Annotated in this window: 102 protein-coding genes and 3 pseudogenes (2 of these 105 only partly in view); 54 read left to right on the forward strand and 51 right to left on the reverse strand. The window is 62.4% G+C overall.

The window, feature by feature from the left end; all coding sequences use genetic code 11:
• On the reverse strand, positions 1-230 hold the 5' portion of the coding sequence (locus AC0NID_RS15360; RefSeq protein WP_473453933.1) for an ABC transporter substrate-binding protein. It extends 1,012 nt beyond the left edge of the window; 230 of the gene's 1,242 nt are visible here — the first part of the coding sequence; the start codon lies at positions 228-230; its stop codon lies beyond the left edge, outside the window.
• Positions 231-533: 303 nt separating this feature from the next.
• Here AC0NID_RS15360 and AC0NID_RS15365 point away from each other — a divergent pair, with 303 nt between their 5' ends.
• Genes AC0NID_RS15365 through AC0NID_RS15380 form a run of 4 tightly spaced genes read left to right on the forward strand, consistent with a single transcriptional unit; the run spans position 534 to position 4,896 of the window.
• Positions 534-2,360 carry a (5-formylfuran-3-yl)methyl phosphate synthase gene (locus AC0NID_RS15365; RefSeq protein ID WP_473453932.1) on the forward strand — a complete coding sequence of 609 codons (1,827 nt, stop codon included), beginning with the start codon at positions 534-536 and terminating at the stop codon, positions 2,358-2,360.
• 3 nt (positions 2,361-2,363) lie between these two features.
• The gene (locus AC0NID_RS15370) at positions 2,364-2,915 is read left to right on the forward strand and encodes a flavoprotein (protein WP_473453931.1); all 552 of its coding nucleotides are present in this window, start codon (positions 2,364-2,366) and stop codon (positions 2,913-2,915) included.
• A complete protein-coding gene (locus AC0NID_RS15375; RefSeq protein WP_473453930.1) occupies positions 2,908-4,302 on the forward strand; it encodes a DUF6513 domain-containing protein in 1,395 nt (464 codons plus the stop codon). Before AC0NID_RS15370 ends, AC0NID_RS15375 begins: the two co-directional genes overlap by 8 nt.
• Positions 4,303-4,305: 3 nt before the next feature.
• Complete coding sequence (locus AC0NID_RS15380; RefSeq protein ID WP_473453929.1) at positions 4,306-4,896, forward strand: DUF447 domain-containing protein; 591 nt, start codon at positions 4,306-4,308, stop codon at positions 4,894-4,896.
• A 281-nt stretch (positions 4,897-5,177) separates the two neighbouring features.
• Here AC0NID_RS15380 and AC0NID_RS15385 read toward each other — a convergent pair whose 3' ends face one another.
• Positions 5,178-5,888, reverse strand: a complete 711-nt coding sequence (locus AC0NID_RS15385) for an SMI1/KNR4 family protein (protein WP_473453928.1) — start codon at positions 5,886-5,888, stop codon at positions 5,178-5,180.
• A 772-nt stretch (positions 5,889-6,660) separates the two neighbouring features.
• On the opposite strand from AC0NID_RS15385, the gene AC0NID_RS15390 reads away from it, so the two are divergent.
• Positions 6,661-6,990, forward strand: coding sequence for a class I SAM-dependent methyltransferase (locus tag AC0NID_RS15390; RefSeq protein ID WP_473453927.1), 330 nt, complete (start codon positions 6,661-6,663; stop codon positions 6,988-6,990).
• Positions 6,991-7,499: 509 nt separating this feature from the next.
• Here the strand turns inward: AC0NID_RS15390 and AC0NID_RS15395 are convergent.
• Positions 7,500-8,131, reverse strand: a pseudogene (locus AC0NID_RS15395) (TetR/AcrR family transcriptional regulator).
• Between the two features lie 11 nt (positions 8,132-8,142).
• On the opposite strand from AC0NID_RS15395, the pseudogene AC0NID_RS15400 reads away from it, so the two are divergent.
• From AC0NID_RS15400 to AC0NID_RS15440, 9 genes and pseudogenes are all read left to right on the forward strand, one after another.
• Positions 8,143-8,427 (forward strand): annotated as a pseudogene (locus tag AC0NID_RS15400) (GFA family protein); the annotation flags it as partial.
• A gap of 729 nt (positions 8,428-9,156) precedes the next feature.
• A complete protein-coding gene (locus tag AC0NID_RS15405) occupies positions 9,157-10,152 on the forward strand; it encodes an ABC transporter substrate-binding protein (protein ID WP_473453926.1) in 996 nt (331 codons plus the stop codon).
• 106 nt (positions 10,153-10,258) lie between these two features.
• Positions 10,259-10,939: an ABC transporter ATP-binding protein gene (locus AC0NID_RS15410; RefSeq protein WP_474033474.1), complete on the forward strand. Its 681-nt coding sequence runs from the start codon at positions 10,259-10,261 to the stop codon at positions 10,937-10,939.
• Entirely contained in the window at positions 10,936-11,685 is a 750-nt protein-coding gene (locus tag AC0NID_RS15415; protein WP_473453924.1) for an ABC transporter permease, read from the forward strand. Before AC0NID_RS15410 ends, AC0NID_RS15415 begins: the two co-directional genes overlap by 4 nt.
• A 32-nt stretch (positions 11,686-11,717) precedes the next feature.
• Positions 11,718-12,548, forward strand: a complete 831-nt coding sequence (locus AC0NID_RS15420; protein ID WP_473453923.1) for a nucleoside phosphorylase — start codon at positions 11,718-11,720, stop codon at positions 12,546-12,548.
• 65 nt (positions 12,549-12,613) lie between these two features.
• Positions 12,614-13,651, forward strand: coding sequence for a s-methyl-5-thioribose-1-phosphate isomerase (locus AC0NID_RS15425; protein WP_473453922.1), 1,038 nt, complete (start codon positions 12,614-12,616; stop codon positions 13,649-13,651).
• Entirely contained in the window at positions 13,652-15,169 is a 1,518-nt protein-coding gene (locus tag AC0NID_RS15430; RefSeq protein ID WP_473453921.1) for an amidohydrolase family protein, read from the forward strand. It begins immediately after the preceding gene.
• A gap of 82 nt (positions 15,170-15,251) precedes the next feature.
• Entirely contained in the window at positions 15,252-15,884 is a 633-nt protein-coding gene (locus AC0NID_RS15435) for a class II aldolase/adducin family protein (protein WP_352850874.1), read from the forward strand.
• 45 nt (positions 15,885-15,929) lie between these two features.
• Entirely contained in the window at positions 15,930-17,639 is a 1,710-nt protein-coding gene (locus AC0NID_RS15440; protein WP_473453919.1) for an IlvD/Edd family dehydratase, read from the forward strand.
• A 62-nt stretch (positions 17,640-17,701) separates the two neighbouring features.
• On the opposite strand, the gene AC0NID_RS15445 is transcribed toward AC0NID_RS15440, so the two are convergent.
• The gene (locus AC0NID_RS15445) at positions 17,702-19,183 is read right to left on the reverse strand and encodes an aminotransferase-like domain-containing protein (RefSeq protein WP_473453917.1); all 1,482 of its coding nucleotides are present in this window, start codon (positions 19,181-19,183) and stop codon (positions 17,702-17,704) included.
• Positions 19,184-19,620: 437 nt separating this feature from the next.
• Positions 19,621-20,655, reverse strand: coding sequence for a hydantoinase/oxoprolinase family protein (locus AC0NID_RS15450; RefSeq protein ID WP_473453916.1), 1,035 nt, complete (start codon positions 20,653-20,655; stop codon positions 19,621-19,623).
• 41 nt (positions 20,656-20,696) lie between these two features.
• On the opposite strand from AC0NID_RS15450, the gene AC0NID_RS15455 reads away from it, so the two are divergent.
• A complete protein-coding gene (locus tag AC0NID_RS15455; protein WP_473453915.1) occupies positions 20,697-21,413 on the forward strand; it encodes a HisA/HisF-related TIM barrel protein in 717 nt (238 codons plus the stop codon).
• A gap of 247 nt (positions 21,414-21,660) precedes the next feature.
• On the opposite strand, the gene fae is transcribed toward AC0NID_RS15455, so the two are convergent.
• The 7 genes from fae to AC0NID_RS15490 all read right to left on the reverse strand — a co-directional run bounded on the left by fae (position 21,661) and on the right by AC0NID_RS15490 (position 28,184).
• Positions 21,661-22,167: a formaldehyde-activating enzyme gene (gene fae, locus AC0NID_RS15460; protein ID WP_473453914.1), complete on the reverse strand. Its 507-nt coding sequence runs from the start codon at positions 22,165-22,167 to the stop codon at positions 21,661-21,663.
• 168 nt (positions 22,168-22,335) lie between these two features.
• Positions 22,336-23,157 carry a triphosphoribosyl-dephospho-CoA synthase gene (locus AC0NID_RS15465; protein WP_473453913.1) on the reverse strand — a complete coding sequence of 274 codons (822 nt, stop codon included), beginning with the start codon at positions 23,155-23,157 and terminating at the stop codon, positions 22,336-22,338.
• Positions 23,158-23,213: 56 nt separating this feature from the next.
• A complete protein-coding gene (locus AC0NID_RS15470) occupies positions 23,214-24,155 on the reverse strand; it encodes an ATP-grasp domain-containing protein (protein ID WP_473453912.1) in 942 nt (313 codons plus the stop codon).
• A 64-nt stretch (positions 24,156-24,219) separates the two neighbouring features.
• A complete protein-coding gene (mch, locus tag AC0NID_RS15475) occupies positions 24,220-25,176 on the reverse strand; it encodes a methenyltetrahydromethanopterin cyclohydrolase (RefSeq protein ID WP_473453911.1) in 957 nt (318 codons plus the stop codon).
• Positions 25,173-26,303 carry an ATP-grasp domain-containing protein gene (locus AC0NID_RS15480; RefSeq protein WP_473453910.1) on the reverse strand — a complete coding sequence of 377 codons (1,131 nt, stop codon included), beginning with the start codon at positions 26,301-26,303 and terminating at the stop codon, positions 25,173-25,175. The genes mch and AC0NID_RS15480 overlap by 4 nt, the downstream gene beginning before the upstream one ends.
• Positions 26,281-27,174, reverse strand: a complete 894-nt coding sequence (locus AC0NID_RS15485; RefSeq protein WP_473453908.1) for an NAD(P)-dependent methylenetetrahydromethanopterin dehydrogenase — start codon at positions 27,172-27,174, stop codon at positions 26,281-26,283. Before AC0NID_RS15485 ends, AC0NID_RS15480 begins: the two co-directional genes overlap by 23 nt.
• Before the next feature lie 41 nt (positions 27,175-27,215).
• Positions 27,216-28,184 carry a beta-ribofuranosylaminobenzene 5'-phosphate synthase family protein gene (locus AC0NID_RS15490; RefSeq protein WP_473453906.1) on the reverse strand — a complete coding sequence of 323 codons (969 nt, stop codon included), beginning with the start codon at positions 28,182-28,184 and terminating at the stop codon, positions 27,216-27,218.
• Between the two features lie 157 nt (positions 28,185-28,341).
• Between AC0NID_RS15490 and AC0NID_RS15495 the strand changes: the two genes are divergently transcribed.
• The 5 genes from AC0NID_RS15495 (at position 28,342) to AC0NID_RS15515 (ending at position 33,259) form a co-directional block, all read left to right on the forward strand.
• Positions 28,342-28,722, forward strand: a complete 381-nt coding sequence (locus AC0NID_RS15495) for a 4a-hydroxytetrahydrobiopterin dehydratase (RefSeq protein WP_473453905.1) — start codon at positions 28,342-28,344, stop codon at positions 28,720-28,722.
• Positions 28,723-28,840: 118 nt separating this feature from the next.
• Complete coding sequence (locus AC0NID_RS15500; RefSeq protein WP_473453903.1) at positions 28,841-29,932, forward strand: tungsten formylmethanofuran dehydrogenase; 1,092 nt, start codon at positions 28,841-28,843, stop codon at positions 29,930-29,932.
• A complete protein-coding gene (locus AC0NID_RS15505) occupies positions 29,926-31,557 on the forward strand; it encodes a formylmethanofuran dehydrogenase subunit A (RefSeq protein ID WP_473453901.1) in 1,632 nt (543 codons plus the stop codon). The genes AC0NID_RS15500 and AC0NID_RS15505 overlap by 7 nt, the downstream gene beginning before the upstream one ends.
• Positions 31,545-32,453: a formylmethanofuran--tetrahydromethanopterin N-formyltransferase gene (gene fhcD, locus AC0NID_RS15510; RefSeq protein ID WP_473453899.1), complete on the forward strand. Its 909-nt coding sequence runs from the start codon at positions 31,545-31,547 to the stop codon at positions 32,451-32,453. The genes AC0NID_RS15505 and fhcD overlap by 13 nt, the downstream gene beginning before the upstream one ends.
• Positions 32,450-33,259 carry a formylmethanofuran dehydrogenase subunit C gene (locus tag AC0NID_RS15515; protein WP_473453897.1) on the forward strand — a complete coding sequence of 270 codons (810 nt, stop codon included), beginning with the start codon at positions 32,450-32,452 and terminating at the stop codon, positions 33,257-33,259. Before fhcD ends, AC0NID_RS15515 begins: the two co-directional genes overlap by 4 nt.
• A 75-nt stretch (positions 33,260-33,334) precedes the next feature.
• Here AC0NID_RS15515 and AC0NID_RS15520 read toward each other — a convergent pair whose 3' ends face one another.
• Complete coding sequence (locus AC0NID_RS15520) at positions 33,335-34,474, reverse strand: mandelate racemase/muconate lactonizing enzyme family protein (protein WP_473453895.1); 1,140 nt, start codon at positions 34,472-34,474, stop codon at positions 33,335-33,337.
• A gap of 134 nt (positions 34,475-34,608) precedes the next feature.
• Between AC0NID_RS15520 and AC0NID_RS15525 the strand changes: the two genes are divergently transcribed.
• The 5 genes from AC0NID_RS15525 (at position 34,609) to AC0NID_RS15545 (ending at position 39,539) form a co-directional block, all read left to right on the forward strand.
• On the forward strand, positions 34,609-35,244 hold the full coding sequence (locus AC0NID_RS15525) for a GntR family transcriptional regulator (protein ID WP_473454046.1): 636 nt from the start codon (positions 34,609-34,611) through the stop codon (positions 35,242-35,244).
• Positions 35,245-35,363: 119 nt separating this feature from the next.
• Positions 35,364-36,602, forward strand: a complete 1,239-nt coding sequence (locus AC0NID_RS15530; protein ID WP_473453894.1) for an ABC transporter substrate-binding protein — start codon at positions 35,364-35,366, stop codon at positions 36,600-36,602.
• 76 nt (positions 36,603-36,678) lie between these two features.
• On the forward strand, positions 36,679-37,599 hold the full coding sequence (locus AC0NID_RS15535; protein WP_473453892.1) for a carbohydrate ABC transporter permease: 921 nt from the start codon (positions 36,679-36,681) through the stop codon (positions 37,597-37,599).
• A gap of 4 nt (positions 37,600-37,603) precedes the next feature.
• On the forward strand, positions 37,604-38,449 hold the full coding sequence (locus tag AC0NID_RS15540; RefSeq protein ID WP_473453890.1) for a carbohydrate ABC transporter permease: 846 nt from the start codon (positions 37,604-37,606) through the stop codon (positions 38,447-38,449).
• A 10-nt stretch (positions 38,450-38,459) separates the two neighbouring features.
• Positions 38,460-39,539, forward strand: coding sequence for an ABC transporter ATP-binding protein (locus tag AC0NID_RS15545; RefSeq protein WP_473453888.1), 1,080 nt, complete (start codon positions 38,460-38,462; stop codon positions 39,537-39,539).
• A 128-nt stretch (positions 39,540-39,667) separates the two neighbouring features.
• On the opposite strand, the gene AC0NID_RS15550 is transcribed toward AC0NID_RS15545, so the two are convergent.
• From AC0NID_RS15550 to AC0NID_RS15560, 3 genes are read right to left on the reverse strand one after another with little or no spacing between them, the layout of a single operon-like run.
• A complete protein-coding gene (locus AC0NID_RS15550) occupies positions 39,668-40,492 on the reverse strand; it encodes an alpha/beta hydrolase (protein WP_473453886.1) in 825 nt (274 codons plus the stop codon).
• Positions 40,493-40,503: 11 nt separating this feature from the next.
• Positions 40,504-41,988, reverse strand: a complete 1,485-nt coding sequence (locus AC0NID_RS15555; protein WP_473453884.1) for an NAD-dependent succinate-semialdehyde dehydrogenase — start codon at positions 41,986-41,988, stop codon at positions 40,504-40,506.
• Positions 41,989-42,006: 18 nt separating this feature from the next.
• Positions 42,007-43,233, reverse strand: a complete 1,227-nt coding sequence (locus tag AC0NID_RS15560) for an iron-containing alcohol dehydrogenase (protein ID WP_473453882.1) — start codon at positions 43,231-43,233, stop codon at positions 42,007-42,009.
• 145 nt (positions 43,234-43,378) lie between these two features.
• On the opposite strand from AC0NID_RS15560, the gene AC0NID_RS15565 reads away from it, so the two are divergent.
• Positions 43,379-44,080: a GntR family transcriptional regulator gene (locus AC0NID_RS15565; protein WP_473453880.1), complete on the forward strand. Its 702-nt coding sequence runs from the start codon at positions 43,379-43,381 to the stop codon at positions 44,078-44,080.
• A gap of 180 nt (positions 44,081-44,260) precedes the next feature.
• Positions 44,261-44,854: a DJ-1/PfpI family protein gene (locus AC0NID_RS15570; RefSeq protein WP_473453879.1), complete on the forward strand. Its 594-nt coding sequence runs from the start codon at positions 44,261-44,263 to the stop codon at positions 44,852-44,854.
• A 289-nt stretch (positions 44,855-45,143) separates the two neighbouring features.
• On the opposite strand, the gene AC0NID_RS15575 is transcribed toward AC0NID_RS15570, so the two are convergent.
• The 4 genes from AC0NID_RS15575 to AC0NID_RS15590 all read right to left on the reverse strand — a co-directional run bounded on the left by AC0NID_RS15575 (position 45,144) and on the right by AC0NID_RS15590 (position 49,052).
• On the reverse strand, positions 45,144-46,169 hold the full coding sequence (locus tag AC0NID_RS15575; protein ID WP_473453877.1) for a zinc-binding alcohol dehydrogenase family protein: 1,026 nt from the start codon (positions 46,167-46,169) through the stop codon (positions 45,144-45,146).
• A 94-nt stretch (positions 46,170-46,263) separates the two neighbouring features.
• A complete protein-coding gene (locus tag AC0NID_RS15580) occupies positions 46,264-47,181 on the reverse strand; it encodes a sugar ABC transporter substrate-binding protein (RefSeq protein ID WP_473453875.1) in 918 nt (305 codons plus the stop codon).
• Positions 47,182-47,265: 84 nt separating this feature from the next.
• Positions 47,266-48,045 carry an ATP-binding cassette domain-containing protein gene (locus AC0NID_RS15585; RefSeq protein ID WP_473453873.1) on the reverse strand — a complete coding sequence of 260 codons (780 nt, stop codon included), beginning with the start codon at positions 48,043-48,045 and terminating at the stop codon, positions 47,266-47,268.
• Positions 48,042-49,052, reverse strand: coding sequence for an ABC transporter permease (locus AC0NID_RS15590; RefSeq protein WP_474033449.1), 1,011 nt, complete (start codon positions 49,050-49,052; stop codon positions 48,042-48,044). The genes AC0NID_RS15585 and AC0NID_RS15590 overlap by 4 nt, the downstream gene beginning before the upstream one ends.
• Positions 49,053-49,237: 185 nt before the next feature.
• Between AC0NID_RS15590 and AC0NID_RS15595 the strand changes: the two genes are divergently transcribed.
• The 3 genes and pseudogenes from AC0NID_RS15595 to AC0NID_RS15605 all read left to right on the forward strand — a co-directional run.
• Positions 49,238-50,125, forward strand: coding sequence for a GntR family transcriptional regulator (locus tag AC0NID_RS15595; RefSeq protein ID WP_473453869.1), 888 nt, complete (start codon positions 49,238-49,240; stop codon positions 50,123-50,125).
• Positions 50,126-50,392: 267 nt separating this feature from the next.
• Positions 50,393-51,106, forward strand: coding sequence for a PhnD/SsuA/transferrin family substrate-binding protein (locus tag AC0NID_RS15600; protein ID WP_473453868.1), 714 nt, complete (start codon positions 50,393-50,395; stop codon positions 51,104-51,106).
• A gap of 74 nt (positions 51,107-51,180) precedes the next feature.
• Positions 51,181-51,387 (forward strand): annotated as a pseudogene (locus AC0NID_RS15605) (hypothetical protein); the annotation flags it as partial.
• A gap of 53 nt (positions 51,388-51,440) precedes the next feature.
• Here the strand turns inward: AC0NID_RS15605 and AC0NID_RS15610 are convergent.
• The 15 genes from AC0NID_RS15610 to AC0NID_RS15680 all read right to left on the reverse strand — a co-directional run bounded on the left by AC0NID_RS15610 (position 51,441) and on the right by AC0NID_RS15680 (position 67,831).
• Positions 51,441-52,949 (reverse strand): tripartite tricarboxylate transporter permease, encoded by a 1,509-nt coding sequence (locus AC0NID_RS15610; protein ID WP_473453866.1) that lies wholly within the window; start codon positions 52,947-52,949, stop codon positions 51,441-51,443.
• Between the two features lie 10 nt (positions 52,950-52,959).
• Positions 52,960-53,421 (reverse strand): tripartite tricarboxylate transporter TctB family protein, encoded by a 462-nt coding sequence (locus AC0NID_RS15615; protein WP_473453864.1) that lies wholly within the window; start codon positions 53,419-53,421, stop codon positions 52,960-52,962.
• 90 nt (positions 53,422-53,511) lie between these two features.
• The gene (locus tag AC0NID_RS15620) at positions 53,512-54,489 is read right to left on the reverse strand and encodes a tripartite tricarboxylate transporter substrate-binding protein (RefSeq protein WP_473453862.1); all 978 of its coding nucleotides are present in this window, start codon (positions 54,487-54,489) and stop codon (positions 53,512-53,514) included.
• 356 nt (positions 54,490-54,845) lie between these two features.
• The gene (locus AC0NID_RS15625) at positions 54,846-56,168 is read right to left on the reverse strand and encodes an NAD(P)/FAD-dependent oxidoreductase (protein WP_473453860.1); all 1,323 of its coding nucleotides are present in this window, start codon (positions 56,166-56,168) and stop codon (positions 54,846-54,848) included.
• A gap of 11 nt (positions 56,169-56,179) precedes the next feature.
• Positions 56,180-57,067, reverse strand: a complete 888-nt coding sequence (locus AC0NID_RS15630) for an ABC transporter permease (protein WP_473453858.1) — start codon at positions 57,065-57,067, stop codon at positions 56,180-56,182.
• 11 nt (positions 57,068-57,078) lie between these two features.
• Positions 57,079-58,029, reverse strand: coding sequence for an ABC transporter permease (locus AC0NID_RS15635; RefSeq protein WP_473453856.1), 951 nt, complete (start codon positions 58,027-58,029; stop codon positions 57,079-57,081).
• 105 nt (positions 58,030-58,134) lie between these two features.
• The gene (locus AC0NID_RS15640; RefSeq protein ID WP_473454044.1) at positions 58,135-59,718 is read right to left on the reverse strand and encodes a peptide ABC transporter substrate-binding protein; all 1,584 of its coding nucleotides are present in this window, start codon (positions 59,716-59,718) and stop codon (positions 58,135-58,137) included.
• Positions 59,719-59,863: 145 nt separating this feature from the next.
• Positions 59,864-61,195, reverse strand: coding sequence for an NAD(P)/FAD-dependent oxidoreductase (locus AC0NID_RS15645; RefSeq protein WP_473453854.1), 1,332 nt, complete (start codon positions 61,193-61,195; stop codon positions 59,864-59,866).
• 2 nt (positions 61,196-61,197) lie between these two features.
• Complete coding sequence (locus tag AC0NID_RS15650; protein ID WP_473453852.1) at positions 61,198-61,926, reverse strand: SDR family NAD(P)-dependent oxidoreductase; 729 nt, start codon at positions 61,924-61,926, stop codon at positions 61,198-61,200.
• Positions 61,919-62,410 (reverse strand): MarR family winged helix-turn-helix transcriptional regulator, encoded by a 492-nt coding sequence (locus AC0NID_RS15655; protein ID WP_473453850.1) that lies wholly within the window; start codon positions 62,408-62,410, stop codon positions 61,919-61,921. The genes AC0NID_RS15650 and AC0NID_RS15655 overlap by 8 nt, the downstream gene beginning before the upstream one ends.
• A 270-nt stretch (positions 62,411-62,680) precedes the next feature.
• A complete protein-coding gene (locus AC0NID_RS15660; RefSeq protein WP_473453848.1) occupies positions 62,681-64,327 on the reverse strand; it encodes an ABC transporter ATP-binding protein in 1,647 nt (548 codons plus the stop codon).
• 285 nt (positions 64,328-64,612) lie between these two features.
• The gene (locus AC0NID_RS15665) at positions 64,613-65,086 is read right to left on the reverse strand and encodes a VOC family protein (RefSeq protein ID WP_473453847.1); all 474 of its coding nucleotides are present in this window, start codon (positions 65,084-65,086) and stop codon (positions 64,613-64,615) included.
• A 143-nt stretch (positions 65,087-65,229) separates the two neighbouring features.
• Positions 65,230-66,432 carry a mannonate dehydratase gene (gene uxuA / locus AC0NID_RS15670; RefSeq protein WP_473453846.1) on the reverse strand — a complete coding sequence of 401 codons (1,203 nt, stop codon included), beginning with the start codon at positions 66,430-66,432 and terminating at the stop codon, positions 65,230-65,232.
• Positions 66,429-67,184: an aspartate/glutamate racemase family protein gene (locus tag AC0NID_RS15675; protein WP_473453845.1), complete on the reverse strand. Its 756-nt coding sequence runs from the start codon at positions 67,182-67,184 to the stop codon at positions 66,429-66,431. The genes uxuA and AC0NID_RS15675 overlap by 4 nt, the downstream gene beginning before the upstream one ends.
• Positions 67,175-67,831, reverse strand: coding sequence for a GntR family transcriptional regulator (locus AC0NID_RS15680; protein WP_474033450.1), 657 nt, complete (start codon positions 67,829-67,831; stop codon positions 67,175-67,177). The genes AC0NID_RS15675 and AC0NID_RS15680 overlap by 10 nt, the downstream gene beginning before the upstream one ends.
• Before the next feature lie 161 nt (positions 67,832-67,992).
• On the opposite strand from AC0NID_RS15680, the gene AC0NID_RS15685 reads away from it, so the two are divergent.
• From AC0NID_RS15685 to AC0NID_RS15715, 7 genes are all read left to right on the forward strand, one after another.
• Positions 67,993-69,696 (forward strand): thiamine pyrophosphate-binding protein, encoded by a 1,704-nt coding sequence (locus tag AC0NID_RS15685; protein ID WP_473453843.1) that lies wholly within the window; start codon positions 67,993-67,995, stop codon positions 69,694-69,696.
• Positions 69,696-70,958, forward strand: a complete 1,263-nt coding sequence (locus tag AC0NID_RS15690; RefSeq protein WP_473453842.1) for an NAD(P)/FAD-dependent oxidoreductase — start codon at positions 69,696-69,698, stop codon at positions 70,956-70,958. The genes AC0NID_RS15685 and AC0NID_RS15690 overlap by 1 nt, the downstream gene beginning before the upstream one ends.
• Positions 70,959-71,028: 70 nt before the next feature.
• Positions 71,029-72,003, forward strand: a complete 975-nt coding sequence (locus tag AC0NID_RS15695; RefSeq protein WP_473453841.1) for a TRAP transporter substrate-binding protein — start codon at positions 71,029-71,031, stop codon at positions 72,001-72,003.
• 66 nt (positions 72,004-72,069) lie between these two features.
• Positions 72,070-72,603 carry a TRAP transporter small permease gene (locus AC0NID_RS15700; RefSeq protein WP_473453840.1) on the forward strand — a complete coding sequence of 178 codons (534 nt, stop codon included), beginning with the start codon at positions 72,070-72,072 and terminating at the stop codon, positions 72,601-72,603.
• Between the two features lie 6 nt (positions 72,604-72,609).
• A complete protein-coding gene (locus AC0NID_RS15705; RefSeq protein WP_473453839.1) occupies positions 72,610-73,923 on the forward strand; it encodes a TRAP transporter large permease in 1,314 nt (437 codons plus the stop codon).
• A gap of 13 nt (positions 73,924-73,936) precedes the next feature.
• The gene (locus AC0NID_RS15710) at positions 73,937-74,059 is read left to right on the forward strand and encodes a hypothetical protein (protein WP_473453838.1); all 123 of its coding nucleotides are present in this window, start codon (positions 73,937-73,939) and stop codon (positions 74,057-74,059) included.
• Complete coding sequence (locus AC0NID_RS15715) at positions 74,056-75,000, forward strand: hypothetical protein (protein WP_473453837.1); 945 nt, start codon at positions 74,056-74,058, stop codon at positions 74,998-75,000. The genes AC0NID_RS15710 and AC0NID_RS15715 overlap by 4 nt, the downstream gene beginning before the upstream one ends.
• A 43-nt stretch (positions 75,001-75,043) precedes the next feature.
• Here the strand turns inward: AC0NID_RS15715 and AC0NID_RS15720 are convergent, their stop codons facing one another.
• Positions 75,044-76,150 carry a glycosyltransferase gene (locus AC0NID_RS15720; RefSeq protein WP_473453836.1) on the reverse strand — a complete coding sequence of 369 codons (1,107 nt, stop codon included), beginning with the start codon at positions 76,148-76,150 and terminating at the stop codon, positions 75,044-75,046.
• A gap of 8 nt (positions 76,151-76,158) precedes the next feature.
• A complete protein-coding gene (locus AC0NID_RS15725) occupies positions 76,159-77,463 on the reverse strand; it encodes a GumC family protein (RefSeq protein ID WP_474033451.1) in 1,305 nt (434 codons plus the stop codon).
• 154 nt (positions 77,464-77,617) lie between these two features.
• Here AC0NID_RS15725 and AC0NID_RS15730 point away from each other — a divergent pair, with 154 nt between their 5' ends.
• Entirely contained in the window at positions 77,618-77,914 is a 297-nt protein-coding gene (locus AC0NID_RS15730) for a hypothetical protein (RefSeq protein WP_473454057.1), read from the forward strand.
• Positions 77,915-77,943: 29 nt separating this feature from the next.
• A complete protein-coding gene (locus AC0NID_RS15735) occupies positions 77,944-79,224 on the forward strand; it encodes a VpsF family polysaccharide biosynthesis protein (RefSeq protein WP_473453835.1) in 1,281 nt (426 codons plus the stop codon).
• Positions 79,225-79,242: 18 nt separating this feature from the next.
• On the opposite strand, the gene AC0NID_RS15740 is transcribed toward AC0NID_RS15735, so the two are convergent.
• A complete protein-coding gene (locus AC0NID_RS15740; RefSeq protein ID WP_473453834.1) occupies positions 79,243-80,685 on the reverse strand; it encodes a glucosamine inositolphosphorylceramide transferase family protein in 1,443 nt (480 codons plus the stop codon).
• A 197-nt stretch (positions 80,686-80,882) separates the two neighbouring features.
• On the opposite strand from AC0NID_RS15740, the gene wecB reads away from it, so the two are divergent.
• From wecB to AC0NID_RS15755, 3 genes are read left to right on the forward strand one after another with little or no spacing between them, the layout of a single operon-like run.
• The gene (gene wecB, locus AC0NID_RS15745; RefSeq protein WP_473453833.1) at positions 80,883-82,037 is read left to right on the forward strand and encodes a non-hydrolyzing UDP-N-acetylglucosamine 2-epimerase; all 1,155 of its coding nucleotides are present in this window, start codon (positions 80,883-80,885) and stop codon (positions 82,035-82,037) included.
• A complete protein-coding gene (gene wecC, locus AC0NID_RS15750) occupies positions 82,030-83,367 on the forward strand; it encodes a UDP-N-acetyl-D-mannosamine dehydrogenase (RefSeq protein WP_473453832.1) in 1,338 nt (445 codons plus the stop codon). Before wecB ends, wecC begins: the two co-directional genes overlap by 8 nt.
• On the forward strand, positions 83,364-84,167 hold the full coding sequence (locus AC0NID_RS15755) for a WecB/TagA/CpsF family glycosyltransferase (protein ID WP_473453831.1): 804 nt from the start codon (positions 83,364-83,366) through the stop codon (positions 84,165-84,167). Before wecC ends, AC0NID_RS15755 begins: the two co-directional genes overlap by 4 nt.
• A gap of 97 nt (positions 84,168-84,264) precedes the next feature.
• On the opposite strand, the gene AC0NID_RS15760 is transcribed toward AC0NID_RS15755, so the two are convergent.
• A complete protein-coding gene (locus AC0NID_RS15760) occupies positions 84,265-85,704 on the reverse strand; it encodes a lipopolysaccharide biosynthesis protein (RefSeq protein ID WP_473453830.1) in 1,440 nt (479 codons plus the stop codon).
• Between the two features lie 153 nt (positions 85,705-85,857).
• On the opposite strand from AC0NID_RS15760, the gene AC0NID_RS15765 reads away from it, so the two are divergent.
• Positions 85,858-86,976: a glycosyltransferase family 4 protein gene (locus tag AC0NID_RS15765; protein WP_473453829.1), complete on the forward strand. Its 1,119-nt coding sequence runs from the start codon at positions 85,858-85,860 to the stop codon at positions 86,974-86,976.
• 93 nt (positions 86,977-87,069) lie between these two features.
• Here the strand turns inward: AC0NID_RS15765 and AC0NID_RS15770 are convergent, their stop codons facing one another.
• On the reverse strand, positions 87,070-88,311 hold the full coding sequence (locus AC0NID_RS15770) for a glycoside hydrolase family 5 protein (RefSeq protein ID WP_473453828.1): 1,242 nt from the start codon (positions 88,309-88,311) through the stop codon (positions 87,070-87,072).
• A gap of 114 nt (positions 88,312-88,425) precedes the next feature.
• Here AC0NID_RS15770 and AC0NID_RS15775 point away from each other — a divergent pair, with 114 nt between their 5' ends.
• The 3 genes from AC0NID_RS15775 to AC0NID_RS15785 all read left to right on the forward strand — a co-directional run bounded on the left by AC0NID_RS15775 (position 88,426) and on the right by AC0NID_RS15785 (position 92,715).
• Entirely contained in the window at positions 88,426-90,351 is a 1,926-nt protein-coding gene (locus tag AC0NID_RS15775; RefSeq protein WP_473453827.1) for a heparinase II/III family protein, read from the forward strand.
• A gap of 241 nt (positions 90,352-90,592) precedes the next feature.
• The gene (locus tag AC0NID_RS15780) at positions 90,593-91,588 is read left to right on the forward strand and encodes a sterol desaturase family protein (protein WP_473454041.1); all 996 of its coding nucleotides are present in this window, start codon (positions 90,593-90,595) and stop codon (positions 91,586-91,588) included.
• On the forward strand, positions 91,585-92,715 hold the full coding sequence (locus tag AC0NID_RS15785; RefSeq protein WP_473453826.1) for a GNAT family N-acetyltransferase: 1,131 nt from the start codon (positions 91,585-91,587) through the stop codon (positions 92,713-92,715). The genes AC0NID_RS15780 and AC0NID_RS15785 overlap by 4 nt, the downstream gene beginning before the upstream one ends.
• Positions 92,716-92,784: 69 nt before the next feature.
• On the opposite strand, the gene AC0NID_RS15790 is transcribed toward AC0NID_RS15785, so the two are convergent.
• The 6 genes from AC0NID_RS15790 to coxB form a co-directional block, all read right to left on the reverse strand.
• On the reverse strand, positions 92,785-93,249 hold the full coding sequence (locus tag AC0NID_RS15790; RefSeq protein WP_473453825.1) for a hypothetical protein: 465 nt from the start codon (positions 93,247-93,249) through the stop codon (positions 92,785-92,787).
• 104 nt (positions 93,250-93,353) lie between these two features.
• The gene (locus AC0NID_RS15795; protein ID WP_473453824.1) at positions 93,354-94,448 is read right to left on the reverse strand and encodes a c-type cytochrome; all 1,095 of its coding nucleotides are present in this window, start codon (positions 94,446-94,448) and stop codon (positions 93,354-93,356) included.
• A complete protein-coding gene (locus AC0NID_RS15800; protein WP_473453823.1) occupies positions 94,448-95,071 on the reverse strand; it encodes a cytochrome c oxidase assembly protein in 624 nt (207 codons plus the stop codon). Before AC0NID_RS15800 ends, AC0NID_RS15795 begins: the two co-directional genes overlap by 1 nt.
• Entirely contained in the window at positions 95,068-95,448 is a 381-nt protein-coding gene (locus AC0NID_RS15805) for a hypothetical protein (protein WP_473453822.1), read from the reverse strand. The genes AC0NID_RS15800 and AC0NID_RS15805 overlap by 4 nt, the downstream gene beginning before the upstream one ends.
• A gap of 7 nt (positions 95,449-95,455) precedes the next feature.
• A complete protein-coding gene (ctaD, locus tag AC0NID_RS15810) occupies positions 95,456-97,972 on the reverse strand; it encodes a cytochrome c oxidase subunit I (protein ID WP_473453821.1) in 2,517 nt (838 codons plus the stop codon).
• Positions 97,969-98,949, reverse strand: coding sequence for a cytochrome c oxidase subunit II (coxB, locus tag AC0NID_RS15815; protein ID WP_473453820.1), 981 nt, complete (start codon positions 98,947-98,949; stop codon positions 97,969-97,971). The genes ctaD and coxB overlap by 4 nt, the downstream gene beginning before the upstream one ends.
• 185 nt (positions 98,950-99,134) lie before the next feature.
• Here coxB and AC0NID_RS15820 point away from each other — a divergent pair, with 185 nt between their 5' ends.
• A complete protein-coding gene (locus AC0NID_RS15820) occupies positions 99,135-99,572 on the forward strand; it encodes a DUF2267 domain-containing protein (RefSeq protein WP_473453819.1) in 438 nt (145 codons plus the stop codon).
• 95 nt (positions 99,573-99,667) lie between these two features.
• Here AC0NID_RS15820 and AC0NID_RS15825 read toward each other — a convergent pair whose 3' ends face one another.
• Positions 99,668-100,138: a YbhB/YbcL family Raf kinase inhibitor-like protein gene (locus AC0NID_RS15825; protein WP_473453818.1), complete on the reverse strand. Its 471-nt coding sequence runs from the start codon at positions 100,136-100,138 to the stop codon at positions 99,668-99,670.
• Between the two features lie 251 nt (positions 100,139-100,389).
• On the opposite strand from AC0NID_RS15825, the gene AC0NID_RS15830 reads away from it, so the two are divergent.
• From AC0NID_RS15830 to AC0NID_RS15845, 4 genes are all read left to right on the forward strand, one after another.
• Positions 100,390-102,339, forward strand: a complete 1,950-nt coding sequence (locus AC0NID_RS15830; RefSeq protein WP_473453817.1) for a PrkA family serine protein kinase — start codon at positions 100,390-100,392, stop codon at positions 102,337-102,339.
• A gap of 19 nt (positions 102,340-102,358) precedes the next feature.
• Positions 102,359-103,666, forward strand: a complete 1,308-nt coding sequence (locus AC0NID_RS15835; protein WP_473453816.1) for a YeaH/YhbH family protein — start codon at positions 102,359-102,361, stop codon at positions 103,664-103,666.
• Between the two features lie 12 nt (positions 103,667-103,678).
• A complete protein-coding gene (locus tag AC0NID_RS15840; RefSeq protein WP_473453815.1) occupies positions 103,679-105,229 on the forward strand; it encodes a SpoVR family protein in 1,551 nt (516 codons plus the stop codon).
• A 596-nt stretch (positions 105,230-105,825) separates the two neighbouring features.
• Positions 105,826-106,353 carry a DUF1772 domain-containing protein gene (locus AC0NID_RS15845; protein WP_473453813.1) on the forward strand — a complete coding sequence of 176 codons (528 nt, stop codon included), beginning with the start codon at positions 105,826-105,828 and terminating at the stop codon, positions 106,351-106,353.
• Positions 106,354-106,379: 26 nt separating this feature from the next.
• Here AC0NID_RS15845 and AC0NID_RS15850 read toward each other — a convergent pair whose 3' ends face one another.
• Positions 106,380-106,592 (reverse strand): hypothetical protein, encoded by a 213-nt coding sequence (locus AC0NID_RS15850; RefSeq protein WP_473453812.1) that lies wholly within the window; start codon positions 106,590-106,592, stop codon positions 106,380-106,382.
• A gap of 89 nt (positions 106,593-106,681) precedes the next feature.
• Positions 106,682-108,676 carry a protein-L-isoaspartate(D-aspartate) O-methyltransferase gene (locus AC0NID_RS15855; protein ID WP_473453811.1) on the reverse strand — a complete coding sequence of 665 codons (1,995 nt, stop codon included), beginning with the start codon at positions 108,674-108,676 and terminating at the stop codon, positions 106,682-106,684.
• 241 nt (positions 108,677-108,917) lie between these two features.
• On the opposite strand from AC0NID_RS15855, the gene AC0NID_RS15860 reads away from it, so the two are divergent.
• The 3 genes from AC0NID_RS15860 to AC0NID_RS15870 are packed head-to-tail and all read left to right on the forward strand — an operon-like array spanning position 108,918 to position 112,925.
• Positions 108,918-111,329 carry a phosphoketolase family protein gene (locus AC0NID_RS15860; protein ID WP_473453810.1) on the forward strand — a complete coding sequence of 804 codons (2,412 nt, stop codon included), beginning with the start codon at positions 108,918-108,920 and terminating at the stop codon, positions 111,327-111,329.
• Positions 111,329-112,501, forward strand: a complete 1,173-nt coding sequence (locus AC0NID_RS15865) for an acetate/propionate family kinase (protein ID WP_473453809.1) — start codon at positions 111,329-111,331, stop codon at positions 112,499-112,501. The genes AC0NID_RS15860 and AC0NID_RS15865 overlap by 1 nt, the downstream gene beginning before the upstream one ends.
• The gene (locus AC0NID_RS15870) at positions 112,467-112,925 is read left to right on the forward strand and encodes a hypothetical protein (RefSeq protein WP_473453808.1); all 459 of its coding nucleotides are present in this window, start codon (positions 112,467-112,469) and stop codon (positions 112,923-112,925) included. Before AC0NID_RS15865 ends, AC0NID_RS15870 begins: the two co-directional genes overlap by 35 nt.
• Before the next feature lie 320 nt (positions 112,926-113,245).
• Here the strand turns inward: AC0NID_RS15870 and AC0NID_RS15875 are convergent, their stop codons facing one another.
• Together AC0NID_RS15875 and AC0NID_RS15880 are read right to left on the reverse strand one after the other, a co-directional pair.
• Positions 113,246-114,175 (reverse strand): alpha-1,2-fucosyltransferase, encoded by a 930-nt coding sequence (locus AC0NID_RS15875; RefSeq protein ID WP_473453807.1) that lies wholly within the window; start codon positions 114,173-114,175, stop codon positions 113,246-113,248.
• 449 nt (positions 114,176-114,624) lie between these two features.
• Positions 114,625-115,103, reverse strand: partial view of a hypothetical protein gene (locus AC0NID_RS15880; RefSeq protein WP_473453806.1) — the 3' portion only. The gene runs 472 nt beyond the window's last position; 479 of the gene's 951 nt are visible here — the last part of the coding sequence; its start codon lies beyond the right edge, outside the window; it ends in the stop codon at positions 114,625-114,627.

Raw genomic sequence — 115,103 nt, forward strand, 5'->3', positions numbered from 1 at the left:
GCCACCTTGGCGCCGGCAACACCTTCATCGCGCGGCGGGACGTCGACCACCGACAAAGCCAGCTGCGGCGCATAGGCGCGCAAATAGCCTATCTTGATTTCGGTTACCTTTTTCTCCGGCTTGGCCGTTGCGGCCGGCGACGCTTCCTGGGCTAGCGCGCCGGGAACGTTGACGGTCAGGGAAAAAAAGCACAAAAAGGCCGCGAGAGTGCACGGCACCGCGCTCGTCATCGAAAAAATTACCCGTTCTTGCGCTAAAGTCCGATTGTTGTCGGACCGGCGCGAAGTCAAGGTGCCCGCAATGAGCTTAGCTGACCCACGAAATTTATCAAACCCTAGAAGTGGACTTCTTGCGTCTGCTTTAGTCCCATGCCTTCTCGCCGGAACGGCAGCCGGGCGGATTTCGGTATACGGGCCCAAGATCGGCAATGCCGTTGCCGACAGGGAACCTGCCGCCGACGAGGCGGGGGGCGAATCCTCTCACCGGAAGATCAATCGTCTCGACACGATCGTCCTGCCTCCGGAGAAAGTCCAATGACCAGAATGCTGGCCAGCGTCACCGGCGTCGACGAGGCGGAGATCGCGCTTGCGGGCGGCGTCGACATCGTCGACCTGAAGGATCCGAAGGCGGGAGCGCTGGGCGCGGTATCCATTCAAACGCTCAGCCGGACGATTTCGCTGATTGCCGGCCGGGCACCGGTCAGCGCGGTGTGCGGCGACCTGCCGATGGAACCAGAAACGATCCGCGCCAAGGCCGAAGAGATCGCCGCCACCGGCGTCGATTACGTCAAGATAGGCTTTTTTCCGTCGGCAAATGCCGCCGCTTGCGCGGCGGCGCTCGAACCGCTCGCCGCACGAACGAAACTGATCGCCGTGCTTTTCGCCGATCTGGCGCCGGATTTCGAGCTTTTGCCGGTATTTACCAAACATCGTTTCCATGGCGCCATGGTCGACACCGCAATCAAGGCAAACGGGCGGCTGCTCGACCATCTGCCGCCCGAGCAAATCCCGGGGTTCGTCGATCGAGCGAAATCGCTCGGTCTCATGGTTGGCCTGAGCGGATCGCTGGAGGCCCCCGACATTCCGCGCCTGTTGCCCTTCGCTCCCGATTTTCTCGGTTTTCGCGGAGCGCTGTGCGGCGACTCCGGCCGCACCGGTTCGATCAGCGCCGAGGCGGTTTCGCAGATCCGCGAACTGGTCCCGGAAGTCTCCCGGGCTGGCGGCCCGTCGAGCATCGACTACCGCCTGCTGGCGGCGAGGGGCTATTCGCCGGGCACCGACCCGACGCTGGGCACCGACAAGATCTTCGTGCGGGACTTTGTCCTGCCGGTCCAGATCGGCGCCTACAGCTTCGAGCACGGCCATACACAGAAGGTGCGTTTCGACGTCACCGCCGACGTGCTGCAAGTCACCGACCATCCCGAAGACATGCGCCACGTGTTTTCCTACGACATCATCATGGACGGCATTCGCACCATCGTTGCGCGGGGCCACGTCCAGCTGAGCGAGGCCCTGGCCGAGCAGGTGGCGACGTACATTCTGGAGAACCCGCGTGTCGTGCGCGTCACGGTAAGGGTGGAAAAGCTCGAACTCGGCCCAGGCGGCGTCGGCGTCGAGATCGAACGCAAGCGCCAATCGGCAGGCCGCGGCGTTGCCTCCGGCTCTGGCGGCCGAAAAGGCCAAGGCGCTGTTTCCCAGCCGCGACAGGAAAGGCCAGAGGTCGTCAGGCGCGCGGTCGTCAAGCTGGGCGGCAGTACGGTCCGTGCGGCGGAACTGGAAAGCTGGATCGCGGCGCTGGCCGGTTCCAAGCTGCCGGTCGTCATTGTGCCCGGCGGCGGCCTCTTCGCCGACCAGGTGCGCGAGACGCAGATCCGCATGGATTTTTCCGACACCGCCGCCCACTCCATGGCGATCCTCGCCATGGAGCAGTTCGGCCAAATTATCCTCGACCGCGACGAAAGGCTGGCGCCGGCACGGTCGCTGCAAGAAATGGCGCGGGCGTTGGACGCTGGTAAGGTCCCGGTATGGCTGCCGTCGTCATTGGCCCTGTCGGCGCCGGACATTCCGGTGTCCTGGGACATCACCTCCGATTCCCTTGCCGCCTGGCTTGCCGGCAAGCTCGGTGCGAAGGCGCTGCTTTTGATCAAGCAGACCGGCGCATTCTTCGGCAGCGACACTATCGACAGCCTGGCCACCAGAGGCATCGTCGACGCCGGCTTCGCCGCCATGCTGCCCGACGGCGTTGAGTTCCATCTCGCCGGCCCGAAAGATGCAGCCGGGGCCGGGGCGCTGCTCGCGGCGGGCAACCTGCCCGGCGTCGCGATCGCGGCGCCGGGCAGGCCGGCAAGAAAAGCAGGATAGGCGATGGCGACGCTGCATACGCCGCGCTGGGCATGGGTTTTGACCGGTTCCGGTCATTTTTTTACGGAGAGCTTCGCACTCATTCACCAGCTCGAGCATTGCGATGTCTTCGTGTCGAAAGCCGCCAACGAAGTGCTGCGCATGTACAAGCTCAAGCTCGATTTCCCGCAGACCACTCGCGTGCTGCACGACAAGACGGCGAGCGCGATCCCAGTCGGCGAATTCTATCATGGCGTCTATCACACGGTCGTGGTGGCGCCGGCCAGTTCCAATACGGTCGCCAAATGCGTGCACGGCATTTCCGATACGCTCGCCACTAATGTCTTTGCCCAGGCGGGAAAATGCCGGGTGCCGGCCATCGTCTTTGCCTGCGACACCGCGCCGGAACTCGAAACCATGGCGCCGCATGGGCTGGTCAAGGTCTATCCGCGCCGGATCGACCTGGAGAATACCAACCTTTTGAAGAGCTTCGAGCGGACTGAGGTGGTCGAGTCGCTCGCCGATCTCGAAACCTCGGTCAGACGGCGCCACGCCGAACTCGCAAGCCATGGCTGAGCGGCTGGTCTTCCTTACCGGCCATCTGGCCAAGGTCCGGCTGGAACGGCTGCTGGCCGGACTAGGCGAAACCGAATTTGCGTGGGAGATCATCGACATCGGCGTCAAGGTCGCCGCGCTAATGACCGAAGAGATCATCAAGCGGCGGCTCACCCTGACAGGCGGCGCCGACCGCGTCATCCTGCCCGGCCGCTATCGGGGGGACATCGAGCACCTATCGAACCATTTCGGCGTGCCCTTCATACGCGGCCCCGACGAGATCGCCGACCTGCCGGCCTTTCTCGGCCGGGCGGGCGAGCCGCCAGACCTTTCGCGTCACGACATGCGCATCTTCGCCGAAATCGTCGATGCGCCGATGCTGTCGGTCGAAGGGCTGGTGGCGCGGGCGCGGGCGCTTGCCGCGGCCGGGGCCGACGTCATCGACCTCGGCTGCCTGCCGGAAACGCCGTTTCCATTGCTGGAAGAGGCGGTGCTCGCGCTGAAGGCACGGGGATTTCTGGTCAGTGTCGATTCCGCCAGCACGGACGAACTGTCGGTCGGCGCACGCGCCGGTGCGGACTATCTTCTCAGCCTCGATGAGAACACGCTGCCGCTGGCCTTCGGCCACAAGGCTGTACCGGTGCTGATCCCGTCCGCCCCCGGCGACCTGGATTCGCTCGGACGGGCCATCGAAGCGGCGCAAAAGGCCGGCGTCGCCTTCATCGCCGATCCCGTGCTCGACCCGATCCATTTCGGCTTTGCCGCCTCGCTCGGGCGCTTCATCGAGGCGCGCCGCCGCTGGACCGATGTCGAACTGCTGATGGGCACCGGCAATCTAACCGAATTGACCGACGCCGACAGTTCCGGCGTTACCGCCGTTCTGGCCGGGCTCTGCTCGGAACTTCAGATCCGAAACCTGCTTGCCGTGCATGTCAGCCCGCACACGCTGCGGACGATCGAGGAGCACGATATTGCCCGCCGTATCCTGTTTGCCGCCAGGAACGACGGTGCGCTGCCGCGCAGTTACCATCCGGGGCTGCTGCAGGTTCACGACCGCAAGCCGTTCACCGCCTCGACCGGTGATATCGCAGCGCTTGCGGCAGAGGTGCGCGACGCCAACTTCCGCATCATGACCGCCGAGGACGGCATCCATGTTTTCAACGGCAAAGGCCATGCGGTGGCCAGGGATGCGTTCGAACTCTTTATCGGGCTTGGCGTCGAGGCCGATGGCGCGCACGCCTTCTATCTCGGCGCGGAACTGATGAAGGCCGAGATCGCGTGGCGCCTCGGCAAGCGCTATGTGCAGGACGAGCCGCTGGCATGGGGCGTTGCCGCGCCGGCTCCCGAAACCGACCGCACCCGTCTTGCCGAAGCGGGCCACACACTTCGCGCGAAGAAAGAGCGCTAAACCATGCCCTATATCAGCGAATCGATCATCACCACCGTCAACAAGACCGGCGACGTCCACATAGCGCCGATCGGCATCATCGCCGAAAAGGACGGCTGGGTGATCGCGCCGTTCCGGCCGTCGGTCACGCTCGACAATCTCGCCGAAGTGCCATTCGCCATCGCCAACTACACCGACGACGTTCGCATCTTTGCCGGCTGCCTGACCGGCCGCAAGCATTGGCCAACCGTTCCCGTCGACGGGTTTGCGGTGCCGCGGCTCGCGGCGGCGCTCGCGCATTCGGTCCTCGAGGTCGAAAGCGTCGACGACGATGCCATGCGGCCCCGCCATTTCTGCCGCGTGGTGCGAGAGGAAACGCATGCGCCGTTCACCGGCTTCAATCGCGCCAAGGCAGCGGTTCTGGAACTGGCCATCCTGGTCAGCCGGCTCGGCATGCTGCCGCGCGACAAGATCGAGGCTGAGATAGCCTACCTTTCGATCGCCGTCGAAAAGACCGCGGGCGAGGGCGAAAAGGAGGCCTGGGGCTGGCTGATGCAGCGTGTCGGCGAGCACATGGCAGCCAAGGATGCCAGCGGCGAGGATGCGCGGGGGTGAGCCGGATAGGCTGAACCAGGATAAGCGTCCGGGCTGATGCGCTTTAGCACACGGTGACGGTGATCTCAAACGGCGGGTTCGACCCCTCTGCGGTCATTGAGCCCGGTATGCACGATGACCGGAGTGGGGCCGACTGCCGACCGTCCGCTGCCAGTTTATCCAACATGAAGCAGACACACGACCACGGATGCCAAGGTCTGGAATTGGCCCGAAGCCGAAACTAGAGGGCGCAGTCGCGACTGCTACACTTGCACGGAAGTCGAGCGGGGGTGATGCTGCGCTCATAGGAAGGGGCCAGGTGCGCCCAGAAGGATGCGCGCGCCTTCGTGGAAGTGGTTTGATGGCGGGGCTTTCAATCGAAACCGACGCAGCACGCGCTCTTCTGGTTCCACTTCCAACCTGAAATTGCCGCTCTCCAGCAAGCCGGCGATCCAATGGAGGAACTGACCGAGGGATTGCGCGAGCACCGCCTTCATATCTTCGTCGCGGCCATAGATGATGACTTGGCCCAAACGTCCGCCAGACCAAGGATCGAAATCGAGACCTATATGATTGCCAGAGCCGTCTCCGGTTAGCGGTATCCAGCGCGGGTTGATGTAAGATGGGTCTACCGCTCCTTGCGGCCACCCTGCCCCCGAAATTTCGTAGCGATTGCCGCCAAAGCTGGCGAGCACTTCGTTCCACGACGTCCATTGCAACCGGGCCTGGTGCAGCGACAACAGCGGAAGGCCATAAATGTGGCCCCACCGGTCATCCTCTTCACCATCATGCCATCGGTACAGCTGTCGGTAGGCCCGCGGCATCTTGAGACCAACCAGGTGCTCGAACGCATCCAGCTGCGCGTCCGTAGCCGGCGGATTGAACACATATTCGTCTGGCGGCAGGTGGGCCGCATACCAGGCGTCGAGGCGCGCAAGCACCGGCACGATATCTTCCTCCAGCAACGGCTTCGCCTCTCCCGGTGGCCGCTCGGGACGGCTATTCTCGCCCATGGCGGATTGCCTCGTGATTTGCTTCTTGGCGCACCTGGCGGGAAGCAATCCCGCAAGGATCAGAGCTCCGAGGAGGGAGCCACCGACCAGCAGCCTACGCCTGGTTGGATCCACCACCAAAGACCTAGACGCAGCCGGTCAACGCTTCACACGCTTCAATGGCGTGGTAGATCTCCGCGTGGATCCACGATTTGCCGCCTCGATCAGTCCATTTCGTCATCGTCAGCCACCATCCAGATTAGTGAGATTTGGGCACGTGGGCTCGTCCGTGGCAACCTCCAGCAGACACTCACCAGTATCCGCTTCTGCCGCAAAGGGCCACCTCGGCTGGCTGCAGGGATGTTCGCTTCTGGACGGCGCCACAATAACTTCAAGGGCGCCATGGGCGCGAAGCGGTAATTGATATACCGGGCGCAGGGGTCGCCACTGTTCAATTCACAGCCGCTGATCTTGACGCCGTCCGACCTTATGCGAAGCTGATATAGTCATTCGATCTTGGGGGCAGTGATTGTCGTCATCGCATTATACGCATGGATCAAGTGAAGCCGAGCAGCAACGGCTGACGGCTTTAAACAAGCGTCTTAACGATGTCTCGACGCTGCACAGCTGGTTGTTGGCGAGCGGGTCGTCGATTTCGGTGCTGGCTTAGGCAGTTTTCGAGAATGATGGCGCGGGCCACCGGTGTTCCGGTCTTGGCTTTGGAGCGAAGCCCGGAGCAGATAGCGGAGGCGCTACGACAGGCTGACGCCGATGGGATTTGGCATTTCTGGAGATGAGGCAGGGTGACGTGCTTGCTCCACTTCTTACCGACAACGAGCTTGGACAGTTCGACGTTGCTCATGCGCGGTTCGTTCTCGAGCACCTACCTGACCCGTTGCTTGTTCGCAACATGGCCGGCGCAGTGCGACCGGGCGGACGGGTGATATTGCCAGATGACGACTATGATGGGCTGCGGCTCTGGCCCGAGCCACCAGGATTTGCCTCACTAGGCATGCCTATCAGCGAACCTACGACCGACACGGCAATGATCCAATCATCAGGCCGACTTGCGTCCACGACGTATCACATTTGTCTTTTTTGGCGGATGCGCCGGCGAGCCTGACTTTGAAGGCAGTTGTCCGGAACATTGCGAGCATCATCGATGAAGCGATTGACGATATCGTCGGTATCGGATTGCCTTGCCAATCCGTCACTGCGACGCTCGACGCCCTGATTGATTGGAGCAAGGAGCCGGACTCGGCGGTCTGGTTTGGAATGTCTTGGGCTGAAGCCGTTCGACCGGTCTAGTCGATGGGCTCTTGTGGTTCTGCCGTAACCAAGAGGTAGATTTCTGAACAGTGGGTCCGCTTTCGGTTGCCTCTGCCCTCGGGCGGAACGACCGAGATTGGGGCGCATTATTGACTGGCTCACTCGGGGCCGATTGTGGACTGGCTGCCCGATCGGTCGCGCTCGCACCCCCTTGCCGTCGGCCATCCTGTGCTACCAGGACTGGTTGCGGTCTTAGGATTCGGACCTACAGGTTGACGGCGTTTGCGGTCGTAACGGTTTGCAGCCGGCCGGAATCGTTATGTCGGCAGAACATGGGCTCGGTGGCGTTTCGATCGGCCTCGCTTACGTCTTGTCCTCGGCAACGCGAAACAGGAGGCGGATATACCGCCCCAGATGAGCGAGGCTTTCGCGCGCCAGCTCCGCATCATTCCCCGCTTCGCGAGAACGAATCCTCCTTGAATGACAGTCTGAGTGTATCGAGCCAGACTTTCGGCAGTCCAATCATCCGTGACACCGCGCTCACGGCGAGCCAGTTCAATGTCAGCCTCAAGCGTTGACGCATGACCAAATATGACGGCTCCACAAGCATCGCGGATGCTGGGTAAACTCGAAAAGGTCTCTTGAGCCATCGTTCCGACCAGACAGCTGGAATCTGCCAGATCGTCGGTGATGATCGCTTTGCGAAAAGCGACATACGCAAGCACCCGCTCCAACGCGTCGTGGGGCTGATGATAGGCAGCGGCGGCAAAGAAGTCCGAGGTGGTCCTACCCCAAAATTCCGCAGCTGCAACCCCCAGCGCTTCCTTGCTGCCGAAGTTGTGGAAGAATGCCCCCTTAGTTACTGCAGCCGTCCTGCAAAGATCATCAACGCTGGCCGAGGCGAAACTTTTGGCGCGAATAATGTCCCCTGCGGCTTCCAGGAGCCGGGTTCGAGCATCGCCTCGTTCGGGAGCATGTTTGGTCGGCCTAGACATGCGATTAAGAGGACATCTCCGCATTCGAGAAAGACCAGTTCAGCGATGAGCATTGCAAGACATGCGGCTCGCTGCTGTTCTCTCGCGTTGATGGAGGGTTCGTTCACGTCGCGATGGGGACGCTGATCGATGCTCCGTCAATTTCACCGACGGACCACATGTTCGTCGGCTCGAAAGCCCCCTGGTTCACCATCACCGACGTACTGCCCCAGCACGAAGGACACGTAACGCGGAAGGAGCCGATTAGGCTCGACACATGGACCAGTTTCCCGTCAACGGTTTCGCCACACCAGTAGGGCAGGTCGTCGCTGTATTGGTCTCTCACGGCTCCGTGCGGAAGGACCCCCTGCAATTAAATCCTAATTATTTGAAGCATACTCCGAACCTGCAAAGACAATATTGCCGATGATGGAATTCATTCTTCCCGGCGAGCAGCAGGATCATAATGCGGGTTGATCACTCTACCTTGCACGAGGTCGCCTGAGATTAAGCGCAATCTTGGGCCAGTGGGCCGCCAGCGCATCCTGGACTTCGGGGGAAATGACCGCTTTGAGGACTGGAAATATTGGAGCTTAACAGCCGAAATCAGACGCGAAGTGGCCATTCGCAGTATGAAAGGACGGTCCCTTTCATAATGAAGTCAGGCCAGCTTTGCGCCCTTTGCTGAGCAAGGCAGAGACGAACTTGTCCCAAGTTTTCATCGCCGCGCGCTCCTCAAGCATAAAGTGCCAGCGGTCGTAGTTCTTGGAACTCACGTTCCTGTGATGGACGGATCGGCATCCGCCACTGCCGACCACCTCGCGATGCGACCGCGCCGAGACCGGGACTTCCAGCCCTCATGTAATGCCTCCGATTTAGCGCCGTCTGATTGGTAGCTGGTTCCGAACTGATTCAGAACTGGTTCTTATCGGAGGTCAGGCGGGCAGATAACAGTACGGGCAAGAAGAATCTTGCCAAAAGGGGAACTGGTAATGACAACGGATTTTCGAGCGCCATTTGCAGCATCGAAGTTGGACAGGCGCGCCTTGCTGAAGGCGGCGGCATGGACCGCCGCGGGGAGCGCCGTAGTTTCGTTTGGCCCTGCCCGTGCGGATGACGTCACGCCGCTGAGGATTCAATACGATTGGCTGATTGGAAATGGCCAGCTCGGGGACATCGTCGCGCAGCAAAAGGGCTTCTTCAAGGATGAGGGGCTAGACGTAACCTTCGGCCCGGGAGGGCCCAATGCCCAGACTGTCCCTCCGATCCTTGCTGGACAGGCGCAGCTCGGCCAGCTTTCGTCCACCGCTCAGTTCTTCACGGCTTTCGAGGCCGGTCGCCCGCTGATGCTTTTCGCGTGCGGCTTCCGTTACTCGCCCTATGCCTACGTCTCCCTGCCGGGCAAGCCGATCAGGACGCCGCAGGATTTCATCGGCAAGACGGTCGCGATCAATCCGAACGGCCGTTACCTGCTCGATCTGATCATGGCCAAGAACGGCCTCGACCGTTCCAAGGTTAACGTCGTGACCATGGGCGCGGACATGACGCCGCTTGTCGCCGGTCAGGTCGACGCGGTCACGGGCTTCCTCACCAACACCAAGGCACTGTCGATTCTTGGGCCCGACATCGTGACGCTGCTACCGGCCAAGACGGGTGTGCCGAACTACGCGAATGCGTATTTCACCGCTGCCGATGCATTTGAACCGCAGAAGCAGAACCTGGCAAAGTTCCTGCGCGCTGTCGCAAGAGGCTGGGGCTGGGCGTTCGAGAACCGCCGCGCCGCGGTGAACATCTTGTGCGACGCGTATCCGGCGCTCGATCGGGAGATCGAGTACAAGACCGTTGACCTGATCATGTCGCTCGCCTTTGACGAAACGACAAAGGAGAAAGGCTGGGGTTGGCATGAGCGCGAAAAGCTCTCGACCCAGATCGATCTATTCAAGGAGATCGGGAAGTTCCCGGGCAAAGTCCCAGTCGTCGATGACTGCGTCACGTGGGAAATCCTCGAGATGACGGCGGACATCCGTCCCAAGCTGGGTTGATCTTATGAGCTCCCAGCTTGCCATCAAGGTCGCCGACCTCTCCATGTCCTTTGGAGCGGTCGTTGCCTTTGAGAACATCTCGCTCGATATCGCGACAGGGAGGTTCATGGTCCTTATCGGACCGTCCGGTTGTGGCAAGTCGACCTTGCTGCGCAACATCGCCGATTTGCTGGAAAGCAGCTCGGGCGACATCGAGGTGTTCGGTTCAAGCCCGGGCGCATCCCGTCGCCATCGGCGCTTCTCCTTCGTCTTTCAGGAGGCGACCCTGCTGCCCTGGCGTACCGCGCTGCAGAATGTCGCGCTGCCGTTGCAGGTGGGCGGATGGCCGCGCCTCAATCGAGAAAGCCGCGATCCCATGCAATTGCTGGAACTCGTCGGCTTGAAGGGACGCGAGGATGCTTATCCCTGGCAATTGTCGGGCGGACAGAAACAACGTGTCGCCATCGCCAGAGCCTTGGTCACGCAGCCGGACATTCTGCTGATGGATGAGCCGTTCGGTGCGCTCGATGAGATCACCCGCGATACTTTGAACGACGAACTGCTGAAGATATGGCGTCAGACGGGAACAACGATCGTCTTTGTCACCCACAGTCTCTCCGAGGCTGCTTTCCTCGGCCAGACCATCGTCGTGATGGGCGCTCACCCTGGGCGCATCGTGAAGGAGATCAAGCTCGACGCGCAGAAGCCGGACAATGCGATCGACCGAAAATCCTCCGCTTTCTTCGAAATCACCGCAGACCTGCGGACGGTCCTCGAACAGGCGCACGCCATCGGAGAACGTTCATGAGGAACGGTTTCGCATGGCTTTGGCCACTGATTGGGTTCGCCTCGCTGATTGCGTTGTGGCAGACGATAATTGTCGGATTTGGGGTTCGTCCCTTCATAGCACCGGACCCTCTCACCGTCGCACGGGCGATCTGGAACTACCGATGGCTGCTGTGGGACAATCTCCGGCCGACGGCGGTTGAAGCCATCGGCGGCTTTTGCATCGGCAACAGCATCGGCTTCCTGCTCGCGACCTTGTTCGTTCACAGCCAGCGGACCAGGAGCATCTATTTCCCGATTGTCGTCCTGTTCAACACCATTCCGATCATCGCCCTGTCACCGGTGCTGATCCTGATCTTCGGCCTGACGATGACTTCCAAGATCGCCATCGCTGCAATCATCTGCATGTTCCCTACACTGGTGAACACGCTCAGAGGGCTGGAGTCCGTGTCGCATTCGGAAATGGAGCTGATGAAGATCCTGTCGGCCAATCGGCGTGAAGTCTTCTTCCGGCTCCGCCTGCCGCGGTCGATGCCCTTCGTTTTCACAGCGCTCAAGATTGCGGCCACGAGCAGTGTGATCGGTGCAATTGTCAGTGAGTGGGTCGGCGCCGAACGAGGCATCGGCATGCTCATTATCCAGTCGACTTTCGATTACCGGACCGAACTTCTCTACGCGTCGATCGCCGCTTCATCGGCTCTCGCCCTGTCGATGTTCGGCCTGGTCACATTGCTCGAGCGCTACATCGTCCGATGGCGCGCCAACTAGAACAACAGATATCGCCGAAGAGGTATTCGAAGATGACCGACGAGAATGTGAAAACAGCGACCGCCAATAGCGGCGACAGGCGACGCATCAATGCGCTGAGCGAGATCGATCTGCCGCGCTATGTGCTGTTGCCCGGCGACCCGGACCGGGTGGATCTGATGGCCGGACAATGGGACGAGGCGAAGGTCATCGACCTGCCGCGGGGATATAGGGCCGCATCCGGCACCTACAAGGGCGCGCGCATTGGCGCCGTCTCGACCATGGTGGGCGCGCCTTCGCTCGACTCCATTTTCGCCGACTTGGCGCAACTGGGAGTCGATACGTTCATCCGCGTCGGCACTTGCGGCACACTGAAGGAAGACATCGCGACCGGGTCGCTGATCATCAACGACGCGTCGGTGCGGCTCGACGGCACGACGCATTTCTATGTGCGCAACGAGTTTCCCGCCGCCGCGTCCTTCGAAGTCACCTTCTCGCTCGTTGACTCGGCCGTTGCCAACGGCGTGGCTTATCGCGTCGGTACCGGCTGCACGAGCGGCTCTTTTTTCGCCGGACAGGGCCGTCCCGCATACAATGGCTACGTATCGCTAGAGGGCGAGCGCATTCTCGAAGAGATGAAGCGGGCCGGCATTCTGAACTTCGAGATGGAGACGGCGGCGCTGCTGACATTGTCGCGGCTGTACGGCTTCCGGGCCGGCTCTGTCTGCTCCGTCGTCGCAAACCGCATCACGGGCGTCTGGGGCGAGAGCGGCGGGGTTGCGCGGGCCTGCCAGGTCGCGGCGGATGCCGTCAAACGATTGACGGAGTGGGACGGCAAGGCGCGACAGGCCGAACGTGCGAACATAACGTCACTCGACTTCTAGTGCGATAATCCGCTCGGCGGATCCGCCGGGCAAGCACCTAAAACAATGATGGATGGGAGATGGTGATGGTTGATCCAGTCACTATGCCGACGCTTATTGCGAAGAGCATCCTGCTTGAGGATGGAATGGTGCGCATACTCGACCGACGCATCTTTCCGTTGAAGACGGAATATGTCGATTGCCGCGACTTCGAAGACGTCGCCGTCGCTATCGAGCAGATGGTCACCCAAAGCAGCGGACCGTTCTTTGCCGCGAGCGCCGGCTTCGTGCTTGCGGCCCGGCGGGCGGAAGTGCTCCTCACGGTGGACGAGCGTTTGGAACTGCTCTCGCGCGCTGCCGAACGTTTGCTGAGGACGCGACCCACGAACAACAACATCAGAGATGTGATCACGTATCTCCTGTCGGCAGCACGCGCGGTCGCCGGGGAGGAAAAACTTGGCGAACGCGTCGAGGCGATGGCCCGGCAGGCCTGCGCGAGGCAGCACGAACACAGCCGCAACCTTGGCGAAAATGCCGCAAAACTGATCGAGGACGGAGACACGATCCTGACGCACTGCTGGGGTGAATCGGGGATCATCGACGCGCTGGCGTCAGCCGTTCGCGCCGGCAAGCGGATCAAGGTGATCTGCACCGAGACCCGCCCCTACTTGCAGGGATCGCGGCTGACCGCCCACAGCGTGGCGGAAATGGGCATCGAGGCAACGGTGATAACCGACAGCATGGCCGCCCATGCGATGGACCGCGGTATGGTCAACAAGTTGATGACTGCCGCCGATCGCGTCACCCTTTCGGGCCATGTGATCAACAAGGTCGGCACGCTCCAACTCGCGATCGCCGCCAACAACTTTGACATCCCTTTCGTGGCGATGGTTCGGTTCCCGGACGCCAAGGCGTCCACGCCGAACGACGTTCGAATGGAGGAACGCGACGGGGAAGAGGTCCTGCACTGCCTGGGCATGCGCACGGCGACGCCGCTGGCCAGGGGCTGGTATCCGGCATTCGACGTGACCCCGCCCAGGCTAGTTTCGGCAATCGCGACTGCTGTGGGCGTTTTCGCCCCGACCATGATCCGCGACCGTTTTGCAGAACCGGCGGCGGCCTGAATGGCTGGCGATCGGACAATTTGCCTGAAGGGAGGGCATGTATGGCCCGGTGGTCATGCGGGCCTGGCGGAAGGCGGTATTCTGATCCGCGGACGCCGGATCATCTCTGTCCTGTCGCCGGCGGAAGCGGAAGCAGCCGCGATCGGTGCCGACGAGGTTATCGACGTGTCCGGCATGGTGCAGATGCCGCCCTTTTTCGATTGCCATGTACATTCGAACTCGACGCTCCTCAGAGGCACCGAGAACTCGCTGCCGCTGGAACTGTGGTCCTACTACGCGATCAACTATGGCCGGGAATTCACCGACGAAGCGGTGCGCGTCGCGGCTCAACTGACCAATGTCGAGATGATCCGCAACGGCATCGGCGGCTACATCGACCATTTTCCGCAAACGCACCGGGCGGAATCGGCCCTGTCGGCGCATATCGAGTCCGGCCTGCGCATCGGGTTCGCGCCATTCTTCGCCGATATGTGGGATGAAGATATTCTCGACATACCGTTCGACCGGAAAGTTGTCGAGAAGATCGCGCCGCTGGCGCCGAAGCAGCTCGAAGACATCTGGGCCGCCTATGTAGGGCTCGACGCCGAAATACGGCTCAAGGGTGACGGACGCGTGACGCTGCTTGCGGGCCCGAACTCCCCGCAGCGTTGCTCGCCGGCGCTCTGGACCTTGTGGCGGGACCTTCAGGACAGACTTGGGCTGGGTAGCCATACGCATCTGCTGGAAACCTTCCCCCAGGCGCAGGCCGCGCGGAAGCGTTGGCCGCAGGGTTTGATCCGGGCGTTGGCGGATGCCGGACTGCTTCACAGCAGGCTATCCGTCGGGCACGCCATCTGGCTCGAACCCGGCGAGCGCGAAATCCTCGCGCGAGCCAGCGTGACGGCCTCCTACAACCCCCTCAGCAACGGCATGCTAGGCTCCGGACGGAAGCGTGTCCGGGAGGATCTGGACGCAGGTCTAAACCTAGCGCTAGGCACGGATTGCTCCAACACCGGCGGCAGGCACGACCTCTTCGAGCTCATGCGCCACATGCTGATCTCGTCACGCGATCCGGGCACGGATTTCGACCGATGGCTTGCCCCGGTCGACGTCTTCAATGCCGCCACCACAACCGGGACGCGGGCGCTTGGCGGCTCGCAACCCTCAGGTCTGCTTACTGCGAATTCCGCTGCCGACATTCTGGTGCTCGATCTGGAGGCCGCCGGAATGGCGGCCTCGTCGAAGAGCCTGAACTCCATCGTCGTCCACGCCGACCCACGCAACGTCCATTCACTCATGGTCGACGGCCGCTGGTTGCTGCGCAACGGGAAGATCACGACTCTCAATGAGAGTTCGGTGCTCGCTGACGCAAGGCGGCTGGCCAAGGACCTGCGCTCAGCTGCGGCAGAGCGCCGCGACGAGATTGCGAGCCTGCATGCCCCGTACGCCGCATGGCAACGAGGGGCATTCCTCGACCATCGATGTCCGGCATGCGGTCGAGGATCGGGGACCGACGCTTATCGATGCGGCTCGTCCTAGCCCATCCTGATCGCGAATTCTTTCCAGCGGCATGGCGACATCCGAGAGGTCGCCAGACGCCAACAACAAGCAGGAGCCGAAAATGTCCACTGAAGCTGCGAAGCGCGAAGAACTCGCCCGGGTCTATCGCGAGATGGATAGCGTCGGACTTATCTTTCTGGCAGCGGGCAATATCAGCGTCAGGTATCATGATTCTATGATCATCTCGCCGACCGGAGCCTCGGCAGCCTCGATCACGCCGGAGGCGTTTGTGCTTTCGGGCTTTGATGGACATTGCGCGGCCGGCATGCGCCCTTCCAGCGAATGGTCGATGCATGCCGCGATCTACAAAGCCTATCCGGAGGCGGACGCGGTGGTGCACACCCATTCGGACCATTGCGTTGCAATGGCGTGCACCGGGCAGGCGCTTCCGCCGTTCCACTACATGATCGCCGCTTTTGGCGGCAACGATGTGCGGTGCACACCCTATGTCACCTACGGGTCGCCGCAACTGGGCGAGGCGGCCGTGGAGGCGCTGGAACGCAGGACCGCATGTCTGCTCGGTAACCATGGCATGATCAGCCACGGCACATCGCTTCGGAAAGCGTTCAACGCCGCGCTGCGCCTGGAAATTCTTTGCCGCCAGTTTATCCAGACCCGGCAGGCGGGCAACGTGGTGATGCTGGGCCAGAGCGAACTCGACATCGCGATCGAACGGTACAAGAGCTATGGCTGACGAGGGCGCGCCGCCCGATTAATCCAGTTGGAGGAATGCAGTCTCATGGCTGAGAAGCCGATCGGCATGAAGCGCGGGCTGGCCCACTACGGCGACGCGGGGTTCTCTCTCTTTCTGCGCAAGGCGTTCATCAAGGCGATGGGCTATTCCGACAGCGCGCTCGAGCGTCCGATCATCGGGATCACCAACACGTTTTCCGGCTACAATGCCTGTCACCGCACGGTGCCGGACATGATCGAGGCGATCAAGCGCGGCGTCATGCTGGCTGGCGGTCTGCCGATCGAGTTTCCGATCGTGTCAATGCATGAGGCGTTTTCGCATCCGACCAGCATGTTTCTGCGCAATCTGATGGCGATGGACGCGGAGGAAATGATCCGCGCGCAGCCGATGGACGCCGTCGTGCTGATCGGCGGTTGCGACAAGACCGTTCCCGCACTCCTCATGGGCGCGGCAAGCGCCGATGTGCCAGCCATCCTGACCGTCACTGGCCCGATGATCACCGGCAGCCACAAGGGCGAGCGGCTTGGCGCCTGCACAGACTGCCGCCGCTTCTGGGGCCAGCACCGCGCCGGCGTGATCGATGCGAGCGAAATCGAGGAGATCGGCGACAAGCTGGCTCCCGGCCCCGGCACATGCATGGTCATGGGCACCGCCAGCACGATGGCGCTTGTCGCCGAGGCGCTCGGCATGATGCTGCCAGGCGGCGCTGCCATTCCCGCCGTCCATGCGGACCGGCTGCGCCACGCAGAGAGCACGGGCGAACGCGCTGTCGCGCTGGCGTCCGAACGGCTGCTGCCGTCTCAGATCATGACCCGACGGTCGATGACGAACGCCCTGCGCGTGCTGCAGGCGGTGGGCGGATCGACGAATGGCGTGATTCATCTGGCGGCTATTGCGGGACGGCTTGGCTTCGATCTCGACCTTGCCGAACTGGATCGGCTTGGCGTTGAAACGCCCGTTCTGGTGGACCTGAAGCCATCGGGCCAGCACTACATGGAGGATCTGTTCAAGGCAGGGGGACTGACTGCGATCCTGCGTGAAATCGAGCTTCTGATCGACAACGAGTGCCTCACGGTCACGGGTCGAAGCCTCGGTGAGAACCTTGCCGCTCAACCCCAAGGCTGGCCGAACGACGTCGTGCGTCCGATGAGCAATCCGATCCACAACGGGGGCGGGATACGTGTCCTCCGCGGAAACCTTGCACCCAACGGAGCGATTATAAAACAGGCGGCCGCGAGCCCGGCCCTGCTGAAACATTCGGGCCGGGCCGTGGTTTTCACCTCGCTCGAGGACATGGCCGCCCGAATCGATTCTGCCGATCTCGATGTCAAGGCGGACGATGTTCTCGTGTTGCAGAACGCCGGCCCAAAGGGCGCTCCCGGCATGCCGGAAGCCGGCTACATTCCGATTCCGCGCAAACTGGCAGCAGCCGGCGTGAAGGACATGGTGCGGATTTCGGACGCGCGGATGAGCGGCACCGCGTTCGGCGCAATCGTCCTGCACGTCTCGCCGGAAGCGGCGGTGGGAGGCCCTCTGGCCCTGGTGCGGGACGGCGACAATATCGAACTCGATGTCGAGCGCGGGGTTTTGGCCTTGCTCGTCGATAACGAACTGCTCCGGCAGCGCCGCGCCGAGTGGAACCCGCCCGCCCACGCGGCTGCACGGCGAGGTTATGCAAGACTGTATTTCGAGCAGGTTCTTCAAGCCGAGGACGGTTGTGATTTCAATTTCCTGCGAGCGAAGCCGAAATTCTGAACGCAGGGCAGGGGCGTTCGTCGGTCACGCCGGCACATCACCTATTGCAGAATGCGTGACGGTCAGATCGCTCGCGCTATCGTGGCGATCCCGGAATCGATCTTGTTCTCCGGGACTTGAGACACTGCCATGCGCAGATAGTTGTTCTTCCGCCCATCCAGAAAGAACCGCGCGCCGGACTCGATCAAAATTCCACGCGCCGCCATCTTCCGGCAAAGTTCTCCGGCATGTACCGAGGATGGAAACTCGGCCCAGAAAGACGCCGCCCCCTCATGGTGTCGCAGGGTCACATAAGGAAGGTGGCGCTTCACCGACGCGAAAAAGATCTTCGTTCGGCTGGCCAGCGTTTGCGACACGCGCCGAATGTAAGAATGGTAGTAGCCACGGTCGATGAACATCGCGAGCGCTCTCTGAATGTTTCCGGGCGGATGGCGATGAACAAGCCTACGGATCGACCGAAGCTCCCTGATTACAACTGGCGCGGCGACGACGAAGCCAAGGCGAAGACCGGGGGCGACTGCTTTCGAGAGGCTGCCAATGTGAATAACCCGCCCTTCTCGATCGAGACTTTTGAGCGAGGGTGTCATTTTGCCATAGCTGAGGAGTTCGGTTTCATACGTATCCTCCACGATGATCATGTCCCTTCTCTTGGCCAGCTCCAGCACCTTTTCCCGCCGCTCCAATGACATCACCGCCGTGGTCGGGCACTGATGCCCGGGCATCATGAAAGCCACATCGCATTGCTTGAGTTCTGGCGAGAGACACACCCCTTCCTCATCGACCGACAGACACACGCGGCCTGCTGACGTCGCCGACATCATCTCGCTGACGTCCGGCAGTCCTGGATTTTCAACGCCGATTGTGACACCCGGTTTGCTGAGGAGCTGCGCGACGAGATAGCGTCCTTCCTGTCCTCCCAATGTTACCAATATATCTTCCGGTTCGGCCCATATGCCGTGGTTGGGCAAGACGTGCCTTCGCAGGCTTTCGACGAGTTCGGCATCGTCGCGATCGAACATGTCCCGGCCCCACTGCGCTATTTCTGACAGGCCCGATGCGCTGCGCTCGCACTGACGCCAGTGGAAGGTGGGAAATGTGCTGAGATCGAACTGGCCATATTTGAAGTTGTGGGTGACCGGGGTTTTCGGAGCTTCCTCCGAATCACCGTTCGGATCAGAACGGCAAAGGCCGAGCCGCGCATTCCAGTCGAAGACATCCGATCCAGTGCACGCCGGCACTGGGGCCGGCTTCAGCGTGATCGTCGGGGCGACGAATACGCCGGAGCGATCCTTTGAGAGAAGGTAACCTTGCTCGATGAGGGTATTGATGGCGGAAATTGCCGTATTGCGACCGACGCCAAGATGCTCTGAGATTGCGCGGCTTGAGGGAACGCGAACCCCCTCCGGAATCTGTTTGCTATCTATCACGTCGATAAACGACGCGACAAGTTGCATGGCCAGCGAACCCTTTGATCGTCTTGGTTTCGCGAGGAGATGTTCCCACACAAGCGTCGGGTCGCTTTTTCGCACGCTGTTGATGCCCAAGTGCGGCCCTCGCAGATTTGCGACACTGGTTCCGTATTCAATAAAACTTGGTTCTTAGACCAAACGGGAGTCCCGGTCTACCTGCTCAGGATTGAGGTAGATGGGGTAGCGCGCGATCGGATTAATCGGACAATGCGTGCCATCACGACCATGACACCGCGCTTTCGTGCGCCCGCTTCGACGCCCGACTTGTTCAACGAAATCGGCGCGACCACGACCGACAGCCTCGTCACCCCGATGTCTGCTTCCGGGCGGAGGCAAAGTCTGCCTCTACGGCCGACATAGGGCGCGAACCGGACATGCGCCGAGCGGGTGCCGAACGTCAGCCACCCTGTTGCGACCCTGCGGGCGGTCCGATTTTGGATGCGCTGGTACGGGTTGAGATCTTTCAAGCCGGCCTCATCTCCCCGATTGATCGGATGGCCATGATACAGCACCTACGATCGAGATCCCGCCAACAGCGCCACCGCCGACGCGGGCGCCACGCTGCTCGCTTCGCCGCGAGCGGTGTCATCTGCGGGGATGATCTCGGCGAAATCGACGAAGCGGCGTTCCATGCGTTCGGCCAGCCGCCTGATCTGCCAGCGGCCGGTTCCGGCGCCGATGATCGGGACATCCCGGGCGAGCGGCCCGGCGACCAGCGACGCCGCGTCGTGGATTTTGCGCAGTTGCTGCTCGCTGAACCAGCGCGCGACTTCGCGCCATTCCGGCGGTGTCAGGTCGGCGGCGTCGCGCCCGATCATACGCGCGAGCCGCGCGATCGAACCGTCGATCGTCTTTTCCTTGCCGTCGGCGGAAGAGTGCCTGTCGTCCTTCTCGTCGAGCACCCCCAGGATACGGTGCGCGTCGGCGATCGAGGCGAAATACTCGTTCATCAGCGGTGTCAGCCTGCCACGGACGGGGGCCGACGAGGCCACGCCGAACAGGAACGTCCTGGTGAAGCCGGTATAGACCAATTCGCCGCTCAGAAGCCGTTCGGCATCGGTGTAGCCATCGCTGGCGACGGCGCCATTCCTGACCGCGATGATGTCGGTGGTGGTGGAGCCCATGTCGACGAACAGGGCATCGCCGGCAAGTTTCGCCACCAACGACGCTGTCGCGTGCCAGTTGGCGGAGGCCACATCGATGCTCAGCCGCGCTGCCTGCTCGACCCCGACAAAGCCGGACCGCCCGGCATAGATCAGCTTCTCGCCCGGAAAACGGGTCGAAACCTCGTCCAGCAGCGCCGCGACGCCAGCCTCGCGGGACGCAAAGATATCAGCCAGTTCGCCGGTCATGGTGAATGCGTTGAGATCTGCGCCCGCATAGACCGGAGCCGCTTCCTCGAATGCCGATGTCAGAGTGTGAAACCCTTGCCAAAGCGGCGTGGCGATCGTTACCGCCTCGACGATGCGGCCGCCTTCCGCCCGCGTCACCTTCAGATGCGCGCCGCCGATATCGAAGCCGGCAATGGTGCTCTTTCTTTTTTCCACGCTTCAAGCTTTCATGACAGGAGGGATTTGGACAGGGACAGTTGGTCAGCGAGAAAGCGTTGCGTATCATTCCGGTTCTCGACCTGAAAGGCGGCGAGGTGGTCCGCGCCCAGCAAGGGAAACGCGATCGCTACAGGCCGATCGTCACCCCGCTCAGCCAAAGTTCCGATGTCGTCGCGGTCACTGAGGGCCTGCGCGGGCTTTACCCTTTCCCGACCTTCTACATCGCCGATCTGGATGCCATCGAAGGCAGAACGCCGAACAGTGGCGCGCTTGCCAGGCTGCAGGCGCTGGCGGAGCCGCTGGAGCTTTGGGTCGATGCCGGCATCGCCGACGAGAATACACTTTCGGCGGCGCTTGCCGAACCCCGGCTTTACCCCGTTCTGGGTTCTGAATCGCAGCAGGACGACGCGCTGTTGCGGCGTTTTTGCGACCATCCGGACCTTATCCTGTCGCTGGATTTCTTCGACGACGGGTTTCGCGGTCCGCCGTCATTTCTCGACGAGCCGGAGCTTTGGCCGCAAAAGGTGATCGTCATGACACTGGCCAAGGTCGGCTCCGCCTCCGGTCCCGATTTCACGCGGCTCAAGGCGATCAAGGCGAAGGCTGGAAGCCGCTCGGTGATCGCGGCTGGCGGGGTGCGCAACGAGGCTGACATTCGCGCCCTTTCGTCACTCGGCATCGCCGCGGCGCTGGTTGCGACCTCGCTGCACGACGGCACGCTCACGCCGGGGCACCTCGCATCGCTTGGCACCTGACTTTCGCGTGATCTCGAACTGCGGCCTCGGAAACTGACGTCAAGAGCGGCCGCTCACAAATCGAATCATGTCGCCGCTCTATCGCTTTGTTAAAGCGTCGAATTTCCAAACCGGTTCCCGCCCTCGGATCAGGTCCGAGGGCAGGCTTTTAGGATCCGATACTCTAAAGGCCCAGAAGCTTCTTCAGGCGGCGCAACAGACCCTCCGGCTCCGCCGGGGGTTTTGCCTGTGCGGGGCTGTCTCTTGTCTAAGCGGCGAACGGATGCTTGACCTGGTCCCGCTTGGCCGTGGCTTCGGCAGCCGTCGGCGTTCCCGAGACCGCGCGCTGGATGGCTTCCTTTGTCGCCTCGTAATTGTATTTCTGGATCTTGGCGTCGTCCGCCGCGTCCCAATGGATGAAAACGCCGACGCAGATGAACAGATCGTCCGCCTCACTGGCGGGAATGATGTCCTCGGCGACGGCATCCTGCACGGCTTTCGCAACCGCATGCTGGGCCGGACCGAACATCTGGACGGCCTGCTTGGCGCCCTTGATCGTGACCTTGTTGAACATCACAGTGTTGGGCTTGCACTGAAGATTGGGCGCGATCACCGCCAAAAGGGAGGTGAAGCCGTCCTTGTTGTTGGTAAGCGCGTTGCAAAATGCCGTTTCGACCGCGCTCCCCCGTGGGCCGATAAGCAGGTCGACATGCGCCACTTCGTTGCCGTCTCCCACCAGCGATTCACCGACCATTACCTTCGAGATCTTTGCCATGCCAATTTTCCTCCAAGACACAGTTATGGTGTCCAAAGACGCCGCAAACCGAGCGAGCGCTCGATGGACAGCTATCCTTGTTGGCAGCGCCCGGACATCCGGACCGGTTGGCTGGATAGCCGCGGAAGCACAGCTTCCGCTCCTGAAAGTCAACCACCAACGTTGCCATTATGCAAGGCGAACGCCGAGGAGGTGGACTAAAAGAGTAGCCACGGTCAGGTCGGCGGAGGTGCCGGGATTGATGTTGTCCGTCTTGAGCCGGCGGTCGAGCTGCATGAGCAGCCGAATGCGTGCCTCCTCGTCGTCGTTGGCATGCAGCGCCGCCTGAACGGCAAGGGCTTCCTGCCGCGACCGATTTGCGGCTTCAGCTCCATGGTTGCGCACCACATGACTGTCGGGGAAGCCGGCGAGGAACGCCATGTAGGCGAATACGGTCGGCCACATGCCGACTTCGCCGCGTGCCAACGCCCCATCCAGAGCCGAAAGCCCGATATCGAACACGTCGCCGAAGCAGGTAACATACTGGCGGGCGATCATGTCGCGGCCGGCCGCCTCCCGCATCGCTTCGAGCAGATGGACCTTCGGCTCCTGCCGCACATCGTTCGCGGCCTCTCCCAGGCCGCCTGGCGCGGCCGCGACGATCGCCTCGAACACCGCCCTGGTGTCGTCCATGCTCATCGAGCGCAGCACCGCGTCGAGAGCGTCATGCAGTCGACCGTCGTGCAGTCGATTGTGGTGCAGTGGGCCGCCCGTCATTTCGGCGGCGCATATCAGAGGCCCCGACAGGAGGATGATGCCGAGGTTGGTATTGGTCGCGACCGCCAGGCGTGTCGCGCGGACCGCCTCCAGAATGCGCTGGCCAACCGGCAGGCGCGGATCGGTCAGTGGCGCGGACGAGACCTCTGCGCTCATCATGAACTGGGCTGCGGACATGCCGTGCCCGTCGGCGAACAGATGGACGTTGCCCGGTTTCAGCGCCTCGATCTCCATCCGGCAGGCATCCTCGTAGGCCGTCCGGAGGCGTTCTCGCGAAAGCGCCCGGCTCGTCACGAATTCGCCGGCGCGGTGAGACGGTAAGGGCGCATTGCCGCCTCGGCGCGATCGGCCAGGAATTTCAGCAGTGCGTCGGCGATCGCATCGGCGATGTTCACCGCGACGACTGATTGCAGCCCGGACCAGGCGGGCATGCTGTTGACCTCCAGCACGAACAGCTTGCCGTCGGCCGCCGGCACGATATCGACGCCGGCGAAATCCGCGCCGATAGCAGCAGTGGCGGCTCTTGCCAGCGCCGCCAACTGGGTTTCGCCATGCCCCGAAACCAGCTCGGGCACTGCCCCGCGATTGACGTTGGTGATCCAGTCGTCGCCACGGCGGCTCATCATCGCCAGGACCTCGCCGGCGCAGACGAAAACGCGAAAATCGCGGAAGGGAGGGCCGGGACGCGGCACGTAATGCTGGAGATAATAGACGCTGTCGACCTCGTCCTCGGCGGGGAGATCGGACAGTTTTTCGATCAGCCTGATGCCGCGGCCCTGCGCGCCGAAAAGCGGCTTCAACACCAGCGGCGTGAACGGCAGTTCGCGCTCGGCGACCGCTTCGGCCATGGCACGTCCCTCGACCACGAATGTCGGCGGCGTCGGCAGGCCGGCATTGTTCAGAAGGAACGTCGTCATCGACTTGTCGACGCAGCGTTCTATCGCCTGTGCGGAATTCCACACCGGAATGGCAAGCTTGCCGAATGCGTGCAGCACGCCGAGGCGCCGGGTGACCGCTTCGAACGATCCGGCGGCGATCGAACGGACGAGCACGGCGTCGGGCAGCGTGCCGTCGAAACCGGGAATCGAAAGTCCGCTCGGGCTGCCGGTGTCGAACGCGATCGCCGCCAGGGGCACGGTTGCGACCATGGCGCCCCGCCGCTCCAGCCTTGCCGCCAGGCCTTTGGAGCGGGTGTCGGAATTGTCGCTGGCGATCAGGATGCGCGGGATCATGCAGCGCCTCGGATACCGGTATACCGGAGGCGTGAGCGGTTCCATACCATCTGCGCCGCCATGGCTAACCGAGGCTCCGTTCGAGCATCCGCAGATCACGCTCGCCGGCGCGAAACGTATCGCCGGTTTCGATCGCCGTCACGATCACTTCGGCCGGGCTGAACAGCAGCGGATCGATGGCATAGAAATCACCCTTGAACCGCTTGAAGATCTCGGCGAAGGGGTGGCCGTGGTCCCGCGAGGCGCGGCTCGGCAGTCGTTCCGCGAGCTCCCCGGCCTCTTTCGACGACCCCTTTACGAAGAGCTGGACGCTGCCGCCATAGATGATGGCGTCGTTGGTTCTGCCCATGGCGGTCAGAAAATCCGGATGGGGGGCGGGGATTGGTGCCACGCCGATGCCGTCGACAATGTTCTCCAGCGGAAATTTGAGATCGTTGGCCTTGTGCAAGGCAACCTCGAGCGAGCGCGCAACGATCTGCACGCCGCCCGCAAGGCTTTGTGTCGGCGCATAGAGGAAGGTGAGCTTTTCGGTTGGCAGTCCGGTTGCCTTGCCGACTTTCTCAACGATCGCCCGGGGCGGCGGTTCGGCCGTCTCCAGGATAAGCACCGCGGATGACGCCGTGTCGCGATAGGAAAGTGCTTCGAACAGCGGTTCGACGCGGGCGAGCGCCCGTGCCGGTCCCGATCCCATGGCGAAATAGCCCTGGCTCGACAGATTCCAGCCCGCATACTGGCTGCCCAGGCAAGCAAGCACCGGCTGCGAAGACCGAACTTCGACCGTGAACGGCCATTTCTGCGAGGCGCGGTCCATGAACGCCGAAATACGGGCGAGACCGCCCATCGCGGCTTCCGCCATGCGCAGCCCCGCCTCGACGCCGCCGGCGGCCTTGGCGCCGGCATCGATCAGGCACTCGCCCAATGGTCCCCTGGAAACGGCGATACGCAGGCGTTCGGCGTCGCTGATCATGCCGTCGACGATGCGCTGCGCATTGTCGTTGAGGAATGCCGAACCATCTTTCATGTCCGGTCTCCTTCCCATTGGTGTTGCAGTCGGCTGGCCTGTCCCTTGATGAGCCGCCTCGTCAAATCGGCGCTCGGACCGCGCGCGAAGACGGTGCAGACAGGGTCGCCGGCAATCAGGCGGGTGCCGGGCGACTGATGGTCGGCAGTCCATTCAGGCCAGGCAATCGATGGAAAGCGGGCGATCGGCGCCGCGGCGTAGGTCACCATCGATGCCATCGAATCGACGAAGCGCGGCAGGCGGTAGGCCCTGCCTGCGGCGGAGCGCAGATGCGCTTCGATCAGTGGCGCGTCGGCATCGTCGAAAATGTCGAGCGTGGCGCCTGGCCGCGGATTGATCTCGATGAGCGTGTAGCCGTCCGGCCCGCGAATGAGATCGGCGCTGCACAATCCGACCAGGCCGGCGCGGCGCGCCAGACCCGAAAGCCAGCCGCATATCATTGCCGCCTGCCTGCGGTCGAAGCGTCTCAACCGCACGGCGCCGCCGTAGCGATAGGGCGTTGCCGGGGCGGGCGACGCCCATTGCCGGCTGAAGCCGACGATGTCGGCGGTCTGGCCGTTGCCGACGAACAGGGCCGAGATGCTGCGGCCGGCAATGAAACGCTGGAAATAGCGACCGGCGGCCGGGGTTTCTCCGGCGGCCCGTCTGATATGCCCGCCGCCGGCGCCGCCCGCTGTCTTGACCACCCAGTTTTCCGGATCGGGCGGCCGGTCCCATCGGAATTCCGGATGCGGGATGCCGAGTTCGGCGCAGTCGGCGGCCAGCGCTTGCGGGTCCTTGATCCTGCGGATCGCAGCGCCGCTGTTGCCGGCGAGCGGAAAAAGGCGCGCAATCTCGTCGACGGTCTTCGTCATCCGCTCGAAGCCCGAGCCCAGGATGATGGCGACCGGCCGGTCGTCTCCAGCCAATGGCCGAAGCGTCTCGATGATGCGCTCGCTATCGATGCCGCTTTGCAGGTCGCCTGGCAGCATCGTCGCGCGTTCGGCAAGCGCGACCGTGTCGGTGTCGCAAAAGAAATCGGCGACCAGCGGACGATAGCCGGCGCGGCGCGCAGCGGCAGCCAGCGCCCGGCCCGAAATCGCCGCGATCAGGAGAGATCCGGCGTTACTTGGCGATTTCGCGTGCAAGGGAAAACGCTTCCTGGAAATCGAGCGAGATCGTTTTTTCGGATTCGATCATTCTTTTGAAGAGGCCGAACTCGACCTTATATTTCACGTTGCCGACGGCCAGCGGACCAATGCCGACAGCTTTTGCCGCTTCGAGCGGATCGCCATTGGCATTGACGGCCACGCCTTCGATGCCGGCCGGCGGAACGGCGTTGACGTCGGCGGCAATCAGCAGGCCGTCGCCTTTCAACTGAGCTTTCGAAACCACCTGGACGCCGGCCTTGGCGCAAGCCAGGATCACTTCGCTTGCCTCGACCAGCTTGGTCTTGCGGGCATCGCTCGATCCGTCGGCGGCGTCCACGGCTATGTTGAATCGGCTTTCGATCTCGGCCGCGATCTGCTTGACCCTTTCGATGCCGTCATGACCGACAAGCGTGACCTTGGCGCCTTCCCTGGCGGCAATGACGGCGGTGCAGAAGCCGACAACGCCGGTGGCGCCGAAAACAGCGATCCTCGTGTCCTTGAGCCCGCGCGCGAATTTTGTCTCCAGCGCCTTTTCGACCTTGGCCACCATCGCCGCGGCCGTGGTGAACGAGCCGGCCGGATCGGCGAACACAGAAACCTGGAAAGGCGGCACCATCGCCTTCTTTGCCGCGTCGAACATGTCGAGCGCCAGCGAGGCATCCTTGCCGGCGATGAAGATGCCGGTGTCGACGCCCGCATCGGGCGGGCGCGAGAAGATCGCGTCCTGCACGAGGCCCGTCACTTCGCCGAGGCTTACATCGACATAGGGGACGACCGCGTCGAATCCCGCGTCGAGCGCCATGTTCACGTCGAAAGGGCTCATATGCTTCAACGGCGTCAGCATGTGCAGGATATGTTTGCGGGCCATTTCTCGCCTTTCTGCTTGAATGTGATAGCGTTGCCGACGTGTCAGCTGCCGACGAGATCGAGCCTGGTCGAACTGATCTTCGCGCCGGAATTCCTGCCCTTGACGATTCTGACCTCGATGCCGTCTTCAACCGCCTGCCGAACCGCGCCGACGAAGCTGGCGGCAGCGTCTTGCGACGGGGCGAAGGCAAATCCTGTCGGCCCCCAAGAGCTCTGACCGATGCCGACGGCACCTGCCCGGTTGAGAGCATGGGCCACCCTCTCGACCCGCTTCGAGGTGAACACGCCGCCTTGCGCCGGGGCGAAATGGGTGCCGATCAGCATCTGGATCGCGGCGACGGCGGCGCCGAAGGCTGGAAGGTCATGCTCGACCAGGGCCGGCATGATACCCATCAGCACCCGCCGGCAGATCTCCCCGCTGCCGGACGCCGGGAAAGGCGGCAGCGAACGAAACGCCGCGATCTCGGCATCGCCATGCAGGCCATGCCCGCCATGGTCGAGAATCAGGATGACGCGCCATTCTTCCGGAAACGGCAGGCGCGTCACGACCGGCGGCGGCCTGCCGCTGTCGTCCTTGCCGGCGTCGACAATGACGCCGCCGTGTTCGAAACTGGCGATGCCGATGCCGGAGCGGCCGCCGCGCTCGAGCAAGGTCGCGTCACCGCCGACGTCGAGAGGCAGGTTGTGGAGCGTGCGCAGCGCGGAGGCGACGGCAAGGGCGATCTGCGTGCCGGAGCCCAGGCCGGCATGGCTAGGGATCGACCGTTCGACCACCAGACGGTGCTGGCCGCGAATGCCGAGATGCCTGCAGAGCGCTGACAAATGCTCGCCGGCGCGACGGCTCTCTATGCCTTCGAGGATGGTCTCGCCGGACCGCGACAGGGTGACGACGGTTTCGGGTTCGCTCAGCGGAAGCCCGACGCTGCCAAAGCGACGCCCGGCATCGCCATTGAGATCGAGGAAGCCAAGATGCAGGCGCGCGGGCACTCGTATGGTAACAGAATTCGACATCTACCCCCCGATGGGTGCATCATAGACGCATCATGGAAGTTTAGGTGCCCGCCGCCATGATAGCTGTTTTCGTCGAAGGGGCAAGGCGGAGAGAGCATTCGTTTTATCTACTTTGGTCCCGGCGTGGAGACAGGCCGGGCAAGTCGCGGAGGTCAAGATGAGCGAGACAGTCAGGGAGAAGGTCTATTCGGAAGCCGAGATTGCCGACCGGCTCGAGAAGGAGCTGCCGAAATGGCGTTACGAGAACGGCTGGATCCGGCGCAAATACAAGACCCACAGCTGGAAATCGACACTGATGGTCATCAACACGGTCGGCCATCTCGCCGAGGCGGCGTGGCACCATCCCGATATCACGGCCTCTTATGCCTGGGTCGAGGTGCGCCTGATGAACCATGCAGCGAAGGGCATCACCGACAAGGACTTCGAGCTCGCCAAAAAGATCGAGGACGTCGTCCAGTGGCAGCCGGCCAAGGAAGGCGGCGCGCTGGAAGGCACCCCGCCGACCGATCAGCGCTTCGCTTACATCAAATATGATTAAGCGCGGTCGGAATTTGTTGATAGCTTATGAAAACATTCGCTAATCTGCCGGCAGGCGGGGTTCACGGCCAATCCAGTTTCGTCTAGGATCAGGCCGGCACCAGAAAGTAGCGTAGTGAATGGCGGTTGCTTGGATCGGCAACCGGGAAACGCTGGTCGAGCGCGCGGCTGCACATGCCGCCGCGCTGTTGGGGTCAAGCCGGTGCCCGGTTTTCAGCCTGGATACGGATGTACACGGCACCAGGGCGGCGATCGCGCTGGCTGAGCGGGTCGGCGCGGCATACGACCATGCCGATGGCGCGGCACTTTCCCGGGAGACCGCGCTTTTTACCGACAAAGGCGCGATGACCGTCGCGCCCGGCGAGACGCGCCGGCGCGCCGATGTCGTGGTGATCGTGGGCGAACTCCCGCAGATCCACCATGAATTTGTCGGCGAACTCGCCGAGACGGTTCCCGATCTCTCGGCCAAGAATCAACGCGAATTCTTTCTGGTCGGGCCGAACGGAGCGTCTGCGCCGCCGTTGAATAACGGGCGGACGGCGACGCTCCTTTCCTGCGGCGAGGCAAGCCTCAGTGCTACGCTGGCGGCGCTGAGGGCGCAGTACAGAGGGCGTCAGACATCGCAGCCGGTCTCGAATTTCGACGATTTCGCCAAAGCCCTGGCGGCTGCGCGTTTTCCAGTCTTCCTGTTTTCAGGCGACGCAACCGACGGGCTGGCGCTGGAAATGCTGCAAGGACTGATCGCCGAACTCAACCGCACGTCACGCGCATCCGGCCTGCATCTGCCGGCCAGCGAAAACGGCTGGGGAAGCGCGCTCGCCTCGACCTGGATGACGGGTTTTCCGCTGCGCACGGGCTTCGCGCGCGGCTTGCCGGACTTCGATCCCTGGCGTTACGATGTCGCGCGCATGATCGCAGCCGGCGAGGCCGACCTGCACCTGCGGATCTCCTCCTCGATTGTCCAGCCGCAGAAGAAAAGGCACCGCATGGCGCTGATCGCCCTGGCGAAAACGCAGAAGCCGGTCGCCGGCGCCGCGGTCACCATCGCCATCGGCGAAGCGGGCGTCGATCACGAGGCGGTGGTCTATTCCAGCCGCACCGGTTCGCTAAGGTCGGTCGATGCGCGAGGGGCTTCGGAACTGCCCTCTGCTGCGACTGCTATCCGCCTGGTCGCCAGTCATGTCTCCGCCGAGGCCGCGTTGCCATGCTGACGAAAATCGCCGGTGGCGACATCATCGATCCCGTCAATGGCCGTCTCGGCCAGGGCGACCTCTGGATCAGGGATGACAAGATCATTGCGGCGCCAGCGGGAGGCGCCGCCGACAGGACCATCGACGCCGCCGGCTGCATCGTGATGGCGGGCGCCATCGACATCCACTCCCATATCGGCGGCGGTAATGTGAATACGGCTCGGCTGCTGCTGCCCGAGCAGCATGCCGCCCACCAGGCGCGGCCGGCGGCGACGCCGCTCTCCAATGCCGGCTGGTCGACCTTCCAGACCGGCTGTCTCTACGCCAAGATGGGTTTCACCACGGTCGTCGAACCGGCGATGTCGCCGGGAGCCGCGCTTCACACCCATCTCGAATTGGCCGACATCCCGATCATCGACAAGGCGACGCTAGCCATTCTCGGCAACGACGATTTCCTGCTGTCGATGATCCGCGACGACGCCCCCTCGACGATGATCGAGGACTATGTCGCCTGGACCGTCGCCTCGACGCGAGCGCTCGGGGTCAAGGTGATCAACGCCGGCGCGGCCGCCGCCTTCAAGGAAAACGTCCGCACCTTCTCGCTGGACGATGTGGTGCCTTCCTATGGCGTCAGCTCGCGCAGGATCGTCAAGACGCTGCAGGCGGCGGTCGACAGTCTCGGGGTCCCGCATCCTCTGCATGTCCATTGCAACAATCTGGGCGGCCCCGGATCGGCGGATACGGCGGCTTCGACAATCGCGGCGGCGGAAGGGCTGCCGCTGCACCTCGCCCATCTCCAGTTCTACGGCTACGGCACGGAAGGAAAGCGCAGGTTTTCCTCGGCCGCGGCGCGTCTTGCCGAACTGGTCAACACGACGCCGGAAGTCACCATCGACATCGGCCAGGTGATGTTCGGCCAGACGGTCACCATCTCATCCGACGTCATGCGGCAGTTTTCGGCGCGTGGCAGTGCGCACCCGAAGAAGTCGGTCATTCATGACGGCGACGGCAATGGCGGCGGCATCGTGCCCTACAGCTATGGCAAGGATTTCTACGGCACCATGCAGTGGGCGATCGGGCTCGAGCTCTTTCTGCTGATCGACGATCCCTGGCGGGTCTTCTTCACCACCGACCATCCCAACGGCGCGCCCTTTACCATGTATCCGGCGCTGTTCGCGCTGCTGATGAGCCGGGAAGCGCGCAATGAAATGATTGCCGGACTCTCGAAATCCGCCATGGCGCTCTCCACCCTGGCCGCAATCGACCGCGAATACACGTTCGAGGAAATCGCCATCATGACGCGCGCGGCGCCGGCCAAGCTGCTTGGACTGACGGATCGAGGCCATCTCGGCGCCGGCGCCATAGCCGACATCGCGATCTACCGCAGGGACGGGGATATCGCGAAAATGCTGGGGCAGGCGGCATATGTCTTCAAGGATGGCGATCTCGTCGTGCAAGACGGGGAGATCACCCATTACCGTTGGGGCAAGGCGCTCAGGCTCAATCCGTCGCCGGACAAGGCGATGGTGCGCCGCCTGGAGGACTATCACCAGCAGCGTTACGGCCTGTCGCTGGACTGGTTCAATTTCCCGGATTCCGCGATCGCGCGCGAACAGCCATTCGGCGAGGTGGCATGCCGAACGTGAGCGTAAATGGCATAACGATCGACGATACCTTTGCCGAGGCCTTCGGCATGCGCGCGACTGCCATCATCATCACGGCGCCGAACCGGAAATGGGCGCGCCAGGCGGCGACCACGATGACCGGCTTCGCCACCTCGGTGATCGGCTGCGGCTGCGAAGCGGCAATCGATGTCGAACTGCCGCCATCGGCCACACCGGATGGCCGGCCTGGCTGCCGCGTGATGATCTTCGCGATGGGGACCGACGAACTGCAGAAACAACTGCTCAACCGCGTCGGCCAGTGTGTCTTGACCTCGCCGGGTTCGGCCTGCTTCGCCGGACTGGAGGGCAGCGCCGCGTTGAAGCTCGGTTCGGCGCTGCGTTATTTCGGCGACGGCTGGCAGATCTCCAAGAAGATCGGCGGCAGGCATTTTTGGCGCGTTCCCGTCATGGACGGCGAATTCCTGTGCGAGGCAACGACCGGGCTGACGAAGGAAGCCGTCGGCGGCGGCAATTTCTTCGTCATGGCTGAAAGCAGCGCCAAGGCCTTGGTCGCCGCCGAGGCCGCGGTCGCCGCGATCGGCCAGGTGCCCGGCGCGATCGTGCCGTTTCCGGGCGGCATTGCCCGTTCGGGTTCCAAGATCGGCGGTAAATACAAGGGCATGATCGCCTCGGCCAACGAAGCCTACGCGCCGACGCTGCGCGGTGTCGTCACGAGCGCGCTCGGGCCCGACATCAATGCCGTCCTGGAAATCGTCATCGACGGCGAGACCAATGACGCCGTTGCCGCGGCTATGAAGGCCGGCATCAAGGCCGTCCTCGAGCTCGGGCCGCACAAAGGCGCGGTTCGCATCAGCGCCGGCAATTACGGCGGCAAGCTCGGCAAATTCATCTATTCGCTGAAGGACATGCTGCCATGAAGGCGCTCACCTTCACTCTAGTCGCCGAGCCGCCCGAGCGCGTTGACCTGTCGCCGCTGAGCCCGGAGCGGCTTGCCGGGATCGAAAGGCACGATATCGAAAAAATCCAGATCGGCATGTCGAAGCATGGGTCGAAGGTCGGCGATATTTTTCGCGTCGCCGGCAACGATCCGCTGGACATCGTCTTCGAAGGTGGAAGCGCGCGCCTCGACCGCGTGGCGGAAGGCATGCGGAGCGGGTCGGTTCGCCTCGTCGGCGATGCCGGCGCCCGGGCCGGGCGCGCCATGCGCGGCGGTAAGCTCACGATCGAAGGCAATGCGGGTCCGCATGCCGGCTCCGGCATGCGCGGCGGCAGGCTTGAAATTGCAGGCAACGCCGGCGACCACCTCGCGGCGCCGCTCGCCGGGGAACTGGCCGGCATGAATGGCGGCGTGCTGATCGTCAGGGGCAAAGCGGGCGCTTTTGCCGCCGACCGCATGCGGCGCGGCCTGATCGCGGTGCTGAAGGGCTCAGGCGACCATGCCGGCAGCCGCATGATCGCCGGCACGCTGGTGGTGGCCGGCGGTGCTGGCGAGATGCCCGGCTATCTGATGCGTCGAGGTTCGATCCTTCTCGATCGCGCCCCGAAAAGCCTGTCGCCGAGCTTCGTCGAATGCGGAGCGCCGGAAAGCGTCTTCGCCGCCATCGTCGATCGCCATCTGATCGCCGAGGGTATTTTGAAACGGCCGCTTCTGGGCAAGGCGCCGCATAAATATGGCGGTGACAATGCGGTGCTTGGGATGGGTGAGGTTCTTTTCCCTCGCTGAGGTGTGCAGCCATGCAAAGCGCGGTCGACATGACGATCGCTCACGGTGATCAGCACCCGTCCTGCCCACAAGTACTCACTTTCTGGGAAGACGCGGATTTTCGGGCGCGGCACCCAGTTCCGACCGCGCCAGACGCCTTGGTCTCATCCATTCGGTGCGCGCTTTGTCGGAAAGCACCAGTCCATGGCCAGGCCGGTCGGGCGCATAGGCGTACCCGTCCCGGATGTCGATGGGCTGATCCACCAGATGATCGAAGTTCTGGAATGAGTATTCCAACCACTCGACTTCGGGGAGGGCGACCGCCATATGCACGCCGACCTCCAGAAAGGTGTTGCCGATGCTGACCGGAATCCCGAGCTCGGCGGCCAGCCAGCCGATGCGCATGACATCGGTCACCTGGCCGTGGACATTCAGGATGTCGGCTGCGTGGGCTTCCAGAAGAAGCCGCTTGCCTTGAAGATCCAGATACTCCCCGCTGTTGATCTGGGTCCATGTCACTGCGTGCCTGAGCGTTCTCAGCCCTTCGTAGTCGTGCCGCAGGATCGGATCCTCGACCCACAGGAGATCGTGGCCGGCATCGCGGATCGCCACCAATTTCACCAGCGCTTCCTTCGAAGTCCACGCCTCGTTCGGATCGATCATGATTTTCGACCCTGCCGGCACGCGGGTCTTCAACAGCTCCAGGCGCTGCAGATCGCGGTCGAAATCCGGATGGCCGACCTTGATCTTGAAAGCGGTGTAGCCAAGCGACGCCGCGTGCGAGAACAAGGAGACGAATGCCTCATCGTCGAGGTGGAAATCGAGACCGCTGGCGTAAGCACCCACGCGGTTGCGGCGACTGCCAAGCAGGACATGAAGGGGCAGGCCGGCCTCCTTTGCCGCAAGGTCCCAAAGCGCCACCTGAACGGCCTCGTGAAAAGGCAGGGAGTAAGCCCGCTGGTTGCCGCCGCGCGGGCGGTTCACACGGTGAACCAGCGCGATCGCCTTGTGCCCCTTCAGCGTCGGCCACACCTCGTTTTCGAAAACAGCCTCGATCTCGATCTGGTCGGGCAGGGGATTGAAGAGCGTCTGGACGAAGCCCAGTCCCGCCTCACCGCTTTCCGAAACGAGTTCCAGAGCGGCAATGTTGACATCGTCCGCTCGAACCTGACTGTCCCCGATTACCCGGTCGCGGGCGAACTGAAATCGGGTTATACGAAAATGCGAAAGGCTCATCACCAATGACCTTCTGATCGTTTAATGCTGTATACTGATCTATCAGATAATGCCTTAGTATCGAACCAACGGGGGTGCCGCAAGTGGCGGGAAAAGCAAAATCCGTCTCTCATACGCCGGTGGCGGCCGCCCGTATGAGCGATGTCGCCTATGAACGAATCCTGGAAGGCCTGTTCGACAGGCGTGTTCCGGTAGGGGCTTTCGTCTCGCAGAACGAGCTGTCCGCGATCGTCGGCGTGCCCGTCGCTCCGCTTCGCGACGCCCTGCGCGTGCTCGAAGCGGAGGGAGTTCTCGCCATTCACCCGCGCTCGGGAATCCAGTTCGTAAGACCCGGCCTGGAGCTTACGCGCGCAACCTACCAGTTCCGCGCTATCATAGAGCGTTCGGCAATACGCGTCTTTGCCGAGCAAGGTGACGAAGCCGTCATGAATGCCTTGGAAATGCGGCATTCCCGCCTGGTTCGGCGGGTGGAACGAGAGGGTGTCGGGAAAGAGCAACTGGAGGAGATGGACGCGCTGGAAAGAGAACTTCACGGTGCAATCATCGGCGCGCTGCGCAATCCGCTGATCGATAGCACCTATCGGCGCATGCACAATTATCTGCGTCTGCTGCGGCTCGACAGCAAGCTCACCTCGCCGATCATGATCCGGACGCTCAAGGAGCATCTCGACATCCTCGAGGCCTGCGGCACCAGGAATGCCGACAGCGCTGAAGCGATGCTGCTGGCGCATTTCCAAGCGGCCATGCAGCGCAATCTGGGGCTCGTCTGACAGTCAAGCCGCGTGCCTCGTCGCCACAGGCTCCCAAGCGCGGTTGCGCGATCTGGGAAATGATGTTACCTCCAAACTGATCGATCAGTGCGTTAGCCTGATATGTTGGAGGAGATCGCATGCAGTTGAACAAGAGACAGCTTCTCATCGGTTCCGCGGCCCTTGCGATGGCGGGGCCTGTCGGCGGTGCCCGGGCCGCGAGCGCCATCAGCTACTGGCACCATTTTACCAGCCAGTCGGAAATGGCCAGCCTGCTCAAGATCATCGGGTTGTTTCAGGCGGCGAATACGGATGTGGCGGTGACGCAGGAAAACATCCCGAACTCGGAATACATGGCGAAGGTTTCTTCGGCGGTGCTGGCCGGCGGGCGCCCGGACACCGCCATGGTGATCGCCGAGCGATTCGCCGACCTTACCGCGATGGAGGGATTGATCGACCTTACCGAGCGCGTGAACGGCTGGGCCGGCAAGACGAATTTCCCCGACAGCCGCTGGACCGGGCTTTCCAGCGACGGCGCGATCTATGCCGTTCCCGCCTTCGCCTTCGTCGACTGGATGTACTACCGCACCGACTATTTCGAGGAAGCCGGGCTGGCAGGACCGCCCAAGACCTTCGACGAATTCCTGGAGGCCTGCCGCAAGCTGACGGATCCTTCGAAGGGCAGGTTTGCTTTTGGCATGCGCGCCGGCGCAGGCGGGTTCAAATATGTCATCGACGTCATGGAGGCGTTCGGTTCGCCGATCGTCAAGGACGGGCAGCCGGCCATCGACAGGGCCGCGGCGATCGAGGCGGTGACGTTCTATTCGGCTCTCTTCCTCAAGGAAAAGGTCGTGCCGCCGAGCGCGCCAAACGACAGCTACCGCCAGATCATGGAGGCGTTCCGCACCGGACAGACGGCAATGCTGTGGCATCACACCGGTTCGCTGAACGAAATCTCCGGCGCGATGAAGCAGGGCGAACAGTTCTCGACCGCACCCATGCCGGCCGGCCCCAAGGCGCATATCGCTCGCGTCGCCTACGCCGGCAACGGCATCATGAAGGAAGACAATATCGAGGCTGCCTGGCAGTGGGTGAGTTTCTGGGGCCAGACGGACGCTGCCATAACGCTGCTCGAGGGGACCGGTTATTTTCCGGCCTCTGCCGCTGCGCTGCAGGATCAGCGGATCACCGGAAATCCAATCTACGGTGCGGCGGTGAAGACGCTCGACTTCGGACGCCTGCCGAATAATTTCATCGGCGCCGCGGGCTGGTCCGAGAACGTCGTCAATCCCGCCTTCCAGTCGGTGCTGACGGGCCAGTCGACGCCGGAACAGGCCGTGGATCGCATGACCCAGGGCCTCGAAGCTGCCCTTCGCTGAGATATTCCGGCACGGCGGCTAGGGCGTGCAGCCGCGCCTATCACGGAACGGGACGGTGCTTTCGCGCCGGAGATCCATGACTTCAAGCGCGAGCAGATACCTGCCTTTCCGGGCTCTCGGCGAACTGTCCGAGACCCGATACTGGATGTATTTGCTGCTTCTTCCGAGCCTCGTCCTCATCCTTCTTGTGATCGCCTATCCGACCCTTTACGGCATGGCCATCAGCTTTCGCGAGATGCGTCTGACGCGCCCCGGGCTCGATGGCTGGGTCGGCTTCAAACACTATGCGGCGATGTGGTCCGACCCGGTCTTCTGGATCGCGCTGAAGAACACGGTCGTGTGGGTCACCGCCGCGGTCGTGCTGGAACTGGCGCTTGGCCTTCTCACCGCGACAGCGCTCAACAGGGATCTGCCGGGCACGAAGATCTTCGCCGTGCTCATCCTGCTCCCCTATTTCCTGCCCAACGTCGTAGCGGGCCATATGTGGGCGCTGCTGCTCGATCCGCGGCTTGGGGTCATCAACGACATTCTGGTCCGCATGGGCGTCCTGCAGTCCTACAAGGCATGGTTTGCGGACCCCAATGCCGCCCTTGCGGCGACCATTCTGGTCGAGGCCTGGCATGGATTTCCATTCTTCGCGCTGCTGCTGCTTGCGGGTCTGAAGAGTATTCCCGAGGATCTCTACAAGGCCGCCGCGGTGGACGGCGCGGGCGCGGCCGCGCAGCTCAGGCTGATCACCCTGCCGATGCTCAAGACCGTCATCGCGGCGGCGGTGATCCTGCGTGTCATCAGTCTGGTCAATTCGCCGGATCTGCTTCTCATTCTCACCGGTGGCGGGCCGGGAGATGCCACGCAGGTGCTGTCGCTGTACGCCTTCCAGACCGCCTACAAGGAATTCAATTTCGGCTACGCATCCGCCCTGTCGGTGGTGATGTTCGTCATCCTGATGATCTTCGCGGTCGCATACATCCGCATGTCCAGGATTACCAAGGAATAGAGCGATGATCGAAAGCAAGCGTCACCGGCGGTTGATCGCGAACTTCGCCACCTACACCGTGCTTGTGAGCCTTTCGGCATTCTGCATCGGCCCGATGGTCTGGATGTTCCTGACGTCCCTCAAATATGAGGCCGATATCGTCACCCAGACGATGCAGTACATACCGAGCCGCATCACCTTCGACAATTATGTCGCCATCTGGACGCAGTCCGGCTTTCCCCTGCTTATCGGCAACAGCCTCGTCGTCACGTTGCTGACGGTGACGATCTGCGTCGTCACAGGGACGTTGGCCGCCTACGCCTTTTCGCGCTTCGCGTTTCGCGGCCGGGACCGGCTCATGCTCGGCTATCTCGTCGTTCGCATGTTCCCGGCGGTCATGGTGATCATTCCCCTTTATGTCGTGATGCGCGGCGTCGGGCTCGTAGACAGCCGTTTCGGCCTTGCGCTCGCCTATACGAGTTTCCTGCTGCCGCTGTTCGTCTGGATGCTCAAGGGCTTCTTCGATTCAGCACCCAGGGAACTCGAGAGTGCGGCGCGAATCGACGGTTCGACAAGGCTTGGCGCCATGGTCCGTATCGTCGTGCCGCTTGCGCGAAACGGCCTGGTTGCAAGTTCCGTGTTCATTGCCATCGCTGCCTGGAACGAGTTCCTGTTCGCCCTGATGCTGACGACGGGGCAGGGGTCTCGCACCTGGCCCGTGGGCCTGCAATTGATGGTCGGCGAGTTCCAGCTTCCCTGGGGCGTTCTGGCCGCGGGCGGAATCCTCAGCATCATCCCGGTCATCGTTCTCTTCGCTATCGTCCAGCGAACCATGGTTCAGGGGCTGACCGCGGGCGCCGTCAAAGGTTAGGAGTGCTCACATGGCGACACTTTCCATCAAGGACGTGCGCAAGTCTTACGGTTCCGTACAGGTTCTTCACGGCGTCGACATCGAACTCGAGGACGGAGGATTCCTGGTTCTGCTTGGACCGTCCGGATGCGGCAAGTCGACCTTGCTCAACATGATCGCCGGCCTCGACGACACGTCCGGCGGTGACATCCTGATCGGCGGACGCTCGGTCGTGGACCTTGCACCCAAGGACCGCAATATCGCGATGGTGTTTCAATCCTACGCGCTTTACCCGACCATGTCGGTCGCGAGGAACATCGGATTCGGGCTGGAAATGCGTGGCGTGGACGCCGACAAACGCAAGCGTGCCGTCGAGGACGCCGCGCGCCTGCTGCAAATCTCGCATCTGCTCGACCGGCGCCCCGCCAACCTGTCGGGCGGACAGCGGCAGCGCGTGGCGATGGGCCGGGCGATCGTGCGCGACCCGGCCCTGTTCCTCTTCGACGAGCCGCTGTCCAATCTCGATGCCAAGCTTCGCGTGGAAATGCGCACTGAAATCAAGCGCCTGCACGAGCGTCTCGGCACGAGCATCGTCTATGTCACGCATGATCAGATCGAGGCGATGACGCTGGGCACCAAGGTGGCCGTGATGAAGGGCGGACACATCCAGCAATTGGCAGATCCGCGCACTGTCTATGAACGGCCCGCCAACATGTTCGTGGCAAGCTTCATAGGGTCTCCGGCAATGAACTTCCTACCTGGACGATTGGTCCGGGACGCGAACGGTGTCCGTTTCGAAGCAAGCGGGGTATCGATCGCGATGCTGGCCGGCAAACCGGTGGAAATCTCCGAGCGCCCAGTGATCCTGGGCATGCGGCCCGAGGAACTGAAAGTGGTAGCGCGCGATCAAGCTTCGGTAACGGGCGTGATCGATGTGGTGGAGCCTACCGGGCCCGAAACCATGGTGACAGTGCAGGTCGGCGATCGCTCGGTCATGGCGCGCGTGCCGCCGAGGTTTGCCGGCCAACGAAACGAGGCAATCTTTCTTGCCGTCGATCCGGCGAGCGTCAACCTGTTCGATCCGGACACCGAGCAGCGCATCGATATTTAGCCCAAGAGTTCATACGGAAGGCTCAGAGTTCCGGGACGTTCTCCCGGAAACTCGCCCGTTCCCGAGTGGATGCAGCCGGCATTGCAGTTGAGCCGTCATGGGTAACGGCTGGCATGTCTGCAGGGAGGTTAGCGGCGGTCGTTTGCAATCAGGTCCGTCAGGCAATCACCCGCCTGGCTCCCGGGTACGCCGAGATCCCTGACACTGTCCATGTGGTTGCGGTTCGTGAGGACCAGCGACGTTACCGGCGAACCCTGCCGCTGCAAGTTCTCTTTGAAGCGATCCGCTTGCTGATGGAAAGGCGGCGTCTCATTGGCTCCGACCAGAACCGTCGTCTTGGCTTGAGGATCATGCCGATGGGCAAGAGGTGTAAACAGGGCGACTTCCTCATCGGTGATTCCAATCTCGTTGGCGAGAAAGGAGTTCTGGAGCGGTTTCAAATCGTAGAGCCCGCCGAGCAGAAGAGCTGCCCGCACATTCGAGGGGGTATTCTCGCTGTCGAACAGAAACGTTGAAAGATGTGCTCCAGCCGAATGACCGCTGACGGTCAGTTCAGCCGGGTCTCCGCCATGGTCGGCGATATTGGCCAGAACCCATTGCTTGGCGCGGCGCACCTGGTCGACGATCGTAGCCATCCTGACCTTTGGCATCAGAGCATAGTCGACGATGACGGCAATCGCACCCGCCTGGGTAATCGTCGTCGCGACGTATGAGTAGTCGCGCTTGGAGAACATTCTCCAGTAGCCGCCATGGATAAACATGTGCACCGGCAGGCCGCTTCTTTTGCCCGAGGGAAAGAACAGGTCGACGGTTTCGGTCTGATCCGGCCCATAGGCAACGTCCGCGGTCATTGGAATGGTTGCGCGAACGGCCTCGCTGCGGTGAACGATGTCCTGCACGATTTTGTCAAAATCCGCGACGTGATCGCGGATGCGAAACGGATCGCTTTGCACTCTTTCTCCGCTCAGATGCTGATGGCGAGGTATTTCGCCTCCATGAACTCGGCAATGCCGTGATGCTGGCCGCCCTCGCGGCCGAGGCCGCTCTGCTTCACCCCGCCGAAGGGTGCTGCCGGATCGGACATCAAGCCGCGGTTGATAGCGATCATGCCGGCTTCGATCTTGGACGCCATCCGCATTCCACGCGCAAGATCGCGCGTGTAGATATAGGCGGCAAGACCGTATTCGGTGTCGTTGGCGCGCGCGATGACGTCGGCTTCCGTTTCGAATCTCGAGATCGGCGCGACCGGCCCAAAAATTTCCTCATGCGCCATCTCCGCCTCGGCCGGGACGCCGCAGAGCACGGTCGGTGGATAGTAGAATCCCGTTCCCGAGCCTGCCTTGCCCCCGCACAGCACCCGCGCGCCACGGGCGACAGCATCGTTGACCAGACGGTCGATCTTGTCCACGGCCTTCCTGGTGATCATCGGTCCGCACTCCGTGGCCGCGTCCGTACCAGCGCCGATCTTGAGTGCCGACATCCGGCTGGCGAGCCTTTCGCAAAAGGCATCGTAAACGCTGGACTGGACGTAGATGCGATTTGCAGCCGTGCAGGCTTCGCCGGCGTTGCGCATCTTCGCCACCATCGCCCCATCGACCGCCGCGTCGAGATCCGCGTCGTCGAACACAAGGAACGGCGCGTTGCCGCCAAGTTCCATCGAACACGAAACCACGTGCTTTGCGGCCTCGGCCAGCAGAAGGCGCCCGACATCCGTCGAGCCGGTAAAGGAGAGTTTCCGCACCCGCGGATCGGCCAGCATCGCGGCTGTCACAGGGCCGGGATTTGAGGTTGTCAGAACGTTCACCACACCTGGCGGAACGCCTGCTTCCTGGTAGAGCGCGGCAAGCGCGTAGGCCGTGAGCGGCGTCTCGCTGGCTGGCTTCAAAATTACCGTGCACCCGGCAGCCAAGGCAGGCGCGATCTTGCGCGTCGCCATGGCGGCAGGGAAGTTCCAGGGTGTGACAAGGACGCAGATGCCGATGGGCTCGTAGTCGACCACGATCCGGTTCGTGCCTGAAGGCGCCATCCCGAATTCACCGGTGATGCGAACGGCTTCCTCGGCATTCCAGCGAAAGAATTCCGCGGCGTAGGCGATCTCGCCACGCGCGTCCCGGAGTGCCTTGCCGTTTTCCAGCGAGATCAGGGTTGCCAGCGTCTCGGAACGTTGCGTCATCAGTTCGAAGCAACGTCCAAGGATTTCGGAACGCCTGCGGGGTGCCATTGCGCGCCAGCCGTCGGCGGCCTCGGCCGCAGCCTCCACGGCGGCTGCGGCATCTTCGATCGCCGCATCGGGAACGGTTGCGATCACAGCTTCGGTGGAAGGGTCCACGACCTGGATTTCCCTGCCGTCGGCGGATTGCCTCCATTGGCCGCCGATATACAGGCCGTGGGAAAATCTATGGAAGTCGGCAGTGTCCTGATCGTCTTCCAGCTGATGAGATATGTTCATGGCCTGCTCCTCGATTGCTCACATGACGTAGGTGGCGAGATCGCCATCATAGGCAGCCTGGATCAGGCCCCGCATGGCTGCCAGATCGAATGGACGCGGATTGTTCTTGATGAGACGGTCGATGCCGAGCGCCTGTTCGGCCGTCCAATCGAGCTTGTCGGCGGGAAGCCCGAGCTTGGCCAGCGTAGGCGTGATCCCGATCGCTCCAAACAGCCGGCCGATCTCGTCGATCGTCGCGTCGGCCATCTCACCGGTACTCCGGTCCCTCCCGTCGAGACCAAGGGCAAGGCCGATCTCCGCCATCTCGGCGCCCGCGGCGGCCCGGTTGTACTTCATGACATACGGCAACATGGTGGCGACACCCAGCCCGTGAGCGGTATGGGTAAGGGCGCCGACCGGATATTGCACCGCGTGCGCCGCCGCCGTTCCGGCCGTACCGAACGCACAGCCGGCTGCAAGCGCGCCCATCATCACATCGGCCCGAGCGTCCTCGTCGCCGGGATTGCGGTATGCCTTCTCGAGACTGCGGCCAAGCAGCTTGATCGCGAGCAGCGCAAAATGGTCGGTCAGCGCGCTCTTTCCGATGAAGACATGGCTCTGCGGCAGGCTGGGGTCAGTGCCGCGCCTGGCGGCGGTAAAAGCCTCGATCGCATGTGTCAGCGCGTCTGCGCCCGCGATGGCCGTCAGTCCCGGGGGACATGTCATCGTCAGTTCCGGGTCGCAGATGGCGGCTGCCGCAATCAGATGCGGGCTGGAGATGCCGACCTTCAAGGTGCGATCCGGATCGGAGATCACCGCGACAGGGGTCACCTCCGAGCCGGTGCCAGCCGTTGTCGGCACCGCGATCAACGGCAGCGTCGGGCCAGGCACCTTGAACTCGCCGTAGTAGTCCTGGAGCAGGCCGCCGTGACTGATGAGCAAAGCGGCGCATTTGGCCATGTCGAGACAACTGCCGCCTCCGACGCCGATCACCATGTCCGGCGCAAACTCTCGCGCCACCTCGACGCAGGAGGCAACCGTGTCTCGTGGCACATCGGGCTGCACACGGTCGTGCACCAGCACATCGATCGAAGCGCCCTCGAGCGCGGCCATGATCTCTGCGAAGGCGACAGTTGCGGCAAAGCGCTCGTCCGTACAGACAAGAGCACGACGGCCCAGCCTGGCTGCAACGGTTGGAATGACATGGCGCTGGCCCTTCCCGAAGAGGATTTCACGCGGCAGCCTTACGGCAGCGAAAAGGCTCATGTTCGGCGTCCCTCGATGAGGTTGGGAGTGGAAAGCGAAGCTCGTTGAGCTCGGCTCTGAAAGCTATCCTCTATTAAATCGTATAGGATATAGGATTGTATTGGACGAAGCATCGTGTTAGCCAGTGATCCTGTCAAGAGGCAAAATGCAGGTCATGAACTCAAGCAATGCCCGAGAAGTCGACCCCGCTGGCGGACGCATCCAGCGATCCAACAGCCTGGTGGAGGACGTTTACGAAGCGATCTTCGCGCAACTCATGTCGCTGAAGATCGCGCCTGGCTCACGGATCACCGTCGACAGCCTGGTCAAGGAGCTCGATGTATCCCACACGCCAATCCGTGAAGCGCTTGGCCGCCTCGAAGGCGAAGGCCTTGTGCTGAAGACACATTTGATCGGCTACCGCGCCGCGCCGCAGATAACCAAGCGCCGATTTGACGAACTCTATGAGCTTCGCCTGCTGCTCGAGCCGCATGGGGCGGCCAAGGCAGCCGCATTGATGGATGAGACGAAACTTGCGGTGCTTCGGGAGTCCGCAGGGGGCATGGCGCGCCGCGAAGGCAAGGATGAGCGCCTGCGTTACTCCAATTTTGCGCGGCGGGACGCCATTTTCCACGACAGGATCATGGAATTTGCCAACAATGACCTCGTGCGCGAGACTCTCGCATTCCAGCATACGCACTTCCACATCTTCCGCCTGATGTTCCATTCGCGCGTCACCGAGGAAGCGCTCGACGAGCATGAGGCCATTCTGGCCGCCTTCGCTGCCTCCGATCCCGCCGCGGCGGAACAGGCGATGCGCCGCCATATCGAGCATTCTCGTGATCGTTTGTTGCTGGCGTTCGATTGAGACTGTCACGATGTCCGTCACCGTCCACATCGAGAGCGGCGCCGCCAAGCTGGATGCACCGCTGACCACGCAGGCAAGCGCCCGGGAATACCAGGTCCCGGATCCCATTTTCTGAGACCCGCGCCGCCGGGCGAGTGCAACGCCCGCCTGACTTCCATCCACAAAACGAGGAAACCGACCATGCCAGGCAAGAAAATACTAATGTTGACCGGTGAGTTTACCGAAGAATACGAGATCTTCGTCTATCAGCAGGCGATGGAGGCCGTCGGTCACATCGTCCACGTTGTCTGTCCCGACAAGAACGCTGGAGACCTGATCAAGACGTCGCTTCACGATTTCGAAGGCGACCAAACCTACACCGAGAAACCCGGCCACTATGCTTTGATCAACAAGACCTTTTCGGAGGCGGAAAGACAGCTCGACCAGTACCATGCCGTGTATTGCGCCGGTGGTCGTGGCCCCGAGTACATCCGCACGGATAAGCGCGTGCAGGCGATAGTCCGCCATTTCCACGAAAACAAGAAGCCGATCTTTACGATCTGCCATGGCGTGCAGATCCTGATCGCGGTCGACGGCGTCGTGCGTGGCAAGAAAGTAGGTGCGCTGGCTGCCTGCGAGCCGGAAGTGACCCTCGCCGGTGGAACCTATATCGACCTGTCCCCGACCGAGGCCTATGTGGACGGAACGATGGTCTCGGCAAAGGGTTGGACCGCACTTGCCGCGTTCATCCGCGAGTGCCTGAAGGTGCTGGGAACGGAAATCCGTCACGCGTAGTTAGCGATGTTCCGACGCATTCCGGACGGAATGCGTCGCTTCGCTGCGCAATCCCTTCGACGGCTCATGCCCGCGTCCATTCTCGTTGATGACGTCACCCGCGAGTGCCTGGCGCTCATGGTGGTTGGTAGCGCGGGAACTCGACGCATTTGTTGAGACACGAGGTTGGCCGCCGATGATCGTCTCCGACGACGGCCTGAACGGCCGCCTCCGCCAGAGCTTTCTTTTTCCCCTGGCAGGGCGACGCGCAGTGATCCAATTGGTGCGCGGCTGTGTGTCGTGACGTCCGTCAGCCCAAACCTCGAACATCAATCATTGCCTTGATCAGGCCCGACTTCTGGTGGGCCCAGGCCGCGATGTCGCGCGGGCTGTCGCGCAGTGTGGTGCGGTGGGTCACGAGTTGGTCGACCGGTATCTTGCCTGCGCGGATCGACGCGATGACGTGCTCGAAATCGGCGCGCGTCGCGTTGCGGCTGCCGATCAGCATCATTTCCCGCTTGTGGAATTCAGGGTCGGAGAACGCGATATCGTCCTTGACGACGCTGACCATGACCATGACACCGCCATGGGCGACATAGGCGAATGCCGCTTTCAAGGATTCGCTGTTTCCCGTCGCGTCATAAACGACGTCAAAGCCTGCCCCTGCGGTTAGTTCTGATATCTTTTCGTAAATCAGCCCTTTCGATCCGTCGATAACCAAGAACCCGAGTTGCCGCGTGGCAAAGGCCAGCCGTTCGGCGCTCACGTCCATGATGGTGACCTGCTGTTTCGCGATTCGTGCGAAAAGCGCTGCCCCAAGACCTATCGGCCCGGCGCCGATAACCAATGCGCGCGCCCCTCCGATTGCCATCGATCTGCGAACGGCGTGAGCACCTATTGCGAGAAACTCGACCGTCGCGGCTTCGACCAACGACAGGCCTCCGGCGGGCAGCAGGTTTGCCACGGGAACCAGGATCTGCTCGCTCATCGCCCCGTCGCGATGCACGCCGAGCACCTGGATCGAAACACAGCAGTTGGGTTTCCCCTTGCGGCAGGCGACACATTTTCCGCACGACAGATAGGGATTGATGACGATGTCCTGTCCGACCGCAACAGTGGCAGGTCCGTTGATCTCGACAACGGTGCCCGAAACCTCATGGCCCATGACGCGAGGATAGGCGAGAAACGGGTGCTTGCCTTCGAAGATGTGATAGTCGGTACCGCAGATGCCGACATGGGCGACGTCGATCAGTGCCCATCCTTCCGGCGGACTGCCAGGCGCCGGCCGGTTGGCGAACTCAAGCTCTCCCGGAGCGACGCATCTAACGGTTTTCATGACGGCGTTCATGTAAGGCGCTGTCGCTCCTGCGATGTGTTGGTTGTAGAACTGAACCGGCCTGGCGGGTGGCGCCGCCGGGCCGGTTCATGTGTCACTCGAAGTCCGTGACGTTGGCCGCAGTAACAAGGCCGGCGCCGGTGTCGACGTTGGCTTCAACCTTTTCGCCCTTGATCGCCTTGACGACCGTGTCGATTCCGAGTTCGCCCATCTTGGCGGGGAACTGCGCGACGGTCGCATCCTCGACGCCGGACTTGATCGCTTCGAGTTCGCCGCAGCAGGCGTCAAAGCCGACGAGAATGAACGCGTCGTTAGCGATGCCGGCATTGCTTATCGCCTGGGCCGCACCAGCGGCCGGCGGACCGCATGCCGAATAGATCGCCTTCAGGTCCGGATTGGCGGTCAGTATGTCCTCGGCGACCGAGGTCCCGAGTTCTTGCGTGCAGCTGGTGGCGCCCTTACCGACCACCTCGACCTTCACGCCGCCGAGGCCCTCCAGCATGCCTTTGACGCGGTCGTCGAGTGCCGGCACCCCGGGAACGCCTTCGAGGATGCCGATCTTGTCGCCATCCTTCAGCACCGTCTTGAGGTACTCGCCGGCGATCTTTCCGCCGTTGAGGTTGTTGGTCGAGACGAGCGCCGTCTGACCTTTCCAATCTGGAATGCTGTTGTCGATCAGCACCACTTTGATGCCTGCGGCGACCGCCTTGTCGAGCGCTGGCGCGACGGTCGGATCCACGGGCGTGATGGCGATGCCCTGGACCCCTTGAGTAACCATCGACTCGATCAGGGCGATCTGGCCCTCGATGTCGGTGGCCGATTGCCCCTGGCCCACGATCAGGTCGACACCGTTGTCGGCCGCGTATTTCTTGGCGGCCTCCTCCATGGTCGAGAAGAACGGAACGGGGAACTTAGTGATCAATGCGACCTTTACCTTGTCGGCCGCAAAAGAGGGCAACGCGAGCGCGATCGCGATCGCCAAGCCACCCAGCAGTCTCAGTTTCAGTTTCATTGCATCCTCCCTTGGTACTGACCCGCCCTCCGGTGGAGAACTTCGGGCCATTGCGGACAGAAGCCGTCCGCAATGCTTTCAGGCTCAGGCTCCGACGATCATCGAGACCAGATCCTGCTTTTTGCTGCTGTTCGGTATGAGCTCGCCCACTTTCCTGCCCAGCCGCAGCACCATGGCGCGGTCGGCGAGTTCGACGACGTGTTCCATGTTATGGGTGATAAGGATCACGGCATTGCCGTGATCGCGGAGCGTCGAGACAAGATTGAGCACCTGTCGCGACTCTCGGAGACCGAGTGCAGCCGTTGGCTCATCGAGGATGACGACCTTGCGCGCGAAGACGGTCGAGCGCGCAACCGCGATCGCCTGACGCTGGCCGCCTGACATCTTGGCCACCACGACATCCAGCTTCGGCAGCGTCACCTTGAGCCGGCTGATGACCTGCCTGGCCTCCGCGTCCATGCTGCGCTTCTTCAAGAAGCGAAGCCCGCGCGGCAGCCATGCCGGACCGGAGATCTCGCGGCCGGCAAAGAAGTTCTGCGCCGGCGTTAGGTTGTCGAAGAGAGCAAGGTCCTGGTAAACCGTCTCGATGCCGGCGAACCGGGCATCGGCGGGTGATCGGATTTCCGTTTCGAGGCCGTCCAGTTGGATTGAGCCCGAATCCAGATGGTGCAGCCCGCTGATGCATTTGATGAGCGTCGACTTGCCGGCGCCGTTGTCGCCGAGAAGCGCCAGTATCTCGCCACGCCGCACCTCGAGATCAACACCGTCGAGTGCCAGCACGGAACCGAAGCGCTTCGTGGCGCCGCGCACCGACAATACGGGCTTGGCAGTTGCGGCTTCGGCCGGCGCTGCCGCGGCACTCATTGCGCCCGCCCCGCCTGCGCCACGCGCACGCGGCCTTCGAGATAGTTGCGCAGCACGTCGCTCTCGACCGCGACCACGATGATGACGCCTATGACGATGAGCTGGTAGAAGATGTCGACGTTGAGCAGGTTGAGTGCGTTGCGGATGACGCCGATCATTATGGCGCCGATAACCGCGTGTCCGAGGTGGCCGCGCCCGCCGAGGAAGCTCGCGCCGCCGATGATGACAGCGGCGATGGTGTCGAGTTCCAGCAGATTGCCGAACAGCGGCGACCCGGCGTCAGTCCGGCCGGCGAGGATGACCGCGCCGATGCCGGCGCAGGTGCCCGAGATCACGTAGGCCGACACCAGCACCCAGTTGACGGGAATGCCCATCGCGACCGCGGCCTCAGGCCGGCCGCCGACGGCGTAGATCCAGCGCCCCCACACCATCGTTCTCGTCAGCACAAGGAGCAGGAGCCCGACGCCGGTGACAACGAAGACCGAGCCGGGCAGGCCCCAGAAGGCAGGGCGTCCGAGCACCCGGATCGCTTCCGGCATGCCCGGAATGGCGCGGCCGTCGGCGAGCTGCAGTGCGATGCCTTTGCAGATGCTAAGCGTCGCCAGCGTGATGATGAATGGATGCGGCAGCCGCCCGAAGACGTAGAAGAGCCCGTTCACCGCGCCGACGAGCGCACCGGATACGATCATCGCGATGATGACCGCGGTCGCGGGACCACCAGCCTGAACCAACAGCGCGCCCACGACAGAAGCGAGCGCAAGGTTCGATCCGACGGATAGGTCAATACCGCGCGTCAGGATGACGAGATGCTGGCCCATGGCCACGACGGTGATGACCGCCGTCTGCGCAAGGATGTTGCTCACGTTGCGCGGCGTGAGAAAGACCGGAGACAGAAAACTCAGAACGATGACCAGAGCGATCAGGATAAGCACCGGGCCAATCCCAAGCAGCTTCAATCCGATGTCGAGACCGGAATACGATCCGGGCCCGACGTTCCGTGACGACACGGGCACCTTCATACCTACTCCAGCGTCGGACAAATTCATTCCCCCGCCGAACCCGAAGGTTTCGGCACCACAGCAAGCTTCCTGTCCTTGCTTTGTATCGATAAAAGACAACGTCGAATGCGTTTGCGTCAAGTTGTTTTTTATGCATAAAAGTCTTCTGAAAAAGACATCGCCGGGTCACCGCTATGAAACCGGATACCGTCTACAAGCGTGCGCTCAACGCAACATTGCAACTGCTCGGCAACGGCGAGTTTGCTGCCGGACTACCGTCGGAGAATCAGCTGCGAGGCCAGATCGACGTCAGCCGCACCACGGTACGCAAGGTGCTGCGCGAACTCACGAGGCGTGGCATCGTCGTTCAGGAGGACGGCGCTAAGTTTCCCGGCCGCCCGGTCGGCAAGGACGATCTTTATAGCGGACCGGAAACAACCTCGCGCAATGAGCATGTCGAACAGCAGTTCATGGAATGGATGCTGCGCGGCGGCATCAAGCCAGGCACACTTATCAACGAGCTGGAACTTGCCCGGCTGTTCGGTGTGGCGACCAACGGCATTCGGGAATTTCTGATCCGATTTAGCCGTTTCGGCCTCGTCGAGAAGAAAAGGAATTCAGGCTGGCTCTTCGAGGGTTTTACGGAGGACTTTGCGCTGGAGTTGTTCGAGATCCGCGTGATGTTTGAGCTGCGATCCGCGCGCCTCTTTGCTGGGTTGCCGCGGGAATCGCCCTTGTGGGCGCGCCTCGAAGCGCTGAAGCACCAGCATATCGACCTGTTGGACAAAATCGAGGTGCGCTACCACGACTTTTCAAGCCTCGACAACCGCTTCCACCGGCTAGTCAACGAAAGCTCGCCAAACCGGTTCATCGACGACTTTTCCGATCTCATCACCCTCATCTTCCACTACCACTACCAGTGGAACAAGGCGGACGAGAAGGAGCGCAACAAGGCCGCTATCATGGAACACCTGGCCTACATAGAAGCGCTCCAGTCCAGAAACCGTCGCAGCATCGAATCGGCATGCCGAAAGCACTTGCGATCAGCTCGCAACACCCTCTTGCGCTCGTTGGCGAAGTGATTGTGCATTTGAGGTAAACGCACCGCCTGCGGTAGTGGCGCTGAGGACCGGGCCTCGATCGCAGCCGTGCCGGCGGGAGGGTTCGACGCCAGCTGATCGACTGGCCGACAGGCTGCCGGACTGCTCGGGCAGACCGTGCTGCGGCTCGACACGATCGGCTTGCCCCTCGCCAAAATCCGGTCCCGCTTTTGCTGTTCCTAGACTTCCACGTTTTCGGATATGATGGGACCGGCCGGGCATGCACGCGCTCCGGTCGGGAGGCAATTCTTGAGGAACCTAGGCAACCCGCACAGGGCCACCGACGGCGTTCCGATCACAGGGCGCGGTCTGATTGCGGCCGCCGTTTCGGGTGCGGCAACTCTATTCGCCCCCGTTGCCCTCGGCGCCGAAGAAGAGAGTTTCAAAATCGGCCTGACGCCGGTCTTCCTCTCGAACGATCTCGAATTGCTTGGCCATCTGCGCAGCTACCTGGGCGCCAGGATCGGAGGACAGGTCGAGCTCGTCACGCGCCGCACGTATCAGGAAATCACGGCGCTGCTGGTTTCCGGGCAGGTTCAGTCGGCGTGGATCTGCGGCTATCCCTACGTGCAGTTCAAGGCCGATCTCGACCTCGTCGCAACCCCGGTCTGGCACGGCAAGCCGCTCTACCAGTCGTACCTGATCGCTAAGGCGGGTCGTAAAGCGGATGACTGGGCCGGATTGAAGGGCGACGTCCATGCGTTCTCGGATCCGGATTCGAATTCGGGTTTTCTGGTGACGCGGGCGCTGCTTGCGGAGAACCGCCAGCTTCCCGGCAATTTCTTCTCGCGGAGCTTTTTCACCTACGGGCACCGAAACGTCATCAGGGCCGTCGCCTCGGGCCTCGCTCAGTCGGGCAGCGTGGACGGCTACGTCTACGAGGTCATGCGTGAGACCGAGCCGGATTTGGTGAAGCAGACCAGGATCGTTCGCAAATCGGAATGGCTGGGCTTCCGCCAATAGCGTCGCCGAAGGCCTTCTCCAACGATCGACGCGTCAAGGCACTGCAGCAGGGCTTGATTTCCATGAAGGATGATACCATGATCGGCTACGAGAAGGGGCTGATCTGGGGCAATGACAACTACCGCACCAACGGCGCGCTGGTGAACATAGCGCTGGCGACGGGAAATATAGGCCGCGAGGGCGGCGGCGTGGTGCGCCTCGGCGGACACCAGGAAGGCTATGTGCGGCCCTCCGACGCGCATGTCGGGCGGCCCGCTGCCTATGTTGACAACCTTCTTATTTGTTCTAGCCGCATTTCTGCGACGCCAAGTGATTCCCCTTGGCTGCAAATGCTCTAATTCTCCTCCACGAACACCTCTTCGCGCTTCTTCTTGACCGCAGGCAGGAAGACGACGACGAGCACGGCGAGCGCGATGAAAAGCAGGCCGGCGCTGATCGGTCTCGTCACGAAGGTGCTCGGGTCGCCGCGCGCCAGGATCATGGCGCGGCGCAGGTTTTCCTCGAGCAGCGGGCCGAGCACGAAGCCGAGCAGCAGCGGCGCGGGCTCGCAGCGCAGCTTGGTCAGGAGGTAGCCGAGGAAGCCGAAGAAGGCGACGGCGTAGAGGTCGTAGATGTTGGTGTTGACGCTGTAGACGCCGATCGAGCAGAACGCCATGATGATCGGAAAGAGCACGTAGTAGGGGATCGTCAGGAGTTTCACCCAAAGCCCGATCAGCGGCAGGTTCAAGACGATCAACATCAGATTGCCGATCCACATCGAGGCGATGATGCCCCAAAACAGCGCCGGCTGTTCGATCGCGACATTGGGGCCGGGCACGATGCCCTGGATGATCATCGCGCCGATCATCAGTGCCATGACCGGGTTGGCCGGAATGCCGAGCGTCAGCATCGGGATGAAGGAGGTCTGCGCGCCGGCATTGTTGGCCGATTCCGGTCCTGCGACGCCTTCAATGGCGCCCTTGCCGAATTCCCCCGGGTTCTTCGACACGCGCTTTTCGACCGTATAGGAGGCGAAGGCTGCGAGGATCGCGCCGCCTCCCGGCAGGATGCCGAGCGCCGAACCGATGATCGTTCCGCGCACGATGGGCGCCGCCATGCGCCGAAAGTCCTCGCGGGTCGGCATCAGGCCGGAGACCCTTCGGATCATCACGGAGCGCTCGTGCTCGTTTTCGAGGTTGCGCAGTATCTCGGCGACGCCGAAGACGCCGACCGCCACCGCGACGAAATTCAGCCCGTCGGCATATTCGCGGATGCCGAGCGTGAAGCGAGGCGTGCCAGTGTAGATGTCGGTGCCGACAAGGCCGAGCAGCAGGCCGAGCACGACCATCGCCAGCGCCTTGACAATTGAGCCGTGGGCGAGCGCGACGGACGAGACGAGGCCGACGACCATCAGTGAAAAATACTCTGCGGCGCCGAATTGCAGCGCGATCGCCGTCAGCGGCGGGGCAAAGATGGCGACGAGGAAGGTCGACACCGTGCCGGCGAAGAACGAGCCTATTGCTGCGATCGCGAGTGCCGCCCCGGCGCGGCCATTCTTGGCCATCTGGTAGCCGTCGATCGCGGTGACGGCGGAGGAGGATTCGCCGGGCATGTTGATGAGGATGGCGGTGGTCGAGCCGCCATATTGCGCACCGTAATAAATGCCGGCGAGCATGATCAGTGAGGAGACCGGGTCGCCGATCTGGAAGGTGATCGGCAACAGCATGGCGATGGTAGCGGTGGCGCCGATGCCGGGCAGGACGCCGATCAGCGTGCCGAGAAGGACACCGATCAGACAGAACAGCAGGTTCCAGAGCGTCGTTGCCGTCGAAAAGCCGAGCGCGAGGTTGTCGAGGAGTTCCATGTTCATGTTCTCACAACGGCAGCCAGGGGCCGAAGCGCCGGAACGGCAGGCCGAGCGCATAGCTGAAGACGAGGAACGCAAACAGCGTCAGGCCGGCGGAAAGCAAGAGCGCGGTCACTGGCTTCATACGGCCGCTGGCAAAGGATGCGATCAGCGCTGTCAGGAAGATCGAGGGGATGAAGCCAAGGCCGCGCACAGTCAGGCCGAAGAAGATCGGGGCGGGGAGGATGAACAGCATGCCGCGCCAGGCTATATGGCCGATCGGCTCGCTCTCGAAGCGCACCGCCTGGACGAGGATGATGGCGCCGAGCAGGATGAGCACGATGGCCAGGACCAGCGGGAAATAGCCCGGTCCCATGCGGAAGGCGGTGCCGATCTCGAGGCCGAGCGACTGCAGCGCGAAAAATCCGCCGAGAAAGATGAACAGCGCCGCGCATATGCCGTTGGCCGTGTCGATTGCGAAAGGTTTCATGATGCTCCTCCCAGGCCCGCGCCGCGGGCGCGCCGATGCCGAAGCCGGCGTGAAAAACGGGGCGCCGGTGGCGCCCCGTTTTTGAAAGCCTCAGTCGGCGTACTGGCCGGCGGCTTCGATGATCGGCTTCCAGCGCGCGATCTCGCCTTCCAGCTTGGCCTTCAGCGCGGCCGGCGTCGCATCTGCGTCAGACGACGGCTTGGTGCCGAGTTCGGCGAAACGGGCGACGACGTTCTGGTCCTTCAGCGCGACCTGAAGCGATTTCGACAGGCGCTCGGTGACCTCGGCCGGCGTGCCCTTAGGCGCGTAGAGGCCGTGCCAGATGCCGACCTGCACCTCCGGGAGGCCGGCTTCCGTCGTCGTCGGCAGGTCGGGCAACACGTCGAGGCGCTCAGGTGAGGTGACGGCGTAGGCCTTCACCGTGCCGCCCTGGATCTGCTTGGTAGTGTTGGTCGTCTGGTCGCACATGATGTCGACCTGGCCGCCGAGCAGGTCGGTCATGGCCGGGCCGGTGCCCTTGTAAGGCACGGTGACCAGCGGCGTGCCGATGGCGCTCATGAACAGCATGCCGCACAGATGCGAGGCAGCGCCCAGGCCGGCGTTGGCGACCGTCACGGTATCCTTATTGGCCTTGGCGTAGTCGACCAGGCCCTTCAGATCGGTCGGCTCGAGGTCCTTGCGCGCGAGAATCGTCATCGGCACCTCGGTAACGAGGCCGACATATTCGAAAGCGTTGAGGGTGTCGTAAGGCAGGTTGCGGTAGAGCGTGGCGCTGGTCGCCATGCCGATATGATAGAGGAGCAGCGTATAGCCGTCCGGCTCGGCGCTCGCGACGCGGCCAGCGCCCAGCGTGCCGCCGGCGCCGCCGACATTCTCGACGATGACCTGCTGGCCGAGATCCTTCGACATGGCTTCCGCGACGAGGCGCGTGACCGTGTCGGTCGGGCCGCCGGCCGAAAACGGCACCACGACGGTGATGGTGCGTTCGGGATAGGTCTGCGCGCCCGCGGCGAATGGATAAAGCGTGATGGCCGCGGCGGCAGCCAGAACGGCGACAAATTTTCTCATCGTGATTTCCTCCCGGGATAAGAATTCCCACCGCTGCACGGAGTCCTCTCAGCACCGCTGTGGATGGAGCAACAACTAGTGCAAGCTAGCAGATTGCAATCGGACTCAAACCGTAAACTGCGATTATGCGCAACCGTCCGCGCAAAATAGGTGGAAAGGTGACATCGAGCCGAAGGGCATTCGCCGAGTTCCTGGCGACGCTCGGATATCTCCATTCACTCTTCCTAAACGAAACGGACCGTTCCGTTTAGGAAGAAACCCTGTGATTTTTCTGACCTGGGCCGCATGCGACCGGCTGCACTCACTTCACGCTGGCCCACGGTAGCTAGACGGTTCACGCGCAGTGTCGATACCTGCTAGGCGTGGGGTGGAAGTGGAGATCCGCTCGCCTGTGCCCGTAACCAGTCCGAGGCGCGGTAGTATCGCAACATGGCGGTGGGAGCGAACGACATGAAGAAGGGCGCTCGCCGGAGCGGTTCGAGCTTCAGCGACAGGTCTTTTTCGGGGACCCCCTTCGCCCATTCGCCGAGTACGCCGCCGAGCATGCTTCCGGTCGGCACGCCACGACCGGACAGGCCAGTCAGCGCGACGACGCCGGGCGCGAGCTCATAGAACCGCGGGATGGTTCGCTTCTGCATGTCCAGTTCACCGAACCAGAAATACTCCCATCTCAAGTCGCTGCTGATCTGCGGATGGAGCCAACGCAGGCGGTCGGACATGAGGCGGTGTGTGAACGCCATGTCCCGTCCGCGCCGACCCATCGGGAACATCGAGGCGACAATCCGGCCTTCGGCGTTGTACTTGTAGACGAAGATGTCGCCGCGGCCATCATGCATGGTGGTGTTGCGTGGCAGGACGGTTTGGCGTTCCGCGGCGGTCAGCGGCTGCGTCGCGGCGACGAACACCTTCTGGATCTTGTAGGTCCGGTCAAGGCCGGGCCAACCGTCAACAGTGTAGGCGCCTGTCGCAAAGATGACCTTGTCCGCAACCACAACCCCTTCGCCCGCGCGTACGGCCCAGGCGCCGTCCTGCCGCACGACATCGCGGACGGGCGATTTGGTATGGATCGTGCCGCCCTCCTCGATGACGGCGCGCGCCAGCCCTCTCGCGTAACTCAACGGATTGAGATGGCCAGCCTCGGAATGAAACCAGCCGCCATAATATCGCGGGCTGCCGGTCATCTCCTCGCTAGCCTGTCTGTCCAGCACCCGCGTCTCGGCGCCGACTGCATTGTACTGCTGCGCCTTAGCCTCGAGCTTGGCGACGGCGCCTGGCGTAAGCGCGCCCATGACGTAGCCGTTCTGCTGCCATTCGCAGTCGATGCCGTAACGCTCGATCATCCCCGCGACTTGCCTGTTGGCCCCTGTCTGCCGGGCGATCAGCCTTTCGGCCCACGGTTCGCCCAGCATGGCACGCAGTTCGGACAGGCTGTAGTGCGTGAAGGTTGGCGTACAGTGGCCGGCATTGCGTCCCGAGCCGCCGAAGCCGATCTCCTGCGCTTCGAGAAGAACGACGCTTATGCCGTCGCGAGCAAGATCGATCGCCGTCGTCAATCCGGTATAGCCACCGCCGACGACGCAGACGTCCGCCCTTGTGCGTCCTTGCAGCGCGCCGGTTTTTGGCGGCGGCTTCGCGGTCGCGTACCAGAGTGAGACGTCAAACGGCGAGAACCTTGCCATGCCGGCCGGCCTCAAAGCATGTCGCTTCGCGCGTCGAGCGCATCGCGCAGCCCGTCGCCAATGAAGTTGAAACTGGTGACCGCCAGGGTGATCGCGGCGCCAGGAACGATCGCCAGCCACGGCGCGCTATCGAGATATTGCTGGGCGCCGTTGAGCATGTTTCCCCAACTCGGCAGCGGCGGCTGGATGCCATAGCCAAGGAAGCTGACATAGGCTTCGAGGAGGATGGCGCGTGCGACGGTAAGCGTGGCCGCGACGATGATCGGGCCGATCGCATTGGGCAGAAGCTCGCGAAACATGATGTGGCTGTTGCTCAAGCCCAGCATCCGGGCGGCGACCACGAAGTCGCGTTCGCGCAGGGAGCGCACTTCCGCCTCGACGATGCGTGCAATTTCCATCCAGCTCGTCGCCGCAATGATCAGGGTGATCATGATCGGGCTTGGCTTGATGAACGCAGCCATCGCCAGCAGCAGGAAGATGTTGGGAAAGGACAGCATCGCATCGACGAAACGCATCAGCACCGTGCCGATGCGGCCGCCGAAGTACCCGGCGGCAATCCCGAGCACGGTTCCGAAGACTGTGCTGAGGAGCATTGCGGCGAAACCGACCAGCAGCGAAATGCGGCCAGCCATGAGCAGGCGCGCCGCGATGTCGCGCCCGAGCGGATCGGTGCCGAAGAAATGGTAGCCGGTGAACGGTGGGGAGAAGCGGCCACGCAGGTCGATGTAAAGGTCGTCGAAGGGCAGGAGAAAGGGTCCGATGACGCAGGCGAGGACCAGTATGATGATCATGACCAGGCCGAACATCGCCAGTCGATGGCGGGCAAATCGGCGCACGGTGCGGCTGCGCCACCAGGGTTGCGTGGAGCGGGCGGAGACGAGTAATTCCGATTGGCTCATTTTTTCGCTCCTCAGCTCAATCGAATGCGCGGATCGACGAATGCGACGGTGAGGTCGGCGGCCAGATTGCCGACGAGGACGAGAACCGCGGACATCATCAGCAGGCCCATCACCACGGGGTAGTCGCTGTAGCCGAGACTGTCGAGGAACAGCCGTCCCATGCCGGGCCAGGTGAAGACGGTTTCCGTCACCAGGGCGCCACCCAGTATCGTCGGCAGCTGCAGCCCCAGCAGCGTGATCATCGGAAGCAGAGCGTTTCCGAGGATGTGACGGAACAACACACGCCGGGGCCTCAGTCCCTTGGCCCGGGCAGTGCGGACGAAATCCTGATTGATGACGTCGAGCGTCGCGGTCCGCATGTAGCGGCTCCACACGGCGATATTGACCAGCGCGAGAACGATGCTCGGCATGATGAGATGGATCGCATAGTCACCGAGCGAGCCGTCGCCGATCGTGTACATGTTGCCTGCCGGCAGCCATCTGAGCCGGAGCGAGAAAATGTAGATCGCGATCAACCCGAACCAGAAGGTCGGGATCGACAACGCCACCATCGCGCCGACCGTCGCCGCGTAGTCGAAGATCGAGTACCGTTTGAGCGCACCCAGTACACCTACGCAGGTGCCGACGAAGATGGCGGTCGAGGTCGATACGCCCATCAGCAGCAGTGTCGCCAGAAGGTGCTCCCAGATGATCTCGAGCACGGGCCTGCCGTCCCGGAAGGAACGTCCCCAGTCACCGCGAAGCAGGTGCCCCAGCCAGTCGAGGTACTGGACGGGAAGAGGTCGATTAAGACCCATTTGCGTGGCGATCCGGTCAAGATCGGCCTGCGTCATTCCTGGCGTGAGAGTGAACTGCGAGAGCGGTCCGCCAGGAGCGAGGTTCAGGACGGCAAAGCCAATCACCGAAACCAGCAGGAGCAGGACAAGACTTTGCCAAAAGCGGCCCAGCAGATAGCGAAACATGCCGGCTGTCTCCGTTTTGCTGTGCGTCGGATACGGTTGCGCAAGAGGCGCTTTATCGACGATTGAGGCCGAGCCGGTGATTGCCGGCCCGGCCTATTTCCGGAGCTATGACCAGTACCAGGTGGCCACATCCCAGGAATCGATGCGCACATTGATGTTCGGGATGACGCCGTCGACACCGGACTTGTGTCCGCGGACCGTCGCATATTGGAACATCGGCAGGAATGGCAGGTCGTTGCGCACGGTCTCCTGGATTTTCAGGTAGGCTTGCTTGCGCTTTTCCGGCTCGAATTCGACACCGCCGGATTCGAGCAGCTTGTCCACCTCGGGGCTGGCATACTGCCAGGTATTCTGGCCGGCGCCACCCTTGGCCGGAATTGATTTCGAACTGAGGTAATCCGACGTATCGGGGTCGGACCCTGTCAGGAAGTTGATGCCGACGACAACGGAATCGAACTGCGACTTCACCCAGTAGTCTCCCCACATGACCGCAGGCGGCAGGTTGGAGATCTCCACTTCGACACCGACGTCGCGATACGATTGCTGAATGAACTGCTGCGCCTGTTCGCGGATATGGTTGCCCGCCGTGGTCGAGTTCTTGAACGAGAGGCGGACACCATCCTTGACGCGAATACCGTCGCTGCCAGGGACCCAGCCGGCGTCGTCGAGCAACTTCTTTGCCTTGTCCAGATCGTATTCCTGCTTCGGCAGATCCGGATTGTAGTAGAAGGATTGCTGCGGCATGTAGGTTTCGGTCGGGGTCGGCAGTCCGTAGTAGAGGGCGTCGATGATCGTCTGCTTGTCCAGCGCATAGTACAGCGCCTGGCGAACGGCGAGTTCCTTGAACTGTGGGCGCTCCATGTTGAAGCTGAGCGATTCGACCGTGGCGGCGGGAATGACGGCAACGGACGTCCCGCTCAATGCCTTGGCTTCCTCATAGTGGTCGGCCGTGATCCACTGCAGCCCGATGACGTCGATGTCGCCAGTCTTGAACTGGGTGTAGAGAACCGTCAGGTCCGGAATGTATTTGTAGATCAGCCGCTCGAGATAAGGGCCGTCGCCGAAGTAGTCGGTGTTGGCGGCCAGCTCGATATGGTCGCCGGCCGTGCGTTCCACCCATTTGAACGGTCCCGTTCCGATGGGAGCATTGTTGAACGGCGCGGTATTCTTGTCCTCCGCCGCACCGAGCACATGTTTCGGAACGATGAAGGTAGCCGCCAGGATCGATGGATAGGGTGCGTAAGGCTCCTTCATCTTCCAGCTGATCTCGGTTGGCGAGACGACGGTCAGATCCTGGACAAGTTCGTGGCCGGCGCGCCGCCAGCTCAGAAATTTCGGGTCGACCAGGAGTTCGAGCGTGAACTTGACGTCCTCGGCCGTGAACGGCTTTCCGTCATGCCACTTGACGTCATCGCGCAGCTTTACGCGCCATTCGAGCCCGTCGGCCGAGATGCCGCCGTTTTCGACGGTCGGCACCTCCTTGGCGAGTGCGGGGAAAAAATTACCTTTCGGGTCGACGCCAAACAGCGGATCGAAGACGCTGAAGTGAATGCCCTCGTCGACCTCGATATGCACCAGGTGCGGATTGAAGACGGTGGGTTCTTGAGAAAAGCCGACGATCACCTGCCCCTTGGGCGCGCTCGGCGGTGTCGCGGCAAGTGCTTTGCCGGTAGCTGTCAGGTTGGGCATGGCGAGGCCGGCGGCGCCGGCGATCGCCATCCCAAGCGTCTGGCGACGCGTCGGCCGAAAGATTGTGCTGCTGCTCTGGTTCGACATTTGGAGTCTCCTTTTGAAGTGTTCCACTTTGCTGCAACCCGCCCTCTTGTCGGAGCGGTTAGAATCCACTGATTGGCGCGACCTTCGACCCGTCCGAAAATCGCGACCATCTGAAGTCCGTCGGATCGACGATCGGCGGCCGCCCGATGACGATGTCCGCCATCAGCCTGCCCGCCGCCGGACCGATGCCGAAGCCATGGCCCGAGAATCCGGTCGCGACATGAAAGCCGGGGACGGCATCGACGGCGGAAATGACGGGGACGGCGTCGGGCGTGACGTCGATATAGCCGGCCCAGCGCTGCGCGATCTCTGCCTTGTCCAGAACCGGAAATGCCTTGCGGGCGTTCGAAAGGACACGCTCGGAGCTTTTCTTCGACGGCTTGGGATCGAGCACGCGGCAGTATTCGAAGGGACTGGCCTCATCCATTGCCCAACGGGTCGGCATCCTCGCCTCTTCGAGGAAACGGCCGCCCAGCCGGAAATTCAGCGATCGCCATTCCATCTTCCAGGCCGGAAGGAAATCGCGCGCGTAGCGAAAGGAGTTCGGCACGATATCGACGACGTTGGTCATGCTGGAGGCTATGGTATAGCCACCGTCCTGGCGCTTGCGCATGGCGAAATTGTTTGCCCACACGGCCTGTTCCGGTCCGTTCTCGACCGGCGTCGTGCGAAGGACCGTGTTCATGACCTTCAACTGCGGCAGGTCAAGGTCAAGCGCTCCGCAAAACAGGTTCGACCATGCGCCTCCGGCAAGGACGACCGCCTTGCAGGCAATGAAACCGCGTTCGGTGACGACGCCCGAGACGGCGCCGTTGGTCGTCTCCACGCCGCGCACCGCGCATTCGGTCAATATGGCGGCGCCGCGCTCGCGCGCGGCTTCGGCAATCGCCGGCGCTGCCTTCTGCGGTTCCGCGCGGCCGTCAGCGGGCGTGTACAGCGCTCCTTTGACATCGAGATTGGAACCGGGGAGGAGATCACGCAATTCTCCCGCACCGATCATTCGCGACTCGAGCTGATAGCCTTCGAGATGACGTCCCCAGCTTGCGTGCTGTTCGTATTCCTTGTCATTCGCGCAGGTGAATACAATTCCGGCTCGGGCATAGCCGGTATCTCGGCCCGTTCGTTCCGAGAGCCTCGTCCAGATGCGCAGTGCTTCCGCCATCAGCGGGACCTCGCGCGGATCCCGACGGGAGATTCGTACCCAGCCCCAGTTGCGGCTGGACTGCTCCTGGCCGATTCCGCCCTTTTCACACAAAGCTACGCGCAAGCCGCTTTCGGCGAGTTCCAGCGCCGTCGAGGCGCCGACGATGCCGCCGCCAATGACGACGCAGTCCACCTCCTTTGGCAGTTCAGTATCTCCGTGAACAGGAACGACGAACGGTCCGGGCATCCTCAGTAAAGCTCCTCGAGCTGGCAATTGATGAAAAATTCGGCGACGCTCGCGTTGTTGGGCAGATCGAGGAGCATCCCGATGGTCCGTGCGAGATCATCGGGATCGGTCATCAGCGCATCGGGGCGATCGGTGATGCTGCGCGCCATGTCGGTGGCGACGAAACCGGGGCAGACGGCCGTGGCTCGAATTCCAAGATCCCATCCCGCCTGTCTGATACCGTGGGAAAGGGCGACGGCAGCAAACTTGGAGATCGAATAGGAGCCTGATGTCGCGGACTTGACCCGCTTGCCCGACAGCGAGGCGAGAATGATCACACGGCCTGCTCGACTTGCCGCAAGCGCTTCCCACGACGCGCGCACCAGACGGCGCGGAGCCTTCACGTTGATATCGAACATGAGATCGAGATCCGTGTCGTCGGCGTCGATGACCGACTTCGCAATCATGGTGCCGGCACAGGCAATGACTGCGTCGATCCGGCCGAAGCCATCGATGGTGCCGTCGACCCATCCCCGTTCGGCGCCGGCGGCCGCGGCCTCATAGGGGAATACGCGGACGCGCTCGCTGTCGGCCCAGTCGGGCTGCACCGGTTCGCGCATCCCGAGCGACAGCGACCAGCCCGTTTCATATAAGTGCCGGGCGCAAGCCGCGCCGATGCCGCGATTGGCGCCGGACAGGAGCGCCACCCGCCGGGTGGCCTGCACTGCGCCCACTGTCGCCGGCTCACTCATTGCCGAGACCCACGGTGCGACGATAGACGCGCCGCAATATGTCGAGCAGACGCTTCTGGTCTTCCTCGGGCACACCGGCGAAGAAATCGCTGGATTGCTTGGTGGCGATCTTGCGCACCTTGCGGGCGAGGCCCGCCCCCTTTTTGGTGATATGAAGCCCCTGTGCCCGTCCGTCGTCCGCTGCGGCCTCACGCGTCAGAAGATCGTGCTCGATCATCTGATCGACCAGCCTGCCCATGGCGGAACGATCGCGCATAATGAGCTGCGCGATGACCGAGGGCCGTATCCCTGGGTGGCTGTCGACAAGAAGCAGTGTGGTGATCTTGCCGGTTCCCCGAGCCACGTCGAGACCCTCCAGGCGGTCATCGAGATCACGAGAAAGGGCGATATTGATGCTTCGGATATAGAAGCTCAGTGTGTCTTCGAGGACATCGAGCCCTACCGTCTCGACGGTATGAAGAGGGCCTTTCTTCTTCTTCGGCAACGGACACTCTCCTGAGGCTTCACTGGCAGCCTGCGTCGAGATCACCGGCAGCCTCGAAAATGGGGTTGCCGCGAGCCTTCAAAGACATAGTCGATCGAGTAGTGGACAATTGCAACTACTTTTGGTGGACAAAAGCAACTATTTTGCCCGCAGGAAGGTCCGAGGGTGCGCGTGCAGTTTGATCGAGACACGGCCTTGGCCGCGCCTCTATCGGCACTGTGATGGATCGCGGGACTTTCCCGATCTCCGCCTAGAATTACAGTTGCATATCTAGGCGGCGGGGACCCATTCCTTGCCGGGAATGGCAGAGATGAGTTGCCTTGTATAGGCGTGACGTGGCGATCGGAATATCTGCCAGGGCGGACCGGATTCCACGACTTCGCCGCGGTTCATGACCAGAATCTCGTCGCAGATACGGCTTGCCACTCTCAGGTCGTGCGTGATGAAGATCATGGCTATCTTCATTTCCTCCTGGATATTGGCCAGCAGGTCGAGGATCTGCGCCTGGATCGAGACGTCGAGGGCGGAGACCGCTTCGTCGGCGACCAGGACCTCGGCGTCCATCATCAGAGCGCGCGCGATGCCGATCCGCTGGCGTTGGCCGCCTGAAAATTCATGCGGAAACCGGTCGTAGGCGCCCTCGTCGAGCCCGACCAGCCGAAGCAGCTTCAACGCCTTCACGCGCGCTTCGCGAGCGGGCAGGCCGTGCGCCATCGGGCCGACGGTGAGGATCTTGGCGACGGTCTGCCGCGGATTGAGCGAGGCGAAAGGATCCTGGAAAATCATCTGAATGTGCGGTCGCATCGGCCGGAATTCGGAATCAGAAAGTGCCGCGATGTCCTTGCCGTCGAACAGAATGCTGCCGCCGTCGCTATCCAGCAGCTTCAGGAGGACGCGGCCGAGGGACGATTTTCCCGAGCCGGACTCTCCGACGATCCCAAGTGTCCGGCCCCGGCGGACCTCGAAGCTGACCTGCTTGACCGCGTGCACGATGCGAGACCGCGAGAAGAAGCCGATGCCTGGCCGGTAGGTCTTGTCGAGCTTCTGTACCTCCAGCACAATCGGGGCATCGCCGCGCGACTTTGTCTCATTCTCGATCATATGTGGAACGGCGGCGATCAGTCGCCTGGTGTAGGGGTGGCTTGGATTGCCGAGCACGTCGGAAACGACGCCTTGTTCGACCATTGCGCCTTTCTCCATGACGATGACGCGATCGGCGATTTCCGCGACGACGCCAAAATCGTGCGTGATGAACATGACGCTCATGTTCTTTTCGCGCTGCAGCCGCCGGATCAACGCAAGGATCTGTGCCTGGGTGGTGACGTCGAGAGCCGTCGTCGGCTCGTCGGCGATCAGCAGATCAGGCCCGAGCGCGAGCGCCATGGCGATCATGACGCGCTGGCGCTGCCCGCCGGAGAGTTGGAACGGATACTGGTGGCGCAGAACCTCGGGCTCCGGCAGGCCGACTTCGCCGAGCAGATCGACAACCGCCTTCGTGCGGGTCGCTGAAGTGCCTGCGTGGTGTGCTTCCATAACCTCCGCAACCTGCTGGCCGACGGTCATCAGCGGATTGAGCGCCGAAAGCGGATCCTGGAAGACGATGGAGACCGAACGGCCCCTGAGACCGCGCAGAACATCTTCCCGTGCGCTGGCCAGATCGTGGCCCTTGAACCGGATACTTCCCTGCGTGATCCGCACCGAAGATGGCAGCAGACCCATGATCGCATTTGCGGTGACCGACTTGCCGGAGCCGGATTCGCCGACGATGCACAGCATCTCACCCTTCTTCATGTCGAAGGATATGTTTTCGACCGCGTTCTCACGCTCCATGTTCCTGGGCAGGCGTATAGTCAGATTTCGAACAGACAGAACTGCTTCCTCGATCGGATCGCCCGTAGTCGTTTCGCTCGGCAGCATTGCTTGGCCTTTCGAAGTTTCAATGATCTGACGACGCATACTAGCCGAACGTTCCACCGTCTGCGCAAGCCCGCATTTTTGAGAAAGGCACCGGTGTCTTGCGATCACTGCGAAATCGTAGCGATTTTATCCGGGCCAAGATGGCCAAAGGGCGCTGCGGCGGGAACCCCCTGGTAAGTGCCGCTCCTCTCGCGGCAGCAGGGTCAGTCCACCTTCACGCGGTGGGCGGGACGCAAAGTCGAGGATCGTTGCAGATCCGCGTTCAGCGATGATTGGTGAGCCTATCTAGCCGCGCCGTGCCGCCTCGATCGCGGCGACGTCGATTTTCTTCATGGTCATCATCGCACCGAACGCGCGCTTTGCTTCATCGCCGCCGGCCGCCATCGCTTCGGTCAGCACGCGCGGCGTGATTTGCCAGCAGACGCCCCACTTGTCCTTGCACCAGCCGCAGGCGCTCTCTTGGCCGCCATTGCCGACGATCGCGTTCCAGTAGCGGTCGGTTTCGTGCTGGTCGTCGGTGGCGATCTGGAACGAGAAGGCTTCGCTATGTCTGAATGCGGGACCGCCGTTGAGGCCGACACAAGCAACGCCGGCAACCGTGAATTCGACCATCAACACGTCGCCCTCCTTGCCGGACGGGTAGTCACTGGGAGCATGGGTGATGGCACCCACCGCGCTGTCGGGAAAGGTCTCGGCGTAGAAGCGGGCAGCAGCCTCGGCGTCCTTGTCGTACCAGAGGAAAATCGTGTTCTTTGCCATTGCGCGTCCTTTCGCTTTTGAAACCAAATTCCGGGCTTGTTTCCCCGCCCGCTCTCTTTCGAGATAGGCAGCCCGCGGCTAGCGCACCGCGGCCTTTTTGTTTCCACATGCAACATCGGCCGATCGCCCGCAGCGATTTGAGCCTACGTCGCCTTGCCAATGGCATGTTCGACGCCGCGGAGCTCGGCCAGTCCCTTGAGCCGACCGATGGCCGGATAGCCGGGCTGGGCGCCTCGCGTGAGGTCATCGAGGATGTCCTGGCCATGATCGGGGCGCATCGGGATAACGGCGTCCGGGCGCCCTTCCTTTTTACGCCGCGCCTCTTCGTGGAGCAGCGCCGCCACCACCGCCACCATGTCGGTGTCGCCGGCAAGATGCTCGTCCTCGTGGAAAGAGCAGGGGATGCCCGGCTCTTCCTTGCGCACATTGCGCAGATGCGCGAAGTGGATCTTTGGCCCCAGCCGCCCGACCATGCCCGGCAGATCATTATCCGGTCTTGCGCCGAGCGACCCCGTGCACAGTGTCGCCCCGTTGGCCGGGCTGTCGATTGCATCCAGGATGTAGCTGTAGTCGGCCTCGGTCGACATGACGCGCGGCAGGCCCATCAGCGGAAACGGCGGATCGTCCGGGTGGCAGCAGAGACGCAGACCGAGGCGTTCAGCCGTAGGCACGACCTCCGCCAGGAAGTCGACGAAATGTCGGCGCAGGGTTGTTGCGTCGATGTGGTCATAATTTGACAGTTGAGCCGCGAGACCGTCGAGAGACGTGTCTTCGGTCGAGCCGGGCAGACCGGAATTGACGCTTCTTGCCAGAATCCTGCGTGCAACGTCATCCATCTGCGCGTGTCGCCGCTCCGCCTCGGAGACGAGCTCCGGTGTGTAATCGCCGAGCGCCGCTTTGCGTTTCAGGATATGGATGTCGAATGCGGCGAAATCGGCCAAATCGAAGCGCATGGTGGTGCCACCATGCGGCAGGCGCCAGGCAAGGTCAGTGCGGGTCCAATCGAGAACGGGCATGAAATTGTAGCAGACGACGGAAATGCCGGCCCGCGCCAGGTTTTCCAGCGATGTCCGGTAGTTGGCTATATGGCTGCGCCATTCGCCGACCTGCGTCTTGATCGCTTCGGAAACCGGCAGGCTCTCGACGACCTCCCAGTTCAGATCGCTTGCGCCGCCATCCGGCAAAGATGCGACTTCGCGCTGACGTCTTTCGATTTCGGCGGGCAGCCAGACGGCGCCGTAAGGAACGTGGTGAAGGGCCGAGACGATACCTTGCGCACCGGCTTGACGCGCATCCGCGATCGTCACCTTGTCGACCGGGCCGAACCAACGCCACACATGTCTCATTCAAACATCCCGTTAAAAGAACCGCCATGTCCGCCTTGCCGATCATATCGCCGAGGCTGCAGTGCGCCGTGAAACCAGCTTATGAAGTTCTCGATCGTAAACACGGGCAGGGACGTCGCGGCGCGGATATCGGCCGCATAGGGAGTCATATTGGTGCATTCGAGCACGAAGGCGCCGAGATCGGGATTGTCGCGAAGGAGGGCGAGCGCCGCATCGACATTGTCCCGCCGGGCGGCGTCGACATCCAATTCGAGTTCATTGCCGAGGATGGCGCGGGTAAATTCGCGGCCGCCCTCGGTGCTGCCGACCGGGGTTCCTGCTGGCACTCCGGCCTTGTTGAGATGCAGCGGCGTCAGCGTCGAGGCGGAGATCGTCAATATGCCGGCGCGCTTTCCCTTGGGCAGGAGTCGGTTGACTAGGTCCACTTGCATCAACGACGAGGTTGCCACCGGAACGCCGACGGCCAGCGCCAACTCCTCCTGGAACAGCGACAGGAATCCGCAATTGGTGGTGACGCCGTCGACGCCGTCGGCGACAAGTTCATGCGCCGCGGCGATAAAGGCGTCGAGCAGGCCTTCGGCTCCTTTGAGCACGACACGGTCGGGCGTGGCGCTTCGTACGACCTTGTAGTGCACCGGAAACGGCCAGGTCGTTGCGTTGCCCATGTCGCCCGGGATGCGGGGAAAGCGCGCGTCGAGCATCAATATGCCGATTGACGCGCCGTAGATTGGTTTTCCGCCGGTCACGCGCATCGCGCATCCATCGTCTTGAAGGCGGGGGGAACGAACGCCTCCTCCACGAAGAGCCGCGCATGGCACTCCTTGACGGCCCCGGCTATTTCCTCGCGTCGCTTCGAGATGTGCCGGCCGACGAGATGGGAGGCCGCCGCACCGTCCCGCGAGGCAATAGCCGCAAGGATCGCGCGGTGCTCGCCTTGGGTTCGCGAGCGGCGGCTCTCCATGTCGACCCAGCGGAAGAACCGAATGCGCGCATTGATGTTCTTGAGCGTGCGGATGAGTTCGTCATTACGGGTGAACGACGTGATGGCGTCGTGAAAATACTCGTCGCAAGCCAGAAGATCCTCCAGCGATGCGCCGTCTTCGCTCGATGTGCGGTCGAGAAACGCGCCGAGCTCGGCAAGCTCTTCGTCGCTTGCAAGCTCGACGGCAAGTTCGACAGCGAAACGCTCGATCGCTTGGCGCAGCTGGTAGAGGTTATGCACTTCGGTCACCGAGTAGGTCCGGCAGAAGAAGCCGCGGCCGCTCTCGAACGACAGAAAGCCTTCGGCGGCGAGACGGTTGAGCGCCTCGCGCAACGGCGTGCGGCTGGCGTTGAGCTGGCGCGACAGCGCGACCTCGTTGATCCGCTCGCCCGGACGCAGGCGGAAATCGATCGTCATGGCCCGTATATCGGCATGCAAGGAATCAACCATCCCCTGATTCATCGGCCGGCCCTCCGCGCAACGCACCTTGACTCCTCCGATCGAGGTCATCAGTATTCAGACCTGTATACAGCTGCTGACGTGAATTGGGAAGCAGCTTTTCCCTGATGGTGCAGCCGATGAACTCGCAGATCCAGGCCAATATACTGTCCGGCGCGGAAGCGATGGTCAGGATGCTGGAAGCCCATGGTGTGAAGCACATATTCGGGCTCTGCGGCGACACCACGCTGCCGCTCTACGATGCAATGTATCGGCTCGACCACGGCATCACGCATCTGCTGACCCGCGACGAGCGCCATGCCGCCTATATGGCCGACGCCTACGCACGCGTCACCGGCCGGCCGGGCGTCTGCGAGGGACCGTCTGGCGGTGGTGCCACCTACATTCTGCCCGGTGTCGTCGAGGCGAACGAGAGCTCTATTCCCGTGCTCGCCATCAACAGCGATGTGTCGACCGGTTCGCGCGGCCGCTATCCGCTGACGGAGCTCGACCAGGTCGCGCTGTTCAGGCCCGTCACCAAATGGAACGCATCGCTGGATGATGCGCAGCGCTTGCCGGCAATGGTGCGCCGGGCGTTTCGCGAGATGACCACCGGCCGTCCCGGCGCCGTGCATCTGGCGCTGCCCTTCGACACGCAGAAAAACCCCGTCACGCCGGACGAGATCTGGGCCGACGCGCGCCACCAGGCCTTTCCGGCACTGCCGACAGCGCCGAACGGCGGAGCCGTCAAAGCCGCGGCGGAAGCACTCCTTTCCGCAAGAAGGGCGGTCGCAATCTGCGGTGGCGGCGTTGTGATCGCGGACGCAATGGACGCGCTGCTCGAGCTTTCGGTGCTGCTCGACCTGCCGATCGCGACAACCGTCTCCGGACAGGGCGCGATCGCCGAGACGGATCCGCGCGCCGTCGGCGTCGTCGGCTCCAATGGCGGCGTGGCGTCGACCAGAGTGGTCGTCGAGAACGCCGATCTCGTCCTCTTCATAGGTTGCCGCGCCGGCTCGGTGACTACCGAACGGTGGCGCCATCCGATGGCAGGCGCGCGGGTCGTCCATATCGATTCCGACCCGGCGGTGCTGGGCGCCAACTACCCGACCGAGGTTGCGGTTGCCGGCGACGCGCGACTTGCGCTGGAGATGATCGTGGCCGAGCTTGCCGGGCGCGGCAGCAAGGGCGGCCATGACGGTGCTGCGCGGGCAAAGGCTGCCTGGGCGGCCAAGCACGCCGCGTTCGAGCCGCTCGCGGCCTCCTCGGAGCGGCTGATCAGGCCGGAGCGTGTCGTCGACACCCTGCACAAGCTCCTCGGCGACGACGCCATCATCTGCGCCGATCCGGGCACGCCTTGTCCCTATTTTTCGGCGCATTACCGCTGGCCCAGGTCCGGCCGCCATTTCATCACCAACCGCGCCCACGGCGCTTTGGGTTTCGCCATGGGCGCCTCGATCGGCGCTCATGTCGGCCGACCGGGCGTCAAGACCGTATCGGTCATGGGCGACGGCTCCTTCGGCATGAGCGTCGGCGAACTGGAAACCGTCATCCGCTACAACATGCCGATCACCTTCATCACATTGTCGAACAGCGCTTTCGGCTGGATCAAGGCCGGGCAGCGCTCGGGCTTCGGCGCACGCTTCCACAATGTCGACTTTACCCGCACGGACCATGCTGCGGTCGCGGCCGCATATGGTCTGAAGAGCTGGCGGGTGGAGGATCCGGGCGAGCTTGAAACTGTGCTGAAACGTGCGCTCGAAGCCGGGGAGCCAACGCTTGTCGACATCGTCACGCAGCCGCTCGACGAGGCCGCCGCCCCGGTTTCGGAATGGGTCGCCTGATGCCGGCCGCCGCCGGTCTGAAAAAACTGCCGGTCGTGGTGATAGGTGCCGGCATCGTCGGGGTCTCCACGGCAATCTGGCTGCAGCGCGATGGCCACGACGTCACCCTGGTCGACCGCGGCGAACCAGGCGAGGGCACAAGCTATGGCAATGGTGGCGTGCTCGCCTCAAGCTCGATCGTGCCGGTGACGGTTCCCGGCCTGTTGCGCACGGCGCCGCGCATGCTGTTCGACCGCCGCCAGCCGCTGTTCCTCAAATGGTCCTATCTGCCGCGCCTTGCGCCCTGGCTACGCCGCTACCTCGGCCATTGCACGCCGGAGCACGCCTGGCGCATTGCCGCCGCTCTCGCGCCGATCATTGGCGACAGTCTCGCCGACCATCAGGCGCTGTCGGCCGGCACGGGCGCCGAACAATGGCTGATGCCGTCCGACTACGTCTTCGTCTACAACGGCCGCGAGCATTTTGCCGGCGACGCTTTCGGCTGGGAAATCCGGAAAGATCACGGCTTTGTCTGGGACGAACTCGAGGGCGCGGCCGTGCGCGCCTACGAGCCAGCCTTCGCGCCTCATCTCGGCTTCGCCGCGCGCGTTCCCGGTCATGGCATGATCACCGACCCCGGCCGCTATGTTAAGGATCTGGCTGCCCATGTCGTGGCTCAGGGCGGTAGCGTCGTCCGCGGTGAGGTGACCGACTTCGCCCGCGAAGACGGCCGCGTTGCCGGCGTCCGCATCGGCGGCGAAACGTTTCCCTGCTCCGCCACGGTTTTGGCTACTGGCGTCTGGTCGAAGCCGCTTTGCCGCAAGCTCGGGATCGACGTGCCGCTTGAAAGCGAGCGCGGCTATCATGTGGAACTTTGGGAGCCGAGCGTCATGCCGCGCGCGCCTAGCATGATCGCCTCAGGCAAATTCGTCATGACGCCGATGGACGGACGGCTGCGGCTTGCCGGGATCGTCGAGTTCGGCGGTCTCGATGCGCCGCCATCGCGCGCGCCCTTCGACCTTTTGATGCGCAACGTCCGTGCCGCTCTGCCCGGTTTGCGGTGGAAGGACAAGACCGAGTGGATGGGCCACAGGCCGGCGCCTGTGGATTCGATCCCCGTCATCGGCGAGGCGCCGAACGTCAAGGGCGCATTCCTCGGTTTCGGCCACCACCATGTCGGATTGACCGGCGGTCCGAAAACCGGCCGCGTCCTGGCGCAACTCGTTTCCGGTCGCGTCCCGAATTTAGACCTTGCGCCTTACGCCCCTTCACGTTTCCTATAGGACCATAAAAGACCCTCCAGGGAACTTCACTCCAAGCACTCCAAGCATCGCATAATGGGAGCATGACCAGATGAAGCGCTTTGCCACCCTTCTCGCCACGACCCTGATGTCCACGATCGCGGCAAACGCTGCCCTTGCGGAAAAATGGGATATGCCGCTGGCCTATCCGGCAACCAACTTCCACTCCGAGAACGCCGTGGCCTTCGCTTCATGTGTAAAGGAAGGCACGGGCGGCAGCCTCGATATCGTCACCCACCCGAACGGCTCGTTGTTCGGCGGCAACGACATCAAGCGCGCCGTGCAGACCGGCCAGGCGCCGATCGGCGAGCGTCTGATTTCGGCCCACGCCAATGAGAACCCGCTGTTCGGAGTCGATTCCATCCCCTTCCTTGCGACCTCCTTCCCCGATTCGGACAAGCTCTGGAAGGCGGCGCGGGAAAAGCTGACTGCCGTGCTCGACAGCCAGAACCTTGTCTATATCTATGCCGTGCCGTGGCCGCCGCAGGGGTTCTACTTCAAGAAGGAAGTCAATTCAGTTGTCGACATGAAGGGCATCAAGTTCCGCTCCTATAATGCGGCGACCGCCCGCATCGCCGAGCTTGCGGGCATGGCGCCGGTGCAGATTGAGGCGGCCGAACTCAGCCAGGCGCTGGCGACGGGGGTTGTCGAGAGTTTCATCTCATCGGGCTCGACCGGCGTTGACTCGAAGGCGTGGGAAAGCCTGACGCATTTCTACGACGTTCAGGCTTGGCTGCCGCGCAACCTGGTCTTCGTCAACAAGGACGCGTGGACCGCGCTCGACGATGCGATGAAGAAGGCCGTCGCCGATTGCGGCGACAAGATCGCTGCCGAGGGCGCCAAGAAATCCGAGGAACTGACCGCCGCCTACCTCAAGACGCTCGAGGAGAACAGCATGACCGTTTCCCCGCCCAGCGACAAGCTGAAGGCGGAACTCGCCGCCTTCGGCGCCACGATGACCGAGGAATGGATCAAGGCTGCGGGCGAGGACGGCAAGGCGATCATCGACGCCTATCGCGCCCAGTAGTCAGCCGCACTTCAGGCCCGGGCCTCGCGGGCCGCTTTCCCCAAACCGTCGAAGGAGGGGCACGGAATGCCTGTTGCCACGCGCGCGATCCGCCGCAGTCTTGATGTGGTTTATGATGGAGCCGGCGCATTGTCTGCGCTCTGCCTTCTGGCGATCCTCGTCGTCATCACCCTACAGGTCCTGGCGCGCTGGTCCGGGATCGCCTTTTCCGGTTCCAGCGAATATGCCGGCTATCTCATGGCCGCCGCGTCGTTCCTAGCCTTCGCCCACACGCTGAACCACGCCGCCCACATCAGGGTCAATCTGCTTTTGAGCGCACTCGGCGAGCGGCGCTTCTGGGGCGAGCTCTGGTGCCTGATCATCGCCTGCGCCGCCTCGATCTATCTTGCCTGGTTTGCGGTCAGGGCGGTCTACTGGTCGTGGAAGCTGCACGATATCAGCCAGGGCCAGGACGCCACGCCGTTGTGGATCGCCCAGGCGCCGATGGCGGTCGGCGCCGTCATCCTGGCGATCTGCTTCCTCGACAATCTGGTGACGCTGATCGCCACCGGCCGCGACAACATCCGCGTCGACCTTGCGGAACAGAGCAGGGCGGAGTAGCGGCTCATGGAACAGTTCTACGCCATCGGCCTCTTCCTCTTCGTCCTGTTCGTGCTGCTCGGCTCGGGCGTCTGGATCGGGCTCGCCTTGCTTGGCGTCGCCTATTTCGGCATGGAGATGTTCACATCGCGCCCGACCGGCGACGCCATGATGACGGTGATGTGGCGTTCCGCCTCGTCATGGTCGCTCACTGCGCTGCCGATGTTCATCTGGATGGGCGAGATCCTCTACCGCACGCGGCTATCCGAAGACATGTTCAAGGGCCTGGCACCCTGGATGGCGCGGCTGCCCGGGGGACTGATGCACACCAACATCGCCGGCTGCACGGTCTTCGCCGCCGTCTCCGGATCATCTGCAGCGACGTTGACCACGGTCGGCAAGATGACCATCCCCGAGCTGCGCAAGCGCCAATATCCCGAGCGCATGGTGATCGGGACGCTGGCGGGCGCCGCCACGCTCGGGCTTTTGATCCCGCCTTCGCTCACGCTGATCGTCTATGGCGTTAGCATCAACGAGTCGATCACCAAGCTGTTTATCGCCGGCATCATTCCGGGCCTCATCCTGTCGGCGATGTTCATGTGCTATGTGGTTGCCGTCTCGCAGATGTCGAAGAGCTACAACCCGACGCCGGAGCCGCATATGACCTTCATGGAAAAGGTCAAGCAATCGCGTTTTCTCGTTCCTGTCTTCCTACTGATCCTGCTCGTCATCGGTTCGATGTATCTCGGCATCGCCACCGCGACCGAAGCCGCGGCAATCGGCGTCATCGGCTCGTTGGTCCTCGCTCTGTGGCAGGGCTCGCTGACCCGCCAGACCTTCTTCGAGACGCTGATGGGCGCCGCCCGCACCTCGGCGATGATCGCCTTCATCCTCGCGGGCGCCGCCTTCCTGTCGCTCGCCATGGGTTTTACTGGCCTGCCACGGGGGCTAGCCCAAGTGATCGCCGCGATAGAGCTGTCGCGTTTCGAGCTGCTCATGGTACTGATGGTCTTCTACATAGTGCTTGGCTGTTTCCTGGACGGCATTTCTATAGTCGTGCTCACCATCGCGATCGTCGAACCGATGATCCGTCAGGCCGGCATCGACATCATCTGGTTCGGCATCTTCATCGTCCTGGTGGTCGAGATGGCGCAGATCACACCGCCCATCGGCTTCAACCTCTTCGTGCTGCAGGGCATGACCGGGCACGAGATGAGCTATATCGCCCGCGCCGCTTTCCCGATGTTCCTGATCATGGCCGCCATGGTCTTCATTCTGATCGCATTTCCTGATCTTGCGACATGGCTGCCGAACAATATGCGCCACAGCGCGGCAGGTTGAGAGCGTATCCGCGGTGGGTCCATCGCATATCCCCGCACTGGTGCTGCCCCTGATCGCGATCGCCGTGGCGGCGCAGGCGTTGTTCGTCTTCACCGCCAGTCCGGCGCTGATGCCGATTACCCGGGGTTTGGCGTGAGCCCCCTGCTGCGCCCCATCGTGATGGCGGCGCGTTATGGGCGCTCAATCCTCGTCCTTGGCCTCGTCTTGGGCATCGCGCTCCCGGATATGGCGCTTGCGATGAAGCCCTGGATCGGCGAACTGGTGGCGGGTCTGCTGTTCATTTCCGCGCTGCGCGTCGGACCGCGCCAGGCCTTAGGCGCGCTCGCCGACATGCGTGCCTCGCTCGGCTTCGCGCTGGTCTGCCAGGTCAGCATTCCAGTCGCCGCCATCCTCCTCTTCGCATTTGCAGGCTGGAGCGGCGCGCTCGCGACCGGGCTGGTGCTGATGCTGGCCGCGCCGCCAATTTCTGGGAGTCCAAATCTCACCGTCCTGACCGGAAACGATCCGGCGCCAGCACTACGCCAGCTCGTGATCGGCACCGCCCTGTTGCCGGCGACGGTGATCCCGGTTTTCTGGTTGGCACCCGCCCTCGGGGCGGCGGGCGAAGTCATCGGTGCGGCGAGCCGGCTGCTGCTGATCATTGGCTGTGCGGCGGGAACGGCCTTCCTCATTCGCGGCTTCCTGCTCAAGACCCCTTCACGGGAAGCCCTGGAGGTCATCGACGGGCTGTCGGCGCTTGCCATGGCCGTGGTGGTGGTCGGGCTGATGTCGGCCGTTGGCCCGGCGATCCGGCATCAGCCTGATGCATTGCTGCTTGCGCTCGCTGCCGCGTTCGCCGGCAATTTCGGACTTCAGATTTCGATGGCGATCGTGCTGCGTCGCCTTGCGCCCGGTGGCAGCATCGCGCCGCTGTCGATCGGCGCTGGAAATCGCAATATCGCGCTATTCCTGACCGTGCTTCCCTCCGCAGTGACCGACCCGCTGCTCCTCTTCATCGGCTGCTATCAGATTCCGATGTATCTGACACCGATCCTGCTTGGGCGCCTTTACCGGCCAACCGTGATGCCAAGATGCTGATCGATCGATGCGCTGCATCAACGAACGCCAGCGAAGTCCCTGGCTAGAGCAGCGCTTCGTATCGATCTCCGATCTTTTCGACTTCGAAGTCCGCTGCCCTGCTCTTCAGGATGGCGGTAGAAGTGGGGTGGTCCAGCATCTCAGCCATCGCCTTTGCCAGGGCCTCGGCATCGCCAACCGGCACCAAGGCGCCGAAACGACCGTCGTCGAGAATCTCGCGCGGGCCATGCGGCGCATCCGTGGAGACCACGGGCACACCGGCAGCCATCGCCTCGACCAACACATTGCCAAAGCCCTCGCTCGTGGAGGAAAGGACGAACAGATCGGCTGCGGCGTAGCAGGCCGTGGGATCGTTGACGTAGCCAGCAAGCAGCACATCGGCCCCTATACCGGATTCCTGGGCATAGGCGCGCAACTCGGCAGCCAGCGGGCCTTCGCCGAAGATGACAAGCCGAGCGCGGCGGCCGGCACGCAGCATGACGAAGGCCCGGAGCAAGGTCCGATGATCCTTGACCGGCACCAGGCGTCCGGCGGTGGCGATGACCGGCCCATCGCCCATCGCCGCCAGCTTTGCCTGCCAGGCATGGGAATGTCCCTGGAGCGCCACGGCCGGCGGCAGCGGGTTGTTGATGACGACAACCTTGGATCTGGGGAAGCCGCGGGCCACGATATCGCGGCCGACACCCGCCGAGACGGCAATGGCTTTGGTTGCGCGCGCTGCAACCAGCGTGGAAAGCCAGACCGCCATTCTTGCGCCGAGACCACTGGAAGGCAGTGAGGCGGCCGCGTGGAAACTTGGAAAGAACCTCGCTCGGCTGCGCGCCAACAGAAGCGCCAGCGCCACGACCAGGTTGGCGAATTCCGGGGCGCTATAGACTGCATGGGGACCAAGGCGGTTGAACAGACGTGCGCTTCGCACGACGCCTTTCAGCGTCGCCCATTTGCCATAACCCTCGCCCCGGATGGGAAGGCCGAAATCGACCAGATGCACGGCAGGCGAGCGCAGCGCAGCGTTAGGTCCTTCCGCGTTCCAGGTAAAAAGCGTGACATCGTGCCCACGGGACGCCAATTCATTTGCCATGAGGACGAAGACACGTTCGGCGCCGCCGCCCCTGAGACTGGCAATGTGAAAGACAATGCGCTTTGGCATGCCTGGATTCAGGCTCGACTGACGGCGATGCCTGATCGATTCGGCGGCTGGCGCATGTCACGCACGATGCCCATGGCAATGGCGAGCAGCATGCCTAGAGCAAAGCCGGCGAAGGCCCCCATGCCGGCAACCAGGGGGGTGCGTGGCGGCCACGAGCGCCCCTTTGGCGGCACCGCGGTGGAAATCACCTGCACATTCGTGGTGTCGATCTGCTCGCGCTCGGTGATTTGACGCGCGCGTGACAGGAAGCTTTCGTAAACGGCCCTCTTCGAGGCGGCATCGCGTTCAAGCTCACGCAGGGCGACCTGGGACTCGCTGTCGGTGAAAACATTGCTCTTCAGATCGTTCATCTTGGCGTTGAGAGAAGCCAATGAAGCCTTTGCCCTGTCAAGGTTGACTTTTGCCGTGCCGACCGTGCGGGAGAACTCCGACCTGAGTTGAGAACTGACGGTTTCGAATTCCGTCCTCAGCCTGACGATCGTCGGGTGGCGCGGACCGAAGGTCATGGATTGTGAATCGATTTGCTGCCGCAGGCCGTTTGCCTTGTCGCGCAGCACTGCGAGTGCTTCCGAAACCGTGGGGTCAGGGTTGGCGCCATTGACGCCGGAGGCAACCAAGGCGTCGTAACTCGCCTGCGCGGCGATTGCGCGCGATTGCGCCTCTACAATTTCGCTATTGAGCTGAGTCATCGTCTGCGAGCTGACAAGCTGGCCATTGCTGGAGGACAGGTTGTGGCTGCGCCTGTAGCTCTCGACCTTCTCTTCGGCCGCCTGCACGTCGCGTTTGAGTTGGCCGAGCCGGCCGTCAAGCGCAGCCGCGGCGCGGCTGGCACCAGCAGCTTCCGCCTTGGCCAGTTCCTCCTGGAAAGCCTTGACCATGGCTTTCGAGATCAGGATCGCCTTGCCGGTGGTTTCCGCCGATACCGACAGGGTTGTGACGAACGACGTTTCATCCGCGGAGACGTCGACCCGCTCCGCCAGGCTCTTCTGGGCGATAAGCTTCGGATCGGACTTGGTGCCACTCACCCCAGCGCCAGACGCCGAGGCGGCGCGGTCCGGGTCGTAAAACTCCGGATCGTTGGCCAGACCGAGTTCGTCCACCACACGTGCAAGCACGTTGCCCGAGGTCAGGATGCGCTGCTTGCTGCGTGTGTTGAGTATTTGGCTATCGACCTGGCCCGGTTGCGAGTAGAGATCGTTTTCCACAACCTGCAAATTGGCAGGATTGATGAGGATTTCCGTCGTAACGGTATAACGCTGTTTGCTCAGCAGCCCATAGGCGGCGCCGATGACGCCGCCGGCCACTGCCAGCATGCATGCCACGACGAGGCCGGCACGCAGCCAGACAAACAGGCGTCGAAAATCGAGCTCGAGGAAATCGCCGATCTTGTCGAGCGTTACCGTAGGGACCGGATCGGTCGCGACAGGCTCGGGTGTGTGCGGCATGACAGGTCCGGAGGTGCGTGCCATGACCGGGGCATCCTGTTGCAGCCTTGCCCTGCTAGCGCGCCGCGCATTGGCAATCCGCTCAAGTGCGCTGATATCGGAATCCGCCGCAGAGGAAGGGGGAGTGCCGGAAGCGGCGGACATGATGCTAACTCTTGTTATTCGCTACGCGGGCCAGCACTACAGAAAGATCGTTAACATCTCATTTTCCAAGTTCGCATATTTTGCCGATTCAGGCGCCGCGTCCGTTCGGCGGGCTCGTGAATGGACCTCGTTGGCCAGAATGCCGTTTGAATATCTCCACCTGGATCGGCCATGAGCTATCCCGCTGCCGCATCGGAACGATTGTTGTCCAGCCAGGCGCGTCGTCAGAACGCGCTGTCGCTTCTGTTTTTCCTCTGCGCAGCCCTCGCGTTCCTGCTCCGCTTCACCGTGTCGCCGCAGATGATGAACATGGTCGTCGACTATACGGCTCAGGGGGGCTCGTTCTACGAGAAATTGCATTTCGGCACCTATGCCATCTTTCTGCTGCTTCCTCTCGTTCTTTTCAGCCGACCATTTCTGCTGCAGGGCGACGAAATCGGAATATTCAAGGCTTTGCTGCTTTATTCTGCGCTGATGTTCGCGCTAGTGCCGTTTCTGTTCATCACAGGCCGGGCGGGCTCCTCGGGGTTCATCATCGATACCTATCTGGTGGCGGGCGCCGCGGGCCTGTTGATGTTGGCCTTGAATGCGGATGCACGGCGGGCATTGGGCGACGTCGTGCTTGGAATGGTGATCCTCAGCGCCGTGATCGGTACGATCGAAGCGGTGACTCAACATCGATTTCTGCCTTACGGTCTCAGGGAATTGCAGTTCAGGCCAATCGGCTTATCGGCGCACCCGCTGGCGTTGGGCGCGCTCTGCGCCACAGCCATCGGATTCGTCCCGCTGACACGCTGGCGCATATGGGTGCGGGTGGTATCGATCCTCGTGTTGCTCGTCGGTTGTGCCGCGTCAGGCGCTCGCGCCGCCCTGATGCTCGCTGCCTGCGAAACCCTCATTCTGCTGATGTTCGTGCCTTGGCCGCGCCTGACGCCCAGGCACCAGCGGCAGGCCAAGGCTGTCGTGCTGCTGTTCGCCCTGGCGGGCGGCGCGGCGCTGGTGGCCATACTGTTTTCGGGCGGGCTGCTGAATCGATTCGGCAACACGATCTTCGACGAAAATTTCATGGCGCGGGTGACGATCTACCAGGTGTTCGGACTTGTCAGCTGGAAAGACATCCTGTTTGGCATGAACGTCGACGACCTCCTGGCGATCGTCAACGAGAAGCTGCATCTGCCCTACATCGAGAGCGCGCCGGTGGTCATCATCATGCTCTTCGGCCTGCCCATCGCCGTGCTCTTTACCGTGCTGATATTCTGGTTCGTTTTTCGGCTGCTGCGCGCGGCGCCGCTGCCTGCATGGGTCGGCACCATGACGTTCTTGCTTGCCGCGCTGTCGAATAACGCGCTCTCGTCAAAATCGCCGGAGATCACGATAATCGTGGTGTTGTTGCTTGCCTATAGAAACGCGCCGTATAGATACCGGCCGATGGGCACATCTTCGGCCGCGGTCGCATCCGCGCCGAAACTGGATCGGCTCGGATAGGCGCAGGCTCCAGGCGCGTCAGCCGGCGCTGTCCACAACCTCGACACGACCCGCGCGGTTAAGCGTGTGGATGCCCGTGCGGGCCCATGCCGGCCCCGTGCCGATCACGCGAGGCGGCGCAAAACGGACATCGAAATCGTCAAGCCGATCAAGCCGCATCAACCCCAAACCGCCGCCATAGGCTCTCGACCCGTTTTGCACCGGCAGCACCAGAGCTTCGCCCTGGCGGATAAAGGCGCCGCCGGGCCGAGTGGCCGAGTGGTCGACGGCGATGGGATTGAGCGCATGCGCCACCCATGGCCCGCGCAGCGAGGGTGCGCAATAGACGGCCATCGTATCCGAGGCGCTGCCGTAACCGAACCGCTCCGTCCCCAACAGCCAGAAGCGCCCATCGGCTTCGAGCAGCGTGGCATCATTGAAATCCTTGTCCGTCATCAGCACGGTGTCGCGTACCCAGCGATCTGGAAACTGCGCGGCGCGGTAGAGCACAAGTTCGCGCGCCGCGCTGCTTTCGGGGATCATGAAAATCTCGCCGGCGTGAGCGAAGACCTGCGGATACGACAGGTGGTGCGGTTCCTCCAGCACCACCCTCGGTACGCCGAAAGCGCCATCGTCGCCCAGTTCGGCGACAGAAATCACTCCGCGGCCCGCAGCGTAGCGAAATTCCTCGACAAACAGATAGTAGCGGCCATCCCGCTCGAGGACGAAGGGATCGGCATAGAATCGCTGGCCATCGTCCGCAAGGACGGTGAACGGCGTACCGCCGAGATGCCCGGTTTCGGCGACACCTGGCCCGTCGATCAGCCGATAGGCAACCTGCCAATAGAAGGGGCGTCGCCCAAGTCTTAGTTTTTGCACAGCGCGATCGACCACCCCCCTGCAGAAGAAGGGCAGATAGTGCCGGACAAAACCGCCGGTCGCCTGGGTCGGCGCCGGGCCATCGGCAATGGGCACAAGTTCGCCCGCGGAAAAACGGGCGACGCTTTGCACAACCAGCGAGATGGCCCCGGCGAGCAGGTCGTTGCAGCTGCGAGACAACCAAAGCCGGTCACTGAGCATCGGTCGCCCCCGGGCGACTGCAACGCCATCGAGGCGGGCGGCAAGTTCCGGCAAACGCCCGCTCGCCAGCATTTCGGCCACACCGGCGGGAAAGGTGCTGCGGCCGCAAAATTCGAGCGTCAGGACGGGTGTGCCTCGTCCTGCGGCAGTGGCCGTGAGATCGACTACAAGATCGGCGGGACCGGAATCGCCTGACGGCAACGGCTTGGATTGGCTCGCCAGTGAGGGACCGAACCGTCGGCTCTCGATCGCCAGCACTTTATCAAGCCCGCGTGCGATCGGCGCAGGCGCCGACGCGTGGCAACTCGAAACCACGTGACCAGCCGCTTTCAACCGCACCAGAAGCTCTATTTCCCAGCGCCGAGACCCGTCGGCGTGGCCGATGATTAAAATATTAGTCAATCGAATATATTCTTTTTCAAGACTACTCTGCCAGGATACCTACCGGTTCGGTCTTTCATAAGAGTTACCCGGGGGAGCGCGGGTTTGATCGTTAATCATACATTAAGATTTAAGGTCACGAAGGCGGCTTCTGCCGCTATTAGAGCTCTTGTGGCGAATCAGCAGGTCGCGCCCCCTATTGGCGACCAGGATCAGCAATGAACGTCCTTTCACGTCCTAAACCGCCGTTCAGGCAAAAATTGCTGATCGTGTTCGGCACAAGGCCTGAGGCGCTCAAATGCTTTCCGGTGGTGCGTGCGGCACTTGCCCATCCAGGGTTTGCTACCGAGACATGCATCACAGGCCAGCACCGCGAGATGGTCGACCAGGTTATCGAACTGACTGGCCTGCCGGTGCATCACGACCTCAACGTCATGCAGCACGGCCAGACGTTGTTCGACGTGACCTCGCGCGTGCTCCTGGGCATGGCCGAAGTGCTGGAGAAGGCGAAGCCCGATATCGTCCTCGTGCAAGGCGACACGACCACGGCGATGACTGCGGCCCTGGCTGCCTTCTACCAGCGCATTCCGGTCGCCCATATCGAGGCGGGATTGCGCAGCCATGACATCAACTCTCCCTTTCCAGAGGAGCTGAACCGCAAGATTGCCGGCGATATCGCTACCTGGCATTTTGCGCCGACCATCCAGGCGCGCGACAATCTCATCGCCGAAGGAAAGGCCGCGAACACCATCTTCGTGACCGGCAATACGGTGATCGACACGCTGTTGCATTTTTCCGGCGCGATCGACGCCGACAAGTTGATGAACGCGAAGCTCGCCGCCCATTTCCCTTTCCTCGATCCCGCCAAGAAAATGATCCTCGTCACCGGTCATCGCCGTGAGAATTTCGACGGCGGCATCCACCGTATCTGTGCGGCGCTGAAGAAATTGGCGGGGCGCGGGGACGTGCAGATCGTCTATCCCGTCCATCCCAACCCCAATGTGCGCTCCGTGGTCAACGAGGAACTGGGGGGCGTGACGAACATCCATCTGGTCGACCCGCAGGATTATCTGCCGTTCCTGTTCCTGCAGAAGCAGAGCTATCTGGTGCTGACCGACAGCGGCGGCGTACAGGAAGAAGCGCCTTCGCTCGGCAAGCCGGTGCTGGTGATGCGCGAGAATACCGAGCGGCCCGAGGGGATCGCGGCGGGTACCGCTCGTCTCGTCGGCACGGATATCGAGAAAATCCTGTCCAATGCCAACAGCCTGCTCGACGATCAGGCCGCCTACCGCGGCATGGCGGAACGACACAACCCATATGGCGATGGCCGGGCCGGCAACCGGATCGTTGAGGAACTGCTGCATCATGGCTGAGATCAAGACCGTTTCCGTTATCGGCATGGGCTATATCGGCCTGCCGACCTGTGCAATTTTCGCCAGTCGCGGGCTCGACGTCATTGGCGTCGATGTCAACGAAGCGGTGGTCGAGAAGGTCAATCGCGGCGAAATCCACATCGTCGAGCCGGACCTTGATGGTTTGATCCAGAAGGTCGTAGCCAACGGCAAGCTCAAGGCGTTCAGCACGCCGCAGCCGGCGGATGCCTATGTCATCGCCGTGCCGACCCCGATGACCGACGACCACAAACCTGACGTGAGCTACGTGCTCGCGGCGGCACGAAGCATCGCTTCGGTGCTGAAGCGGGGAGACCTTGTGGTGCTGGAATCGACTTCGCCGGTCGGCACGACGCGCATCATGACGGGACTGCTTGCCGAATTGCGGCCGGATCTCAAATTTCCTGTCACGCATGGCGAAGGGGCCGATGTCCTCGTCGCCTATTCGCCCGAGCGCGTGTTGCCGGGAAAGGTCCTGACCGAGCTGATCAACAACGATCGCTCGATCGGCGGACTGTCGCGCAAGTCGTCGGAACGGACCGCGGCACTCTATTCAACCTTCGTTACCGGCGACCTGTTCATGACCCAGGCCGAAAGTGCGGAACTGGTGAAGCTGACCGAGAACGCGTTCCGCGACGTCAATATCGCCTTTGCCAACGAGCTTGCGGCGGTGTGCCAGGATCTGTCGCTCAACGTCTGGGAGGTGATCGATCTCGCTAACCGGCATCCCCGCGTGAACATCCTCCAGCCGAGCCCCGGCGTCGGCGGCCACTGCATTGCGGTCGATCCGTATTTCATCATCGACGCTGCGCCCAACAGTACACGGTTGATGGCTTCGGCACGCCGGATCAATTCCGAGCGTCCCTTATCGGTGGTCAGGGATATCCAAGCTTTGCTCGACCCTTCCCGCAAGCAGACGATCGCTTGTCTTGGCCTCAGCTTCAAAGCCAATATCGACGATATGCGCGAGAGCCCGGCCGTCGAGGTGGTGAAGCTCTTGTCCGATATCCCCAACATGAAGATCATCGCGGCCGAACCCAACACGCACGCGCTGCCGCATGAACTCGAGGGCAAGGGCATCGTCTTCACCGATGCACTTTCCGCCATCGACAAGTGCGATATCGTCGTCCTGCTGGTCGACCATCGGCAATTCAATCTGATCGACCCCGAAGCGCTCAAGGACAAGAAACTCATCGACACAAGGGGTTTGTGGACCTGGCGCAAGGCACGCAAGCCCGACGCACGCATCGAAGGCAAGAAATCGGAAATCGAACGCCTGGCACTTCCTGCAAGTGCGGGGGAGGCCGCATGAACGCGCACGACCCGGCATGGGCGCAGCATCGCCTGTTGGCGTCACGGCGCCGGGAGTTCCTGGGCACGCCGATCCATGCGCTGACCATGGCCGAGACGCTGGCCATCGCCGATGAGGCGATGACGCTTCGACGGCCGCTGCATCATGTGGTCGTGAATGTCGCCAAGCTTGTGAACATGCGCAACAATGCCGAGCTGCGGGAGGATGTGGCGACGGCGGATGTGATCAACGTCGACGGCAAAGGTGTGCTTTGGGGTGCGCGTCTTTGCGGCGTCGCGCTGCCGGAGCGGGTAGCGGGCGTCGACATCATGACCAATCTGCTGAGCCTGTGCGCGACGCGCGGCTACAGACCCTTCCTCCTGGGCGCCGAACAATCCGTTCTCGATGCGGTGAAAAGGCGACTTGCCAAGGATCATCCGAGCCTCGTTGTCGCCGGCATGCGCGATGGCTATTTCAAGCCGGAAGACGAGGCTGCAATCGTCGAGGCGATCAACGCCTCGCGCGCCGACTGCCTGTTGGTTGCGATGCCGACGCCCCGTAAGGAGCGCTTTCTCAAGCGCTATCGTGACGAACTCGCTCCGAGTTTCGTCATGGGCGTGGGCGGCAGTTTCGACGTCTATGGCGGCAAGGTCGCCCGGGCGCCGAAACTGGTTCAGGCGGCCGGTCTCGAGTGGTTGTTTCGCGTGGCACAGGAGCCGCGACGCCTGTGGCGCCGCTACTATGACACCAACACTGCTTACGCAGCGCTGCTGTGCCGGGAGTTCTGGGACCGTCGGGGGCGCCGAAAGGTCGATCTATAAGCAGCGGCCACGCCAACAAACAGGGCTACGGCATCGGGCCGAAGTCCGAACCGCTTTCCAAGACTACGACACGGCAAACTCAAGATGACATCGCGGTCTATGCGAGCCGTAGCCGCGCCTTCAGCTTGGCTGCGAAGTGCGTCGCGGCGGCAGGGTAGAACAGCCAGGTCAGCCCAAGGAAAACCACCGCGCCGGCGGTTCCACCCGCGACGAGCGGGAAGATGGCCGGCACATCGCCGAGTACAGCACTGGCAAGGCCGGCGGCCAGTCCCGTGCCCACCGAGATGACGATCGAAACGCCGATGTCGCGCCAGGGCACCGGCACCGGCGTGAGCCGTTCGCCGATGATGATGCAGGCTACAAGGCCCGCCAGCGATCCGCCCGCCAGCGCCAAAGCGGCGCCGACCTCCGCCATCGGAGGGATCAACAGCACGGACAGTGCGATTGTCGTCACCGAGCCGAAGGAAGTGGCGACGATCAGCAGCCACGGCCGCTTGTGCGCGTGCACCACGGTGCCGTAGACGAAGCTCGCGAGGTTGGCACACAGCACGCTGAAGGCGATGATCGGAAAGAGCAGGCCAAAGCGGCCGTGATATACGGAAGGCAGCAGAAGCTGCGTGATGTCGCTGCTGAGTGCGACCAGCATCGCCGCAACCGGCAGGCAAAGGCGGATCATCAAGGCCATCAATTGCGACAGCAACCTGCCCGACGCCGCGGGTCCCTCGTCGTCGAACCGGCTGACCACCTCGGGAAAGGCGCCCATGTTGATGGAATTGGCGACCATGTCGATCGGCTGGCGGGCCAGCACATAGGCCGCGGCGAAGATCGCCACGGCGCCGGCATCGTAATAGACCTTGAGGAACAGACGCTCGGCACTGTGGAGGCCGAAGCCTACCAGCGCCATGATGACCAGGGGCACACCGAGGCCAAAGAACTCCTTCTGGGTGAAACGTGGCGGACCGGCAACGACGCGCCGGGACGCCATGATGCCCGCCGCGATACCGGCGGTCAGCACGCCGAGGCTCGAGCCGAGCGATACCGTCAGAAAGGAATCCTGAAACAGGACGATGGCGCCGATCGGCAGCGCGAGCTGCAGCAGGGCGCGCAGGAATTCGAGCATCGAATAGACCGAATGACGCTGCTGCATCTGCAGCACCGTCAACGCGAAGCGGCCGATGGAACCGGCGATCAGGTAGCCGCAGACGGCGATCGCGAACTCGACCCAGCGCTCCGGCACGATCACTGCCGAGGCGACCACGGACACCATCAGCGCCAGTGCCGTGCTGACAAGCAATACCTGTCCGGCCAGTATCAGGCTGCCGCGGCTGATATCGCCTTTGCCGCCAAGCCTGAGCAAGGCGATGCGCAGCCAATTGGTGACGGCAAGGTCGGTCATTTCGCCTACGGTCACCACAAGGGTCAGCAGGCCATACTCGGTCTGGTCGATCAACCGCGTCACGATCACCAGCAGGAGCAGCGCGGAGATTCGCGTCAGCAGGATCGCCGGGGCATAGATGAGCGTGGAGCGGAGCAGCAAGGGTTGTTCCCGGAAATTTCGCCTTCGATTAATCGTCGACCGGCGGAAAATCCAGCGCGATGACGGCAAAGGGTGAACAGATTCAGTTTGAACTAACGGATTCGTCGTAAACCTTATTTGAAACCTTTGCTTTGTATTTCCGAAAAAGGAATCATGTTGCAGCGTCTTGCCCACAATCGAAAAGTGCACGTCCTTGTCGCGACGCCCTCGGGTGTTTCGGGGCAGGGCGGCATCGACCGCATCATGGGGGCGTTGAAGCAGGAGTTCGAACGGCAAGAGATCGCCGACATCGATGTACGCTTCCTCGCCAGCCGCGGCCCGGGGTATGTCGGGCTTTCGATCTTCTACATGTTCGACTTTTGCTTGCGGATGCTTGCGGCACGTTTGTCGAGACGCGCCGATGTCATTCATATCAATATATCGGTCTCCGGCAGTACCTATCGCAAGATGGTGATCGCCGCCTGCGCACGGCTGCTGTCGATACCCTATGTCCTGCATTTGCACGGGGCGCAGTATCAGACATTCTGGAAAGACGATCGTAGTTTCATGAGCCGCCGTATCAGAGCTCTGTTCGAACACGCCGGTCGGGTGATCGTCTTGGGCGGGCTTTGGCGCGACTTCGTCGCCAGCCGGGCACCGGGGGGAGCCGGCAATATTGTCATCGTTCCCAACGCCACGGCCGTTCCCTCCTTGACGCATGTCGGTGGCGGCGACCATGTGCATATCCTGTTCCTCGGCCGCATCGGCGACCGCAAGGGCGTACCGCAATTGCTGGAAACGCTGCACCGCATGAAGCCGATCAAGAATTGGCGCGCCACGATCGCTGGCGATGGCGAAGTCGAGGCGGCACGGATGAGATCGTCCGAACTGGGCCTTGCCGAGCGCGTTGCATTTCCCGGCTGGGTCGGCCCCGATGAGGTCGCGTCGCTGATCGCTTCGGCGGATATTCTGGTGCTGCCCTCCTTTGCCGAGAACCTGCCCGTCTCGGTCATCGAAGGGATGGCCGCGGGCCTCGCGGTGGTGACGACGCCTGTCGGCGCCGTCGAGGACATCATCACCAACGAGCAATCCGGGTTGCTGGTGCCGCCCGGCGATGTTGCGGCATTGACCGAGGCGCTGACACGGCTGGTCGAAGATCCGGCACTGAGGGCCAGGCTTGGTGCTGCCGCGATGGCCGTGCATAGGGAACGGCTTGAGCTCGCACCGTTTGTCGGCGCGATCTGCGACGTCTGGAGGTCGGTCGCGTTAGAGGCTCAACCGGTCAAGCGCTGACTCTGTCCTAGCGTGACGTAGACCCTGAGCTTGCGCCTAGCAGACAAGTGGGCCCATGGCGAGCAGCTGCGCGTCGGGCGCGATATCGAGCAGCTATGGCAGGCCCAGTGCCTGCAACATCTCGGAGTCTGGGTCCGCGGGCCCATCGGGCCGGATGACGCTCATTCCATAGGGATTGGAGAATTCCCAGACAGACCACGGGATCGCGAAGCGTTCCGCCTGCTGGCACACCGCCTTGAGATAGCGCAGACGGTCAGCGTCGAACGCGCCCTTGCGGCCATCCGTGGACATGAGGATGACGCCGAACTCACCCATGAAAAGCCGCCGGCCTGGAATGCCATTGGCCTCGGCCCAGTCGACCGCCTGACGGAAGCTCGCCTCGAGTTGGCTCGGGCCCCAATTCCGCTCGAAATATCGGGCGATTGCTTCACGCGCCGCGACCATGTTCATCATCTGCTCGACCGGGCTCAGGCCGGCGGCATCCATCTGCGCCTTAAGGGTTTCGGTCACCACTTCGGGCGAACTGCTGTCGGCCGGCCAGGGAAGGCCGGAGGCGAAGGTGTTTGTCCCGTCGGGCCGCTGGTGCGTGAAACTGTGCGGCTCATACATATGGAAGCTGTAGTAGAGGTTCGGATCGTCAAACCCCGGGTTGAGATTGACCAATCCGGCAGTGCTGCCGCCACAGGCGCCCGTTGCGACGATGGTGAGCTCGCTGCTGACTGCGCGAATATCGCGGACCGTGCCTGCCATGATCCGCTGCCAGTCATCGCTTCCGCTCGAATCGCAGGGGTAGTATGCCGGTTCGTTATAGGGTTCGATGGCTACCTTGTCGGTGCCGACCTCGACCAGCATGGTGGCGACCGCCACGACCATTTCGCGATAGCGGGCAACGCCCTCGCTGTCGGCACCGCCATAGATCATCTCCATGCTGTAGGCCGGAACCTGGGTGACGCCGTGCAGGTCGAAGACAACCTTGAGGCCGGCCGACGTTATCCGCTCGACCGCGGCGGCAAGTATATCCAGCGCCTGCTTTCGCTTGGCGCCCTCGCTGGCAAGCAGAGGACCGGGGTCGACGCTCAGCCGGACGAAGTCGAACCCCATCGATCGAACGCGCGCAAATTCGTCGCCGCCTGGCCAATCGGTGAGCGGCCTGTGTCCGGCGCGCCACTCATCCTCGCTGCGGTAGGGCGGCCAACTGTAGGATCCATCGTTCTCCACCGGCGACCAGTTGAGCCATTCATGCACGCCGACGCCGCGGTGGAGCGGGATCGGCGCAGCGCCGGCTGCTACCGCCATGCCGAGCACCCACGCCGCAACACACGCCATCCTTCTCATCGCCACTCTCCGCATCATGGCCCAAGATATTAACCGCAGGTGCGGAAAAGAGGATTGCCGCGGCGCGGCTATTCGACAGCATGGTATAAGAATCGAAACCTTGGCGGAGCGCGTATGAGAATCGGCTGGTACATCAACCGGTTGCGCAGCATGGAGCCGGCCGAGGTGTTACACCGGCTGGGCGAACAGCGTCGAAGGATCGCCTCGCGCCGCCGCGACGACGGCTGGGAGCGCTATGCTTCTCCTCAGTTGCATCCGGTGCTGCGTGAATTGCGCGACGCCGTGCTGGCTGCGGCGCCGGCACAACGGCAAGCCATAGCGGCGGCGGTGCAAGGCACGCTTGGGGGCCAGTTTTCCGCACTTGGGCTGACATGGCCACGGCGTGACTCCGATCGGCTGTTTCCTCTCGAGCTTTGGCGCCTCGATCCGGTGACCGGCAGGCTTTGGCCGGGGCCAGAGACCTATACTTTCGATATCGATTTTCGCCATCGCGACGACCGCGGCGATGTAAAATATGTTTGGGAGATCAACCGGCTGCAGCAGTTGCCGCCGCTTGCCGCCCACCTGCTTCTCGCCGGTGACGATCAGTCCCGAATGGCCGTCGAGGCGGCGATCGACAGTTGGCATCGCGCCAACCCGCCGTTTCGCGGGGTCGGCTGGGCTTCCGGCATCGAGGTAGCGCTGCGAGCCATCAGCCTGATTGTCACCATGGACCTCGTCGGCGACCGGGTCGGCGCGGCGACACGGCAGCAAGTGGGTGAAATACTGGCGGCAAGCGCCTATTGGCTGCCGCGGTTCCCGTCCCGGTTCTCCTCCGCCAACAACCATCTCGTCGCGGAACTGGCTGGCGAGTATCTGATCTGCCTGGCGTTAGGGGCCGGATCCGGCGCTGTCCGCAACGCCCTCCAGGCCGAGGTGCACAAGCAGATACTCGCCGATGGCGCCGGTGCCGAGCAAACCCCGACCTACGCGGCCTTCACGGCCGAACTCATCTTGCTGTGCGCTGCGGCGGCGCGCCATGCCGGAACGCCGTTTCCTTCGCCGGTCGAAGCGCGGCTGGCGGCATTCGCCAATTTCGTCGGCTGGCTCCCATCGAAGGCCGCCAGCTTTGGCGACAACGATGAAGGCCGCGTACTGACGCTGGGAGACGAGCCGGGCTATATCCAATCCGTGGCCGCCGCCATCCATGGCTTTTTACGGATGCCGGGCGACGCCGCGGAGCCAGACGATTTTCGTGCGCTTTTCTTTGGCACGCCGTCGGAACCGGCGCCGGTGCCGCATGGGTTGCAAACGTTCACGCACGGCGGGCTCTCCGTCTGGCGCGGTGAGATGAATGACCGCAGCATCGATCTGACATTCGACCACGGCCCGCTCGGCTTTCTCTCGATAGCGGCTCACGGCCATGCCGACGCGCTGTCGCTCACCCTGTGCATCGATGGCGAGCCGGTGCTGGTCGACCCCGGCACCTGGCTCTACGGTTCGGGGGGCGTCTGGCGCGACTGGTTCCGCTCGACGCCGGCCCACAACACGCTGAACATCGAGGGCAAAAGCCAAAGCATCATCGCCGGGCAGTTCAACTGGTCGCACAAGGCGGTTGCGGCGTTGATCGAGAGCGAGCCAAGGATGGGGAGCGAGCCGGGGACGCATTGGAAGCTGCGCGCCCGGCATGATGGATATAAAAGCCGCTTCGGCGTCGTGCATCAGCGCACCGTGATGCAACAGGCCGACGGGATCCTCGTGATCGACCAACTGCTCGGCGGCAGGCGCGTGGCCGAAATCGTCTTCCAGCTCGCAACCGGTATCGGCGCCAACCAGGACGGAAACACGGTGATGGTGCTGCGAGGCGATGAGCCGCTGATGACCATCCGCTTTCCGGACGCTGCGCTCGACATCCGCGCCGGCGGCGACGCACCGGGGCAGGGCGGCTGGGTTTCACCAAGTTTTGGCGCCAGGCTGCCGGCCGAACGCATCGTCTGGCGTGGCGAAGTGGGCGAAGAGGGGATCAAGATCCTCGCGGCAATTCCCCCGCCGCAAAGATAGGGACCGGCGTCCGCAAACACAGCGGCCGCTTCCGGTGTTCCAGCCATATTCGACATTAATTACGTTCGGACATTTAGCGGTTTTGTTACGGTTGACCTGCTAGTTTGGCGCGATCCGGCATGCTTTGCCCGTTCCATACGCAGAAACCACCTGGTTGCAGGCAACATGCGGTGAGTTTGGCATTTCTTTTGCTTTGCAGTCCGCCGGATCGCCTTCTCACGACCCAGGAGCCACCGCACCGATGTTTTTTGAACTTGCCAGAGTGATTGGGGAAAAGCTCTCGAACATCAATTTTCTGACTCTCGGCCTGCTTCTCCTCACGGCATTGGGGAGCGCGGTGGTCGCTTACTGGCGAACTGTCGAGCATAAATCCTTCAGGGATTTTTTCGATTTCGCCTTCCCGGCGGAAGTCATCCTGCACCCGTCGGCGCGAGCGGATGTTCTATTTTGGGTCACAAAACGCGCGATGATGCCTTTCCTGCTCATCCCTGCCGGCGTCACCTTCGTTGCCGCCGTGGGCTATGGAACAAACCAGGCAGTCGGCTGGCTTTTCGATATCCAGGCGCCGCTCGTCGGCGGCCCGGCCGGACCGGTGACGATCGTCATCTTCACCGCAACCATGCTGATCGCCTACGATATTTCGTATTACATCTACCATGTCGCCCAGCACCGCTTCCCGTTCCTGTGGGAGTTGCACAAAGTTCATCATTCGGCCGAAGTCATGGTGGGAATCACCAAGGATCGGGTTCATCCGCTGGATGACCTGATGAACCGTATCTGGGATGGCGTCATTCCGGGGGTCTGCTTCGGCATCTGGAGCCTGATCGCGCTCGATCCGATGGAGATCGCCATCTTCGGCATCAACGTCTATGTCATCCGCAACATCCTGATGATGGACTTTGTTCGCCACACCCATTTCAAGATCTCCTTCGGCCCGTTGAACAACATCATCTTGTGTCCGCACTGGCACCAGGTGCACCACAGCATCGACCCTCGCCATTACGACAAGAATTTTGGCCTGCTTTTTTCGTTCTGGGATCGCCTCTTCGGAACGCACTTCGTCCCGGATCCGAATGAAGACCTCAAATTTGGCCTGATGGATCGGGATGTGCGCGATTATCAATCGCTCTTTGGGCTTTACATCCTGCCGCTCAAGAAGATGGGCGGGCATGTCGTCCGACTGTTTCAGAGGCGTCCCGATGTCATCGCTCAGCCACAGGATCATCCCCCTTCATGAACACCATTGTTCCGATCGACGCTTCGAGCGCAGAGCGCCTGGAAATTGTCCGTTCGGCGGATCGCCTGGCCGCGGTCGAAGCCGATTGGATGCATCTTTGGCATCGCACCGACGGGCTGATCTTTCAGAGTCATGCCTGGATTTCGGCATGGTGGAGTACCGTAGCCGATCGTGACCAGCGCGCGCTGCGGATCGGCCTGGTTTGGAACGGCGACAGGCTCGTTGCTGTCGTTCCCCTGGCGATCGGCAAGCGCAAAGGCTTGCGGTTTCTCGAATGGGCGGCCGGCAGCTATACCGATTACGGGGATATTCTCGTCGCTCCGGAATGCTCGCTGTCGGCCCTGCGGGACGTATGGGCCCAGATCTGTGACGCCGGTGGCTTCGATCTTGCCTTTCTCAATCGTCTGTTGCCGGGTGCGGCGGCCCGCAGAATTTTCACTCCGGATACCGCCAGCGGCATCAGGCTGCGCCCCAATCACAGAGAGGAAATCAGTTATCGCGTCACCGGACAGTGGGGGAGCGGAGCCGCGTGGCTGGCGGCGCAGTCGAAAAAGACGCGGCAGAACTATCGGCGCGGCGTCAAGACGTTGGAAGAAGCCGGAGAAGTGAAATTTCGCCTGCTTGCGCCCGACGAGCCGCTGCAGCCGGTCCTGGACCGGCTCGCTGCCCTGAAGCGCAGATGGCTGGTGCGGCACAAGCGAGAATCCCAGCTTTTCGAAGAGGGAGCGCCGGTGCTCGCGGCACTCGTCGACACGCTGGCGCAGGCCGGCGTGCTGCACATTTTCGTACTTGAATGCGATGGCGCGATGGTCGCGGTTTCCATCAATTTCGTCCAGCACCACACCATGATGGCTTTCGTGACCACCTTCGATCCGGATTTCGGCCAGGCGTCGCCGGGCATGATCCTGATGATGGACTATATACAGTGGTCGATCGATCACGGCCTCGGCACGGTCGATTTCCTCTGTGGCGCCGAGTCGTTCAAGCACAAGTTCGCAACGCAGGGTGTTGTCCTGCAATCGGTTCTCGGCACGCGCACGGCGCAAGGCTCGCTTGCTTCCCTCGCCGATCATATGCGTCAGACGGTCCGGCATGTACGGGGGCGCGGATTGGTACCGACACCTTGACTTCAGTTTGATTGCCGCCAGAACGCCGTGTGTCCGGGGACCCGTGCGAAGCGGTAGCGGCCAAGATGGTCATGTCTTCCTCAACAGTTCAGCCTTGGCCTGCCGGTTCACGGCGCCATAAGGCGATGAGGCGACATAGACGATTTCCAGATCGTCATCCGCCACGATCTCGCCGGCCACGCCCGCTGGCAAGTAGATCGCTTCACCGGGGGTCGCAGTCAGCGCTTCGCCGTGGCTTCGCACCGTGCACCGGCCCTTGGTTACCACAAGAACCTCATCATATTCGAACTGGAACTGGCTCGAAGCCCCCTTTGGCGAGCGTGTAAAACCCAGCGCGCCGAGTTTCGCGGCAGGCGCCTCGTCTTCGTTGACCACATCGGCCAACGAGAATCCGGAATGCTCCATCCATTCGGTCGCCCCATCGCTCGTGTACTTTTGAATGCGCTTTGGATCAAATCTCTGCATCGGCTTCTCCTTTCCCGTACGATGGGTGGCAACGGTTGGCTCTTTCCCAATCAGGCCGCCGGCCAGCACGAACCGGTCAAAGCGTCGATCGCGTCTCAGGAGCGACGACGAAAAGGACGATCAGAAGGGCGGCAAGCACTTTTTCACAGAACCTCGAAGCGGCGGAAAAATGCCTAACGCGCTGATTGCACTCCGGTTGCAGCCGGAGCGGCCGACAGGGAGAAATAGACCGCAAGCGCGCGGATGTCGTCGTCTCCCAGGCCTTTGGCTGCATTAGCCATGAGATGGCCGAAGCGCGTTCCGCCCCGCTTTCCCGCCCTGAACAGCCCAAGCTGCGCCTCGATGTAACGCTCGGGCTGGCCGGCGATGGAGGGATAGAGTGGGCTGCGGTCCCGTCTTCCGTGACAGCCGAGACAGGCCGGCACGCTGGCCTCCCTCACGCCCCTCTCAGCGATTTCCCTGCCGCGCCGGACAAGCGCGGGATCGCCGGCGCCGCCCGGCTGCGTCGTCGGCAGCGCGGCGAAATGCTTGGCCAGGTCCGGCCAGAACCGAGGCCCCGCCGCAGTGGCGGGCAGGCCCATCATCCCGCTTGTCCGGCCTCCCTGCGCATAGGCACGCAGGCTTTCAAGGAGGTAGGCCTCGCTCTGCCCGGCGAGAATGGGGATCGCGGGACCGCGCCCGAGGCCGTCCTCGCCGTGGCAGCGGGCGCAATCCGCGAGCACTTGTCTCAGGGTTCCGGCAGCGTCTGCCGGAGGCGCAAGCTTTTCTCCATAGGCGAGGTCACGATAGGTGGCTTCGTCCATCGACGGCAGTTCGCGCAAGAAGGCGACCATCGCCCAGACCTCGTCGTCGCGTTCCTGCGTTGGCCAGGCGGGCATGCCGGTGAAGCGCACGCCGTGCTTGACGATGCGGAAAAGCTGCGCGTCGGTCCATTCGCCGACGGTTCCGGCAAGATCAGGCGGCTGCGGCAGCATTCTCTCGACGACAGGAGATCGCGGCTCGCCTGGCGCGCCGTGGCAGATGGCGCAGCCGCGCGCGAAATGCCCGGCGGCCGGCTGGATCGCGTGGCGCGGCAGAGCCGCGGGAACCTCGACCGCCAGTGCATAGGTGCGCACAGCCGATCGCATGGCGAAATGGAGAAACCACTCCGTGATCTTCCAGTGGCCGCTTGAGGCCCCGACATTGAAAAAGCCGATCCAGGCTGCCAGCATCACGACGAAGGGCAGAATGGCAAGCGCGATGGCGAGTTTCTTCCAGCTGATATGCATCAGACCGTCTCCCGCGGCGGGGTGGTGAGCATTCGCGCAAGAAGCGTTACGCCGCCGGCAAGATAGACCGCTGCGCCGACCAGAAGCATGATCACGCCGCCAAGCTCCTGATCCTGCTGCGCGGAAAGAGAAACGCCGAAGCAGCTGACCTCGTCCGCGCCATAGAGCGGCCTCGGGGTCAGCGCCAGCAGTGCGCCGAGCAAGGTCATATGGATGGACGTGAGGAGCAGGGCGAAGGCGCCGGCGGCATTGCCTGCGGCGTCCGAGCCGCGGCGCGGCAGGCAGGCCAGCCACAAGAACAGACCGGCGGCGAGGAACGTGGCCTGCTCGCCGGCGGTGGCGAACAGCGAGCTTTCCGCCAGAGCCCGCAAGGCCGGCGCATGCCAGGACCAGACGACGATGAGTTCGACGACGGACGCGGGGAGGGCGATCGCGAACGCCCTGCTTGCGTCTGGTCTTGGACTGAGCGGGATTCCAATCGCTATCAGCGGTGCGGCAATCGCCACCACTCCCATATGCGCCAGCATATGCGCCGAGAACGAACCCCGCCAGACGTCGAGCAACGGTCCGAACCAGATCAGGGCGAGGACGAAGAGGCCGAGGATGAAACTGGCTCGTCTCACCGGATGCACTCCGTCAGGAACAACGCGGGCATTGCGGTGAAGATTACGGCGATGAAGCTCAGACCCGAGAGCAGCAGTGTCGCGAAGCCCTGGAACAGGGACCGGTCCCGGCTCGTCGGATCGTCATGGGGCGGATCATCGGTGCCGAAGCCCCACTGCCGCCAGGCGAGCCATGCGGACAGCGCGATCAGTGCGAGAGCGATCACAGTGGCGGCGGCGATGCCCGCACGCACAGCGCTGAAACTCAGCCCCACAAGCTCGGGTTTGGCGCAATAGATCGCCGCGCCTATGTAGCAAACGAGAAAATGCGCAATCCACACCACGGGCGCGGTAAACAGCGTCCAGAGCGTTTCGACCTCTTTCGGGATGAGCCGCATCGCCGCCTCACATCGCTGCCGGAAAGAGGCCGATGACGGCGAAGGTGATGACGGCGGTGACCAGCAGGAAATGCCAGTAGAGCACCACGTTGCTTAGATCCATGTCATGCTTCGGCGTCAGCCGGCCAGCCAGCGAGCGCGCCAGGCAATAGGCCTGCATGAGCGCGCCGACCGCCGCGTGGGCGAGCACCCAAATAACAAGGATCCACACGATTGCGGGATAGACGTGGCTCGTCGGGTCCATGCCGGGAGACCACGGTCCCGCAAAGCCTGCGGCGGATGCGGCGGCGGTCGTTAGCAGGGACAGCACAAGCAAGCCGCGCATAGCGGGTGTGGCGCCGCGCCTGTTGAACGTGCGGGCCGCCACCATCAGGCCCCACGCTGCAGCAAACAGGACGGCAGCCGCCAGCGACCATACCGCATCAGGCCCGGCAATCCCCGCGGTGAAGTCGGCGTGGATCGTCCAGTAGAAGAAATAGCCGAAGACGAGGCTGGCGAAGGCCGTGCCGTCGCCCACCATGGTGATGAACATCGCCCACCAGCCGACCGAATCCGGGCCGGAGGCATAAAGCGGCAGGCTGAGGCCCAGGCCAACGTCCTTTTCCGGCTTCTCGGGGATTTCGGCCGTACCCGTCCAGAGCCAGTAGATGACGGCGCAAAGGCAAATGATTGCGGCCAGCGCCGTCGCGATCCACCAGTGGAAGGTAAGCGCGATGAAAGCGGCCCCGAGTGAGAGAGCCGAGACGATGGTGACATGGGACGTGCCGCCGACGCGCAGCACCTGGATTGGGTCGGCGTCGAGCACGGAGGTGACCAGGCCTTCGCGCTGTCCTTCTTCCGCGTCGGGCAGGTAATAGCGACCTTCATTGACCTTGCGGGCAAGGTCCTCCTGGTCCCAGAGCGGATACCGGCTTCGCACGATGGGTATCGAGCGGACGCCCCAGTTCTCCTCCGGCTCGGAAATCCATTCCAGCGTGCCGGCGTTCCACGGATTGACTTCGCCGCGTGGCTCCCGGTGCTTCGGCCTGAGCACGTCGAAGACAACCACCAGCACGCCTGCCGCGAAGATGAAGGCTCCGGCCGTCGAGATCAGGTTCAGCCAGTCCCAGCCGATTTCGGCCGGATAGGTGAAGACGCGTCGGGGCATGCCGCGCAGGCCGCTCAGATGCATGGGGAAGAAGGCGATGTTGAAGCCGCAGAACATCAGCCAGAAGGCGAGGCGCCCCAGACGGTCGGAGAGCTTCTTCGCCTCGATCAGCGGGTAGTAGTAATAGAGCCCGGCCACGACCGGGAAAAGCATGCCGCCGATCAGCACGTAGTGAAGATGCGCGACGACGAAATAGGTGTCGTGCGCCTGCCAGTCGAAAGGCGCGAGCGCCACCATCACGCCCGTCAGTCCACCGATGACGAAGATCGCCAGCCCTCCGGTTCCGAACAGCATCGGGGTCGTGAAGATTACCCGGCCGGCGAGCATGGTGGCGATGAAGACGAAGATCTGCACACCTGTCGGGATCGCCACCGCCTCGGATGCCGCCGAGAAGAAGGCCAGCGAGATCTGCGGCAAGCCTGTCGCGAACATGTGGTGCACCCACAGGCCGAACGAGAGGAACCCCGTCCCCACTGCCGCGAGCACGATCCAGGAATAGCCGACGATCGGACGCTGGGAGAAGGTCGGCACGATCATCGCCATCAGCGCGATGGCCGGCAGGAAGATGATGTAGACCTCCGGATGGCCGAAGATCCAGAACAGATGCTGCCAGAGCAGCGGGTCGCCGCCGCGCGCCGCGTCGAAGAACGGCCAGCCGAACATCCGTTCCATCTCGAACAAGAGATCGCCGGCGATCAACGGCGGGAAGGCGAACAGGATCATCCCCGCAACGATCAGCAGGTACCAGGCGAAGAGCGGCATCAGGTTGATGCGCATGCCGGGCGCGCGGCATTTCATGATGCCGACGATCAGCTCGACAGCGGCCGCGATCGACGCGACCTCGATGAAGGAGAGGCCGAGCAGCCAGATGTCGGCTCCGATGCCGGAGAGCTCCTTGTCGGTGGCGAGCGGCGGATACATGAACCATCCCGAGGACGGCGCCGCATTGAAGAAGATCGAGCCGCAGACGAAGATGCCGCCGAGGAAAAAGCTCCAAAAGCCGAAGGCCCCGAGGCGCGGGAACGGCATCTCGCGCGCGCCCAGCATCGGCGGCAGCAGGAAGATCGCGACTGCCTCGAAGATCGGCACCGCGAACAGGAACATCATCACCGTGCCATGCAGGGTAAAAGCCTGGTTGAAGAGGTCGGCCGACAGGAAGTCGTTGTCGGGCACGGCGAGCTGCAGGCGCATGAGGAGCGCGAGCGCGCCGGCGAACAGCATGAAGACGAAGGCCGCCGAGCCGTACCAGAGGCCGATCTGGTAATTGTTCACCGAGGTCCAGTAGCGCCAGCCCGCCGGATTGGCCCAGACGGCGCGCAGCCGTTCTTCCTGCGCCTTGTAATCCTTCCGCGAACGCTCCTTGATCGCAGCGCTCATTGCAGACCCCTCAGCCAGGCCGCCATGGCGCGGATGTCGTCCGGCGGCAACATGTCGAAAGCCGGCATCCTGGAGCCGGGCTTGACCAGTTCGGGCCGGGCGATGAAGCGGGCGATGGCGTCTTCGGTGTTGGGCAGGATGCCTGCTCCGACTGTTACGCGGGAACCGAGATGCGAAAGATCCGGGCCGATCAGGCCGCGCGCATCGGTGCCGGCGACGAAATGGCACGACCCGCAGCCATGGCGCAGGAAAAGCGCGCCGCCGCTCGCGTCTGCGCTTTTCGCGGGATTTGCCTGGCCGGCCAGCCAGGACCGGAATGCTTCGGGCTCCATCGCCACGGCCGAGAATGCCATCAGTGCGTGGGACGTGCCGCAATATTCCGCGCAAGGGCCGCGGAAGATACCGGGTTTCGTCGCCGTGAGCGAAAGCCTGTTGGTGCGGCCGGGAATCATGTCCATCTTGCCGCCGAGCGGTGGTATCCAGAAGGAATGGATCACGTCGGCGCTTTTCAGGGCCAATTCGACCCGTTCGCCGACCGGCAGCCTGATCTCGTTGGCGGAAGCGATTGGCGGCCCCTGAGGTGGGTGGTAGACGACTTCCCACCAGAACTGCCTGCCGGTGATTTCGATCCGCAGGGCGGTGGAGCCCATCGCCTGGGTAAAAGGCCGAAGGCCAGGCATCAGCCACAGTGCATAGGCCAGCAGGGCACAAAGCGTGACCGACGGAAAGACTACGCCGCCCCAAAGGATGACCCTGCCGGCAGACCTGTCGTTCACCCCGTGGCGTTTGAACAGGGCTGCATGAAGAAGCAGGGCGACCACGCCCAGCCAGATAAGCGCGCCGCCGCTCAGCATCACCCAGAACAGTACGGCTATCTGCTGCGCTTCCTCTCCCGCGGGCTCAAGTACCGACCGGGCGCCGGCATAGCCGCTCGCGAGCAATAACGAGGCAGCGGATAGGCTGAAATATCGACCCATTTTCCAACCCCTCCGCGGTAAACCGGCGAGAGGGGCGGAAGGTTCCGGGCAACAGGGCGTCCGAACCAACGCTGCGTTCGGCGTTGCCCTGGGCAATTTTTCGACGAGGGACGAAACAATTGCGCTCGATGCCCGTTTGCCCGTCATGGCGGGTGATGGGATTGCCTATGCCAAAGGAGGCGACGATGAGCGCAACCGGCCTGGAAGTTTTTGACAAAACCCTGCAGACAACGAACATCTGGCTGGACGAGATCATGGCCGACCACGGCCCCGATAGGCGCGTTGCCTGGCATATGCTGGGAGCCGTCTTACGCACCCTGCGGGATTGGCTGCAGATCGAACTGGCCGCCAACCTGGGCGCTGGGCTGCCGCTTCTCATACGCGGAGCCTATTATGATCGGTATCGGCCGCGTGATCTGCCGAGCGGCAGCCGTTCATTGGAGGAATTCCTGCAGCGCGTCGCCGAGGAGATGAAATCCACCCGGCCGGTGAATCCCGAGGATGCGACCAGGTCTGTGTTCAAGGTTCTCGCTCGGCATGTCGACCTCGGCCAGTCGGCGAAAGTGCGAGACGCACTGCCGAAGCATATCCAGGCGCTTTGGCCCGAGAGTGTTGGAGTGTAGCAGCAGCGAGATAAAAAGTGGACATTGGAGGACGCGCGGTCCCGCGCCTAGGGATCACAAAGCGAGAGCGACGGCTGACCCGCGCACCGCCAAATTCATTCGTTGCGTTCGTATGTTCCCACCAACTCTGCTTCCTCCAGCACATGTTTTTGGGCCTCTTGCCAGATGCGCTTCACGCCCGCGGAGCCCGGAATCGCGAGACTCGGCGTGTCGAGCGCGGCAAGTCGGAAATGGTAATGATGGACCCCGTGTCCGGCCGGCGGTTCAGGACCATCATAGTAAGCATTGCCGAAGTCGTTCGTGGCTTGCCTGAGCGCTTCGGGACCGGGCTTGCCGCTCTCGGCGTCGGCCAGTTCGTCGACGTCAGGCGGGATGTTGAACACGGCCCAGTGACCGAATGTTCCGTTCGGCGCATCGGGATTCTGCATGACGAGAGCAAGGCTCTTCGCCTTGCCTGGCACACCCGACCATTTCAGCGGCGGGGATAGGTTCTTTCCGTCACGCGCATATCTGTCGGGAATTTTTTCACCGTCGGCAAAGGCGGAACTGCTGAGCGTAAGAGGCATGGTTCACTCCTCCAGAAAAACAGCTTGTTCGCGGCGAACTTGCTGCTCGGCAAGCGCGCTGATGGAGGAATGGACTTCGCGTGGAAACGTTCCATCCTGCGAGCGTTCGCCGGCTGGTTTCCTTTGACGATATCTGTCTGGACCCCTAACATCCGGTCACAGACTCACTACGTGATGAGAGGGAACCACAAAGGCTTTCCGACAGTTGATGAAGAGGCGACAGCAACCAGACCGGCCGGGGCGAGGATACCATGCGTGAGAACCACTCCGACGTCTTCGATCTGTTTTCGGAGATTTACACGAATGCGGCGCAGGAGGAGATAAGCATCCAGCAATATCTCCTCGCCTGCCGCGAGGATAAATCGATGTACGCCTCGGCGCCTGAACGGATGGTCGAGGCGATCGGCGAGCCCACCCTGATCGACACCAGCATGGATGAGCGGCTCGGCCGCATTTTTTCGAACAGGACGATCAAGGTGTATCCCTCCTTCGCCGAGTTTTACGGCATGGAGGACACGATCGAGCGTATCGCCGGCTATTTCCGCTATGCCTCTCAAGGACTCGAGGAACGCAAGCAGATTCTCTATCTGCTCGGCCCTGTCGGCGGCGGCAAATCCTCACTCGCCGAGCGGCTGAAGAAGCTGATGGAGCAGCGTCCGATCTACACGCTGAAGGTCGGCGACCAGATCAGCCCGGTTTTCGAGTCACCGCTCGGGCTTTTCCATCCCGACCGCATGGCCGACCTTTTGGAAGACAAATACGGTATCGCGCGGCGCCGGCTGAACGGCCTGATCTCACCGTGGGCGGCCAAGCGCCTCGATGAACTGTCCGGCGACATCTCCAAGTTCAGCGTCGTGAAGTTGATGCCTTCGCGGCTGCGCCAGATCGGCATTGCCAAGACCGAGCCAGGCGATGAGAACAACCAGGACGTTTCGGCCCTGGTCGGCAAGGTCGACATAAGACAACTCGAGAATTTCAGCCAATCCGATCCGGACGCCTATTCCTACAGCGGCGGCCTGAACCGGACCACGCAAGGGCTGCTTGAGTTCGTCGAGATGTTCAAGGCGCCGATCAAAGTCCTCCATCCGTTGCTGACCGCTACCCAGGAAGGCAGTTACAACGGTACGGAGAACTTCGGATCTTTCCCATATCAAGGCATCGTCGTGGCCCATTCCAACGAGTCGGAATGGCTGCAGTTCAAGAACAACAAGAACAACGAGGCGTTCCTCGACCGTATCCTGGTGGTCAAGGTGCCATATTGCCTGCGGGTCACCGAAGAAAGGCAGATCTACGAAAAGCTGCTGCGCGAAAGCGAGTTGGCCTCCAGTGCCTGCGCTCCGGAGGTGCTGGACATTCTCAGCCGGTTCACTGTCTCGACCCGTCTGGCCGAGCACGACAATTCGCCGCTCTACACGAAGATGCGGGTCTATGACGGCGAGAACCTAAAGGACATAGATCCCAAGGCGAAGTCGGTTCAGGAATACCGCGATGCCGCTGGGGTTGACGAGGGCATGACCGGCGTCAGCACGCGCTTCGCTTTCAAGATACTGTCGCAGACATTCAACTACGACACCAAGGAAGTGGCCGCCGATCCCGTGCATCTGATGTACATTCTGGAGGAGGCGATCAAGCGCGAGCAGTTCCCGAAGGAAACCGAGGCCGCCTATCTCGACTTCATAAAGTCGGAACTCGCCCCGCGCTATGCCGAGTTCATCGGCCATGAAATCCAGAAGGCCTATCTGGAATCCTACAGCGAGTACGGCCAGAACCTGTTCGACCGCTACATCGCTTACGCCGATGCCTGGATCGAGGATCAGGACTACAAGGACTCCGATACCGGCCAGATCCTCAATCGCGACGTGCTGGACAACGAACTGTCGCAAGTCGAAAAGCCGGCCGGCATTGCCAACCCCAAGGATTTCCGCAACGAGGTCGTCAAGTTCACGTTGCGCGCCCGGGCGAGGAACCATGGCCGCAACCCGTCATGGACAAGCTATGAAAAGCTGCGCGAAGTCATCGAGAAGCGAATGTTCGGCCAAGTCGAGGATCTCCTCCCGGTGATCAGCTTCGGCTCCAAGCAGGACAGCGTAACGGAGAAACGGCATACCGAGTTCGTGCACCGGATGGTCGAACGCGGTTACACCGAACGTCAGGTCCGCCGGCTGGTGGACTGGTACATGCGGGTGAACAAGGCGGGTTGAGTCCAGCCGGGATGTTTCCATGCCGATCTTCATCGATCGCCGACTGAACCCGAAGGACAAAAGCCTCGGCAATCGCCAGCGCTTCCTGAGGCGGGCGCGCGAAGAGCTGAAGCGAAGCATCCGGGATAAGATCCGCACCGGCAGGATCGCCGACGTGGACAGCGAGCACGCCGTCTCGATGCCGGCGAAGGGCACAGCCGAGCCGACCTTTACCGACGCGAAGGACAGCGGCAGGCGGCAGCATATCCTGCCGGGCAACAAGCATTTCGCCCCAGGCGACCGCGTTCCCAAGCCCGGCCAGGGCGGTGGCGGATCGTCTCCGGGGAAAACGGTCTCGGAAGACGATTTTCGTTTCGTGCTCTCCCGCGAGGAGGTGCTCGATCTCTTCTTCGAGGATCTCGAACTTCCCGACCTGGTCAAGCTCAATCTCAAGGAGATACTTGCCTTCAAGTCGCGCCGGGCCGGCTTCGCCGCGACCGGCGCCCCGACCAACATCAATGTCGGGCGCACGATGCGAAACAGCCATGGCCGCCGGATCGCGCTCAAGCGCCCCAAGCAGGAGGAGCTTGACGCAATTGCGAAGGAGCTCGCAATGCTGGAGGCGGAGCCCCAGAACGCGGGGGCACGCCAGCACATTACGGCGTTGCAGGAAGAGCTCGAGCGACTTGAGCGTCGCCGCAGGCGGATCGCCTATGTCGACCCCGTCGATATCCGCTTCAACCGCTTCGACGCCCAGCCCGTGCCGAATGCCAATGCCGTCATGTTCTGTCTCATGGACGTATCCGGCTCGATGGGCGAGCGCGAGAAGGATCTGGCCAAACGCTTTTTCGTGCTGCTGCACCTCTTCCTGAAACGGCGCTACGACCGTACCGAAATCGTCTTCATCCGCCATACGCACGAGGCGCAGGAGGTGGACGAGGAGACCTTCTTCTACAATACGCAAAGCGGCGGTACCGTCGTTTCCACGGCACTCGAAGAGATGCACCGCATCATCGGGGAACGCTATCCCAGCAACGAGTGGAACATCTATGCCGCCCAGGCATCGGACGGGGACAATTTCGCCACTGATTCCGAGCGCTGCATAGGCCTCATGGATAGCCAGATCATGCGCCTGTGCCAGTATTTCGCCTATGTCGAGATCATCGACGAACGCGAGACCCATATCTTCGGCGCCACTGAGAACGGGACCTCGCTCTGGCGCGCCTACAGCGCGGTCAATCTGAAATGGCCGAATTTCGAGATGAGCCGTATCGCAACGGCAGCCGACATCTATCCGGTCTTTCGCCGGCTGTTCGCCAGGCAGCCCGCCGTACAGAAGAGCGCTTGAAGGGAAAAGCCGATGGCCAGGCAAGCCAGCAAGTCCGGTTTGCTCTTTTCCGAGCCGGACTGGGATTTCAAGACGCTGTCGCGTGTCCACGAAGCCATCGAGGCGATCGCGATCGAAGAGCTTCATCTCGACGTCTATCCGGTGCAGATGGAGATCATCTCATCCCAGCAGATGCTCGACGCCTATTCCTCGGTCGGCATGCCGCTGATGTATCGTCACTGGTCCTTCGGCAAGCATTTCCTCTACCAGGAGTTGCTCTACCGCAAAGGCGGGCGAGGGCTGGCTTATGAGCTGGTCATCAATTCCAACCCCTGCATCGTCTATCTGATGGAGGAAAACACAATGGCCCTGCAGGCGCTGGTGACAGCTCATGCGGCGCTTGGCCATAATCATTTCTTCAAGAACAATCACCTGTTCCGGCAGTGGACGGACGCCGGCGCGATCCTGAGTTATCTGGACTTCGCCAAGAGCTACATCACCCGTTGCGAGGAGCGGCACGGCGTCGCCGCGGTGGAGGCCATCCTCGATGCGGCCCACGCGCTGATGGAACAGGGGGTGTTCAGATACCACCGACCGCCGAAGCTGTCGTCGGAGCGGCAGCGTGAAGGCGTTCGTGAGCGCCTGGAGTACGAGGAGCGCTCCTACAACGATCTCTGGCGCACGCTCCCGGCCTCGAAGAGCGGGGGCAAGATCGGGGAAAAGGATCCCGGCGTGGCGGAGCGGAAAAAAACGCTCAAGCTACCCGAGGAGAACCTGCTCTATTTCCTGGAAAAGAACAGCCTGGTCCTGGAGCCCTGGCAGCGTGAAATCGTCAGGATAGTCCGCGTCATCGCGCAATATTTCTATCCGCAGCGGCAAACGCAGGTGATGAATGAAGGCTGTGCCACGTTCGTGCACTACACGCTCATGAACATGCTGTTCGATCGCGGCCAGATCAGCGAAGGCGCGATGCTGGAAATCCTGCGCAACCATTCGAACGTGGTCTTCCAGCCGGCCTTCGACGATCCGCGTTTTTCCGGCATCAATCCTTATGCGTTGGGCCTCGACATGATGCAGGATATCCAGCGCATATCGACTGAGCCGACCGCCGAGGACCGCGACTGGTTCCCCGATATCGCCGGCAACGGCAATTGGCGCGAAACCCTGCTCGACGCGTGGGCGAACCATCGCGACGAGTCTTTCATCCGCCAGTATCTGAGCCCCGCGCTGATGCGAAAATGGCGGTTCTTTGTCCTCGCCGACGCCGCGAGCGAACCGCATTACGAAGTCGCGTCGATACACAATGAGCGTGGCTACGAAAAGATACGCGCCGGGCTCGCTCACAGTTACGACATCGGTGCGAGCCGGCCGGATATCCAGGTGGTGGATGTGGACCTGCTCGGCGACCGACATTTGCGACTGGAGCACAAGGTGAAGGACGGCATCATGCTGGAGGAGGCCAGCCGCGACGCTGCCCTGCGCCATATCCGCAGCCTGTGGGGCTATGAGGTCAGCCTGGCGGCGATCGATGCGCAAACGGGCCAGATGCTCAACGAACGTTCGACCAGCCAAATCGGGGAATGACAAAAACCGGAGGCGGCCGGCGACGGCGTTTCATGGCCTCGCTGCAAGATCCGCGCAATCTTGCCATCGTCAGTTCTCTCGTGTCGGGACTTTTTGGTTGAGCATCGGCGTCTGAGCATTCGGAATTTCCCAAACCGCTAAGTACTTTGGGCGATATGCACTGGCCGTGGGACCCGGGAAGGTCGGTTCCGTGGGAATCTCGGATGGCGTTTCGGGAGGAATTTCGACGGGCTGCCTTTGCGGAGCGGGAATGGGATCAGGCGAAGGCGGAGGAACGCCCGGAGGCACATCCGGCGGTGTTTCCGGCGGGGCGGGCGGCCGAGCAGGCTCGGGATTGGGATTGTCCGGTATCGGCACGGGATTGTTCGGATCAGGATCAGGATCAGGATCGGTCATGGGACGCTCCCCGAAACTTGCTTCACGAAGTGACAACCATCGTGCGGAGCGATGGTTCCCGACCGTCGTGGATGGCCGTGTGGCGAAGGCCGATGGCGCGGACCGGATGACAAATTCGTCGCGGTTCAAATGCCAGCGGCGTCGCGCCATGCAGCGCCTTCACCACCTTTACCGGATCGCCGATCACTCTATGTACGCGCATGCCGCAGGAGCGCGGCTCAGGGAGTAACACCATGCGCGTGTTCATGATTGTCACCCTTCTTCTGGTCGCAATCACGATGGCGCTCTCGCTCGCGCACGCTTTGGAATTGCCCGGCAAGCTGCGTCTCAAGGAGGCCACCTACAAATCCGTGCAGGCGATCTACTATCCTGGCTTCACGGTCGGCGGATTTGCCGAGATCGGCGGCATCATTGCGCTCGCCATCCTGCTCTACCTGACGCCGTATCCAAGCGCTCGATTCTGGTGGATCTTGGCGGCCCTGGTCTTGCTGGTGGCGGAACATGCGACCTACTGGCTGGTCACGCACCCCGTCAACAATTTCTGGGTACAGGATGTCGCGGTATCGAAGTCAGCGTCGACATTTTTTTCGATCTTCTCTCGAAAGCAAGCCGGCGACTGGAAAGACTTGCGCAACGTTTGGGAGGCCTCGCATGTCGCCAGGGCAGGCCTGGCGATGCTGAGCCTGATCTCGATTGCAGTCGCCGCGACACTTTTTACGGAGGGGTGACTGGCGCGGTGAGGATGTGCGGGACACTACTTGTTCGTCGGCATCTTTTGCCTTGGATTGATCCCGCCAAGGGCGTTGGTGTCGTTCTCGACGTCGCCCTCGATCGTGTTTTCGCCGTCGAGTTCAAGCTCTTCGCCTTCCTTGATCATGCCTTTGGAGGTCCCGATACCGGGATTATGTCTCAGATCGGCGTCGCTCGGCTTTTTCCACTTTGGATGTTTGGTTCGCTCATGGCACAACTCATTCGAAAAGGGTCCTGTTCTAGAAACAGCACCGCGCGACGATGTTCCGCCGAAACGCGCCTTCTCGGGCGGTGCCCAAGAGGCGGCTAAAGCCCGAACGGATAGGTGTCGGGAACGCCCGTTCCGACATGATCCGGCCCGAGCCGCGTTACCGCGGCGGTTTCGTCAAACCAGACGAATGCATCGAATTGCTGGGCGAGGGAGACGTCCGCATAGTGGCTGCGCAGTTCGGTTTCCGGCCGATAGATCACGCCGATGAAGCGTTCCAGCCGGCCCTCCATAAGCCGTTCGCGCAGCGCATCGTCGCGCTTGATGTCGAGCAGGAAACGCGAGACGCCGCAGTCATGGCAAAGCCGCTCGCAACTATCGTCATGGGAAGGCCGCACCCGCTTGATTTCCATCTCGCCGTCCCAGTCGGAGGCAGCGGCTACCGTTCCGGAATGCGTGCTGAGCCCGATCAGGGCCGCCTCGTTACCGAAGCGCTGGCGGCAGAGCTGGCCGATGTTCACTTCGTCCCTGACGATCCCCATCTCGGTGTAGCGGGCATCTCCGATATGGGAGTTATGCGCCCACACCACCGCCCTGGCGTTCGGCCCGCGAGCCTCCAGCAGATGCTCGAGCGTCTCGAACATATGGGTATCGCGCAGATTCCAAGACTGCGCGCCGCCGTAATACATGATCCGGTAGTAACGTTCTGCGGAAGCGATCAGTCGGGCATTCTGGGTGGCGTCCAGGAAGTCGGCGCCGTCCTGCTGCGAATAATCAAGCTGCTTGGCAAGCAGTTCGCGGCATTGCTCAAGCACGGCCTTCTCGCATTTCTCGTAGCCGGAGGTGAGCGCGACGCGGCCGTAGGTCGACGGTTCGTTTTGCCAAGGCGTCAGGCAGCCATAGCGTTCACGTGCTATGCTTGCTGCCCGCGGATCGACCCTATCGAGATATTGCAGAACCGCGGCGATCGATCCGCTCATGTTGTAGATGTCGAGGCCATAGAACCCCGCCAGTCGGGACGATATCCTGAGCCGTTCATTGTGGTGCCGCATCCAGTCGACGAACGCCGCAACATCCGTGTTGCGCCACATCCAGGTGGGGAACCGCTGGAACGGCGGATCGGCGTCGGCCCGTGACGGCCGATGGCGGACGTAGCGGTCGATCGCCGCGGCATCGGGCCAGTCGGCCTCCACGGCGACGATGGTGAAGCCGTGTTTCTCGATCAGCCTGCGGGTGATCGCCGCGCGGGCCTTGTAGAACTCCGACGTGCCGTGGCTCGCTTCACCGAGCAGGACGACGCGCCGGTCGCCAAACCGGTCGAACAACTCGCCGAACGCCGGATCGTCGAAATCCGGCAGCGGTTCGGCCGCTGCCGCGATCATCTCCGGCAGGCTGCGCGTGCGTGCGCGTCCGGTCGGACGATCGTTCGCGATCCGGCTGCCGCTCTCGGGCCAGCCCTGCTCGCCGATGAGCGGGACAAACCGCACGCCGCCGAAATCCTCCTCGCTGTAGGTTGCAGCGCCCGTCCGGGTGACCTTGAGAAGGCGCTGATCATGCGGTTCGTCGCCGACCGGAATGACCAGCCTGCCGCCGACGTCGAGCTGTTCCTGAAGGGCAAGCGGCGCGCCGGGACCGCCGGCCGCGACCAGAATGGCGTCGAAGGGTGCGGCGTCCGGCCAGCCCTTGGTGCCATCCCCTGTGCGGACCTCGATATTGTCATAGCCAAGCTCTTCGAACCGCTGTCTCGCCGTTTCGGCCAACCCGGCGTGGCGCTCGATCGTATATACGCGTTCGACGATCCGGCTCATCACGGCAGCTGCATAGCCCGAGCCGGTGCCGATCTCCAGGACCTGGTCGCCCGGTCCGATCTGTGCCATCTCGATCATCAGGGCGACGATATAGGGTTGCGAGATCGTCTGGCCTTCGGCGATCGGCAGCGGTCCGTCTTCGTAGGCGAATTCTTCAAAGCCTGGTTCAACGAAAGCCTCGCGTGGAACCTCACGCATCGCCCTCAGCACCTCGCGGTCGTGAATGCCACGGCGGCTGACATGGTTATCGACCATTCGGTCGCGTGCATGGGAAAGATCGAGCATCCTGGCTCCCTCCGGCGGCTAGTGGTTCCCACCCGCTTCTCCCGGTTCGTCTCTTTAACCACCGGTAAGCGTCAAGGTTCCTCCACCCTTTGCCCGGAAGACATGCTTGCCGAGGCACGCATCGTGCTGGTGGCTTAAATGCCAAGTTCGAGCAACCGCAACTTATTTTGATGCAGATCATTTCTCCGGTGCGATGCCGCTTCTATCTATCGGCGGGCGAACGCATTCTGGAGACGCTTCCATGAACGACGAGGCTCACAAGACAACGCCAGAAATCGGTCTGGACCAGATCGATCTCATGAACCGCTACTGGCGCGCCGCGAACTATATTTCGGTTGGCCAGATCTACCTGCTCGACAATCCGCTCCTGCGCGAACCCCTGAAAGCCGAGCACGTCAAGCCGCGGCTGCTCGGCCATTGGGGCACCACACCCGGCCTCAATTTCATCTACGTCCACCTGAACCGCGTCATCCGTGAAAACAGTCTCGACGTTCTGTTTATCTGCGGCCCAGGTCATGGCGGCCCGGCGATGGTCGCGAACACCTGGCTCGAAGGTACCTACAGCGAGATCTATCCCGAAATCGGCCAGGGCGAAGACGGTCTGAGAAAACTCTTCCGGCAATTCTCCTTCCCCGGCGGAGTGCCCAGCCATGTAGCGCCCGAAACGCCCGGCTCGATCCATGAGGGCGGAGAACTGGGATATGCGCTGGTCCATGCTTTCGGCGCGGCCTTCGACAATCCCGATCTGGTGGTCGCCTGCGTCGTCGGCGACGGTGAAGCGGAGACCGGTCCGCTCGCGGCGGCTTGGCACTCCAACAAGTTTCTGAACCCCGCCTCCGACGGCGCCGTCCTGCCGATCCTGCATCTCAACGGTTACAAGATCGCCAACCCGACGATCCTCGCCCGCATGGATGACGGGGAGTTGCGAAGCCTGTTCGCCGGCTACGGCTACGAACCGTTCTTCGTCGAAGGTCATGAGCCTGTTCCCATGCATCGGGCGATGGCCAGGACGCTTGATACGGTGCTCGATCGGATCCGTGCCATTCAGCGGCACGCCCGTTCTCCGGGCTGGCGGGGCGAGCGGCCGCTGTGGCCGATGATCGTGCTACGCAGCCCGAAAGGCTGGACCGGACCGAAGGAGGTCGACGGAAAGAAGGTCGAGGATTTCTGGCGCTCGCATCAAGTGCCGGTGTCGAACGCTCGCGGCAACGAGGCGCACCGCAACATCCTCGAAGACTGGATGCGGAGCTATGAGCCGGAAAAGCTGTTCGACGACAACGGGCGCCTGCTTCCAGACCTGGCGGCGCTTGCGCCAACAGGGCTCAAGCGCATGGGCGCAACCCCATATGCCAATGGCGGATTGTTGAAGCGCGACCTCGTGCTTCCCGATTGGAAAAGCCTGGCGCTCGATGTGCCGCGCCCGGGGGGCGCCAAAGCCGAGGCGACGCGGGCCCTCGGAGGCTATCTCCGCGACGTCCTGCGCCTGAATGCGGAGGCCAGGAATTTCCGGCTGATGGGCCCGGATGAGACGTCGTCCAACCGCCTTGACGACGTATTCGAGGTTACGGACCGGGTCTGGATGCAGCGGATCGAGCCCTATGACGTCCAGCTTTCCCGTGATGGCCGCGTCATGGAAGTGCTCAGCGAGCATCTCTGCCAGGGTTGGCTGGAGGGCTATCTGCTGACCGGCCGCCATGGCCTGTTCTCATGTTACGAGGCGTTCATCCACATCGTCGATTCCATGGTCAACCAGCATGCGAAATGGCTGAAGACGTCCAGGGAGTGTGCCTGGCGCAAGCCGGTCGCTTCACTCAATTACCTCTTGACCTCGCATGTCTGGCGGCAGGATCACAACGGCTTCAGCCACCAGGATCCTGGTTTTGCCGATTTCCTCGCCAACAAGAAGGCCGATACGGTCAGGCTCTATTTCCCGCCGGATGCCAACACACTGCTCTGGATCGCCGACCATTGCCTGAGAACCTACAACCGCATCAACGTGATCACCGCCGGCAAGCAGCCGGCACCGCAGTGGCTGTCTGCCGAGGACGCAGAAACGCACTGCAAGGCGGGCGCGGGGATCTGGGAATGGGCCGGGACGGTTGCCAAGGGCGAGGATCCGGATGTGGTCATGGCCTGCGCCGGCGACGTGCCGACACTGGAGACGCTCGCCGCCACGGACATTCTGCGTTCGGCGCTTCCGGACCTGAAGGTTCGCGTCGTCAACGTGGTCGACCTGATGACGCTGCAGTCGAATTCAGAGCATCCGCATGGCCTCGCCGATGAGGATTTCGACGCGCTGTTCACGAAAACCAGGCCGGTCATCTTCGCCTATCACGGCTATCCCTATCTCATTCACCGCCTGACCTACCGACGTGCCAACCATGACAACATGCATGTGCACGGCTTTCGCGAGGAAGGCACCACGACGACGCCTTTCGACATGGCCGTGCTCAATGAGCTTGACCGCTACCATCTGGCGCTCGCCGCGATCGAACGCGTGCCCGGTCTCGCCGAGCGGGCGAAAGATCTCGCCGCCGAACTTCACGGGAAGCTTGCCGAGCACAAGGCTTATGTCCGCCAGTACGGCGAAGACATGCCCGAGATTCAGCAGTGGAACTGGCCCTACAACGGCGCGGCGGAGGCCGGCGATTGATGCGGCATGCAGTCCTTGCACTGAACGCCGGCTCGTCCAGCGTCAAGTTCGGACTTTACGACCTTGAACCGTCCGCGGAACTGCAACTCGTCTCGCGTGGTGCGCTCGATCTGGGCGATGCGCCGCGGCTCAGCGCGAAAGGGGCCGACGGAACAGTGCAGTGCGATCGGCCGCTTGCCGCAGACCCGGGCAATGCGGGCATCGGCGCGCTGCTCGACTGGATCGAGAGCGAACTTGGCGGCCGGAAGCTGGTGTCGGCCGGCCATCGCATCGTGCATGGCGGGCGCGAGTTCGTCGAACCCGTCCGTCTGACGCCTGCCGTAATCGAGGCTTTGGACAGGCTGACGCCGCTTGCTCCTCTGCACCAGCCGCGCAGTCTCGCGCCGATCCGGGAACTTGCAGCGCTTCGCCCGGATTTGCCGCAGGTCGGATGCTTCGACACAGCCTTCCATCAGACGATCGATCCGATCGTGAGCCGTTTCGCGCTGCCGCGCAAATACGATGCGGAAGGGATCCGCCGCTACGGGTTTCATGGTCTTTCCTACGAATACGTCGCCGGGCGGCTCAAGGAGATATCGCCCGCGCTCGCGGCGAAGCGGACGATCGTCGCCCATCTCGGCAACGGAGCGAGCCTATGCGCCATGCGCGACGGCAGAAGCGTCGATACGACGATGGGCTTTTCCGCCCTCGATGGCCTGGTCATGGGCACGCGTTGCGGCGCAATCGATCCGGGCGTGCTTTTGTATTTCATCCTGGAAAGAGGCCTCACGGGGGAGGCTCTGCAGCACATGCTTTATCAGCAATCCGGGCTGCTCGGACTATCCGGCATCTCCGCCGACATGCGCACGCTGGAAGCGAGCGACGACCCGCAGGCCCGCGAAGCGATAGACCTTTTCGCTTTCCGGGCCGCAAGGGAGGCCGCCGCGCTCGCCAACACGTTGGGCGGCCTCGAATGCCTCGTGTTCACCGCCGGCATCGGCGAGCACTCGGCGCCGGCTCGCAAGGCGATATGCGGAAGGCTTCATTGGCTTGGCGTGGCGATCGACGAGCCATCCAATGCCTGCCATGCGAAGATCATCAGCCGGCCGGACAGCAAAGTCGAAATACGGGTCGTCGCGACCGACGAGGAGAGCGTCATTGCCCGCCAGGCGCGCGTGCAGGGCGATTCTTGATAACGCAATCGACGTGGCGGTTTGCCAAGGCAAGGAACCCCGCGCGTCCGCGGCCGTTTCCCTGTTTGACACCAAAGGGAGAAAACCAATGGCCGAAACCACCAGCACGCCAGGCGCCTCAAAGGCGGCAAATGAAGCCCAGGAGGCGATGAAGAAGCAGATCGCCGAGCTCCGCCGCGAAATCACCAAGATAAATCGCACCCTGTCCGACCAGGCCGAGGAGGCGCAGGGCTGGTACGATAGCGCCGCTGACAGGGCCTCGCGTGCAGCCCGGCAATTGCGCAGCCAGGCGCATACCGTATCTGAAACGGTCCAGCAGAACCCAGGCGCAATCTCTTCGGCGATGGTGCTTGGCGGCATGCTCGGTGTTCTTCTCGGCATCGCGATTGCAAGGAGTTCCGAGCCCGAGCGGCGGTGGTTCTAAAAATCCTGCTCCAGCAGCAGATCACCACCCGTGCAGTGCCGAGCCTGCCTATTGGCAAATCGAGCATGTTTTTGCGTTGCGAGCATCGAAAGCACCTGACAGGTGGCCGGGTATCTTCGGCCGCCCACAAGGTTTTTTACAGACCTTACTTCCTGCAGGAAGCAATTTCGGACGGGAACGATCCTGATGATGGAGATCGGCGAACGCTACCGCAGCGAGCAGCCGACCTCGAACGCGCAAAACGCACTTCCATGGCTACCGAACGACGGGTGAGAATGCTGCCCCGGGTCGAACGAGCCGCCAGGATTTCAAGTTTCACTTTAGTCCCAGTCCAGATAGCAGACGCGGAAATCTTCCACTTTGACCGAAGCATTGCGGTCCAAAATTTGCAGCAACGGTTTTCCGCCATAAAACGAGGCCCACTGCGGAAAGGTGCTCTTGGTGCCGATGATGTAGTCGCAGCGGGAAAGTGCGAAAAGATCGCTCACGGGAGATTTGGTGCCGAACCCGACCGTCAGGCCGGGAAATTCCCCGGCGTTGCGCCTTTCGTCGCTGCAGACCAGAAACGAAACCCGCCGGCCGGGAAATTGCGTCGCGAGGTCGCGCATCCAGGCGGCGTAACATTCGACTGGATAAAAATATTTGCCGCCGTTCCAGCCGCGATAATCGCCGTGGCGAACATGAACGCCAATGACGATGTCGGCATTGCGCCGTAATGGCTCCACGGCTTCGCGGCTCGCTTTTTCAAGCGTCTCCAACGGCCGGAAATAGCTGCGGATCTTGTCGCCATGCTTCTGCACCAGATGCGGCGCGCGAAACCGCCAGCCATACACGAAAACGATTTTAGCCGGGCGGATCTTCTCCTGGACGTCCGGGCTGTCCAGATAGGTGATGAATTGACCTTTGGTTTCACGCAGCGTGACAATCTTCCGGCCAAGGACTGGGAAGCGATCGATCAGCACGCCGGTGTAGCGGGTGATGTGATAAAAAATGCGCGTCTTGCGGATGATCGCGCTGACGCCGGGAATCCGATCCAGCCAGCTTTTCCACCGCGGTGCCGGATACAAGCAGTGGACGTTCGCGCGCGTGGCTTCAAACAGATCGGCGTAGCTGTGAAAGGTGTAATTGATGACGCGATACCCTTGCTCCTCCGCCAGCGCAATGAAATTCGCGAAGATGATCAGACGATTTGCCAGGCGTCCGCAACGGTACCCAATGGTGAAGAGCTTTTGATTTTTTGGCGGCGTCATCGGGAAGATTATCTACGGTGTCCGATTTCAAAACAAACTTTCCTGGCACCCGCTCAAACCGGTTCCAGATTATCCAGTTCTTTGCCGTACGACTCCTGCGAGCTGGATTGCCCGCCGCAGACAAAATGCGCCACCATCGCCGCCGCCGTGAAAATCAGAAACGCGAAGGATTTCCGCCGCGACCGCAGCAGTCGGATACGGCGGCATTCGCGCGGCCAACATCAACGAAATATCCCAATCGGCTCGGTCATTCCTGATCGATCCGAAGGACGCTGCCGATATCAGATGCCTGGTTGGCATCTTCTGCTGCCGATGACAATGCAGAAAAGATGGCCGGCGGGCGCGCAGGGCGAAACGTCATCATCCATGGCAACCGAATGACGCGAGAGATGTTGGCTGGGCCGCCTATTGACAGCGGCCATCGGACCCTCCGGTGCTGGATGTCAACGCTATTGATCGCGGACGAGGACATTGTCGCTGCTCAGCCAGAATGGAGCGAAATAGAGAGGCGTCGAGGAAAGCGGCAGGATGTCCGGGCGCAGTTCCACACCGAGCTTGTCTTTCATGAAGTCGCGTCGCGCGGCCATGCGCTTGACCTCCAACTCGGCCCGAAGCGCCTCGTCGGCAAACACGACCGCGTCCTCGCAGTTCAGCGCCCAGCCGTCGGCAATCGGCGTCGGGATGATATCGACCTGAAAATGCATGCCCGATCGGATGCGGTCCGCAGACCCTGGCCGGACCGGGCTGTGCGTCCATTCCTCGTAGCCGCCGAGATGCCCCGGGCTGAGAGCCGGCCGCAGGTTCGATTTCGCGAGCGCCGATATCACGGCTTCATGGAGAGTGCCGCCCTCGACGCCGATCGCGGCCGTCTCATACCAGGAAATCAAGCCCCGGAAGTAGCCCTTGGCGATGGCAAGAAACGTATCGT

It is taken from the genome of Mesorhizobium sp. WSM4821 (assembly GCF_055901555.1).

Excerpts from the sequence above, each read along its gene's own strand:
- AC0NID_RS15515 (WP_473453897.1), top strand. The coding sequence starts at position 32,450 with ATGAAGGCGCTCACCTTCACTCTAGTCGCCGAGCCGCCCGAGCGCGTT.
- AC0NID_RS15860 (WP_473453810.1), top strand. The coding sequence starts at position 108,918 with ATGAACGACGAGGCTCACAAGACAACGCCAGAAATCGGTCTGGACCAG.
- AC0NID_RS15540 (WP_473453890.1), top strand. The coding sequence starts at position 37,604 with ATGATCGAAAGCAAGCGTCACCGGCGGTTGATCGCGAACTTCGCCACC.
- uxuA (WP_473453846.1), bottom strand. The coding sequence starts at position 66,432 with ATGAGACATGTGTGGCGTTGGTTCGGCCCGGTCGACAAGGTGACGATC.
- AC0NID_RS15410 (WP_474033474.1), top strand. The coding sequence starts at position 10,259 with ATGGTCCTTATCGGACCGTCCGGTTGTGGCAAGTCGACCTTGCTGCGC.
- AC0NID_RS15470 (WP_473453912.1), bottom strand. The coding sequence starts at position 24,155 with ATGATCCCGCGCATCCTGATCGCCAGCGACAATTCCGACACCCGCTCC.
- AC0NID_RS15440 (WP_473453919.1), top strand. The coding sequence starts at position 15,930 with ATGGCTGAGAAGCCGATCGGCATGAAGCGCGGGCTGGCCCACTACGGC.
- AC0NID_RS15430 (WP_473453921.1), top strand. The coding sequence starts at position 13,652 with ATGGCTGGCGATCGGACAATTTGCCTGAAGGGAGGGCATGTATGGCCC.
- AC0NID_RS15570 (WP_473453879.1), top strand. The coding sequence starts at position 44,261 with ATGCCAGGCAAGAAAATACTAATGTTGACCGGTGAGTTTACCGAAGAA.
- AC0NID_RS15805 (WP_473453822.1), bottom strand. The coding sequence starts at position 95,448 with ATGCGGCTCATCCCGAAAGAGGTCGAAACGCTCTGGACGCTGTTTACC.
- wecB (WP_473453833.1), top strand. The coding sequence starts at position 80,883 with ATGAACGTCCTTTCACGTCCTAAACCGCCGTTCAGGCAAAAATTGCTG.
- AC0NID_RS15380 (WP_473453929.1), top strand. The coding sequence starts at position 4,306 with ATGCCCTATATCAGCGAATCGATCATCACCACCGTCAACAAGACCGGC.
- wecC (WP_473453832.1), top strand. The coding sequence starts at position 82,030 with ATGGCTGAGATCAAGACCGTTTCCGTTATCGGCATGGGCTATATCGGC.
- AC0NID_RS15680 (WP_474033450.1), bottom strand. The coding sequence starts at position 67,831 with ATGACGATCGATTTCCGCCTGCGTCCGGGCGAGCGGATCAACGAGGTC.
- AC0NID_RS15530 (WP_473453894.1), top strand. The coding sequence starts at position 35,364 with ATGCAGTTGAACAAGAGACAGCTTCTCATCGGTTCCGCGGCCCTTGCG.
- AC0NID_RS15840 (WP_473453815.1), top strand. The coding sequence starts at position 103,679 with ATGGCCAGGCAAGCCAGCAAGTCCGGTTTGCTCTTTTCCGAGCCGGAC.
- AC0NID_RS15855 (WP_473453811.1), bottom strand. The coding sequence starts at position 108,676 with ATGCTCGATCTTTCCCATGCACGCGACCGAATGGTCGATAACCATGTC.
- AC0NID_RS15375 (WP_473453930.1), top strand. The coding sequence starts at position 2,908 with ATGGCTGAGCGGCTGGTCTTCCTTACCGGCCATCTGGCCAAGGTCCGG.
- AC0NID_RS15560 (WP_473453882.1), bottom strand. The coding sequence starts at position 43,233 with ATGAGCCTTTTCGCTGCCGTAAGGCTGCCGCGTGAAATCCTCTTCGGG.
- AC0NID_RS15820 (WP_473453819.1), top strand. The coding sequence starts at position 99,135 with ATGAGCGCAACCGGCCTGGAAGTTTTTGACAAAACCCTGCAGACAACG.
- AC0NID_RS15875 (WP_473453807.1), bottom strand. The coding sequence starts at position 114,175 with ATGACGCCGCCAAAAAATCAAAAGCTCTTCACCATTGGGTACCGTTGC.
- AC0NID_RS15580 (WP_473453875.1), bottom strand. The coding sequence starts at position 47,181 with ATGAAACTGAAACTGAGACTGCTGGGTGGCTTGGCGATCGCGATCGCG.
- AC0NID_RS15695 (WP_473453841.1), top strand. The coding sequence starts at position 71,029 with ATGAAGCGCTTTGCCACCCTTCTCGCCACGACCCTGATGTCCACGATC.
- AC0NID_RS15485 (WP_473453908.1), bottom strand. The coding sequence starts at position 27,174 with ATGGCCCGCAAACATATCCTGCACATGCTGACGCCGTTGAAGCATATG.
- AC0NID_RS15660 (WP_473453848.1), bottom strand. The coding sequence starts at position 64,327 with ATGCTGCCGAGCGAAACGACTACGGGCGATCCGATCGAGGAAGCAGTT.
- AC0NID_RS15765 (WP_473453829.1), top strand. The coding sequence starts at position 85,858 with ATGTTGCAGCGTCTTGCCCACAATCGAAAAGTGCACGTCCTTGTCGCG.
- AC0NID_RS15685 (WP_473453843.1), top strand. The coding sequence starts at position 67,993 with ATGAACTCGCAGATCCAGGCCAATATACTGTCCGGCGCGGAAGCGATG.
- AC0NID_RS15635 (WP_473453856.1), bottom strand. The coding sequence starts at position 58,029 with ATGTTTCGCTATCTGCTGGGCCGCTTTTGGCAAAGTCTTGTCCTGCTC.
- AC0NID_RS15365 (WP_473453932.1), top strand. The coding sequence starts at position 534 with ATGACCAGAATGCTGGCCAGCGTCACCGGCGTCGACGAGGCGGAGATC.
- AC0NID_RS15645 (WP_473453854.1), bottom strand. The coding sequence starts at position 61,195 with ATGCCCGGACCGTTCGTCGTTCCTGTTCACGGAGATACTGAACTGCCA.
- AC0NID_RS15665 (WP_473453847.1), bottom strand. The coding sequence starts at position 65,086 with ATGGCAAAGAACACGATTTTCCTCTGGTACGACAAGGACGCCGAGGCT.
- AC0NID_RS15730 (WP_473454057.1), top strand. The coding sequence starts at position 77,618 with ATGACCGGGGCATCCTGTTGCAGCCTTGCCCTGCTAGCGCGCCGCGCA.
- AC0NID_RS15865 (WP_473453809.1), top strand. The coding sequence starts at position 111,329 with ATGCGGCATGCAGTCCTTGCACTGAACGCCGGCTCGTCCAGCGTCAAG.
- AC0NID_RS15780 (WP_473454041.1), top strand. The coding sequence starts at position 90,593 with ATGTTTTTTGAACTTGCCAGAGTGATTGGGGAAAAGCTCTCGAACATC.
- AC0NID_RS15675 (WP_473453845.1), bottom strand. The coding sequence starts at position 67,184 with ATGCGCGTGACCGGCGGAAAACCAATCTACGGCGCGTCAATCGGCATA.
- AC0NID_RS15490 (WP_473453906.1), bottom strand. The coding sequence starts at position 28,184 with ATGTCGAATTCTGTTACCATACGAGTGCCCGCGCGCCTGCATCTTGGC.
- fhcD (WP_473453899.1), top strand. The coding sequence starts at position 31,545 with ATGCCGAACGTGAGCGTAAATGGCATAACGATCGACGATACCTTTGCC.
- AC0NID_RS15585 (WP_473453873.1), bottom strand. The coding sequence starts at position 48,045 with ATGAGTGCCGCGGCAGCGCCGGCCGAAGCCGCAACTGCCAAGCCCGTA.
- AC0NID_RS15465 (WP_473453913.1), bottom strand. The coding sequence starts at position 23,157 with ATGGAGATCGAGGCGCTGAAACCGGGCAACGTCCATCTGTTCGCCGAC.
- AC0NID_RS15825 (WP_473453818.1), bottom strand. The coding sequence starts at position 100,138 with ATGCCTCTTACGCTCAGCAGTTCCGCCTTTGCCGACGGTGAAAAAATT.
- AC0NID_RS15385 (WP_473453928.1), bottom strand. The coding sequence starts at position 5,888 with ATGGGCGAGAATAGCCGTCCCGAGCGGCCACCGGGAGAGGCGAAGCCG.
- AC0NID_RS15520 (WP_473453895.1), bottom strand. The coding sequence starts at position 34,474 with ATGAGCCTTTCGCATTTTCGTATAACCCGATTTCAGTTCGCCCGCGAC.
- AC0NID_RS15420 (WP_473453923.1), top strand. The coding sequence starts at position 11,718 with ATGACCGACGAGAATGTGAAAACAGCGACCGCCAATAGCGGCGACAGG.
- AC0NID_RS15425 (WP_473453922.1), top strand. The coding sequence starts at position 12,614 with ATGGTTGATCCAGTCACTATGCCGACGCTTATTGCGAAGAGCATCCTG.
- coxB (WP_473453820.1), bottom strand. The coding sequence starts at position 98,949 with ATGGGTCGATATTTCAGCCTATCCGCTGCCTCGTTATTGCTCGCGAGC.
- AC0NID_RS15535 (WP_473453892.1), top strand. The coding sequence starts at position 36,679 with ATGACTTCAAGCGCGAGCAGATACCTGCCTTTCCGGGCTCTCGGCGAA.
- AC0NID_RS15565 (WP_473453880.1), top strand. The coding sequence starts at position 43,379 with ATGCAGGTCATGAACTCAAGCAATGCCCGAGAAGTCGACCCCGCTGGC.
- AC0NID_RS15435 (WP_352850874.1), top strand. The coding sequence starts at position 15,252 with ATGTCCACTGAAGCTGCGAAGCGCGAAGAACTCGCCCGGGTCTATCGC.
- AC0NID_RS15785 (WP_473453826.1), top strand. The coding sequence starts at position 91,585 with ATGAACACCATTGTTCCGATCGACGCTTCGAGCGCAGAGCGCCTGGAA.
- AC0NID_RS15755 (WP_473453831.1), top strand. The coding sequence starts at position 83,364 with ATGAACGCGCACGACCCGGCATGGGCGCAGCATCGCCTGTTGGCGTCA.
- AC0NID_RS15770 (WP_473453828.1), bottom strand. The coding sequence starts at position 88,311 with ATGAGAAGGATGGCGTGTGTTGCGGCGTGGGTGCTCGGCATGGCGGTA.
- AC0NID_RS15630 (WP_473453858.1), bottom strand. The coding sequence starts at position 57,067 with ATGAGCCAATCGGAATTACTCGTCTCCGCCCGCTCCACGCAACCCTGG.
- AC0NID_RS15725 (WP_474033451.1), bottom strand. The coding sequence starts at position 77,463 with ATGCTGGCAGTGGCCGGCGGCGTCATCGGCGCCGCCTATGGGCTGCTG.
- AC0NID_RS15615 (WP_473453864.1), bottom strand. The coding sequence starts at position 53,421 with ATGAAACCTTTCGCAATCGACACGGCCAACGGCATATGCGCGGCGCTG.
- AC0NID_RS15640 (WP_473454044.1), bottom strand. The coding sequence starts at position 59,718 with ATGCCCAACCTGACAGCTACCGGCAAAGCACTTGCCGCGACACCGCCG.
- AC0NID_RS15795 (WP_473453824.1), bottom strand. The coding sequence starts at position 94,448 with ATGCATATCAGCTGGAAGAAACTCGCCATCGCGCTTGCCATTCTGCCC.
- AC0NID_RS15700 (WP_473453840.1), top strand. The coding sequence starts at position 72,070 with ATGCCTGTTGCCACGCGCGCGATCCGCCGCAGTCTTGATGTGGTTTAT.
- AC0NID_RS15845 (WP_473453813.1), top strand. The coding sequence starts at position 105,826 with ATGCCGCAGGAGCGCGGCTCAGGGAGTAACACCATGCGCGTGTTCATG.
- AC0NID_RS15595 (WP_473453869.1), top strand. The coding sequence starts at position 49,238 with ATGAAACCGGATACCGTCTACAAGCGTGCGCTCAACGCAACATTGCAA.
- AC0NID_RS15495 (WP_473453905.1), top strand. The coding sequence starts at position 28,342 with ATGAGCGAGACAGTCAGGGAGAAGGTCTATTCGGAAGCCGAGATTGCC.
- AC0NID_RS15390 (WP_473453927.1), top strand. The coding sequence starts at position 6,661 with ATGAGGCAGGGTGACGTGCTTGCTCCACTTCTTACCGACAACGAGCTT.
- fae (WP_473453914.1), bottom strand. The coding sequence starts at position 22,167 with ATGGCAAAGATCTCGAAGGTAATGGTCGGTGAATCGCTGGTGGGAGAC.
- AC0NID_RS15705 (WP_473453839.1), top strand. The coding sequence starts at position 72,610 with ATGGAACAGTTCTACGCCATCGGCCTCTTCCTCTTCGTCCTGTTCGTG.
- AC0NID_RS15575 (WP_473453877.1), bottom strand. The coding sequence starts at position 46,169 with ATGAAAACCGTTAGATGCGTCGCTCCGGGAGAGCTTGAGTTCGCCAAC.
- AC0NID_RS15525 (WP_473454046.1), top strand. The coding sequence starts at position 34,609 with ATGAGCGATGTCGCCTATGAACGAATCCTGGAAGGCCTGTTCGACAGG.
- mch (WP_473453911.1), bottom strand. The coding sequence starts at position 25,176 with ATGAAAGATGGTTCGGCATTCCTCAACGACAATGCGCAGCGCATCGTC.
- AC0NID_RS15610 (WP_473453866.1), bottom strand. The coding sequence starts at position 52,949 with ATGGAACTCCTCGACAACCTCGCGCTCGGCTTTTCGACGGCAACGACG.
- AC0NID_RS15620 (WP_473453862.1), bottom strand. The coding sequence starts at position 54,489 with ATGAGAAAATTTGTCGCCGTTCTGGCTGCCGCCGCGGCCATCACGCTT.
- AC0NID_RS15545 (WP_473453888.1), top strand. The coding sequence starts at position 38,460 with ATGGCGACACTTTCCATCAAGGACGTGCGCAAGTCTTACGGTTCCGTA.
- AC0NID_RS15415 (WP_473453924.1), top strand. The coding sequence starts at position 10,936 with ATGAGGAACGGTTTCGCATGGCTTTGGCCACTGATTGGGTTCGCCTCG.
- AC0NID_RS15720 (WP_473453836.1), bottom strand. The coding sequence starts at position 76,150 with ATGCCAAAGCGCATTGTCTTTCACATTGCCAGTCTCAGGGGCGGCGGC.
- AC0NID_RS15650 (WP_473453852.1), bottom strand. The coding sequence starts at position 61,926 with ATGAGTGAGCCGGCGACAGTGGGCGCAGTGCAGGCCACCCGGCGGGTG.
- AC0NID_RS15625 (WP_473453860.1), bottom strand. The coding sequence starts at position 56,168 with ATGGCAAGGTTCTCGCCGTTTGACGTCTCACTCTGGTACGCGACCGCG.
- ctaD (WP_473453821.1), bottom strand. The coding sequence starts at position 97,972 with ATGAGCGCTGCGATCAAGGAGCGTTCGCGGAAGGATTACAAGGCGCAG.
- AC0NID_RS15500 (WP_473453903.1), top strand. The coding sequence starts at position 28,841 with ATGGCGGTTGCTTGGATCGGCAACCGGGAAACGCTGGTCGAGCGCGCG.
- AC0NID_RS15775 (WP_473453827.1), top strand. The coding sequence starts at position 88,426 with ATGAGAATCGGCTGGTACATCAACCGGTTGCGCAGCATGGAGCCGGCC.
- AC0NID_RS15370 (WP_473453931.1), top strand. The coding sequence starts at position 2,364 with ATGGCGACGCTGCATACGCCGCGCTGGGCATGGGTTTTGACCGGTTCC.
- AC0NID_RS15505 (WP_473453901.1), top strand. The coding sequence starts at position 29,926 with ATGCTGACGAAAATCGCCGGTGGCGACATCATCGATCCCGTCAATGGC.
- AC0NID_RS15690 (WP_473453842.1), top strand. The coding sequence starts at position 69,696 with ATGCCGGCCGCCGCCGGTCTGAAAAAACTGCCGGTCGTGGTGATAGGT.
- AC0NID_RS15830 (WP_473453817.1), top strand. The coding sequence starts at position 100,390 with ATGCGTGAGAACCACTCCGACGTCTTCGATCTGTTTTCGGAGATTTAC.
- AC0NID_RS15835 (WP_473453816.1), top strand. The coding sequence starts at position 102,359 with ATGCCGATCTTCATCGATCGCCGACTGAACCCGAAGGACAAAAGCCTC.
- AC0NID_RS15555 (WP_473453884.1), bottom strand. The coding sequence starts at position 41,988 with ATGAACATATCTCATCAGCTGGAAGACGATCAGGACACTGCCGACTTC.